Source organism: Bradyrhizobium sp. 2TAF36 (assembly GCF_052114925.1).
Classification (GTDB): Bacteria; Pseudomonadota; Alphaproteobacteria; order Rhizobiales; family Xanthobacteraceae; genus Bradyrhizobium; species Bradyrhizobium barranii.
Map to the genome: position 1 here is coordinate 1 of NZ_JBFRFR010000004.1, position 112,189 is coordinate 112,189.

General features: G+C 64.3%; 116 protein-coding genes and 2 tRNA genes (1 of these 118 cut by a window edge). 55 read left to right on the forward strand and 63 right to left on the reverse strand.

Features of this window, described 5'->3' with window-relative positions:
- Positions 1–181: 181 nt before the first annotated feature.
- From istA to AB4Z51_RS02900, 4 genes are all read left to right on the forward strand, one after another.
- Positions 182–1,720: an IS21 family transposase gene (gene istA / locus AB4Z51_RS02885; protein ID WP_441497058.1), complete on the forward strand. Its 1,539-nt coding sequence runs from the start codon at positions 182–184 to the stop codon at positions 1,718–1,720.
- A gap of 11 nt (positions 1,721–1,731) precedes the next feature.
- Complete coding sequence (istB, locus tag AB4Z51_RS02890) at positions 1,732–2,475, forward strand: IS21-like element helper ATPase IstB (RefSeq protein WP_441497020.1); 744 nt, start codon at positions 1,732–1,734, stop codon at positions 2,473–2,475.
- 304 nt (positions 2,476–2,779) lie between these two features.
- Positions 2,780–3,151 (forward strand): hypothetical protein, encoded by a 372-nt coding sequence (locus tag AB4Z51_RS02895; RefSeq protein WP_441497021.1) that lies wholly within the window; start codon positions 2,780–2,782, stop codon positions 3,149–3,151.
- On the forward strand, positions 3,148–3,900 hold the full coding sequence (locus tag AB4Z51_RS02900) for a hypothetical protein (protein WP_085400405.1): 753 nt from the start codon (positions 3,148–3,150) through the stop codon (positions 3,898–3,900). The genes AB4Z51_RS02895 and AB4Z51_RS02900 overlap by 4 nt, the downstream gene beginning before the upstream one ends.
- Positions 3,901–4,070: 170 nt before the next feature.
- Here AB4Z51_RS02900 and AB4Z51_RS02905 read toward each other — a convergent pair whose 3' ends face one another.
- The 4 genes from AB4Z51_RS02905 to AB4Z51_RS02920 are packed head-to-tail and all read right to left on the reverse strand — an operon-like array spanning position 4,071 to position 5,828.
- Positions 4,071–4,718, reverse strand: coding sequence for a hypothetical protein (locus AB4Z51_RS02905; RefSeq protein WP_441497022.1), 648 nt, complete (start codon positions 4,716–4,718; stop codon positions 4,071–4,073).
- A 27-nt stretch (positions 4,719–4,745) separates the two neighbouring features.
- Positions 4,746–4,934, reverse strand: a complete 189-nt coding sequence (locus AB4Z51_RS02910) for a hypothetical protein (protein ID WP_441497023.1) — start codon at positions 4,932–4,934, stop codon at positions 4,746–4,748.
- 51 nt (positions 4,935–4,985) lie between these two features.
- The gene (locus AB4Z51_RS02915) at positions 4,986–5,390 is read right to left on the reverse strand and encodes a nuclear transport factor 2 family protein (protein ID WP_085400409.1); all 405 of its coding nucleotides are present in this window, start codon (positions 5,388–5,390) and stop codon (positions 4,986–4,988) included.
- Positions 5,391–5,411: 21 nt separating this feature from the next.
- Entirely contained in the window at positions 5,412–5,828 is a 417-nt protein-coding gene (locus AB4Z51_RS02920) for an AEC family transporter (RefSeq protein WP_441497024.1), read from the reverse strand.
- A gap of 92 nt (positions 5,829–5,920) precedes the next feature.
- Here AB4Z51_RS02920 and AB4Z51_RS02925 point away from each other — a divergent pair, with 92 nt between their 5' ends.
- Positions 5,921–6,487 carry a DUF4126 domain-containing protein gene (locus AB4Z51_RS02925; protein WP_244623203.1) on the forward strand — a complete coding sequence of 189 codons (567 nt, stop codon included), beginning with the start codon at positions 5,921–5,923 and terminating at the stop codon, positions 6,485–6,487.
- Positions 6,488–6,507: 20 nt separating this feature from the next.
- Here the strand turns inward: AB4Z51_RS02925 and AB4Z51_RS02930 are convergent, their stop codons facing one another.
- Positions 6,508–7,452, reverse strand: a complete 945-nt coding sequence (locus AB4Z51_RS02930) for an AEC family transporter (protein WP_038932208.1) — start codon at positions 7,450–7,452, stop codon at positions 6,508–6,510.
- Positions 7,453–7,824: 372 nt separating this feature from the next.
- Between AB4Z51_RS02930 and AB4Z51_RS02935 the strand changes: the two genes are divergently transcribed.
- A complete protein-coding gene (locus AB4Z51_RS02935; protein WP_085400415.1) occupies positions 7,825–8,160 on the forward strand; it encodes a hypothetical protein in 336 nt (111 codons plus the stop codon).
- Positions 8,161–8,592: 432 nt separating this feature from the next.
- Positions 8,593–9,270, forward strand: coding sequence for a ParA family protein (locus AB4Z51_RS02940; protein WP_028150667.1), 678 nt, complete (start codon positions 8,593–8,595; stop codon positions 9,268–9,270).
- A gap of 75 nt (positions 9,271–9,345) precedes the next feature.
- Here the strand turns inward: AB4Z51_RS02940 and AB4Z51_RS02945 are convergent, their stop codons facing one another.
- The 5 genes from AB4Z51_RS02945 to trxB all read right to left on the reverse strand — a co-directional run bounded on the left by AB4Z51_RS02945 (position 9,346) and on the right by trxB (position 13,339).
- Positions 9,346–9,492 carry a hypothetical protein gene (locus tag AB4Z51_RS02945; protein WP_014492080.1) on the reverse strand — a complete coding sequence of 49 codons (147 nt, stop codon included), beginning with the start codon at positions 9,490–9,492 and terminating at the stop codon, positions 9,346–9,348.
- 294 nt (positions 9,493–9,786) lie between these two features.
- A complete protein-coding gene (locus AB4Z51_RS02950) occupies positions 9,787–9,957 on the reverse strand; it encodes a hypothetical protein (RefSeq protein ID WP_161495798.1) in 171 nt (56 codons plus the stop codon).
- A gap of 115 nt (positions 9,958–10,072) precedes the next feature.
- Positions 10,073–10,981 (reverse strand): 4-hydroxy-tetrahydrodipicolinate synthase family protein, encoded by a 909-nt coding sequence (locus AB4Z51_RS02955; RefSeq protein ID WP_085400417.1) that lies wholly within the window; start codon positions 10,979–10,981, stop codon positions 10,073–10,075.
- A 463-nt stretch (positions 10,982–11,444) separates the two neighbouring features.
- The gene (locus AB4Z51_RS02960) at positions 11,445–12,368 is read right to left on the reverse strand and encodes a LysR family transcriptional regulator (protein ID WP_027534296.1); all 924 of its coding nucleotides are present in this window, start codon (positions 12,366–12,368) and stop codon (positions 11,445–11,447) included.
- Positions 12,369–12,373: 5 nt separating this feature from the next.
- On the reverse strand, positions 12,374–13,339 hold the full coding sequence (gene trxB, locus AB4Z51_RS02965; RefSeq protein WP_028150669.1) for a thioredoxin-disulfide reductase: 966 nt from the start codon (positions 13,337–13,339) through the stop codon (positions 12,374–12,376).
- A gap of 265 nt (positions 13,340–13,604) precedes the next feature.
- Between trxB and AB4Z51_RS02970 the strand changes: the two genes are divergently transcribed.
- Positions 13,605–14,084, forward strand: a complete 480-nt coding sequence (locus AB4Z51_RS02970; RefSeq protein ID WP_028150670.1) for an Lrp/AsnC family transcriptional regulator — start codon at positions 13,605–13,607, stop codon at positions 14,082–14,084.
- A gap of 119 nt (positions 14,085–14,203) precedes the next feature.
- Here AB4Z51_RS02970 and greA read toward each other — a convergent pair whose 3' ends face one another.
- The 3 genes from greA to AB4Z51_RS02985 form a co-directional block, all read right to left on the reverse strand.
- Positions 14,204–14,677 (reverse strand): transcription elongation factor GreA, encoded by a 474-nt coding sequence (gene greA / locus AB4Z51_RS02975; RefSeq protein WP_007596674.1) that lies wholly within the window; start codon positions 14,675–14,677, stop codon positions 14,204–14,206.
- A gap of 210 nt (positions 14,678–14,887) precedes the next feature.
- On the reverse strand, positions 14,888–18,352 hold the full coding sequence (gene carB, locus AB4Z51_RS02980) for a carbamoyl-phosphate synthase large subunit (protein ID WP_441497025.1): 3,465 nt from the start codon (positions 18,350–18,352) through the stop codon (positions 14,888–14,890).
- A 144-nt stretch (positions 18,353–18,496) separates the two neighbouring features.
- Positions 18,497–19,666, reverse strand: coding sequence for an MFS transporter (locus AB4Z51_RS02985; RefSeq protein ID WP_441497026.1), 1,170 nt, complete (start codon positions 19,664–19,666; stop codon positions 18,497–18,499).
- Positions 19,667–19,778: 112 nt separating this feature from the next.
- Here AB4Z51_RS02985 and AB4Z51_RS02990 point away from each other — a divergent pair, with 112 nt between their 5' ends.
- Entirely contained in the window at positions 19,779–20,150 is a 372-nt protein-coding gene (locus AB4Z51_RS02990; protein ID WP_135215185.1) for an ArsR/SmtB family transcription factor, read from the forward strand.
- Between the two features lie 132 nt (positions 20,151–20,282).
- Here AB4Z51_RS02990 and AB4Z51_RS02995 read toward each other — a convergent pair.
- Positions 20,283–20,358, reverse strand: a tRNA-OTHER gene (locus tag AB4Z51_RS02995).
- A 54-nt stretch (positions 20,359–20,412) separates the two neighbouring features.
- Positions 20,413–21,114 carry a class I SAM-dependent methyltransferase gene (locus AB4Z51_RS03000; RefSeq protein ID WP_085400422.1) on the reverse strand — a complete coding sequence of 234 codons (702 nt, stop codon included), beginning with the start codon at positions 21,112–21,114 and terminating at the stop codon, positions 20,413–20,415.
- Between the two features lie 115 nt (positions 21,115–21,229).
- On the opposite strand from AB4Z51_RS03000, the gene AB4Z51_RS03005 reads away from it, so the two are divergent.
- Entirely contained in the window at positions 21,230–21,754 is a 525-nt protein-coding gene (locus AB4Z51_RS03005; protein WP_063985503.1) for a Dps family protein, read from the forward strand.
- A 119-nt stretch (positions 21,755–21,873) separates the two neighbouring features.
- On the opposite strand, the gene AB4Z51_RS03010 is transcribed toward AB4Z51_RS03005, so the two are convergent.
- On the reverse strand, positions 21,874–22,401 hold the full coding sequence (locus AB4Z51_RS03010; protein ID WP_085400424.1) for a cupin domain-containing protein: 528 nt from the start codon (positions 22,399–22,401) through the stop codon (positions 21,874–21,876).
- A gap of 155 nt (positions 22,402–22,556) precedes the next feature.
- Entirely contained in the window at positions 22,557–23,747 is a 1,191-nt protein-coding gene (gene carA / locus AB4Z51_RS03015) for a glutamine-hydrolyzing carbamoyl-phosphate synthase small subunit (protein ID WP_441497027.1), read from the reverse strand.
- Positions 23,748–23,893: 146 nt separating this feature from the next.
- On the opposite strand from carA, the gene AB4Z51_RS03020 reads away from it, so the two are divergent.
- From AB4Z51_RS03020 to AB4Z51_RS03050, 7 genes are all read left to right on the forward strand, one after another.
- Positions 23,894–24,622: an alpha/beta fold hydrolase gene (locus AB4Z51_RS03020; RefSeq protein WP_085400425.1), complete on the forward strand. Its 729-nt coding sequence runs from the start codon at positions 23,894–23,896 to the stop codon at positions 24,620–24,622.
- A gap of 33 nt (positions 24,623–24,655) precedes the next feature.
- Complete coding sequence (locus AB4Z51_RS03025; RefSeq protein WP_085400427.1) at positions 24,656–25,111, forward strand: GatB/YqeY domain-containing protein; 456 nt, start codon at positions 24,656–24,658, stop codon at positions 25,109–25,111.
- Between the two features lie 214 nt (positions 25,112–25,325).
- Entirely contained in the window at positions 25,326–26,468 is a 1,143-nt protein-coding gene (locus AB4Z51_RS03030; RefSeq protein WP_085400429.1) for an epoxide hydrolase family protein, read from the forward strand.
- Between the two features lie 124 nt (positions 26,469–26,592).
- Entirely contained in the window at positions 26,593–28,203 is a 1,611-nt protein-coding gene (locus AB4Z51_RS03035) for an acyl-CoA synthetase (RefSeq protein WP_085400430.1), read from the forward strand.
- Positions 28,204–28,216: 13 nt separating this feature from the next.
- Positions 28,217–28,684: a MarR family winged helix-turn-helix transcriptional regulator gene (locus tag AB4Z51_RS03040; RefSeq protein WP_028159428.1), complete on the forward strand. Its 468-nt coding sequence runs from the start codon at positions 28,217–28,219 to the stop codon at positions 28,682–28,684.
- A gap of 80 nt (positions 28,685–28,764) precedes the next feature.
- Positions 28,765–29,133, forward strand: a complete 369-nt coding sequence (locus AB4Z51_RS03045) for a YybH family protein (protein WP_085400432.1) — start codon at positions 28,765–28,767, stop codon at positions 29,131–29,133.
- 2 nt (positions 29,134–29,135) lie between these two features.
- Positions 29,136–29,579 (forward strand): hypothetical protein, encoded by a 444-nt coding sequence (locus AB4Z51_RS03050; protein ID WP_028159430.1) that lies wholly within the window; start codon positions 29,136–29,138, stop codon positions 29,577–29,579.
- A gap of 2 nt (positions 29,580–29,581) precedes the next feature.
- Here AB4Z51_RS03050 and AB4Z51_RS03055 read toward each other — a convergent pair whose 3' ends face one another.
- A complete protein-coding gene (locus AB4Z51_RS03055; RefSeq protein ID WP_441497028.1) occupies positions 29,582–31,813 on the reverse strand; it encodes an ATP-binding protein in 2,232 nt (743 codons plus the stop codon).
- Between the two features lie 299 nt (positions 31,814–32,112).
- On the opposite strand from AB4Z51_RS03055, the gene AB4Z51_RS03060 reads away from it, so the two are divergent.
- Positions 32,113–32,886, forward strand: coding sequence for a DUF2189 domain-containing protein (locus AB4Z51_RS03060; RefSeq protein ID WP_085400435.1), 774 nt, complete (start codon positions 32,113–32,115; stop codon positions 32,884–32,886).
- A gap of 28 nt (positions 32,887–32,914) precedes the next feature.
- On the opposite strand, the gene AB4Z51_RS03065 is transcribed toward AB4Z51_RS03060, so the two are convergent.
- Together AB4Z51_RS03065 and AB4Z51_RS03070 are read right to left on the reverse strand one after the other, a co-directional pair.
- Positions 32,915–33,100, reverse strand: coding sequence for a hypothetical protein (locus AB4Z51_RS03065; protein WP_441497029.1), 186 nt, complete (start codon positions 33,098–33,100; stop codon positions 32,915–32,917).
- Positions 33,100–33,906: a transglutaminase-like domain-containing protein gene (locus AB4Z51_RS03070; RefSeq protein ID WP_085400438.1), complete on the reverse strand. Its 807-nt coding sequence runs from the start codon at positions 33,904–33,906 to the stop codon at positions 33,100–33,102. Before AB4Z51_RS03070 ends, AB4Z51_RS03065 begins: the two co-directional genes overlap by 1 nt.
- Before the next feature lie 394 nt (positions 33,907–34,300).
- On the opposite strand from AB4Z51_RS03070, the gene AB4Z51_RS03075 reads away from it, so the two are divergent.
- Positions 34,301–34,480, forward strand: coding sequence for a hypothetical protein (locus tag AB4Z51_RS03075; protein ID WP_063985493.1), 180 nt, complete (start codon positions 34,301–34,303; stop codon positions 34,478–34,480).
- 18 nt (positions 34,481–34,498) lie between these two features.
- On the opposite strand, the gene AB4Z51_RS03080 is transcribed toward AB4Z51_RS03075, so the two are convergent.
- Genes AB4Z51_RS03080 through AB4Z51_RS03090 form a run of 3 tightly spaced genes read right to left on the reverse strand, consistent with a single transcriptional unit; the run spans position 34,499 to position 35,785 of the window.
- Positions 34,499–35,011, reverse strand: a complete 513-nt coding sequence (locus AB4Z51_RS03080) for an SRPBCC family protein (protein WP_085400442.1) — start codon at positions 35,009–35,011, stop codon at positions 34,499–34,501.
- A complete protein-coding gene (locus AB4Z51_RS03085) occupies positions 35,008–35,478 on the reverse strand; it encodes an SRPBCC family protein (protein ID WP_085400444.1) in 471 nt (156 codons plus the stop codon). Before AB4Z51_RS03085 ends, AB4Z51_RS03080 begins: the two co-directional genes overlap by 4 nt.
- A complete protein-coding gene (locus AB4Z51_RS03090) occupies positions 35,471–35,785 on the reverse strand; it encodes an ArsR/SmtB family transcription factor (RefSeq protein ID WP_085400445.1) in 315 nt (104 codons plus the stop codon). The genes AB4Z51_RS03085 and AB4Z51_RS03090 overlap by 8 nt, the downstream gene beginning before the upstream one ends.
- Before the next feature lie 116 nt (positions 35,786–35,901).
- Here AB4Z51_RS03090 and AB4Z51_RS03095 point away from each other — a divergent pair, with 116 nt between their 5' ends.
- From AB4Z51_RS03095 to AB4Z51_RS03110, 4 genes are all read left to right on the forward strand, one after another.
- Complete coding sequence (locus AB4Z51_RS03095; protein WP_085400447.1) at positions 35,902–37,350, forward strand: LVIVD repeat-containing protein; 1,449 nt, start codon at positions 35,902–35,904, stop codon at positions 37,348–37,350.
- A gap of 2 nt (positions 37,351–37,352) precedes the next feature.
- Complete coding sequence (locus tag AB4Z51_RS03100) at positions 37,353–37,895, forward strand: hypothetical protein (protein WP_085400449.1); 543 nt, start codon at positions 37,353–37,355, stop codon at positions 37,893–37,895.
- Between the two features lie 45 nt (positions 37,896–37,940).
- Positions 37,941–38,561 (forward strand): LysE family translocator, encoded by a 621-nt coding sequence (locus tag AB4Z51_RS03105; protein ID WP_081369126.1) that lies wholly within the window; start codon positions 37,941–37,943, stop codon positions 38,559–38,561.
- 84 nt (positions 38,562–38,645) lie between these two features.
- Complete coding sequence (locus tag AB4Z51_RS03110; protein ID WP_085400488.1) at positions 38,646–39,629, forward strand: DUF3592 domain-containing protein; 984 nt, start codon at positions 38,646–38,648, stop codon at positions 39,627–39,629.
- A gap of 80 nt (positions 39,630–39,709) precedes the next feature.
- Here AB4Z51_RS03110 and AB4Z51_RS03115 read toward each other — a convergent pair whose 3' ends face one another.
- Positions 39,710–40,513 (reverse strand): N-formylglutamate amidohydrolase, encoded by an 804-nt coding sequence (locus tag AB4Z51_RS03115; protein ID WP_135215187.1) that lies wholly within the window; start codon positions 40,511–40,513, stop codon positions 39,710–39,712.
- 205 nt (positions 40,514–40,718) lie between these two features.
- Between AB4Z51_RS03115 and AB4Z51_RS03120 the strand changes: the two genes are divergently transcribed.
- Complete coding sequence (locus AB4Z51_RS03120; RefSeq protein ID WP_028150696.1) at positions 40,719–41,117, forward strand: gamma-glutamylcyclotransferase family protein; 399 nt, start codon at positions 40,719–40,721, stop codon at positions 41,115–41,117.
- 76 nt (positions 41,118–41,193) lie between these two features.
- Here the strand turns inward: AB4Z51_RS03120 and AB4Z51_RS03125 are convergent, their stop codons facing one another.
- On the reverse strand, positions 41,194–41,757 hold the full coding sequence (locus AB4Z51_RS03125) for a chlorite dismutase family protein (RefSeq protein ID WP_085400452.1): 564 nt from the start codon (positions 41,755–41,757) through the stop codon (positions 41,194–41,196).
- A gap of 203 nt (positions 41,758–41,960) precedes the next feature.
- Between AB4Z51_RS03125 and dnaG the strand changes: the two genes are divergently transcribed.
- Both dnaG and rpoD read left to right on the forward strand, forming a co-directional pair.
- Positions 41,961–43,979: a DNA primase gene (dnaG, locus tag AB4Z51_RS03130; RefSeq protein WP_085400453.1), complete on the forward strand. Its 2,019-nt coding sequence runs from the start codon at positions 41,961–41,963 to the stop codon at positions 43,977–43,979.
- Between the two features lie 379 nt (positions 43,980–44,358).
- Complete coding sequence (rpoD, locus tag AB4Z51_RS03135) at positions 44,359–46,518, forward strand: RNA polymerase sigma factor RpoD (protein ID WP_038942760.1); 2,160 nt, start codon at positions 44,359–44,361, stop codon at positions 46,516–46,518.
- A gap of 109 nt (positions 46,519–46,627) precedes the next feature.
- Here rpoD and AB4Z51_RS03140 read toward each other — a convergent pair whose 3' ends face one another.
- The 4 genes from AB4Z51_RS03140 to AB4Z51_RS03155 all read right to left on the reverse strand — a co-directional run bounded on the left by AB4Z51_RS03140 (position 46,628) and on the right by AB4Z51_RS03155 (position 50,084).
- Entirely contained in the window at positions 46,628–46,864 is a 237-nt protein-coding gene (locus tag AB4Z51_RS03140) for a hypothetical protein (protein WP_028150700.1), read from the reverse strand.
- A gap of 634 nt (positions 46,865–47,498) precedes the next feature.
- Positions 47,499–48,431, reverse strand: a complete 933-nt coding sequence (locus AB4Z51_RS03145) for an OmpA family protein (RefSeq protein WP_434057393.1) — start codon at positions 48,429–48,431, stop codon at positions 47,499–47,501.
- A gap of 343 nt (positions 48,432–48,774) precedes the next feature.
- Positions 48,775–49,215, reverse strand: a complete 441-nt coding sequence (locus AB4Z51_RS03150; RefSeq protein ID WP_135215188.1) for a hypothetical protein — start codon at positions 49,213–49,215, stop codon at positions 48,775–48,777.
- Positions 49,212–50,084: a hypothetical protein gene (locus AB4Z51_RS03155; RefSeq protein WP_144030688.1), complete on the reverse strand. Its 873-nt coding sequence runs from the start codon at positions 50,082–50,084 to the stop codon at positions 49,212–49,214. Before AB4Z51_RS03155 ends, AB4Z51_RS03150 begins: the two co-directional genes overlap by 4 nt.
- Before the next feature lie 188 nt (positions 50,085–50,272).
- Here AB4Z51_RS03155 and AB4Z51_RS03160 point away from each other — a divergent pair, with 188 nt between their 5' ends.
- Complete coding sequence (locus AB4Z51_RS03160) at positions 50,273–51,085, forward strand: lytic murein transglycosylase (protein WP_085400458.1); 813 nt, start codon at positions 50,273–50,275, stop codon at positions 51,083–51,085.
- 187 nt (positions 51,086–51,272) lie between these two features.
- Here AB4Z51_RS03160 and AB4Z51_RS03165 read toward each other — a convergent pair whose 3' ends face one another.
- Positions 51,273–52,109, reverse strand: coding sequence for an SDR family NAD(P)-dependent oxidoreductase (locus AB4Z51_RS03165; RefSeq protein ID WP_085400459.1), 837 nt, complete (start codon positions 52,107–52,109; stop codon positions 51,273–51,275).
- Between the two features lie 120 nt (positions 52,110–52,229).
- Between AB4Z51_RS03165 and AB4Z51_RS03170 the strand changes: the two genes are divergently transcribed.
- The 4 genes from AB4Z51_RS03170 (at position 52,230) to AB4Z51_RS03185 (ending at position 55,788) form a co-directional block, all read left to right on the forward strand.
- Complete coding sequence (locus AB4Z51_RS03170; protein WP_085400461.1) at positions 52,230–52,604, forward strand: response regulator; 375 nt, start codon at positions 52,230–52,232, stop codon at positions 52,602–52,604.
- A gap of 55 nt (positions 52,605–52,659) precedes the next feature.
- A complete protein-coding gene (locus AB4Z51_RS03175; protein ID WP_441497030.1) occupies positions 52,660–53,271 on the forward strand; it encodes a LysE family translocator in 612 nt (203 codons plus the stop codon).
- 644 nt (positions 53,272–53,915) lie between these two features.
- Entirely contained in the window at positions 53,916–55,127 is a 1,212-nt protein-coding gene (locus AB4Z51_RS03180) for a GGDEF domain-containing protein (RefSeq protein WP_085400465.1), read from the forward strand.
- Positions 55,128–55,161: 34 nt separating this feature from the next.
- Positions 55,162–55,788, forward strand: a complete 627-nt coding sequence (locus AB4Z51_RS03185) for a peptidoglycan recognition protein family protein (RefSeq protein ID WP_441497031.1) — start codon at positions 55,162–55,164, stop codon at positions 55,786–55,788.
- A 111-nt stretch (positions 55,789–55,899) separates the two neighbouring features.
- On the opposite strand, the gene AB4Z51_RS03190 is transcribed toward AB4Z51_RS03185, so the two are convergent.
- The 4 genes from AB4Z51_RS03190 to AB4Z51_RS03205 all read right to left on the reverse strand — a co-directional run bounded on the left by AB4Z51_RS03190 (position 55,900) and on the right by AB4Z51_RS03205 (position 59,436).
- Positions 55,900–56,247: a hypothetical protein gene (locus tag AB4Z51_RS03190; RefSeq protein ID WP_245344046.1), complete on the reverse strand. Its 348-nt coding sequence runs from the start codon at positions 56,245–56,247 to the stop codon at positions 55,900–55,902.
- Between the two features lie 334 nt (positions 56,248–56,581).
- Positions 56,582–56,923 carry a hypothetical protein gene (locus tag AB4Z51_RS03195; protein WP_063985480.1) on the reverse strand — a complete coding sequence of 114 codons (342 nt, stop codon included), beginning with the start codon at positions 56,921–56,923 and terminating at the stop codon, positions 56,582–56,584.
- A 389-nt stretch (positions 56,924–57,312) separates the two neighbouring features.
- The gene (gene rpoH, locus AB4Z51_RS03200) at positions 57,313–58,212 is read right to left on the reverse strand and encodes an RNA polymerase sigma factor RpoH (protein ID WP_014492123.1); all 900 of its coding nucleotides are present in this window, start codon (positions 58,210–58,212) and stop codon (positions 57,313–57,315) included.
- A gap of 216 nt (positions 58,213–58,428) precedes the next feature.
- Entirely contained in the window at positions 58,429–59,436 is a 1,008-nt protein-coding gene (locus AB4Z51_RS03205; protein ID WP_063985479.1) for an RluA family pseudouridine synthase, read from the reverse strand.
- Here AB4Z51_RS03205 and AB4Z51_RS03210 point away from each other — a divergent pair.
- The 4 genes from AB4Z51_RS03210 (at position 59,435) to AB4Z51_RS03225 (ending at position 61,280) form a co-directional block, all read left to right on the forward strand.
- Positions 59,435–59,779, forward strand: a complete 345-nt coding sequence (locus tag AB4Z51_RS03210) for a hypothetical protein (protein WP_063985478.1) — start codon at positions 59,435–59,437, stop codon at positions 59,777–59,779. The two genes, AB4Z51_RS03205 and AB4Z51_RS03210, sit on opposite strands and share 2 nt — an antisense overlap.
- 98 nt (positions 59,780–59,877) lie before the next feature.
- A complete protein-coding gene (locus tag AB4Z51_RS03215; RefSeq protein ID WP_085400470.1) occupies positions 59,878–60,468 on the forward strand; it encodes a DUF2846 domain-containing protein in 591 nt (196 codons plus the stop codon).
- A 141-nt stretch (positions 60,469–60,609) separates the two neighbouring features.
- Positions 60,610–60,684, forward strand: a tRNA-Glu gene (locus AB4Z51_RS03220).
- Positions 60,685–60,746: 62 nt separating this feature from the next.
- Positions 60,747–61,280, forward strand: a complete 534-nt coding sequence (locus AB4Z51_RS03225; RefSeq protein ID WP_085400472.1) for a 2'-5' RNA ligase family protein — start codon at positions 60,747–60,749, stop codon at positions 61,278–61,280.
- An 80-nt stretch (positions 61,281–61,360) separates the two neighbouring features.
- On the opposite strand, the gene AB4Z51_RS03230 is transcribed toward AB4Z51_RS03225, so the two are convergent.
- On the reverse strand, positions 61,361–62,317 hold the full coding sequence (locus AB4Z51_RS03230; RefSeq protein ID WP_441497032.1) for a tetratricopeptide repeat protein: 957 nt from the start codon (positions 62,315–62,317) through the stop codon (positions 61,361–61,363).
- Between the two features lie 323 nt (positions 62,318–62,640).
- Here AB4Z51_RS03230 and AB4Z51_RS03235 point away from each other — a divergent pair, with 323 nt between their 5' ends.
- Both AB4Z51_RS03235 and AB4Z51_RS03240 read left to right on the forward strand, forming a co-directional pair.
- Positions 62,641–64,131, forward strand: a complete 1,491-nt coding sequence (locus tag AB4Z51_RS03235) for an amidohydrolase family protein (protein ID WP_244623205.1) — start codon at positions 62,641–62,643, stop codon at positions 64,129–64,131.
- Between the two features lie 4 nt (positions 64,132–64,135).
- A complete protein-coding gene (locus AB4Z51_RS03240; RefSeq protein WP_441497033.1) occupies positions 64,136–65,065 on the forward strand; it encodes a CobW family GTP-binding protein in 930 nt (309 codons plus the stop codon).
- 34 nt (positions 65,066–65,099) lie between these two features.
- Here AB4Z51_RS03240 and AB4Z51_RS03245 read toward each other — a convergent pair whose 3' ends face one another.
- The gene (locus tag AB4Z51_RS03245) at positions 65,100–65,477 is read right to left on the reverse strand and encodes a tautomerase family protein (protein ID WP_085400479.1); all 378 of its coding nucleotides are present in this window, start codon (positions 65,475–65,477) and stop codon (positions 65,100–65,102) included.
- Positions 65,478–65,648: 171 nt separating this feature from the next.
- On the opposite strand from AB4Z51_RS03245, the gene AB4Z51_RS03250 reads away from it, so the two are divergent.
- On the forward strand, positions 65,649–66,248 hold the full coding sequence (locus AB4Z51_RS03250) for a TetR/AcrR family transcriptional regulator (protein WP_441497034.1): 600 nt from the start codon (positions 65,649–65,651) through the stop codon (positions 66,246–66,248).
- A 142-nt stretch (positions 66,249–66,390) separates the two neighbouring features.
- On the opposite strand, the gene AB4Z51_RS03255 is transcribed toward AB4Z51_RS03250, so the two are convergent.
- Together AB4Z51_RS03255 and AB4Z51_RS03260 are read right to left on the reverse strand one after the other, a co-directional pair.
- Positions 66,391–66,864 (reverse strand): hypothetical protein, encoded by a 474-nt coding sequence (locus tag AB4Z51_RS03255; protein WP_135215193.1) that lies wholly within the window; start codon positions 66,862–66,864, stop codon positions 66,391–66,393.
- Positions 66,865–66,875: 11 nt separating this feature from the next.
- Positions 66,876–67,226, reverse strand: a complete 351-nt coding sequence (locus AB4Z51_RS03260; RefSeq protein ID WP_244623207.1) for a hypothetical protein — start codon at positions 67,224–67,226, stop codon at positions 66,876–66,878.
- Positions 67,227–67,673: 447 nt separating this feature from the next.
- Here AB4Z51_RS03260 and AB4Z51_RS03265 point away from each other — a divergent pair, with 447 nt between their 5' ends.
- From AB4Z51_RS03265 to AB4Z51_RS03280, 4 genes are all read left to right on the forward strand, one after another.
- Positions 67,674–69,356, forward strand: coding sequence for a methyl-accepting chemotaxis protein (locus tag AB4Z51_RS03265; protein ID WP_085400483.1), 1,683 nt, complete (start codon positions 67,674–67,676; stop codon positions 69,354–69,356).
- A 194-nt stretch (positions 69,357–69,550) separates the two neighbouring features.
- Positions 69,551–72,853, forward strand: a complete 3,303-nt coding sequence (locus tag AB4Z51_RS03270; RefSeq protein ID WP_441497035.1) for a carboxyl transferase domain-containing protein — start codon at positions 69,551–69,553, stop codon at positions 72,851–72,853.
- A 95-nt stretch (positions 72,854–72,948) separates the two neighbouring features.
- Positions 72,949–74,805 (forward strand): sigma-54-dependent Fis family transcriptional regulator, encoded by a 1,857-nt coding sequence (locus tag AB4Z51_RS03275; RefSeq protein ID WP_085400487.1) that lies wholly within the window; start codon positions 72,949–72,951, stop codon positions 74,803–74,805.
- 318 nt (positions 74,806–75,123) lie between these two features.
- Positions 75,124–76,338 carry a site-specific integrase gene (locus AB4Z51_RS03280; protein ID WP_441497036.1) on the forward strand — a complete coding sequence of 405 codons (1,215 nt, stop codon included), beginning with the start codon at positions 75,124–75,126 and terminating at the stop codon, positions 76,336–76,338.
- 647 nt (positions 76,339–76,985) lie between these two features.
- On the opposite strand, the gene AB4Z51_RS03285 is transcribed toward AB4Z51_RS03280, so the two are convergent.
- The 16 genes from AB4Z51_RS03285 to AB4Z51_RS03360 form a co-directional block, all read right to left on the reverse strand.
- Positions 76,986–77,201, reverse strand: a complete 216-nt coding sequence (locus tag AB4Z51_RS03285) for a hypothetical protein (protein ID WP_441497037.1) — start codon at positions 77,199–77,201, stop codon at positions 76,986–76,988.
- The gene (locus AB4Z51_RS03290; protein WP_441497038.1) at positions 77,198–77,548 is read right to left on the reverse strand and encodes a hypothetical protein; all 351 of its coding nucleotides are present in this window, start codon (positions 77,546–77,548) and stop codon (positions 77,198–77,200) included. Before AB4Z51_RS03290 ends, AB4Z51_RS03285 begins: the two co-directional genes overlap by 4 nt.
- A complete protein-coding gene (locus tag AB4Z51_RS03295; RefSeq protein ID WP_441497039.1) occupies positions 77,532–77,957 on the reverse strand; it encodes a P27 family phage terminase small subunit in 426 nt (141 codons plus the stop codon). The genes AB4Z51_RS03290 and AB4Z51_RS03295 overlap by 17 nt, the downstream gene beginning before the upstream one ends.
- A 500-nt stretch (positions 77,958–78,457) precedes the next feature.
- A complete protein-coding gene (locus tag AB4Z51_RS03300) occupies positions 78,458–78,694 on the reverse strand; it encodes a hypothetical protein (RefSeq protein WP_441497040.1) in 237 nt (78 codons plus the stop codon).
- The gene (locus AB4Z51_RS03305; protein ID WP_441497041.1) at positions 78,687–79,163 is read right to left on the reverse strand and encodes a hypothetical protein; all 477 of its coding nucleotides are present in this window, start codon (positions 79,161–79,163) and stop codon (positions 78,687–78,689) included. Before AB4Z51_RS03305 ends, AB4Z51_RS03300 begins: the two co-directional genes overlap by 8 nt.
- Before the next feature lies 1 nt (position 79,164).
- The gene (locus tag AB4Z51_RS03310) at positions 79,165–80,016 is read right to left on the reverse strand and encodes a hypothetical protein (protein WP_441497042.1); all 852 of its coding nucleotides are present in this window, start codon (positions 80,014–80,016) and stop codon (positions 79,165–79,167) included.
- 192 nt (positions 80,017–80,208) lie between these two features.
- Complete coding sequence (locus tag AB4Z51_RS03315; protein WP_441497043.1) at positions 80,209–80,502, reverse strand: hypothetical protein; 294 nt, start codon at positions 80,500–80,502, stop codon at positions 80,209–80,211.
- Complete coding sequence (locus tag AB4Z51_RS03320; protein WP_441497044.1) at positions 80,502–80,783, reverse strand: hypothetical protein; 282 nt, start codon at positions 80,781–80,783, stop codon at positions 80,502–80,504. The genes AB4Z51_RS03315 and AB4Z51_RS03320 overlap by 1 nt, the downstream gene beginning before the upstream one ends.
- Positions 80,784–80,818: 35 nt before the next feature.
- Positions 80,819–81,106, reverse strand: a complete 288-nt coding sequence (locus tag AB4Z51_RS03325; protein ID WP_441497045.1) for a hypothetical protein — start codon at positions 81,104–81,106, stop codon at positions 80,819–80,821.
- A complete protein-coding gene (locus AB4Z51_RS03330) occupies positions 81,106–83,718 on the reverse strand; it encodes a DUF3631 domain-containing protein (RefSeq protein ID WP_441497046.1) in 2,613 nt (870 codons plus the stop codon). The genes AB4Z51_RS03325 and AB4Z51_RS03330 overlap by 1 nt, the downstream gene beginning before the upstream one ends.
- Positions 83,719–83,831: 113 nt before the next feature.
- Positions 83,832–84,227 carry a hypothetical protein gene (locus tag AB4Z51_RS03335; protein WP_441497047.1) on the reverse strand — a complete coding sequence of 132 codons (396 nt, stop codon included), beginning with the start codon at positions 84,225–84,227 and terminating at the stop codon, positions 83,832–83,834.
- On the reverse strand, positions 84,224–84,811 hold the full coding sequence (locus AB4Z51_RS03340) for a hypothetical protein (protein WP_441497048.1): 588 nt from the start codon (positions 84,809–84,811) through the stop codon (positions 84,224–84,226). Before AB4Z51_RS03340 ends, AB4Z51_RS03335 begins: the two co-directional genes overlap by 4 nt.
- A 234-nt stretch (positions 84,812–85,045) precedes the next feature.
- Positions 85,046–85,312, reverse strand: coding sequence for a hypothetical protein (locus tag AB4Z51_RS03345; RefSeq protein ID WP_441497049.1), 267 nt, complete (start codon positions 85,310–85,312; stop codon positions 85,046–85,048).
- A gap of 103 nt (positions 85,313–85,415) precedes the next feature.
- Positions 85,416–85,856, reverse strand: a complete 441-nt coding sequence (locus AB4Z51_RS03350; RefSeq protein WP_441497050.1) for a hypothetical protein — start codon at positions 85,854–85,856, stop codon at positions 85,416–85,418.
- Between the two features lie 238 nt (positions 85,857–86,094).
- Positions 86,095–86,649: a flavin reductase family protein gene (locus AB4Z51_RS03355; RefSeq protein WP_094183977.1), complete on the reverse strand. Its 555-nt coding sequence runs from the start codon at positions 86,647–86,649 to the stop codon at positions 86,095–86,097.
- Positions 86,650–86,705: 56 nt separating this feature from the next.
- On the reverse strand, positions 86,706–87,803 hold the full coding sequence (locus AB4Z51_RS03360; RefSeq protein ID WP_063985464.1) for an LLM class flavin-dependent oxidoreductase: 1,098 nt from the start codon (positions 87,801–87,803) through the stop codon (positions 86,706–86,708).
- Between the two features lie 240 nt (positions 87,804–88,043).
- On the opposite strand from AB4Z51_RS03360, the gene AB4Z51_RS03365 reads away from it, so the two are divergent.
- From AB4Z51_RS03365 to poxB, 3 genes are all read left to right on the forward strand, one after another.
- The gene (locus AB4Z51_RS03365; RefSeq protein WP_085399798.1) at positions 88,044–88,958 is read left to right on the forward strand and encodes a 2-dehydro-3-deoxygalactonokinase; all 915 of its coding nucleotides are present in this window, start codon (positions 88,044–88,046) and stop codon (positions 88,956–88,958) included.
- Between the two features lie 13 nt (positions 88,959–88,971).
- Positions 88,972–89,604, forward strand: coding sequence for a 2-dehydro-3-deoxy-6-phosphogalactonate aldolase (locus tag AB4Z51_RS03370; protein ID WP_085399799.1), 633 nt, complete (start codon positions 88,972–88,974; stop codon positions 89,602–89,604).
- 80 nt (positions 89,605–89,684) lie between these two features.
- Complete coding sequence (poxB, locus tag AB4Z51_RS03375; protein ID WP_441497051.1) at positions 89,685–91,421, forward strand: ubiquinone-dependent pyruvate dehydrogenase; 1,737 nt, start codon at positions 89,685–89,687, stop codon at positions 91,419–91,421.
- Here poxB and AB4Z51_RS03380 read toward each other — a convergent pair.
- Together AB4Z51_RS03380 and AB4Z51_RS03385 are read right to left on the reverse strand one after the other, a co-directional pair.
- Complete coding sequence (locus AB4Z51_RS03380; protein ID WP_038942774.1) at positions 91,418–91,783, reverse strand: hypothetical protein; 366 nt, start codon at positions 91,781–91,783, stop codon at positions 91,418–91,420. The two genes, poxB and AB4Z51_RS03380, sit on opposite strands and share 4 nt — an antisense overlap.
- A gap of 68 nt (positions 91,784–91,851) precedes the next feature.
- Positions 91,852–92,760, reverse strand: a complete 909-nt coding sequence (locus tag AB4Z51_RS03385) for a PaaI family thioesterase (RefSeq protein ID WP_135215195.1) — start codon at positions 92,758–92,760, stop codon at positions 91,852–91,854.
- A gap of 160 nt (positions 92,761–92,920) precedes the next feature.
- Here AB4Z51_RS03385 and AB4Z51_RS03390 point away from each other — a divergent pair, with 160 nt between their 5' ends.
- On the forward strand, positions 92,921–93,238 hold the full coding sequence (locus AB4Z51_RS03390) for a hypothetical protein (protein ID WP_028151536.1): 318 nt from the start codon (positions 92,921–92,923) through the stop codon (positions 93,236–93,238).
- Positions 93,239–93,276: 38 nt separating this feature from the next.
- Here AB4Z51_RS03390 and AB4Z51_RS03395 read toward each other — a convergent pair whose 3' ends face one another.
- Together AB4Z51_RS03395 and AB4Z51_RS03400 are read right to left on the reverse strand one after the other, a co-directional pair.
- Positions 93,277–94,746 (reverse strand): amidase, encoded by a 1,470-nt coding sequence (locus AB4Z51_RS03395; protein WP_167768098.1) that lies wholly within the window; start codon positions 94,744–94,746, stop codon positions 93,277–93,279.
- A 112-nt stretch (positions 94,747–94,858) separates the two neighbouring features.
- On the reverse strand, positions 94,859–95,989 hold the full coding sequence (locus AB4Z51_RS03400) for a ring-opening amidohydrolase (protein ID WP_085399802.1): 1,131 nt from the start codon (positions 95,987–95,989) through the stop codon (positions 94,859–94,861).
- A gap of 248 nt (positions 95,990–96,237) precedes the next feature.
- Between AB4Z51_RS03400 and AB4Z51_RS03405 the strand changes: the two genes are divergently transcribed.
- From AB4Z51_RS03405 to AB4Z51_RS03420, 4 genes are all read left to right on the forward strand, one after another.
- Positions 96,238–98,574 carry a Tex family protein gene (locus tag AB4Z51_RS03405; protein ID WP_085399803.1) on the forward strand — a complete coding sequence of 779 codons (2,337 nt, stop codon included), beginning with the start codon at positions 96,238–96,240 and terminating at the stop codon, positions 98,572–98,574.
- A 340-nt stretch (positions 98,575–98,914) separates the two neighbouring features.
- Positions 98,915–99,472: a hypothetical protein gene (locus tag AB4Z51_RS03410; RefSeq protein WP_085399804.1), complete on the forward strand. Its 558-nt coding sequence runs from the start codon at positions 98,915–98,917 to the stop codon at positions 99,470–99,472.
- A gap of 100 nt (positions 99,473–99,572) precedes the next feature.
- Complete coding sequence (locus tag AB4Z51_RS03415) at positions 99,573–100,265, forward strand: response regulator transcription factor (protein WP_063985457.1); 693 nt, start codon at positions 99,573–99,575, stop codon at positions 100,263–100,265.
- Complete coding sequence (locus AB4Z51_RS03420; protein ID WP_085399805.1) at positions 100,252–101,328, forward strand: sensor histidine kinase; 1,077 nt, start codon at positions 100,252–100,254, stop codon at positions 101,326–101,328. Before AB4Z51_RS03415 ends, AB4Z51_RS03420 begins: the two co-directional genes overlap by 14 nt.
- A gap of 12 nt (positions 101,329–101,340) precedes the next feature.
- Here the strand turns inward: AB4Z51_RS03420 and AB4Z51_RS03425 are convergent, their stop codons facing one another.
- Both AB4Z51_RS03425 and AB4Z51_RS03430 read right to left on the reverse strand, forming a co-directional pair.
- Positions 101,341–101,712 carry a response regulator transcription factor gene (locus tag AB4Z51_RS03425; RefSeq protein WP_028151530.1) on the reverse strand — a complete coding sequence of 124 codons (372 nt, stop codon included), beginning with the start codon at positions 101,710–101,712 and terminating at the stop codon, positions 101,341–101,343.
- Positions 101,709–102,575: a S1C family serine protease gene (locus tag AB4Z51_RS03430; RefSeq protein ID WP_354080841.1), complete on the reverse strand. Its 867-nt coding sequence runs from the start codon at positions 102,573–102,575 to the stop codon at positions 101,709–101,711. The genes AB4Z51_RS03425 and AB4Z51_RS03430 overlap by 4 nt, the downstream gene beginning before the upstream one ends.
- Before the next feature lie 200 nt (positions 102,576–102,775).
- On the opposite strand from AB4Z51_RS03430, the gene AB4Z51_RS03435 reads away from it, so the two are divergent.
- The 3 genes from AB4Z51_RS03435 to AB4Z51_RS03445 all read left to right on the forward strand — a co-directional run bounded on the left by AB4Z51_RS03435 (position 102,776) and on the right by AB4Z51_RS03445 (position 107,193).
- Entirely contained in the window at positions 102,776–103,741 is a 966-nt protein-coding gene (locus tag AB4Z51_RS03435) for a VOC family protein (protein ID WP_085399807.1), read from the forward strand.
- Between the two features lie 64 nt (positions 103,742–103,805).
- Positions 103,806–104,681, forward strand: coding sequence for a dihydrodipicolinate synthase family protein (locus tag AB4Z51_RS03440; protein ID WP_085399808.1), 876 nt, complete (start codon positions 103,806–103,808; stop codon positions 104,679–104,681).
- A 187-nt stretch (positions 104,682–104,868) separates the two neighbouring features.
- Entirely contained in the window at positions 104,869–107,193 is a 2,325-nt protein-coding gene (locus tag AB4Z51_RS03445) for a xanthine dehydrogenase family protein molybdopterin-binding subunit (RefSeq protein ID WP_085399809.1), read from the forward strand.
- Between the two features lie 238 nt (positions 107,194–107,431).
- Here AB4Z51_RS03445 and AB4Z51_RS03450 read toward each other — a convergent pair whose 3' ends face one another.
- Genes AB4Z51_RS03450 through AB4Z51_RS03460 form a run of 3 tightly spaced genes read right to left on the reverse strand, consistent with a single transcriptional unit; the run spans position 107,432 to position 110,642 of the window.
- Positions 107,432–108,628, reverse strand: a complete 1,197-nt coding sequence (locus tag AB4Z51_RS03450; protein ID WP_085399810.1) for an acyl-CoA dehydrogenase family protein — start codon at positions 108,626–108,628, stop codon at positions 107,432–107,434.
- A 15-nt stretch (positions 108,629–108,643) separates the two neighbouring features.
- A complete protein-coding gene (locus tag AB4Z51_RS03455; protein ID WP_441497052.1) occupies positions 108,644–109,783 on the reverse strand; it encodes an acyl-CoA dehydrogenase family protein in 1,140 nt (379 codons plus the stop codon).
- 4 nt (positions 109,784–109,787) lie between these two features.
- The gene (locus AB4Z51_RS03460) at positions 109,788–110,642 is read right to left on the reverse strand and encodes an enoyl-CoA hydratase (RefSeq protein ID WP_085399812.1); all 855 of its coding nucleotides are present in this window, start codon (positions 110,640–110,642) and stop codon (positions 109,788–109,790) included.
- Positions 110,643–110,813: 171 nt separating this feature from the next.
- On the opposite strand from AB4Z51_RS03460, the gene AB4Z51_RS03465 reads away from it, so the two are divergent.
- Both AB4Z51_RS03465 and AB4Z51_RS03470 read left to right on the forward strand, forming a co-directional pair.
- Positions 110,814–111,422, forward strand: coding sequence for a LemA family protein (locus tag AB4Z51_RS03465; RefSeq protein ID WP_063985447.1), 609 nt, complete (start codon positions 110,814–110,816; stop codon positions 111,420–111,422).
- 138 nt (positions 111,423–111,560) lie between these two features.
- Positions 111,561–112,189: the 5' portion of a TPM domain-containing protein gene (locus AB4Z51_RS03470; protein WP_441497053.1), read on the forward strand. 268 nt of this gene lie beyond the right edge of the window; the window shows 629 of its 897 coding nt (coding positions 1–629); the start codon lies at positions 111,561–111,563; its stop codon lies beyond the right edge, outside the window.

Genomic DNA, 112,189 nt, shown 5'->3' on the forward strand with positions numbered 1-112,189 from the left:
GTGCTGATTCCGCTCGATGTCGCCCACCATTCCAGAATGATCTCGCCCACCGTTCCGATTTGATGTCGCCCACCATTCCGGGATGATGTCGCCCGGGGTGACGAGGCCTCTTCTGGCTCCGATACGGTCCCGCCTTTCGGCTTTGCGAAGGGGGACCTGGATGCCGACGGAGAGGTTTGCGATGCGCCATGTGCGCGATGTGATCAGATTGAAGTCGGCCGGGATGCCGACCCGCGAGATTGCGCGGCGGGTCGGCACGGCCCCTTCGACGGTGCGGTTGACGATCCGCCGGTTCGAGGCGGCGGGGCTGACCTGGCCGTTGCCAGACGACGTCACCGACACGGTGCTGGAGGCCCGGCTGTTCGCCAACGCCGGAGCCGGTCCGGGCACCCGGCGGGGCCATCGGCGGCAGGCCGAGCCGGACTGGGCGGCGGTGCATCGCGAGCTCAAGCGCAAGCACGTGACGCTGTCGATTGTGTGGGAGGAGTACATCGCGGGCGAASCCGGCGGGTATCGCTATTCGCGGTTCTGCGAGCTCTACCGGGCCTGGGAAGGCCGGCTGTCGGTGACGATGCGCCAGTCGCATGCGGCCGGCGACAAGCTGTTCGTCGACTATGCCGGCGACGGCGTGCCGGTGGTGATCGACCGGTTCACCGGCGAACGGCGCACTGCGCAGATCTTCGTCGCGGTGCTCGGCGCATCGAGCTTCACCTACGCGCAGGCGACCTGGACGCAGGGGCTAGCCGACTGGATCAGCGGGCACGTCGGCGCCTTCGAGGCGATCGGCGGCGTGCCGGCACTGCTGGTGCCGGACAACACCAAGGTCGCGGTGATCAAGGCCTGCCTCTACGATCCGCAGATCAACCGCAGCTACGCCGATATGGCGGCGCATTACGGCACCGCCATTCTGCCGGCCAGGCCACGACGGCCACGGGACAAGGCCAAGGTCGAGCAGGCGGTCCTCATGGTCGAGCGCTGGCTGCTCGGACGGCTGCGCCACCGGATCTTCCACAGCCTCGCTGAGGTCAACGCGGCGATCGCCGAGTTAATGACCCGGCTCAACGAGGAGCGGCCGATCCGGCGGCTCGGCGTCACCCGCCGCAAGCTATTGGAGGAGATCGACCGGCCGGCACTGAAGGTCTTGCYGGAGAGCCCTTACGTGTTCGCCGAGTGGCGGATCTGCCGGGTCAGCATCGACTATCACGTCGAGGTCGAGGCGCATTACTACAGCGTCCCGCATCGCTTCGTCCGCGCCGAGGTCGAGGTGCGCTTCACCGCCCGCACCGTGGAGATTTTCCACAAGGGCGAGCGGATCGCCGCGCATCAACGCGTGAGCGGCAACCACAAGCACACGACCGTACCGGAGCACATGGCCTCCAGTCATCGGCGCTACGCCGGCTGGACCATCGAGCGCATCCGCAAGGATGCAGCCACGATCGGGCCGGCCACCGCGGCGCTGTGCGATCTGATCCTGGATGAACGCACGCACCCCGAGCAGGGCTTCCGCGCCTGCCTCGGCATCATCCGGCTGGCCCGCTCCTACGGGCAAGAGCGGCTCGATGCCGCAGCCATGCGGGCGATCGATATCGGCGCGCGCACTTACGGTTCGGTCAAATCGATCCTCGCCAACAATCTTGATCGGCGTCCTTCACCCAAGCGCTCCGCGGACGACGCGCCGATCCTCCATCCCAACATCCGCGGGCCGCGCTACTACAATTAGGAGATCACGCCTTGCTCACCCATCCGACCCTCGATCAGCTCCATCAGCTCGGCCTTCACGGCATGGCCAAGGCCTTCGCCGACATCGAAGCCGGCGGCGAGGCCGCCAGCCTCGGCCACGCCGAATGGCTTGCGCTCCTGCTCRAACGTGAAGCGTCGCTGCGACGCGACAAGCGACTGTCGAAGCGGCTTCAATATGCCAAGCTGCGCCAGCAGGCCTGCGTCGAGGACATCGACTATCGCACCCCGCGCGGCCTCGACCGCAGCCTCTTGACGATGCTGGTCGAAGGCCAATGGATCGCCGACCACGCCAATCTTTTGATCTGTGGCCCGTCCGGCGTCGGCAAGAGCTGGCTCGCCTCGGCGCTCGGCAACAAAGCCTGCCGCGACAATCGCTCCGTGCTCTATCAGCGCGTCCCGCGACTGTTCAGCGATCTGGCCTTGGCGCGCGGTGACGGCCGCCACCCCCGCCTGCTGCGCGCGCTCGGCCGCGTCGATCTCCTCATCCTCGACGACTGGGGCCTCGAGCCGCTCGACGCCGCGGCCCGCCACGACCTCCTGGAGATCCTCGAGGACCGCTACGGCCACCGCTCCACCATCGTCACCAGCCAGCTTCCCGTCGATCAATGGCACGCGCTGATCGGCGACCCCACCTACGCCGACGCCGTTCTCGACCGCCTGGTCCATAACGCCCACCGGATCGATCTCAACGGCGAGAGCCTGCGGCGAACCCGTAAGCCCGGCCGAAAGGCCTGAGCCCGTGGCCCTGTGGACATGCCGCTGCGCTTGGACAACGCGAAGGGCGTTGCCCACATGCCCACAGCAGGAGCAGCAAAAAACAAGTCCTTCGAGCCGCGATTCAAGATTGACCACGCGGCTTCGCCGATGCCAGAAACCAGACAGCCAGAACGCCTCGCGCCCCGGGCGACATCAAATCGGAAGGGTGGGCGAGATCATCTCGGAATCCTGGGCGAGATCAAATCGGTACACCCGGGCGAGATCATCGGAATCCGCAGAAGCGCTCGCAAGCCAAATTATTTCACTCACAATGACTGGCAAAATGTCCGCCGAGCCGGCTGCATTTCGCGCCGGGGATACCGGCGGGGGAAGCGGATCGCACACCAATCCGAATGGATCGACACCGAAAGTTGGTGGCTCGTTAGCGAGCTACATAAAGGCAAAGAAGGCTGAGAAGAATCAGGTCCGCCGATTTCTCGTTACAGCCTATTGGCTCTCTGGACGTACGACTGAGGCGCTCACTGCGAGTGTTGTCACAAAGGCTTTGCTGGATAATCATCAAAAGCGACTGGCCAATTCGGCTGATTGCCTAAACAAAAATGTTAGCAAGGGGTTTTGTGAGAAGACGAAAGGAGGGGCATTCTTCATCACTCCGGAGGGACTTGAGGCGATTGAAAGTGCGCCTGCTGAATGAGCGTCCAGAGTGCGCTATCAGCGATTCCGGACGGATTGCGTCTACCGTTATTGTCCGAGTACCAGTCGATCGTACAGAATTTCGCTGAGCATCGATGGTCGCCTTCGGAGCTCAGCGGCGGCAAGTTTTGCGAGATCGTGTTCACGATCTTAGACGGCTACGCGAAAGGCATTTACTCAATTTCGCCGAAGAAACCGCGTGCCTTCGACCAAGCGTGCAAGCTGCTCGAAAACAATAGCCAGGTCCCACGCAGCTTCCAGATTTTGATCCCGCGACTTTTGCCTGCGCTCTTTGAGGTCCGAAACAATCGGGGCGTGGGGCATGCAGGCGGTGATGTCGATCCCAATCATATGGATGCAGTATTCGTCCTTTCTAGCTGCACTTGGGTCATGGCGGAATTGGTCAGGGTCTTTCACAATGTCTCAATTCTCGACGCGCAGGATATTGTCGATAAATTAGCCGAGCGGCGAATGCCATTGCTTTGGATCGGCGACGGTATGCGGCGCGTGCTCGATCCCAAGATGGGTTTGCGAGAGCAAATTTTGTTGTTGCTCTGCACATCGCCTGGCAAAATCGCGACCGCAGAACTGAAGAATTGGACTGGCTACAAGAATAATACCTACTTTAGGAAGCTTCTTCGCGAGATGCACGAAGAGCGTCAGATCGAATTGGACAGCGATGGCAGCGCGGCGCTCATTTTGCCACCCGGGGACAAGATCGCTTCGGAAATTATAGCGAAGCGAGTTTGATAAATGTCCGATTGGATAACGGCAGTGCATCTGCGCCGAAATAGCGGACGGCATCTACCTACTGCATCTCCATAATGCCAAAGCAGTGCGAGCACTCGATCCGCAATGAAAGACGCTGAATGTCAGCAACGTTAATGGATTGGCGCCTTGGGCTTCCATAACGGACGACCCTATGGACTGATTGCTAAGAGCAGATTGTCGAGGTCTCGTGGCGACATTCTAATCCCAAAGCGAGATTCGCAATACGACCTCAGCGTGACGCATTTCAGGACAAATACCCTATAAGTTGGATCGCAGTCGTATTGTGTTTTCTCGTCTGCGCTTTCGGGAAAGGAAAGTGATCGGATGCCCCGGTTCGCACGAGAATCATAGATGAAGAAAAGAGTTGGTACGTGGAAGTGGAGATATTTTGAGGCGAGAGATCGCTTGTTGAGTTCGGTAATTTGGCCGAATAAGTCTGTTGTGCGCTTATGAATCTCCAGCATCACTGGAAGCGCAGATGAGCCATAGGGGGCCACTGACTTGKCTTGGCTTATCCACTTGTCCAGCCCAGACTTCATTATCGCGGGTGCCACTCGCTCAAGGTAAAATTTGTCGTTTGTCTCACCGGGCGAGACGACCTTGCGCCGCTCTATTGCTGCTGCATAGACGCGACCGATGATGTTTAGCTTTGCCAAGATTACTTGCTCGTCCGTGTGATACGGATGTTCGCGACAGAGTCGATAAAGGATTTCATTTGTTAGACTCCAAGGCGTCGTCTCTCTAGCGCTTTCGGCTTGTTTGCGCGTTACGCAACTGATTGACCTGAGTTCTTTCATCGCTCAGCTATCCTTACCCCGCAACGATCACCACCAACCACCGGCAACGTCATCCGCGGCCAGCAATGTCGCCAGCGTCACCGTGCCCGACACCGGGTTCACCAGCCGCCAATACTGAACCGCAAAGATATACGCGTTCGCGCCGGTCGGCAGCGCCGCGAACAGCACGACGACGCCAGCCGCAAGCAGGGGCAAGTTCAGGCGCTTTGCGAGCACGAAGGCCTCACGCCCTCCTCAACGCGCGATCCAATCCCGTCTCATCGCGCGTCAGGAGACGATGGCCTTGATTTGCGCAGTGTCCGCGAATTCAATCAGCTCAATGATTTTGCCATCCTGAAATTTGAAGAGGTCCAGGACTTCCGTGCTGAAGACTTTCCCGCTTGGACGGTATCGGATGACAAGGCGGGACCGTATTGCAGCACAATTCCCTTCAACCAATTCGCTCAGGATCTCGCGCTTTTCGAAGTCGAAATGGTCAATGAATTGACCGAAGGCGCCACGCAGTGGTTCGTGCCCCTGCACACTTCCTGTCAGGTGCAGTGCGCTTTTGTCGCCCACCAGGTTGAACAGGCCCTCGGGATGAAAAGCGGCCACCAGGCCTGCCGCGTCACCATCACCGCGCGCGGCGTAAGCGCGCTTGATCACGTCGAGCATTTCCTCGCGATGTCCCATATCCGCCTCCTGCTATGGGTATCATCGCAGGATAGCTACCTTTGCGTGCAAAGGCAAAATTAAAACCACCACCATCACCGGCAACGTCACCGCCGCCAGCAGCGTCCCCAGCGCCACCGCGCCCGACACCGGGTTCACCAGCCGCTGATACTGGGCCGCGAAGATGTACGCGTTGGCGCCGGTCGGCATCGCTGCGAACAGCACGATCACGCCGGCTGCGACCGGAGGCAGACCGAGCAGCTTGGCCAGCACGAACGCGGCCGCCGGCGTCGCCAGAAGCTTGAGCGCGCCCATCACTGCGATGCTCCTCGCCTTTGATCTCGAAGCGGRAGAAATGCGCAGAGTGATCGGCTGCGTCAACATTTCTGGCTTGGTTTGCTCATCCTCGGCGATGTAGCCTGATTGCGCATTGCGATCTGCGTCGATGGCCGTACGCATCCCAATGACCTCGGCCGCATCACGTCTGGCCTTTCCGAGGAAATTCGAGCGCAACAATCGTTGGAGATCTCATGTCGAACTCCGATCTCGCGTTGTCGATTGCGCTCGGTGTCGGTCTTGCGGCCGCGACGGGCTTCCGGGTGTTCCTGCCGATGCTGGTTGCCAGCGTGGCCGCTTACTCGGGTTCGCTTCCTTTGGGCGACGGTTTCGCATGGCTTGGAACACCTGCTGCAATGCTCATGCTTGGCGTGGCCGCGCTCCTGGAGGTTGGTGCGTATTTCATTCCCGGCGTGGACAATTTGCTCGATGTCATCGCCGCGCCTGTCGCCGTGATCGCCGGAGCCATCCTGTCAGCGGCGACCATGGCAGATCTTCCACCGATGATGAAATGGACGGCCGCCATCGTCGCGGGCGGCGGCGCGGCCGGCATCGTGCATGGCGTCACCGCGGCCGTGCGGGCCAAATCGACGGTCCTGACGGCTGGCCTCGGCAACTCAACGGTTGCGACCGCCGAACTGGGCGGTGCACTCCTCGTATCGCTTCTTGCCCTGGCTGCGCCGGTTGCCGCCTTCGTGCTCGTCGTTCTGATGCTCTGGCTGGCGATACGTTTGATCCTGCGCTTGCGGAGGTCAGCTCCTCGCGCGGATCTACCGGAATGACCGCGTGACTGCTCGTGCGGCTACCTCGCCCCCGCCACGATCACCACCACCACCGGCAACGTCACCGCAGCCAGCAGCGTCCCCAGCGCCACCGCCCCCGACACCGGGTTCACCAGCCGCTGATACTGGGCCGCGAAGATGTACGCGTTGGCGCCGGTCGGCATCGCCGCGAACAGCACGATCACGCCGGCTGCGACCGGAGGCAAACCGAGCAGTTTTGCCARCACGAACGCCACCGCCGGCATCGCCAGCAGCTTGAGCGCGCTCATCGCGGCGACGCTCAGCATCTCGCCTTTGACCTCAAATCGAAACAGGTTGATGCCGAGCGCGATCAGCGCTGCCGGCGATCCGGCCTGTGCAAGCAGCTCGATCGTCCGGTCGACGACGGGGTTGAGGCCGAGTCCCGTAAAGCGCCAGACCACGCCAAAGCCGATCGCCAGCATCAGCGGATTGCGCGCGAGATCCGCGAGCACGGGGCGGATGACCGACAGGACCGAACCTGTCCGCTTGCGGCTGACAAGCTCCATCTGCAGGATGCCGCAGAGCCAGAGCAACGGCGTGTTCACCGACAGGATCAGCGACATCGGCCCCGCGGCCTCGTTGCCCAGCGCCGAGAGCACCAGCGGAATGCCGAGCATCACGATGTTGCCGTAGACCGAGCCGATCGCGAACACGACGCCGTCCTCGCGGTCCTCGCGCCGTTCGCGCAAGCATGCCGAGAGCGCCAGCGCCGCGATCCAGGTGATGGCGAGCGCGCCGTAATAGGCGCCCCACATCCGGTAGGGGCTGACATCGGGGAATTCGGACACGACGATGGTGCGGAACAGCAGCGCCGGGATCGCGATGCTGAAGGCGAATTCGGAGATGCCCTTGTGCGCGGTCTCGGAGACGAAGCGAAACAGCACCGACGCATAGCCGGCCGCGATCAGGGCGAACACCGGCGCGACGATCAATACTGTGGCCATGCGCCCCTCATCTCACGGGGACATCACACGACCACCCCACGTCCTCGATCATGCCATCATGCCGCTGTTTTGCCCGACGAGTCAAATCGATTTCGTAAAATCCGTAACTGGCCGCCGTGGCCTGGCTACTGTGCATGGGGTTGTTTTCGCGTTTTTTTGTTGGACCGAAGCTGAAGCCGCGCGCGGACCCGATCTCGCCAGCCCTGCCAAGGRCTTAGCCTGATAGCGCGACATCGTGCCCGGGATGGGACCGCGCCGGGCCGACCGGCCTGTTGCCCGGAGCGCACAGGTGGCCGTTTTCGCTTCAGGCCTCGTTGCCAACGAACGCCCGTTCACCCACTATTCGCTCTGACTCGACATGTGGGGGGATCGATGCCGGCGCTCCGTTTCAAAAAATCCTTGGCTGCTGCGATCTCGGGCATTGCGCTCGCCGTCCTGGTCCATCCCGGCGCCGGCTTCGCCTACACGCAGGAGGAGCAGCAGGCCTGCTCGCCGGACGCGATGCGGCTGTGCGGCGAGTTCGTTCCGAACGTTGATGCCATCACCGCCTGCATGATCCAGAAGAAATCGCAGCTCTCGCCGCAGTGCAAAGTGTTCTTCCGCCAGGGACCCGAGCCCGGCGAGGCCCGCGCCGGTAAGCCGACGGCCAAGAAGAGCACCAAGCCTTCGCAGAAGGCGGCCAAGAAGAAGAAATCCAGCGAAAGCTGAGCGCGGGGCTAGCGTTCTTTCTTTGAAGCTCGTCGCGTCAGGGCAACAGCGCGAAGCGTCTTCGCGTCGGTGTCCCCTGCATGTGTGTTGCCGGCATCAGCTGCGCGCCAGCCTCCGGACTCCTTTTGTTCGCCTCGCCGTGCGGACGCCTGCGACAATTACCAGCGCGTTCGACGGAAAAGAGTCGCGAGAGGGTTTGCGCGGCGAGGTTGCATTCCGTTTTTCCCGCGTTGCTGCCGAAAAAGCGTGGGATTGCCGGCGTGAAGGGCGTTTCGTTGCGATTGGTATCCTGGTCGCGCGAAGCAGTGTGACTCAAAAGCCAACACGTCTTGTTATTTCGTGGCTCTGAGGCAACTGCCGGTAAATTTTTCTTTCCCGAATCAGCGCGGTGATTCATTTTCGTGATCTGGGGTCAATCTGGAGGCCAGAGGTATGAACGTAATTGTTTTTGCATCGCGTAAAGGCGGCTCGGGCAAGAGTACCCTGGCCGCACATCTCGCCGCGCAGATCAAGGCGAGCAAGCAGGTGATGCTCGTGGACGCGGATCCGCAGGGCTCGCTCACGCTGTGGCACAAGCTGCGCGGCACCAACGAGCCGCCGATCAAGGCTGCGGTGAACTCGGTCAGCGGCATCGTCTCCGCTGCCAAGCGCGACGGTTATGAATGGGTGTTGATCGACACGCCGCCGAATCTGTCGGCCGTCGTCGACGACGCGATCAAGAACGCGACCATGGTGGTCATTCCGGCACGTCCCGGCGTGTTCGACGTCAACGCGGTGCAGGAAACCATCCAGATGTGCCGCGCGGCGCGCAAGCCCTACGCGGTCGTGCTCAACGGTGCGCCGGCGCGCCGCGACGAGTCCGAAAGCCCGATCGTTACCATCGCCCGCGAGGCGCTGGCGAAATTCCGCGCGCCGGTGTGGGGCGGCCAGATCACCAACCGTTCGGATTTGCTGATGGCGCTCAGCCACGGCGAAGGCGCGCGCGAGTATCAGGCCGAGAGTCGTGCGGCCCAGGARATCGCAAGGCTGTGGGCGGCGATCGAGCGTTCAGTGAAGGCTATTCGCGGCACGGCGTCGGCATCCGGCGCAATGCACAAGCAGGCGGCATAATTTTCATAAATCATTCCCCGGACGGAAAGCGCGCGGAAGTCCGCGCGTTTTGCGTTTCGGCCCGGTGGAGACGCGTTATGCCACCATCAGCATGTAGAACACGATGACCGGCGACAGCGTCAGGATCACCGACCAGATGCCGGCGGCCCAGAGAATGTCCTCGGTGGTAAAGCTCTGCTGTCCGGCGTCGTAATGCGACGCCACTTCATTCTGGATATTCACAAAACGCCCCCGCGATTTCTTCGCTTATGGGCGCCAGTGATAGCCGGGATGTTTTAAGAATCCGGGTCGCAATTTCGGGCGCATTCGAACACAGGTGCTACCACGGATTAACCATGCCGGCGCAGTGCGCGCGTTCGCGCGGGGTTAAGCACGGGGCACGTTCTTACCCTCCCCTGGAGGGGGAGGGTCGCTGGGCATTGCGCGAAGCGAAATGCCTAGCGGGGTGGGGTGACAGTCTCTCCGCATCGAATAGTGCCCGAGTGGAGAGATCACCCCACCCCGCTCGCGCCGCCGCTAAACCCACTCACTGTATTTCCTTCTGATCTCGTCGATGTAGTCCGCGCGCGATTTCACCTCATCCGCGGTCAATCCGATATCGCGCCGCAGCCAGTCGGATAACTCGCTCGCATATGAAACGCGTTCCCATGCCGCCTTCAGCGCATCGCGCCATTGACGAATGTCCATAGGTCGATCTCTTTTCCGGATTGAGATGGTGTCGAGCGGACACGACGCTGCCTTCCCTCTCCCGCACGGGGAGAAGGGGGTGGCGGCGTGCGTGTGAAGAGAGGAAGCGGAGGCGCTACGCGGCGACTTTCATCCGTCGCTCGATCTCGCGGTCGATCTGGGCTGCGAGCTCGCTGCTCACTTCGACCATCGGCAGGCGCACTTCGGGGCTGTCGATCAGGCCGCACCGCCACAGCCAGTACTTCGCCGGCGCCGGGCTCGGCTCGGTGAACAACAAGCGCGTCAGCTCGGCGACCTCGTGCCAGCGCGCCTGCGCCGCGTCGTGGTTGCCTCGCTTCACCTCGGCATACACGGCGGCAAACGTCGCGGTCTCGACATGGGCGGACAGCACGATGCCGCCGTCGGCGCCGTCGGTGAGCGCCTCAAGGTAGTTCGCGTCCTCGCCGGTGAGCACGCGAAAGCCCTTCGGCCTGTCGCGCAGGAGCGCGATGGATTGCTCGCGGTTCGCGCCGCAATCCTTCAGCCCGACGATGTTCCGATGCTCGGCAAGCCGCAGCAGCGTCTGGTTGGTGATGTTGACCGAGGTGCGATAGGGGATGTTGTAGAGCGCGATCGGCCACGCCGCGTGATCGGCAAGGGCTTCGAAATGAGCCAGGAGCCCGCGCTGCGAGGGCCGCACATAATAGGGGCTCGCGATCAGATAACCGTCGATCGGCCAGTCCGCGGTCTCGTCGAGGCGTTCCTTCAGCCGCGAAGTGTCCGCGCCCGACAGTCCGAGGCAGATCGGCGGCGTGCGGCGCCCCGCCGCCATCTCGTCGCGCACGATGGCGACGAGGCGCTCGAGCTCGGTCTCGCGCAGCGTCATGCCTTCGCCTGAGGTCGCCCCCAGGATGAAGCCGTCGACGGCCTGCCCGCTGTAATGTCGCGTCAGCCGCCGCAGCGACCTCTCGTCGAGAGCGCCGTCGCGAAACGGCGTCACCAGCGGCAGCCAGAGTCCGTGCAAATGATCTTGTAGACCGGTCATGTTCCATCTCCTTCTCGGGAAAAAAACCTGAGACGGAGGGCACATGAAAAAACCCCGTCCAGGCGGCGGGGTTTCGGGATTTGCTTGCGATGACGAAGCTGTGTTAGCGCGCGCAAAAATCCGAGGTCCCCGGATGGGGGCCTTTTTTCGAGGCGACTGCCTTGAACGAGATTGCGCACGACTTCGTGATCATTCGCAAATGATGCGGGGTGTACGTGGAACTGTCAATACACGCGGAACGTGAAACCCGATGGGACAGAAAAAAAGCCGGGCTCAAGTGAGCCCGGCTTAAGGTATTGGCCACGTGAGGCCGACACAATCACCTTCCAAGAGGGATTACTGAACTCCCGCGCCACCGGAGGAGGGGGACAAATGCGCAACGCGAAGGCTCAGCGTGGAAACATTATGGGCTTGCCAAGCGCCATGCAGCAACCGTTCAGGTCGCATGTCAGACATGCGGAAATCAGGAAGGCCAGCGCTGCGCCTTGCTCACCACGAAGTCGCGGAACACCTGCACACGCGCGACCGTCTTCAACTCCTCGGGATAGACGAAATAAGTGTCGAGCTGGATCGAATCCGATTCTCCGAACAGCTGCACCAGGCGGCTCTGTTCCTCGATCAGATAGTCCGGCAGCGCCGCGATGCCGAGGCCCTGCTGACAGGCGCGGACGAGGCCGAGGATGTTGTTCACTCTGAAATAAGCCTCGCGCGGACCAGAGCCGTTGCGGCCGGCTTCGACCAGCCAGTTACGGTTCTGAAGATGCGGCGCGAAGTTGCCGTCGGAGAGCGTGATGATGCGGTGGGAGTCGAGCTCCTCGAGCGTGCGCGGCGTGCCGAAGCGCTTGATGTAATCCGGCGAGCAATAGGCGTGGAAGCCCATCGCGAACAGCTTGCGCTGGATGAGATCCGGCTGCGTCGGCTTGCGGGTGCGGATCGCGACGTCCGCCTCGCGCATCGACAGGTCGAGCTCCTCGTCGGTGACGATCAGCGAGATCCGGATCTCCGGATAGAGCGCAGTGAACTCGCCGAGCCGCGGGATCAGCCAGTTGATGCCGACGCCGGGCGTGGTGGTGATCTTGAGATCGCCGCTCGGCCGCTCGCGGCTGTCGGTCAGCTTGGCGCGCGCCGCCTGCAGCTGCATGAACACGTCATGCGCGGTGCGGAAGAGCAGGTCGCCCTGCTCGGTGAGGATCAGGCCGCGGGCGTGGCGGTGGAACAGCGAGACCGAGAGCTCCTGCTCCAGCGCCGACACTTGGCGGGACACCGCCGATTGCGACAGGCCGAGCTGCTCGCCCGCATGCGTGAAGCTGCCCGCTTCCGCCGCCGCGTGAAACACCTTCAGCTTGTCCCAATCCATATCCGTAAATCCGTCGCGTGTTCGAGGCATGATCTTTATTCCGCTGCAGCGCGCTCGCTGGCGCGCAGGGCCAGGAAACGTTCGGCTTCGAGAGCTGCCATGCAGCCGAGGCCGGCGGCCGTCACGGCCTGACGATAGGTCTCATCGGCGACGTCGCCGGCGGCGAACAGGCCGGGCACCGAGGTGGCGGTCGAGTTCGGGGCAACCTCGACATAGCCCGACCGTTTCAGCTTGACCTGGTCCTTCACGAGCTCGGTCGCCGGCGCGTGCCCGATGGCGATGAAGACACCGTCGGTCTTCACGTTCGTGAGTGCGCCGGTCTTGACGTTCTTCAGTCGCACATGGGTGACCTTGTTCGGGTTCTCGGTGCCGCAGATCTCGTCGACCGCCGAGTCCCAGACCACCTTGATCTTCGGGTGCTTGAACAGACGCTCCTGCAGGATGCGTTCGGCGCGGAAGTGATCGCGGCGATGCACGATGGTRACCTGCGAGGCATGGTTGGTGAGGTACAGGGCTTCCTCGACCGCGGTATTGCCGCCGCCAACCACCACGACTTCCTTGTTGCGGTAGAAGAAGCCGTCGCAGGTGGCGCAGGCCGAGACGCCGCCGCCCTGGAATTTCGTTTCTGACGGCAGCCCGAGCCAGCGCGCCTGGGCGCCGGTGGCGAGGATGACGCTGTCGGCGAGATAGACGTCGCCGCTGTCGCAGGTGAGGCGGAACGGCCGCTGCGTCGTCTCCAGCTTGGTGACCAGGTCGGAGACGATCTTGGTGCCGACATGGACCGCCTGCTTCTCCATCTGCTCCATCAGCCAGGGGCCCTGGATCACGTCGGCGAAGCCCGGATAGTTCTCGACGTCGGTGGTGATGGTGAGCTGGCCGCCCGCCTGGATCCCCTGGATCAGGATCGGCTCGAGCATCGCGCGCGCGGCGTAGATCGCCGCCGTGTAGCCGGCGGGGCCGGAGCCAATAATGACGACCTTTGCATGAACAGTGGCAGACATTTTGACGGACGCCTTTCACGGGGGATCTGCAGCGCGGGTGCGGAACGTGCCGGGAGGCGTCGCGGAAGCGCTGAAATATCAGAGCTAATCTAAGCCTTCTGGTGAGCTATGCAAGAATTGCATTCCCTGTCGGCGGATTTTTCCAACAGGGAACAAAAGTCGATTGCGCTGCACGCGCAATAAAATTGCGCAATTGCTGCGGACTGGCTATGAGGATTGCGTCAAATCCACCAATACAGCCGCAAAGGCCAGGAGTTCCAATCACGTGTCGCGGAACCTAGACGAGATCGACCTGAAAATTCTCACCGAGGTCCAGGCCGACGGTCGAATCACGAATGTCGAGCTGGCCAAGCGCGTCGGCATCTCGCCACCACCTTGCCTCCGCCGCGTCCGGGCGCTGGAGGAGGAGGGCTATATCCACGGCTATCGCGGCCTGCTCGACGCCCGCAAGCTTGGCTTCGACGTCACCGTATTCGCCGCGGTGCACCTGTCCAGCCAGGCCGAGGCGGATTTGCGTGCCTTTGAGGAGTTCGTCCGCGCCGAGCCGCTGGTGCGGGAATGCTGGATGCTCTCGGGCGAGGTCGATTTCATCCTGAAATGTGTCGCGCCAGACATGGCCACCTTCCAGGATTTCGTGACGCACCTCACCGCCGCGCCCCATGTGCGCAACGTGCGGACGTCGCTGGTGCTGCATAATTCGAAATACGAGGCGGCCGTGCCGCTTGATGTGAAGGGAAGAAGGTAAGCCTTCTCCCTCTCCCGGTTCTTGCGGGGAGAGGCACACGGCTCTCGCAATACCCCGAAACAAAAAGGCCGCGCAGGGCGCGGCCTTTTCGAAATATCATCGCGCCTTGCGGCAAATGCTTACCGCCACTCCACCTTGGTGATCTCATACGCCTTGGCGCCGCCGGGGGCGTTGACCTCGACCGTCGAACCCTTCTTCTTGCCGATCAGCGCGCGCGCGAGCGGCGAGGTGATGGAGATGCGGCCCTTCTTGGCGTCGGCCTCGACCTCGCCGACGATCTGCCACACCGTCTTCTTCTCGGTATCCTCGTCGACCAGCGTCACGGTGGCGCCGAACTTGATGGTGTCGCCCGACAGCTTGGAAATATCGATGATGTCGGCGCGCGCGAGCTTGTCCTCGAGCTCGGCGATGCGGCCCTCATTGTGGGACTGCTCTTCCTTCGCGGCATGATATTCCGCGTTCTCCGACAGGTCGCCGTGCGAGCGCGCTTCCGCAATATGCTCGATGATGCGCGGACGGTCCTCGGACTGGCGCTTCTTCAATTCTTCCCCGAGCGCGGCAAAGCCGCCCGCTGTCATCGGAACCTTTTCCATCTCTTCTCTCGTCCTTCGGCCGCGCGCCCCGGCAAGACACAGGGCGCGGCAACCTTGATTCGTCAGTACTTCCGGGGCTGAATATACGGCCACCGGAACGGTTATGTGGGTCTGGCGCCGGAACAGAACAACCACAACGGCCGGACAGTTCCTCCGGCCATTGTGGCTTCATTGCCAGTCACTTAGCGGAAGCGTCGCCGTTGCTAGCGATCAGGTTTCCGAAAAGTAGCTCTGCAGGGTACGAACCTCAAGGTCCCCGCCCAGATAGGCGCGGATGCCCTGCGCGGCCGCCACGGCCCCGKAAAGAGTGGTGTAATACGGCACTTTATGCAAGAGGGCCGCGCGCCGCAGCGAGCGGCTGTCGGCGAGCGCCTGCGGGCCCTCGGTGGTGTTGAGGACGAGCTGGACGTCGCCATTGGTGATGGCATCGACGATGTGCGGCCGTCCCTCAAGCACCTTGTTGACCCTCTCGGTCGGGATGCCCTGATCGGTCAGGAAGCGCGCCGTGCCCGATGTCGCCAGCACCTTGAAGCCGAGCGAATGCAATTCGCGAACGGCCTCGGCGATGCGCGTCTTGTCGCTCTCGCGAACCGAGACGAACACCGTGCCCTTGCGCGGCACCCGCGTGCCGCCGCCGAGCTGACTCTTGGCAAAGGCTATCGCGAAGGAGCTGTCGATGCCCATGACCTCGCCGGTCGAGCGCATCTCGGGGCCGAGCACCGTGTCGACGCCGGGGAAGCGGGCGAACGGAAACACCGATTCCTTCACGCCGACATGCTTGAAGTCCGCCTTCTTCAGCTTGAAGTCGGCGAGCTTCTCGCCGGCCATGATGCGCGCTGCGATCTTGGCGACCGGCGTGCCGACCACCTTGGCGACGAAGGGCACCGTGCGCGAGGCGCGCGGGTTGACTTCGAGCACGTAGATCTCGCCGTCCTTGATCGCGTACTGCACATTCATCAGGCCGACGACGTCGAGGCCGAGCGCCAGCTCACGCGTCTGCCGCTCCAGCTCCTCGATCATCCTGGCATCGAGCGAGTGCGGCGGCAGCGAGCAGGCGCTGTCGCCGGAATGGATGCCGGCTTCCTCGATGTGCTCCATGATGCCGACGATGAAGGTGTCCTTGCCGTCGCAAAGGCAGTCGACGTCGATCTCGGTGGCATCGGACAGATAGCGGTCGAACAGCAGCGGGTTCTTGCCGAGCACGGTGTTGATCTGCCCGGTCTTGTCGTTCGGGTAGCGCGCCTTGACGTCCGCCGGCACCAGCTCCGGCAGCGTGCCGAGCAGATAGTCGCTGAGCTGGTTCTCCTCGCGGATGATCTGCATCGCGCGGCCGCCGAGCACGTAGGACGGGCGCACCACCAGCGGCAGGCCGAGATCGGTTGCGACCAGGCGCGCCTGCTCGACCGAATAGGCGATGCCGTTCTTCGGCTGCTTCAGCCGGAGCTTGTCGAGCACGCGCTTGAAGCGGTCGCGGTCTTCGGCAAGGTCGATGGCGTCGGGCGAGGTGCCGAGGATCGGCACTTCGGCGGCTTCCAGCGCACGCGCCAGCTTCAGCGGGGTCTGGCCGCCGAACTGCACGATCACGCCGTGCAGCGTGCCGTTGGTGCGCTCCTTCGCGATGATCTCCAGCACGTCCTCGGCGGTGAGCGGCTCGAAATAGAGCCGGTCGGCGGTGTCGTAGTCGGTCGACACCGTCTCGGGGTTGCAGTTGACCATGATGGATTCGTAGCCGGCGTCATGCAGTGCGAAGCAGGCGTGACAGCAGCAATAGTCGAACTCGATGCCCTGGCCGATCCGATTGGGCCCGCCGCCGAGGATGATGACCTTCTTCTTGTCCGACGGCGAACTCTCGTCCGCGGGCGCGCCTGCAAACAGCGCCTCATAGGTCGAATACATGTAGGCGGTCGGCGACGCGAACTCGGCCGCGCAGGTGTCGATGCGCTTATAGACAGGGCGGACACCGAGCGCGTGGCGCTTCGCCGTCACGTCAGCTTCCGTCGTCTCGGCGAGCACAGCGAGCCGCGCATCGGAGAAGCCCATGGCTTTGAGCGTGCGCATGCCGAAGGCGTTGCCCGGCAGGCCGTTCTTCCGGACCTTCTCCTCCATGTCGACGATGCCGCGCATCTCGCTGAGGAACCACGGATCGATCTTGCAGGAGTTGAAGATGTCCTCGTTCGACCAGCCGAGCCGCATGGCCTGGGCGACCTGGAGCAGCCGGTTCGGCGTCGGCGTGCCGAGCGCGGCGCGGATCGCGTTCTTGTCGTCGTGCTGGCCTAGCCCCTCGATCTCGATCTCGTCGAGCCCGGTCAGGCCGGTCTCGAGTCCGCGCAGCGCCTTCTGCAGGCTCTCCTGGAAGGTACGGCCGATCGCCATCACTTCGCCGACCGACTTCATCGACGTGGTCAGCGTGGTCGACGCGCCCGGGAATTTCTCGAAGGCGAAGCGCGGAATCTTGGTGACGACGTAGTCGATGGTCGGCTCGAACGAGGCCGGCGTCGCTCCGCCGGTGATGTCGTTGGCGATCTCGTCCAGCGTGTAGCCGACCGCGAGCTTGGCGGCGACCTTTGCGATCGGAAAGCCGGTGGCCTTCGAGGCCAGTGCGGACGACCGCGACACGCGCGGATTCATCTCGATCACGACCATGCGGCCGTCTTCGGGATTGACGCCGAACTGCACGTTGGAGCCGCCGGTCTCGACGCCGATCTCGCGCAGCACCGCCAGCGAGGCGTCGCGCATGATCTGGTATTCCTTGTCGGTCAGCGTCAGCGCCGGCGCGACCGTGATSGAGTCGCCSGTGTGSAYGCCCATYGGRTCSAGGTTCTCGATCGAGCAGAYRATGATGCARTTGTCYKYCTTGTCGCGSACSACYTCCATCTCGTACTCTTTCCAGCCGAGCACGGATTCTTCGATCAGCACTTCGTTGGTCGGAGACGCATCCAGGCCGCGCTCGATGATGTCGAGGAATTCTTCCTTGTTGTAGGCGATGCCGCCGCCGGTGCCGCCCATCGTGAAGGAGGGACGGATGATCGCGGGCAGGCCGATCTCGGACAGTGCCATCAGCGCCTGGCCGAGCGCGTATTCCTGGTAGCGCTTGCGGCGGTCGCTTTCGCCGAGCACCCATTGCCGTTCGTGTTCCTCGAGGGCGGCACCCGACAGCTTCTCGCGTTCGGCCCGGTGCTTGTCGCGGAAGGACTTCTTCAACTCGGACGCGTTGGCGAGCCGCGACTTTGGCGTCTCAAGTCCAATCTTGGTCATGGCCTCGCGGAATAGCTGACGGTCTTCCGCCTTGTCGATCGCATCCGCGGTCGCGCCGATCATCTCGACGTCGAACTTTTCCAGCGTGCCCTGCCGGCGCAGCGACAGCGCGCAGTTCAGCGCGGTCTGTCCGCCCATGGTTGGCAGCAGCGCGAAGCCGCCGGGAATGACGTGACGTTCCTTCTCGATGATCTTGGCGACGATCTCGGGCGTGATCGGCTCGATGTAGGTGGCGTCGGCCAATTCCGGGTCGGTCATGATGGTGGCCGGGTTGGAATTGACGAGGACGATGCGATAGCCCTCCTCCTTCAACGTCTTCACCGCTTGCGTGCCCGAATAGTCGAACTCGCAGGCCTGGCCGATCACGATGGGGCCGGCGCCGATGATCAGGATGGTGGTGATGTCTGTACGTTTGGGCATCAACTCTCGCCGAAGTGGATTTTGGGCACAAAAAAAGGGCGCGCTTGCCGCGCGTCCCCTTGAGCCGAGAGCGCGGGGTCTCCCCTCGCGCGCGGGTGGGTCTTAGACCAGTTTTCGGGGCGGCGAAACCCCGAAAAACGCCCATCAACCGGCAATTTTGACGGGTTTTGGCCGTGCCTGCCAGCCACGGGCGAGATGCACCAGCAGCGAGGCCGCAACGCTCGATCCGCCGATCCAGCCAAGGTCGGTTGGCGAGAGGGTGGCCAGCACCGCGCCGCCCAGGGCCCCGCCGATGGCGAAGCCGAGATACATCGCGGAGGCGTTGAGCGAGAGTGCGATCATCGAGGCCTGCGGCTCGATCCGGATGATGCTGGCGATCTGAGCCGGATAGAACGCCCAGCCCGAGATGCCCCAGAGGAAGATCGCGCCCAGCACCGCATAATGCGCCTGTCCGGGCATCAACTTCAGGACCAGCGAATGCAGGATCAGGGCGCTCGCCATGCCGGCGAGCCCGAGGCCTGCGGTGGCGAGCGTGCCGAGCCGGTCGGCCAGGACACCGCCCAGCATGTTCCCGATGGCGGCGGCGCCGCCGAACACCAGCAGCGCGAGGCTGATCTGCGCGGCGTCGAAGCCGAGGCCGCGCAGCGGGACCGCGAAGTAGGTGAACACAGTGAAGCCGCCGAGCGCCCATAGGATCGTGATCAGAAGCGCGATCACGACATTGCTGTGACGCGCCACCGCCAGCCGTTCGCTGAGCGAGGCGGTGTTGCGCGGCAGGCCGCGGGGCAGGCCAAGCAGCAGGCCGGCAAGCRCAACCGCGCCGATCAGGGCCACCATGGCAAAGGTCGCGCGCCATCCGAGCAGGCTGCCGACGAGATTGCCGAGCGGGACGCCGATCACGGTTGCAACCGTGAGGCCCGAGGTGACCAGCGCCACCGCGCGGCCGCGCCGTTCGGGCGCGGCGACCGCCACCGATACGGCGAGCGCCGTCGGCATGCACAGTCCGGAGCCCAGCGCCATCAGCATGCGGGAGGCCAGCAGCAGGGCGTAGCTGGAAGCCACCGTCGCGACGAGATTTCCGGCAATGAAGGTCGTCAGCGCGAGGGCCAGCACGGTGCGGCGGTCGATATTGTTCAGCGTCACCGCCAGGATCGGCGAACCCACCGCATAGGTGAGGGCGTAGGCGGTGACCAATTGGCCGGCGGCAGGGACGGAAATCGAAAGATCGGCGGCGATCGACGGCAAAAGCCCTGCAATGACAAAGCCTTCGGTACCAATCGCGAAGGCCGCGAGAGCCAGCCAGAACACGCTCATTGGACAATATCCCTATGTTCAACGTTTATTGAACTATTGAATGCAAAGGCTAAGAAGTCAATTGGTTCAAGAACTATTGAACAACGCGGCCAATTTGCTATGATTCCTCACCATGAGCCGCACACCCCTTCATCCCACCCGCGAGCAGATCGAGCTGCCGATGGTTCTGGATTGCCTGAGCGATCCGATCCGGTTGGCCATCGTCTATCAGCTCGCCCAGCAGGAACGTGTCAGCAGCGAACTCTGCTGTGGCGACTTCAGCGGCCTTTCCGGCAAATCCAACCTCGCCTACCACTTCGCCAAGCTGCGCGAATGCGGCCTGATGCTGACGCGCGTGGCGGGCACCAACCGCTTCATGCGGCTCCGCCGCGAGGATCTGGACGCGCGCTTTCCGGGGCTGCTCGATGCTGTGCTCAGCTCCGCAGCCAAGGATGTCGACCGGCTACAGCTGCTGTCGGAGTGCGAAACGGTTGAAATGGATTGAAGTTTGCGAGTTTTCGAGAATTTGCTTTGGGCGGTCCGTCGAAGCGTGCCCGTCTTCGCCCTTCGGGCTTCGCCGAGGCAGCCTTCGCACGATACGGCTTGCCTAGCCGAAGCTGGCGGAGCCAGCGAAGGCTGGAGACCCGGCCTGGATTTGAACCAGGATGAAGAGCGTTGCACCGCCCTCGCGTAGACGCTTCCGCCACCGGGCCGCGGCGATCTTTACCTATCAGCGTGTGACAAGCCACCTCGGGCAGTCATTATGCTTAACGGACCAGAGGCGGCCGCGCGATGAAGGTCATGCGCCAGCGATTATGGCCGATATTGGTGTGGGCGCGCTGGACAGAGAAGCCCGCCGCGGTCAGCTTGGCGACGATCTCGTCCTCGCCATAGCGCTGAAGCCCGATGCGCGTGCGCAGATGACGGTAATCTGACAGCGCGGTGCTGATCAGCCCGATCAGCGCGTCCTTCAGGAAGCCGTGACGCAGGCCGAAGCTGAGCAGCGCCATCACATCCCTGAACATGCCGACATTGGGCTGCAAGATATCTCCGAGCACGAGCTTGCCGGACGGGGTCAGCAATCGCCGGATGTTGACAAGCGCGGCATCGAGCTCGTCCGGCGTCATGTATTGCGCGACCGAGTTCATCACCGCGAGGTCGATCGACTGGTCCTGCATTTTGCGGACGTCGTCGAGGGAGCGGACGCGGATCTTGGTGTTCGGGGCAAATCGCGCGATCAGCCGGCCACGCACGCCGGGGGCGGGCTCGGCGAGAATCAGCTTGCCGCAGGCCGCGGCCACCTGGCTCGCCGACAGCGCCTCGCCGCAGGCATAGTCGAGCACGGTCGCCTCGGGCGATGAGATGTAGCCGATGATGTCCCGCGCGATGATCTGGAAGTGCAAGTCGCGATGCAGCTTGCTGACATAGATCGTATGCGTGGAGTCGTAATAATCGATCCAATCGTCCATGGTATTTCGTAGGTCCCGGCCAAACGGTTCCTGTCAAGGAACCGGCGCTGCCCGCCTTGCGTTAGGGGTGCGACGGCGCRCCGTCAATGTCCGCGTCCTAACAGGAAGGTTTCCCGTGAGCAAAGCCCCCACCAAGGTCTCGCCCGATCTCGATACCCCCACCGATCTGTCGCCCGATGGGGTCAAGAAGGTCTCTGAGGCGCTCAACGTGCTTCTGGCCGATGCGTTCGCGCTCTATCTGAAGACCAAGAATTTCCACTGGCACATCAGCGGCCGGCATTTCCGCGATTATCATCTGCTGCTCGACGAGCAGTCCGACCAGATCTTCGCCACCACCGACCAGCTCGCCGAACGCGTCCGCAAGATCGGCGGCACCACGCTGAAGTCGATCGGCCAGGTCGCCAAGCTCCAGACCATCAAGGACAACAACGAGGACTACGTCCCGCCACGCGAGATGCTGCGCGAGCTGATGCAGGACAACAAGCACGTCGCAAGCGCGATGCGCAAGGCGCACGAGGTCTGCGACGACGCCGGCGATGTCGCCAGCGCCAGCATCCTCGAAAACTTCATCGACGAGACCGAGCGCCGGACGTGGTTCCTGTTCGAGGCCACCCGCCAGGAAGGCGGCAACGAGGCGTAAGGGACATTGCCGTAGGGTGGGCAAAGGCGCGCTTCTTGCGCGCCGTGCCCACCATCCGTCCTTGCGGCTTGAACTGATTGGTGGGCACGCTCCGCTTTGCCCACCCTACGGCGTCGCGCTTATGGCCGGCTCCACAGCCTCATCAACGCCCCGTTCTTGCCCGTCACCGGATCGGCCGGCGGCAGCGCGACCTCGGGAATTGTCTTCAGTGCCCTGGCGTGGTTTTCCGGCGTTGCCCGCGTCACCACCATCTTCGATCCCGGCGGATAGGCCCCGATGATGCAGAAATCGTCGCTCGCACTGATGCACTGATGCCCCGTGCCGGCCGGCAGGATCGCGATGTCGCCCGCCTTGATCTCCAGCTCCTGGCCATGGTCGCCGCCGAAGCGGACGCGGGCACTGCCACGCGCGACGCCGAGCACCTCATGCACCGTCGCGTGATAGTGCAGATAGTCGTAGACGCCGTTGCGCCACGTGCCGCCCCAGCTATTCGCTTCGAACAGGTTTTCGATGGTCGCCTCGGGGCGCCTGGAATCGAGCTTCACCGCATCCCGATAGACCAGGAAGGGAAGGATGTTGTTCGGCACGAGCCCGTCATCTTTGAACACGATGGCGCGTGGCTCGGCATTGTCGCGGACAACGAACATGGCAGGGCTCCTGCGTGAGCGTAGCAGGAATCAACGAGGGGCGTGAGACGACGTTCCTTGCGTCCAGGCGAACCGCAGCGTCGAGCCCGGAACGACAAGAGCCCGGGTCAAGGCCCGGGCTCGATGTCGTCAAGGCAACTGCAGGAGAGCCAGCGTTACGCGCTCTTCTTCTGCCGCATCAGGTCCGCGAAGCGCTGGAACAGATAGTGCGAGTCGCGCGGGCCCGGCGAGGCCTCGGGGTGGTACTGCACCGAGAACACCGGCTTGCCGTCGAGCTGAATGCCGCAATTGGAGCCGTCGAACAGCGAGATGTGGGTCTGCGTCGCGCCCTTCGGCAGCGTCGCCTCGTCCACCGCAAAACCATGGTTCATCGAGGTGATCTCGACCTTGCCGRTGGTCTCGTCCTTCACGGGATGATTGGCGCCGTGATGGCCCTGATGCATCTTCTTGGTCTTGGCGCCGACGGCAAGGCCGAGCATCTGGTGACCGAGGCAGATGCCGAAGGTCGGTGTGCCCGACTTGATCACGTCCCGGATCACCGGCACCGCGTATTTGCCCGTCGCGGCCGGATCGCCAGGGCCGTTGGACAGGAACACGCCGTCCGGCTTCATCGCCAGAATGTCTTCCGATGAGGTCGTCGCTGGCACCACCGTCACCTTGCAGCCGACGCCGGCGAGCAGGCGCAGGATGTTGCGCTTGATGCCGTAGTCGATGGCGACGACGTTGAACTCGGGCTTGTCCTGGCGGCCAAAACCCTTGTCCCACAGCCAGGGCGTCTCGTCCCAGGTGAAGCGCTGGCCCGAGGTGACCATCGGCACGAGGTCCATGCCCTCGAGGCCCGGCCATTCGCGCGCTTCTTCCTTCATGCCATGCAGGTCGAACTCGCCGTTCCTGGCATGCGCGATCACGGCGTTGGGCATGCCCTTGCTGCGGATCAGCGCGGTCAATGCGCGGGTGTCGATGCCGGAAAGGCCGATGATGCCGCGCGCCTTGAGCCAGGCGTCGAGATGCTTGGTGGCGCGGTAGTTCGAGGGATCGGTGATCGCGGTACGCAGGATCACGCCACGCGCACCCGGCGTCGCGGCCATGTTCACCGTCTCGATGTCTTCCTCGTTGGTACCGACATTGCCGATATGCGGGAAGGTGAAGGTGATGAGCTGGCCGGCATAGGAGGGATCGGTGAGGATCTCCTCATAGCCGGTCATCGCGGTGTTGAAGCAGACCTCTCCGACGGCATGGCCTTCGGCGCCGAGACCGAAGCCTTCAAGCACCGTGCCATCGGCGAGCACGAGGAGCGCGGTCGGTTTGTGGTCCGGCCAGGCGGTATCGTTGTCATGTTGTGTCATGAGCCCGGTTCATAGTCCGGGCCGGCGCCGCCGTCAAAGCGGACGAGCGCCGATTCACATGCGTTTTTGCATATTTGACAGGTCCCCTCAGGCACTTAAGCTTGGGAGGATAATTTCCGCCAATTTCCCGGGCTCGCGAGGCAATAATGGACCAGACCACCCCGCTTCTGCTGGTTCCGGGGTTGGCCTCCTCGGCCCGGATCTACGCCCCGGTTGTCCCGGCACTCTGGCGGTTCGGCCCGGTGATGATTGCCAACCATATCCGCGACGACAGCATGGCGGCGATCGCCCGGCGCGTGCTGAGCGAGGCCCCGCCGCGCTTTGCGCTCGCCGGCCACTCCATGGGCGGCTATATCGCGCTCGAGATCATGCGCCAGGCGCCCGAGCGGGTTTTGAAGCTCGCGCTGATCAACACCCAGGCCCGGCCCGATACACCGGAAGCGACCGCGCGCCGCCGCGGCCTGATGGAACGGGCGAGGCGCGGCGAGCTGAGCGCGGCGCGCGAGGAGATGTTTCCCGAGCTGGTGCATCCCTCGCGCCACGACGATGCCGGCATTCGGAAGCTCGTGCACGAGCAGGGCGAGGACGTCGGCGTCGAAGGCTATCTGCGGCAGCAGACCGCGATCATTGCGCGGGTGGATTCACGGCCGACGCTGGCGACGATCAAATGCCCGACGCTGGTGCTGACAGGCGATCAGGACAACACGATTCCGAACGCGTTCTCCAAGGAGATGGCGGAGGGCATAGCGGGCGCGAGGCTGGTGATCCTGGCCAATTGCGGACATCTGCCGCAGCCGGAGCAGCCCGAGGCGACGACGCGAGCGCTGGTCGAATGGCTGGGAGCCCCGGTTGTCTCGGGGCCGCGAACGGCCTAGATCAGGCGTCGGATATTCGAAGGGATCACGATCATGCTGCGCGACGACATCAACAACGCGGTCAAGGAGGCCATGAAGGCCAAGGAGGAGCGCAAGCTCTCCACGCTGCGCATGGTCAACTCGACCATCAAGAACGCCGACATCGAGGCGCGCGGCAACGGCAAGCCGCCGCTGTCGGACGCCGACCTGCTCGGCGTGTTTCAGAAGATGATCAAGCAGCGCCAGGAGTCGGTCGAGCTCTACGACAAGGGCGGCCGTGCCGAGCTCGCTGCCCAGGAGCGCGAGGAGATCGCGGTGATCTCGGCCTATCTGCCGAAGCAGATGTCGGACGACGAAGTGAAGAAGGTGATCGCGGATGCGATCGTGGAGACGGGCGCTGCCGGCATGAAGGACATGGGTAAGGTGATCGCGGTGTTGCGCGCGAAGTACGCCGGCCAGATGGATTTCGGCAAGGCCAGCGGCCTGGTGAAGGCCGCGCTGACGGGCTAGCTTCTTCCCTCTCCCCTTGCGGGAGAGAGTGCCTCGCGAAGCGAGGCGGGTGAGGGGTCTCTCTCCGCGGGCGACCCTCTCGCAGTAGTTTCCGCGGAGCGAAACCCCTCATCCGGCGCTTCGCGCCACCTTCTCCCGCAAGGGGAGAAGGGGCACCTTTGATGGCGCTGCAATCCGGTCTACTCTCTCCCGCAGAAACAATCGGGGGCAACCGATGACCGGCGCCATCAAACCGTTTCGCATCGCCATCAGCGACGACATTCTCACCGACCTCAAATCCCGCCTCGCCCGCACGCGCTGGCCGGAGGCGGAGCTGGTCGAGGACTGGAGCCAGGGCGCGCCGCTGAAATGGATTCAGGAGATCTGCGCCTACTGGGCCAACAGCTATGACTGGCGCGCCCGCGAGGCAAAGCTCAACCGCTTCGACCAGTTCACCACCGAGATCGACGGGCTCGACATCCACTTCCTGCATGCGCGCTCGAAGGAGCCATCGGCGCTGCCGCTGATCATCACCCATGGCTGGCCAGGGTCGATTGTCGAATTCCAGAAGGTGATCGCGCCGCTGGTCGATCCTGCCGCGCATGGCGGTAATCCTGCGGATGCGTTTCACGTGATCTGCCCGTCGCTGCCGGGCTTTGGCTTCTCCGCCAAGCCAAAGACCACCGGTTGGGGCGTCGACCGCATCGCCGCGACCTGGGCGAAGCTGATGGATCGGCTCGGCTACGCGCGTTACGGCGCGCAGGGTGGCGACTGGGGCTCGGCGGTGACGACATCGCTGGGCGCGCAGGACGCCGAGCATTGCGCCGGCATTCACATCACGCTCGCCTTCAACGCGGCACCGAAGGTCGAGGGCGAGCCGACGGCGGAAGAGAAGAGCGCGCTCGCCGGCCTGAAGCATTATGTCGATCTCGATTCCGGTTATTCCAAGCAGCAATCGACGCGGCCGCAGACGCTCGGCTATGGCCTGACGGATTCGCCAAGCGGGCAGGCGGCCTGGATTTTGGAAAAATTCTGGGCCTGGACCGATTGCGACGGCCATCCTGAAAACATTTTTGACAAGGACGAGCTGCTCGACAACGTCATGCTCTATTGGGCGACGGAGACGGCGACCTCCTCAGCGCGGCTCTACTGGGAGAGTTTTGGCAAACGCCGCACCACGCCTAGGGTCAACGTGCCGACCGGCGTCGCCGTGTTCCCCAAGGAGATCATCACGCCGGTCAGGCGCTGGATGGAGCCGAACTTTCCCAACATCACGCACTGGAGCGAGATGGAGAAGGGCGGGCATTTCGCCGCATTCGAGCAGCCGGAGCTGTATGTTGGCGACGTCAGGAAATTCTTCCAGACGGTGCGCCGTTAGGGGATGCCTCCGCATCGTCATGCCCGGGCTTGTCCCGGGCTCCCACGCGCTTAAACTCAGGTCGAAACAAGAACGTGGATGGCCGGGACACGCCCGGCTGTGACGACGCTGCCGGGAAACGACCATGCTGACCGAAGCCGCAACCTACGACGAGCTCTATCGCAACTTCCGCTGGGACGTCCCGGCGCGCTTCAACATGGCGGAAGCGTGCTGCGACCGCCATGCCGACGGCACGGGCCGCCTCGCGCTGCTCTATGTCGACGAGAACGGCGCAACCACGCGCACCTCGTTCGACGAGGTCGCGGAGATGTCGCGCCGCTTCGCCAATGTGCTGAAGGCCGATGGGCTCGTGCGCGGCGACCGCGTCGCGGTGTTCCTGTCGCAGTCGCTGGAGCTGCCGATCGCGCATATGGCCGCGTTCCGATCCGGGCTGATCTCGATCCCGCTGTTCGCGCTGTTCGGCGAGGACGCGCTGGAATTCCGCCTGTCGAATTCGCAAGCAAGGGCCATCATCACTGATGAGGCGGGCTGGGAGAAGCTCACGAAGATCCGCGATCGGCTGCCCTATCTGCAGGACATCTATGTCACGAGCGGCGCCGTCCATGCCGGTGCAAAACCGTTCTGGTCGGCGATCGAAACCGCGTCCGAGGACTTTGCGACCGTCGACACCTCCGCCGACGACCCCGCCCTGATCATCTACACGTCAGGCACGACGGGCAATCCGAAGGGCGCGCTGCATGCGCATCGCGTCGTGCTCGGCCACCTGCCGAATGTCGAGATGTGCCACAACTTCCTGCCGCGCCCCGGCGATCTGATGTGGACGCCGGCGGACTGGGCGTGGATCGGCGGCCTCGTCAACGGCCTGTTCGCGTTCTGGTATCACGGCATCCCCCTGGTCGGTCACCGTGCGCGAAAGTTCGAGCCGCAGGCGGCGATGCAGATGATGGCCGACCTCGGTGTCCGCAACGTCTTCCTGCCGCCGACCGCGCTGAAGCTGATGCGGCAGGCCGGCGTGAAGCATCCGGACGTCAAGCTGCGCAGCATTTTCACCGGCGGTGAATCGCTCGGCGGCGAGCTGCTCGGCTGGGTGCGCGAGACATTCGGCATCGATGCGCATGAAGTGTTCGGTCAGACCGAGTGCAATCTCGTGATCGGCAGCAACTCCAACCTGTTTCCGATCCGCCCGGGTTCGATGGGCAAGGCGACGCCGGGCTTCGACGTCCGCATCGTCAACGACAAGGGCGAGGAGCTGCCGACGGGGCAGCGCGGCATCATCGGCGTGCGCCAGCCATGCCCGTGCACGATGCTCGAATACTGGCGCAATCCGGACGCGACGGCGAAGAAATATGCCGGCGAATTCCTGCTGACCGGCGATCTCGGTACGCGGGATGAGGACGGCTATTTCTGGTATGTCAGCCGCGAGGACGACGTCATCACCACCGCCGGCTACCGCGTCGGCCCGTCCGAGATCGAGCACACGCTGATGAAGCATCCGTCGGTGGCGATGGCGGCGGTGGTCGGCATCCCCGATTCGATCCGCACCGAATCGATCAAGGCCTGGATCGTGCTGCGTCCCGGCTTCGCGGCAAGCGACACGCTCGCGCGCGAGATCCAGGAGTTCGTGAAGGTGCAACTCGCCGCGCACGAATATCCGCGCTTCGTCGAGTTCGCGGAGACACTGCCGATGACGGCCACGGGCAAGGTGCTGCGGCGCGAGCTGCGGGCGCGAGGTTAGGCTCTTTCAGACAATGGCAAAGACGTCTCAAGCTGCGGGGCTTCACCGCGCCTCACTTCCGAAACTGCACGATCTCGATGCGGCGCTGGAGCTGATGTATTACGGCTGGCGCGGGATGACGCTGGAGGCCGATGAATATCTTGCGAAGCAGGGCCTGTCGCGTCCACACCACCGCATCCTCTACGTGGTGGCGCGCCGTCCCGATATCGCGATCGGCTCGCTGATCGAGATCCTCGGCATCTCCAAGCAAGCCCTGAACCGGCCGCTCAACCTGCTGCTGGAGCGCAAGCTCCTGACGTCGAAGCGGGCACCCGAGCAGCATCGCTCCAAGCTGCTGCGCCTGACGGAGGCCGGGCGACGCATCGAGCAAAAGGCATCGGATCACGAGCGCAAGGTCCTGCGCGAAGCGTTCGACCGTGCCGGGGCTTCGGGTGCGGCGGCATGGATGGCCGTCATGGGGGCGATCGCCGACAACAACTGACGATTCTTGAAGTCAACATAGTTGACATGAGGTGCGAGCTTTGCCACTTTCCCGGCAACGAGCCAGGGGAGGGCTCCGCCATGAGCGGACGGACAATGGATCGCGCAGCCGCCGAGCGCTTCGTCGCGGCATGGTGTGCGAGCTGGTGCCGGGTCGATATCGACGCGGTCGTCGCGCATTTCGCTGACGATGCGCAGATGCGCAGCCCTCTGGCACTATCACTGACCGGTTCTCCGGTCGTCACCGGCGCCGAGAACATCCGCGCTTATTGGCGCGAGGCTTATGGCCACATCGAAAGCGCCGACCTCAAGATCCTGAGCTGGAGCTGGGACGAGGCGATCGCGCGCGTGACGGTGTGGTGGCAGCTCGGCGACACGCGCGCCAGCGAGTTCATGGATTTCGACGATGCGGGCCGTGTGGTGCGCAGCGAAGCCTTCTACGGAAAATGATCATGCACCTTTCGGATTTCGTCCTGCTCCTCAACACACTCTGGTTCGGCGGCGCGTTCATCCAGTTCAGCGTCGCGCAGGGCAATACGCTGAAGATACTCCTGCCGCGCGAAGAGCGCAGCAATCCGATCGCGCCGACGCTGGCGGCCAGCGTGGCGTTCCTGGGCGGGATGAATCTGCCGATCGGGCTTTTGTCGTTCTACCTTCTGGCCGCTCGTCCGGCTTTCTTCCAGCCGATCGAGGCCCAGCTCGCGCTGTTCCTGTTCTTTGCCGCCTGCCACTTCAGCCAGTTCGCCTATAACCTTCCGGTCCTGATGCGCGGTGGGCGCGTCGGGGTGGCCTACTGGCCTGTGCTGAAAGGTCCGATGCTCAGGATCTTCGTCATCGACGCGGCTCTGTTCGTAGCCAATCTCGGCGTAGCGCTCCGGCTGGCGTTCTCTTCCTGATTTCAGCGCGGCGACGCCGACAGGGCGGACCGCAGCATCGCGGCAAGATCCTTCCGCCGGAACGGTTTTGTCAGGATGCGGGCGTCGCCGACCCCGTCGGGCGTCTTGACGGGATTTTGGGTGTAGCCCGAGGTGAAGAGCACCTTGAGCCCGGGCCGCAAGCTGGTCGCTTGCCTGGCAAGCTCCGGCCCGAACATGCCGCCGGGCATCACGACGTCGGTGAGCAGCAGGTCGATGTCGCCGGGGCGGCGCAACAGTTCGAGAGCCGCGGGACCGTTCGACGCCGCGATGACGCGATAGCCGAGGGTCTTCAGCTCGCTCTCGACATAGGCCCGAACCATGTCGTCGTCCTCGACGACAAGAATGGTCTCGCTTCCGTCGGGGGCGACGATCCGTTCCGCGGGTGACGGCTGCTCGTTCGGTGGCGTTGCAAGGCGGGGAAAGAACAGCCTGACGACGCTGCCTTGTCCCGGTTCGGACTGCATCTGCACAACGCCGCCGGATTGCCGCACAAAGCCGTAGACCATGCTCAGGCCGAGCCCGGTGCCCTTGCCGACCTCCTTGGTGGTGAAGAACGGCTCGAACGCCCGGCTCGCCACCTCGGCGGTCATGCCGCTGCCGGTGTCGGTCACGGCCACCATGACGTAGTCGCCCGGCCGCGGTTCGCCGTTGACGTCAAGGTCGGATTCACCGAGCGAGGTGTTGCGCGCCTCGATCGTCAGCTTGCCGCCGAGCGGCATGACGTCGCGCGCGTTGAGCACGAGATTGAGCAGCGCAGTTGTCAGCTCGCCGGGATCGACGCTGGTCAGCCACACATCCGGTTCGAGCGCGAAGGTGCATTCGATGTGCTCGCCCAGGGGCCGGCGCAACAGCTGCTCCATCTCGTGAATCTTCGCGGCGATGTCGATGTCTCGCGGCCTCAGGGGCTGCTTGCGCGCGAAGGCGAGCAGGCTCCGCGTCAGGTCGGAGCCGCGCTCGGCGGCGGTCGCGATGTCGTTGGCGATCCGGTGCAATTCCTCGTTGCCGGCCAGCCTGTCGGCAAGATGCTCGGAGTTGCCGAGAATGACGGTTAGAAGATTGTTGAAATCGTGCGCCACGCCGCCGGTAAGCTGGCCCATGGCTTCCATCTTCTGGGACTGGCTGAGCTTGTGGCTGAGGTCGGCGATGGCGGCGCGTTGCTGCTCGAGCGACTCGGCGGTGTCGTTGAGCAGGGTCATCAATCCGCCCAGTTCGCCGCCCGGGTGGGGAGGCGGAATTCGCGCGCTGAGATCTCCGAGCCCAAGTTTCTTCGCCATGGTGGCGAGACGTCCGACCTGGCGCCCGACGCTCACGGTTGCAAGGATCCAGACGGCCGCGAGCAGCAGCAGCGAGGCCACCGCGAGTATCGCCACATCCTCGTAGAGCCGGCGATTCGCCGCGGCGACCAGTCCGTCCTTGGACCGTCCGACCATGATGTAGAGGCCGGCATCGCGGGTCGAAGGCGAGCGCGCGGCGACAGCCCAGACATGCGTCCGGCCGTCGCGATCGGTCACCTCCTGATACGCCTTCCGGTCCGGCGTTGCAGCGAAGCGGAGCAGATCGGATCCCGCGACCGACGTGCCGACCGGCTCGGTCCATCCTCCGCGGGAGGGGGCGACCAGAACCGTTCCCTTGCTGTCGAGGAGCAGGATCTCCTTCTGGCCGAGCAGCCGCTTGTCGTGAAACTCCGCGAATTTGCGCAGGTTGAAGGATGCGAGCAGGATCAGCTTCAGGGCGCCCGTCTCCGATCGCACCGGATAGGCGATCTGGAGCACCGATAGGCCGGTCAGCCGGCCGAATACCGGCTCGAGCGCGATGCTGCGCGACGCCAGGGCCTGCTTGAAATAGGCGCGATCCCGGAGGTCGAGGGTGCGGTTGGTCCGCAGCGAATCGCAGAACAGGCTACCGTCGGGATCGATGGTCAATATCCCGGTGAACTGTGGGTATTCCTCGCGCACTTCCGACAGGAACGCCGAGCACGCCGCCTTGTCGCGCGTGTCGAGATCGCGTGCACGGGCGAGACCATAGTGAAGCTGGGCGGTGCCCTGGATCTTCTCGTCCAGGTCGCTCGCAATGTCGTCGGCTGTCGCGGTCAGATTGGCCAGGGCCGCGTTGATTTCGCTGCTGCGATTTTGCACGAAACGTAAGCCGACGAGGATGGCCGGCACCAGCATGGCCGCAATGACGAGTATCAGTAGCCGGGTACGCAAGCTCATCGGTCGGGCGGTCCAATTTGGTCGTCGCGCGTGCTGGTTCGAAGATGCAATCTGCGGCACCACCCTCCGCCCAGTCCATAGGCATCGCGCCGAAAAAGCCCTCGCGCGGAAAATTTCGGCCGCGCACATCACGGATGAGTCCCCGGAAGGTTCGCCCGCGAGGCTCTGTCGGGCTGGTGTCGGGCCTCCCGGGATACCGTCATCCCGCAATCAACGCGCGCGTGCGCGCAGGTCGCGAGGGCGCTAATATCGGGATCGCGCGCGACGGAGATCGTGCCGGTGACGAGGAGAGGAGCCGCATGTCGATCTCGGGCAAAGTCGATCCGGTGGTGCGTCCCGTGGCGGCGACCGACATCGCCGAGGCGCTGGTCGAGGGTTTGCGCGATTTCCAGGCGCTGCCGCTCTACGGACTCTGCTTCGGCGCGCTCTACGCAGGCGGCGGCATCGCCATCATGCTCTGCCTCACCGCCTTCGGCATGGTCTATCTCGTCTATCCCCTTGCGGCCGGCTTTGCGCTGATCGGGCCGTTCGTGGCGATCGGCCTCTACGAGGTCAGCCGCCGCCGCGAGCGCGGCGAGCCGGTCTCCTTCGGCGCGATCTGGTCGGCGATACGCGCGCGCAGCGAGATCGGCTGGATGGCCTTCGTCACGCTGTTCGTGTTCGTGATCTGGATGTACCAGGTGCGGCTGCTCATCGCGCTGCTGCTCGGCCTGCACGCCTCGTTCTCTAGCTTGCAGGAATTCATGACGGTGGTGCTGACCACGAATGAGGGCCTGCTGTTCCTCGTCATCGGCAACGCGGTCGGTGCCGCGCTGTCGCTGATCTTGTTCTCGCTGACGGTGGTGTCGTTTCCGCTGCTGCTCGACCGCGAGGTCGATTTCGTCACCGCCATGGTGACGAGCGTGCGTGCGGTGGTGACCAGCCCGCTGCCGATGATCTCGTGGGCCGCGGTGATCGTGATGCTGCTGATCGTCTCGGCGCTGCCGTACTTTCTCGGACTGGTCGTGACGCTGCCCGTGCTCGGGCATGCGACGTGGCATCTCTATCGGCGGCTGGTGGTACCGGTGCCGTAAGAGGGGAGCCGGATGCAACGGAAGCGAGCTATTCGCCCGTTGCCAGGCGGCGAGCGCCGGATGAAGTCAGCTCGAGTTCGCCGAGCCGCCTGATCGCATAACCCAAATTGGCCAGACGTTCGCCGTGCGCGTGCGGAATGTCGCMTTGACCCTTGCCGACCAGGGCCAAGGACGCAAATTCATCGGCGGTGAGCGCTGGGGTGCTGTCTGTCATCAGGCAACCTCGTCGGTCCATACCTTGAAATTGAGCAGGGTATTCGGACCGAAGGTCTGGACGATCGGGACGTCTGCGGCATCGCGCCCCTGCGCAATCAGCACGCGGCCGATCCGCGGCGTATTGTTGCGCGGATCGAACATGTGCCAGCTTCCACCGACGAAAGCCTCGAACCAGGCGGCGAAATCTCCAGCAGGCCACGGTTGTGGGGTGCCGATGTCGCTGAGGTAGCCGGTGCAGTAACGCGCCGGAATGTTCATGCTGCGGCAGAACGCGATGGCGAGATGGGCATAGTCACGGCACACGCCCTTGCCTTCGTCGTAGGCTTCCCGGGCTGTCTTGGTCGCGCGCGCGTGCTCATGGCCGAACGTGATGTGGCGATGAACAAAATCGCAGATGGCCTGGACCCGCGCCCAGCCCGGCGGCGTGTGTTCGAACAACTTCCATGCGATATCCGACAGGCGATCGGTCTCGCAATAGCGGCTGCCGAGCAGATAGACGAGCGTGTCGGCCGGCAGCGCTTCGACGGCGTGCTGAAACGCGTTCGGAAACACCGGGTCGGGCAGGCCGCTGTCGCGAACGACGCCATCGCCGGCAAGACGGAAGGCGCCGGCCGGCGCAACGATGCGGCTGCACCAATTGCCGAAGAGGTCGCGATAGGGATTGATYGCCACCGAAGGTCGGGTGGTCAGCAGGTCGGGCACGACGATATCTGAGGCGCGCGTGAAGTGCGTGCCCAGCACCATGATCATAGGCGTCGGCTGCGGGAACTCGTACAGCATCTCGAACCCGACGCGGAGCTTCATACGAACTTCTTTCTCTTGGCTAAGCTCCCAACATGGCTACGAAGCGATCGAACACAAGGCATTCACGGCCTTATTCGATCGAGAGCGGCATTTGGCGCTTCAAAAGCGCGGCGCGGGCGAGAAAACGATAGCTAATTGCGGCGATTGCGCGCACGGTGCGCCAATGTCGGAAAGAGCGGTCGTCTGTGCGCACACGCTGCGTCACGACGATCCGCGCGCGATTTGAAACGACTGATTCTTCGCACCGGCGGAGCCTTCTCATCGCGACGTCGTAACGGCGATCGTCGCGCCTATTGCCACTTCCCGCGGGCGAGCCGGACGCAGCAGGCGTGCCGCGGACGCCTGAAAGATTCCACCGCGGTTCGATACGAGATCGAACGCCAACCGAAAGCACATGATGCAAACTCTCTCCCCACGGCACGTCAAGACAGACGAAGCGCTCCGGCTCGGCGTGGAGTCAGGCTGGTACGCGATCAAGGTCAGCGGGACCTTCGTCTCGGGCCCGCACGACTCGGAAGGGGATTGCCGTCGCAAGATCGACGAGATTCAACCGCCGGTGAAGAAGAAGCGATAACAGCGCCGATTTCGGCCGCTACGGCGTCTTGATCCCCATCGCCTTCAACGCCGCCAGCATCTGCGCTGGCGGTGTCATTTTGATCTGCGGCGCCTTGCCGGTTTCCAGCAAACTCTTAAGTCCCGACAGGATCGCGGGCCAGCCGGTGCGGCCGCCGGAGAGGATGTCGTCGCCGAGCGCACGGTCGTGGCGTTCGCTCATGGTGAGGCGGACGGCCTCGCCGGCTTGCTCGATCTCGTAGGTGACGAGCGTGGTGCCGAGCTTTGCGACGAGGTCGGGCCAGTTGACGTTCCACGTCACCGTCAGCTTGTTCGGCGGATCGTATTCGAAGACTTCACCGGAGATGTGCTCGGAACCGTCGGGCGCGCGCACGATGAAACTGCCGCCGAGCCTCCGTTCCATCTCCACCGCAAAGCCGGAAAAGTACCTCCTGCTGAACTCGGCCGAGGTCAGCGCTTCCCACACCTTCTCCGGCGTGGAGACGATGTAGATGGTGTAGACCGTCAGCGGCTTGAACTGATCGAGGTTCATTTTGCGTCGAATCCCTTGTTGAGGGCTGCGCGTGGAATGCCGAGCAGCTTGCCGGTCTCGAGCAGGCTCTTGAGCTGGGACAGGATCGCCGGCCAGCCGTTGGAGACGGCGCCGAGATATTTGCCACCCTCGACGAAGCCGTCATGCAACACGGTCAAACGCACGAGCGAGCCGAACGGTTCGATCGTGAAGACGACGCGCGATATCGGCTCGCCGCGCAGCTCTTCGAACTTCTGGTGCTTGAAGCTGTAGGACAGGCGGCGCGGCGGATCGGCCTCCAGAATCTCGCCGGAATCGGTGACCTCGCCGTCGAGCGTGAGCGCGAAGGGTGAGCCGACCTTCCAGTCCGACCTGACCTCGGCGCCGAACCAGTATTGCCTGGTGAATTCGCTCGACGTCAGCGCCTCCCACAGTCTTTCCGGCGTGGTCTCGATATAGCTAACATAGACGAATTGGGGCTTACTCATCGCGCTTCTCCAACTGACGTTTCAACTCGCTGAGCGCGGCGAGCTTGCCGCGCTCGAATTTCCTGATCCAGCGTTCGCCGATCTGATGGATCGGCACCGGATTGAGGTAATGCAGCTTCTCGCGGCCATGCCTGACGGTCGTGACCAGGTTGGCCTCTTCGAGAATGACAAGGTGCTTGGTCACGGCCTGGCGCGTCATCGCGAGGCCCTCGCAGAGTTCGTTCAGCGTCTGGCCGTTCTTGGCGTGAAGCCTGTCCAGCAGCGACCGTCGTGACGCATCGGCGAGCGCTTTGAAGACCTCATCCATGGCGGCGATAATAGGCAACCAAATGGTTGCATGTCAAGATGGTGTCTTTGGCGCCCGGAAATGGCTGTGCTAGCCTCGAAGCTCAGCCAACGCAGATTGGTTCCGGGAGAGCTTTGATGTTCCGTTGCGTCCCACTCGTTGCAGGCCTTGTCCTTTTCGCCTGCAGCACCACGGCCCAGGCACAACAGAAGCAGACCATCGGCGCGCCGCCGGAAGCGTCCAATATGAAGCTGGTCGGCACCAACGACCTGCAGGCGCGCAGCGCGTACCAGCCGACCATCCATCATCAGGGCGATCGCTGGATCGCCTATATCGGCCATCACGGCGGCACCGACGACGTGCCCGCGCCGGTCAACCCGATGACGGGGCAGGCCGAACCGAACGGAACGTCCATCGTCGACGTCACCGATCCCGCGCGTCCAAAATATCTGCGGCATCTGCCGGGCCAGGAAGGCAAGTACGAATCCGGCGGCGCGCAGATGGTACGGGTTTGCGACGGCAAGTCGCTGCCGAAGGGCGATCCCAATGCGGTCTACATGCTCCGCACCTTCGGCAGCGAGGCGCATGAGATCTGGAACGTCGCCGATCCCGCCAATCCCGTGCTCGTTACCCGCATCGGCGGGCTGAAGGACACCCACAAGAGCTGGTGGGAGTGCGACACCGGCATAGCCTTTCTCGTCTCCGGCGCGCCGGACTGGCGCACGCGGCGCATGACGCAGGTCTACGACCTCAGCGATCCCGCGCATCCGCAGAAAATCCGCGACTTTGGCCTGCCCGGCCAGGAGCCCGGCTCGACCGGCGCCGTGCCGACCGAATTGCACGGGCCGATCTCGACCGGACCCGACGGCAATCGCGTGTTCTTCGGCTACGGGACCAACAAGGGCGGCATTTTGCAGATCGTCGATCGCGACAAGTTGCTGAACGGGCCGAAGGAGCCGATGCCGGACAATCTGCGCTATCCCGAGATTTCGCGCATGCCGATGTCCGCCTTCAACGGCGCGCATACGACGTTCCCGATGCTCGACATGCCCGTCGCCGAATTCGCCGAGGACAAGGACGGCAAGACCCGCGACATCGTCATGATCGTCGACGAGGCGATCTTGAACGAATGCGGCGAGGCGCGGCAGATGGTGTGGTTCGCCGACGTCACCACCGAGACGCGGCCGATGATGATCTCGAGCTACACCGTGCCGGAGGCGGGCGGACAGTTCTGCCAACGCGGCGGCCGCTTCGGCTCGCACTCCTCGAACGAGAGCATGGCGCCGGTCTATTACAAGAAGATGGCCTTCATCGCCTTCTTCAATGCGGGCGTGCGCGCGCTCGACATCCGCGATCCCTATCATCCGAAGGAGGTCGGCTATTTCATCCCCGCGATCACGCCGGCCACCGACAAGCGCTGCATTCCCGTCGAGGGCGGCGAGCGTTGCAAGGTCGCGATCCAGACCAACAATGTCGAGACGGACGATCGCGGCTACATCTACATCGTCGACCGCGCCAACACCGGTCTGCATATCCTCGAACTGACCGGACCGGCGCGCGCGGCCGCCGGCCTGCCGAGGAACTGACGATGCGGCGCGGGGCGGCGATTGCGGCCGTGGCCATCGCGCTCGGTGCATCCGGCGTCGGGGCCTATCGGCTTGCGCCGGCGCCGGCGGCGGAATCGGCGGGCTGGCGCGAAATCGCATGGCCGTTCCCGCGCGACGGCTGGCCCGCCGGCCGCGCGTTCCGCTGCGACGGTGTCTGCGCGGGCACCCTGCTCTACGTGCGCGCCAAGCGCGGCTTCTGCAATTGCGACCGCGGCGTCGCCGACGATGATGAGGTCGATCGCGTTGCCGACATCGATCTGATCACCCCGCGCTTTGCCGCCGTCGCGCCGGGTGAGGAAGTGGGACTTGGCGAGATGCGTGGTCGTGCCAGGCGCTATGATCTCGATATGGCCGACGGCGTCCGTCATGCCGCGATCGGCATCGCCGTCTCGCGCCGCTGCGATCTCTTCGTCGCTGCGGCCCAGGGGCGTGGCGAAGCAGGCGCCGTGCAGCGCGCAGCGCTGGCGTTCCTGGAGACGCCGGAGATGAAGCTATGGGCGACCGCGGCGCTGGACGGACAGTGAGTGTCATGCATTAATGCGCCAAACCGCTCTCAGCGAGTCCTCCCCATGATGTCCATGCAAGCCTATTTCGCCTTCGTCGCCGCCTGCATTGCGCTGGCCTTGCTGCCGGGGCCGATCGTCACCCTCGTCGTCGCCAACGGCCTGCGTCACGGCACGCGCGCGGCGTTGACCAATGTCGCGGGCGCGCAGGCCGGGCTTGCCATCGTCATCGGCATCGTCGCGGTCGGCCTGACCTCGCTGATGGCGACCATGGGTTACTGGTTCGACTGGGTGCGCTTTGCCGGCGCCGCCTATCTGATCTGGCTCGGCATCAAGCTGATCTGGGCGCCGGTCGAAGGCCTCAATGTCGACGAGCCGCCGGCGCCGCCGCGCGGCGGGTTCTTCCTGCAAGGCTTCCTTGTGCTGCTGTCGAACCCGAAAGTGCTGATCTTCTTCGGCGCCTTCATTCCGCAGTTCATGGACATGAACCGCGATCACTTCCCGCAAGTCGCGCTGCTGGGCGCCACGTTCATGGTCACCGCGGCGATGACGGATGCGCTCTACGCTCTCGCCGCGGGGCGCGCGCGAAAATTCTTTTCGGCCCGCCGGACGCGGCTGATGTCGCGCATCTCCGGCGGCTTCATGATCGGCGGCGGTATCTGGCTGGCGCTGACACGGGCAAAATAACCTCCCTCGTACCGGTTCGCGCTTGAACCCTTCGCGGCGGCGATGCGTCCAATCGGGCATTGCCGCTGACGAAGGAATTTGGCCGTGCCCGATCTGCCCTGGTTCGTCTATGCGATGCTGTTCGCACCGCTCGGGCTGTTACTGGTCGCCGCCGTCGTGAAGACCTGGCAGGCGCGCGAGGCGCGAAGCTGGCCGCAGGCATCGGGCAAGGTCGTCCGCTCGGTCGCCGAGGTGCGCGAGGTCAGGGTGTCCGACAGCGACCGCGAGGAAGGCTATCGGCTCGAGAGCCGCAATTTTGCGAACGTGACTTACGAATATCCGGTCGGCAGCCGCAAGCTGAGCTGTAACCGCATCTCGATCGGCGAGGACCTCGGCAATTTCGAGGTCGCCGAGAAGCTCGCAAAATATCCCGCCGGCAGTGTCGTCACCGTCTATTACAATCCGCGCCATCCCGATCAGGCCGTGCTCGAGCGCGACCTGCCCAAGGGGCTGTGGGGCTGCCTCGGCATCGGCACGGCGATCGCGTTTGGCATCGTGTTCGGCTCGGCGTTCGGTCTCAACCAGACTTATGCCTACCTTGCGCACCACATCGGGCGGCCCGATCTCGCCGGCCTCGTCGTCGGCTTCGGCGCGTTCGGCTTCGTCATCGCGCTGATGGGTTATGGAGTGCGGCGGCAGGCGTTGAAGGCGGCGCGCTGGCCGGTGGTGCCGGGCACGATCAAGCTGTCGGGGATCGAGCAATATCACGAGGCCAGCGAGCCGGGCGAGCGCCGCGGCACCGAGATGTTCGGCAAGCGCGTGACCTACACCTATCGCTATCAGAATATCAGCTACACCAATGAATGCGCGCGCGTCTCGGCCGGGACGCAGTCCGGGTCCGACGAGATGTTGAAGAAGCTGATGTCGCGCTACAAGCACGGCGCGACCGTCGAGGTGCGCGTCAATCCCGACAACCCGGCCGAGGCAACGCTCGATACAAGCGGCCCCGTCCGCATCGCCTGGCTGCTGTGGGGGATCGCTGCGATTTTCGCTGCGCTCGCGGTGTTCGTCGCGACGCGGGGCGGATGAGCCTGAGACAGTTGCTCAGCAGCTTCGTCGTACTCCGCTGCGTTCCCTCCCCCGCAAGGGGGGAGGGAACGCAGCGTGCCCTACACCAACAGCTCCGCCTTCAACTCCAGCTCGATCTCCGCAAAAATCCTCGCCAGCCGCTCCGCCCATTGCTGCTGGCCGGACTGATCCGCGATCAGATCCTGGCGGATCTCGATGCCGGTGTTGACGAGACCGCGGGCTTCGCCGTGGACGGGGATGGTGTAGTCGCTGAGGTCGCTCACCGCATAGGGCTCGTTGTCGCCGACGACGAGATCGCCTTCAGCGCGCAAATGCTTCAGCAGCAGCTGCGGCAGCACGGTGTCGCGGTTATACAGCGCGGCGATGTGCCAGGGCCGGGCGACGCCGGCATAAACCGGCGTGAAGCTGTGCAGCGACACCAGCACCGCCGGCCGCGTGTCGTGCAGGCGGCGGTCGATCGCGGCATCGATGCGGCGGTGATAGGGCTCGAAGATCTCGCGCCGCCGCGCCGCGCGCTCGCCCTCTGAGATGCCCTCGTTGCGCGGGATCGCGGTCGCCTCGGATATCACGGGAATCGAGCTTGCTACGCCGGGCGAGCGGTTGCAGTCGATCACCAGCCGCGAATAGCGCTGCGCGATCAGATGCGCATCGAGCATTTTTGCCAGCCGCTCGGCGACGCCGGCAATGCCGATGTCCCAGGCGATGTGCCGCGTCAGCTCGCTTTCCGCGACGCCGAGGTCGCCGAGCGCGCGCGGCAGAATCCGTCCGTAATGATCCGAGGTGAGCAGGAAAGGCGATGCCCCATCCGCATTGACCTCATGCACCGGCGGAATGTCCCCCGCGCCGAGCAGTTGATCGGTCGCGTCGGCCGTGTTCAAGTCCATCCTGATTGCCTATGGAAAAAGCAGGTACCGTCCAAATTGGGCAGCAATCGCTTGCAGGTCGGTCCACCCAAAATCATCATGATCGCCAGACGATGCCGTTGCCGGCGATTCATCACAAGACCAAATCTCGCTTGCCCCCGGGACTTCGCTCGGACGTGGAAATGTGCGGCTGTCGTTTCGCTCGATTGACGGCTATAGACACCCCATGACCTCCGATCGTCTTTTCGTCTACGGCACCCTGATGCGCGGCTTCGACCATCCGATGGCGCGGCTGCTTGCAGGGCATGCGGACTTTTTGGGTGACGCGACGTGTCGCGGGCGGCTCGTTCTCGTGAAGCATTATCCCGGATTGCTGCTGTCGAACGCGGCCTCCGATGTCGTCCATGGTGAGCTTTTTCAATTGCGCGTGCCCGATGAGCTCCTGCGCGAGCTCGACATGTACGAGGCCTGCGGCGAGGGCTTTCCGGAGCCGACCGAATATCTGCGCAAGCTGATCGACGTGACGCTGCCTGATGGCACCACGGAGAAGGCCTGGACTTACGTCTACAATTGGCCCGTCACCGATCTGCCGCGCATCGAGTCCGGGCGCTTTCTCGAGCACTAGGCGCGGATGCGGACTTCACCTCTCCCGCGCAAGCGGAGCGAGGGATCGCACCTTCATCGTGGCCGGCGTTCGATCACTAAGCCGACAGCACTTCCTTCACCAGGCGCACGTCGATCTCGTGCTCGACGTAGCTCCACTCCTCGGTCTGCCTCAGCATCGCCACCAGCTCCTCGAACAGCGAGGCATCGGGGGGCGCGAACTCGAACCATGTCAGGAAGTCGAAGGGACCGCCGAGATCGCGGCTGTGATAGAGCTGCCGCGCGATGGCGGGCAGGAAACGAAGAGTGCTGGCGATGTGGTGCGACTTGTCCTCGAAGATCTTGCGGCGCTCTTCCTGCGTCAGCTCCCACCACGCCTCCGATTTGCGGATCGGAATCAGCGCCGCGGAAGTGGCCTCTAACCGGCCGAGCTCGGCCTGCACCGCGGTGAGCTGCTGCTTCTCGGCGCGCTCAGTGTAGCGCGTCGTGCTCGCAACGCCGACCAGCCGCCACGCATTGCGAGAGGGCACCAGGGGCAATGAAATCGCCTCGCTGTCGGTCACCGACAGCGCCGGCACGAAGGGCAGGGGCTCGCCCACCACGGGTGAAATCGAGGTCACACGCCAGCCCCCGCTGTGGCCGCCGCGAAACATCCTGAACATGGCCTATGGAAGCGCGGAACCGGTCCGGGTTCAAGTCTTTCCGCGGTCATTCCGGGCTCGATGCTTCGCATCGCCCCGGAATGACGCCTGTGCATAGGTCGAATAACCCGGATAAGCCGGACAAACCTGACTTTTGGGCAGGCCGCGCCTATATCCGTAACCCTTCGCCCGACTTACGTTGATTCGCGCCAGACCCAGAGCCCATGCGCTTCACGCCCCAGTTCCTCGACGAGCTTCGTGCCCGGCTTTCGGTCTCCGAAGTCGTGGGCAAGCGCGTGAAGCTGAAGAAGGCCGGGCGGGAATGGAAGGGGCTGTCGCCGTTCCAGCAGGAGAAGACGCCCTCCTTCTACGTCAACGACCAGAAGGGATTTTACCACGACTTCTCCTCCGGCAAGCACGGCGACATCATCACCTTCGTGATGGAGACCGACGGCCTCCCGTTCGCGGAGGCCGTGGAGCGGCTCGCCAACATGGCGGGGCTGGCGCTGCCGGCGGTAACGCCGGATGCGGCGCGGCACGAGCAGCGGCGCCGCACGCTGCATGACGTGATGGAGCTCGCTGCAAAATTCTTCGCCGAGACGCTCGCCTCGCGCGCCGGCGCCAAGGCGCGCGGCTATCTCGCTGACCGTGCGATCTCGCCGGCGACGCAAGTGCAGTTCCGCCTCGGCTATGCGCCGCCGCCACCCGAGCGCTTCGCGCTGAAGGAGCATCTCGGCAAGCTCGGCGTCTCCGTCGAGGACATGATCGAGACCGGCCTGCTCGTAGCCGGCAACGACATTCCCGTGCCCTACGATCGCTTCCGCGATCGCGTGATGTTCCCGATCACGGATCTGCGTGGCCGCGTCATCGCCTTCGGCGGGCGCGCGCTGGAAAAGGACGTTCCGGCAAAATATCTAAATTCGCCGGAGACGCCGCTCTTCCACAAGGGCGACAATCTCTACAATCACCAGACCGCGCGCAAAGCCACCCACGATGGCAGCGCGCTGATCGTGGTCGAAGGCTATGTCGACGTCATCGCCATGGTGACGGCAGGCTTTGTAGGTGCCGTGGCGCCACTCGGCACCGCGCTGACCGAAAACCAGCTCGCGCTGCTCTGGAAGATGGCGGACGAGCCGATCCTCTGCTTCGACGGCGATCGCGCCGGACAGAAGGCGGCTTACCGTGCCGCCGACCTCGCCTTGCCGTTTCTTGCGCCGGGCAAGAGCCTGCGTTTTGCGCTGCTGCCGGAAGGTCAGGATCCCGACGATCTCGCCCGCTCGGGCGGCCGCGGTGCGATCGAGGATGTGATCGCGGCGGCGAAGCCGCTCGCCGAGATGATTTGGTCGCGCGAGCTCGAAGGCGGCAACTTTGCCACGCCCGAACGCCGCGCCGCGCTCGAGGCGCGCGTCAAGGAGCTGTCCAACGGCATCCGCGACGAGGTGGTGCGGCGCTATTATCGCGACGATTTTGCCGAGCGGCTTCGGCGTACCTTCGCGCCTGAAGGCGGCCGCGGCGGATTTGCCGGCCGGGGCAATTTTCAGGGCAATTCCGGCCGCTCCTTCCAGCCGCGCAACGGGGGGCAGGCGAATCGATTCGGGGGGCAGGGATTCGGCAGCCAAGGGCGGCGTGGGGGCCCCGGTCCCGCCTTTATTCCCTCCGGCCCCTACCAGGCGGCGAGCCCCCAGCTGGCGGCCAGCCCGATCATGAAGGGCCAGCGCAGCGCCATATCCCGGCGCGAAGCCCTGATTCTGCAAATCCTGATCAACCACCCCTGGCTGCTGCACGACCACCTTGAGGAGGTCGCCGCCCTGGAGCTGGCCCATCCCGAGGCCCATAAGCTCCGGGCCGGCATCATCGCCGCCTTTGCCAACGACCACCACCACTCGCCGGACCCCGGCGAGCTGGCCGAGAAGATGCGAGCCGACATCGAGAAGGGTGGATTTTCACAGCTTCTTCAAAGGGTTGAGAACGGTATCACGACCGCGGCGGTGTGGGGTGCCCGCGAGGGCGCCGCCCGGGACGACGTTCTCTCCACCTGGCACCAGCTCGTTGCCTTGCATCGGCAATACCATTCACTACTTAGAGAACTGAAGGACGCCGAGCTGGCCTTGGGGGAGGACCCCAGCGAGGCCAATTTGGCGTGGCTGCGTGACGTCAAGGCTCGGATAGGAGAAGTCGACGGTACCGAGGCCCTGATCGAGGGTTTTGGCGAGCTGTCGGGCCGGTTCCAGAAGAGCGTGTGATGAAAGAATCATGCGGACGGCCGGGACCGGAACCGCTAAAAGACTCGCCAAATCCAAGGTTTGGCGGCAAAAACAGGGTTAATCGAGGCTTAACGGTCTTGTAGCACTTTGGCCACCAGGCGGCCGCAGGCAGAACAGACGCGTCAGGAATAAATCCGCGCAATCGCTGTTGGCACTACACCTGCATCCGCTGCGACAAAGAGGCTCACGAAGCGTTAGGCAAATCCGGCGAGAGAGAAGGTCGGGGTGGCGAGAGATATCCGCGCCGCCCTTTCCGTGTCGCGATCTGACGAAGCGAGAGCGTCGAACAACAGGTTCAAGTGAATTCAGGCGGGCGGGCCGTTCGGCCTTCTGCATGAAGCGCGTTTAGGAGCAATGGATGGCCACCAAGGCAAAGACGCTGCAGGCGAAGGACAAAGAGAAAGACGACAAGGCAGCGGACGCGCCGGAGAAGGACTCCCAGGACGCGCCGTCGCCGTTGCTCGATCTGTCCGACGCGGCCGTGAAGAAGATGATTAAGCAGGCCAAGAAGCGCGGCTTCGTGACCTTCGATCAGCTCAACGAAGTTTTGCCGTCCGACCAGACCTCCCCCGAGCAGATCGAGGACATCATGTCCATGCTCTCGGACATGGGCATCAACGTCACCGAAGCCGACGATAGCGACGGCGAGGAGGACAAGGACGAGGGCGGCGAGGACGAGACCGACAACGAGCTCGTCGAGGTCACCCAGAAGGCCGTCACCGAGGTCAAGAAGAGCGAGCCGGGCGAGCGCACCGACGACCCCGTGCGCATGTATCTGCGCGAGATGGGCACGGTCGAGCTCCTGTCCCGCGAAGGCGAAATCGCGATTGCGAAGCGCATCGAGGCCGGCCGCGAGGCCATGATCGCAGGCCTCTGCGAAAGCCCGCTGACCTTCCAGGCCATCATCATCTGGCGCGACGAGCTCAACGAAGGCAAGATCTTCCTTCGCGACATCATCGATCTCGAAGCGACCTATGCCGGGCCCGACGCCAAGGGCGGCATGAACACCGCGATGATCGGCGGTCCGACCGGCGAGAACGGCGAAGCGTCCGCCGAAGGCGGCGAAGCCGTTGTCGTGAACGGAGCTGCGCCGGCGCATGTCGCGCCGCCCGCCGCGCCGCCGTCGCCGACCCCGTTCCGCGCCGCGCCTGCGCCCGGCAATGCCGGCGAAGGCGAGAAGGATCCGGGCGAAGCCGCCGCCGAAGCCGACATGGACGAGGACGACGAGTTCGAGAACCAGATGTCGCTCGCGGCCATCGAGGCCGAGCTCAAGCCGAAGGTCGTCGAGATCTTCGACAAGATCGCCGACAGCTACAAGAAGCTGCGCAAGCTTCAGGAGCAGGACATCCAGAACCAGCTCGAGAGCACCTCGCACGGGCCCTCGCTGTCGCCGCACCAGGAACGCAAATACCGCAAGCTGAAGGACGAGATCATCGTCGAGGTGAAGTCGCTGCGCCTGAACCAGGCGCGTATCGACTCACTGGTCGAGCAGCTCTACGACATCAACAAGCGCCTCGTGTCGCACGAGGGCCGCCTGATGCGCCTTGCCGACAGCCATGGCGTCGCGCGTGAGGACTTCCTGCGCAACTACACCGGCTCGGAGCTCGACCCGCGCTGGCTCAACCGCGTCTCGAAGCTCTCAGCCAAGGGCTGGAAGAACTTCGTCCATATCGAGAAGGACCGGATCAAGGACCTCCGTCACGAGGTGCACCAGCTCGCCGCGCTCACCGGCCTCGAGATCGTCGAGTTCCGCAAGATCGTGCACTCCGTGCAGAAGGGCGAGCGCGAGGCCCGCCAGGCCAAGAAGGAGATGGTGGAAGCCAACCTCCGTCTCGTGATCTCGATCGCCAAGAAGTATACCAACCGYGGCCTGCAGTTCCTCGACCTGATCCAGGAAGGCAACATCGGCCTGATGAAGGCGGTCGACAAGTTCGAGTATCGCCGCGGCTACAAGTTCTCGACCTACGCCACGTGGTGGATCCGGCAGGCGATCACCCGCTCGATTGCCGACCAGGCGCGCACCATCCGCATCCCCGTGCACATGATCGAGACGATCAACAAGATCGTGCGTACCTCGCGCCAGATGCTCAACGAGATCGGCCGCGAGCCGACCCCGGAAGAGCTCGCCGAGAAGCTCGGCATGCCCTTGGAGAAGGTCCGCAAGGTCCTCAAGATCGCCAAGGAGCCGCTGTCGCTGGAGACGCCGGTCGGTGACGAAGAGGATTCACATCTCGGCGATTTCATCGAGGACAAGAACGCGATCCTGCCGATCGACGCCGCAATCCAGTCGAACCTGCGCGAGACCACGACGCGTGTCCTGGCGTCGCTGACGCCGCGCGAAGAGCGCGTGCTGCGCATGCGCTTCGGCATCGGCATGAACACCGACCACACGCTGGAAGAAGTCGGCCAGCAGTTCTCGGTGACCCGCGAACGTATCCGTCAGATCGAAGCGAAGGCGCTGCGCAAGCTGAAGCATCCGTCGCGGTCAAGGAAGCTGCGGTCGTTCCTGGATAACTAATTCGGATCGTCGTGCCCGGGCCTGATCCGGGCATTCATCCAAACGCAAACGGCGGGCCGAAAGCCCGCCGTTTTCTATTTGTACTGACGCTTCGCAAGTCGGGCGGAGCCTACTTCTTCTTCGCGCCGACCCGGTCGAGGGTCTTGATTGCCAGCGGCGGGCGGCCGGACTTTTCAGCGATCTCGCGGTCCTGCTCCATGATGAAGCCGCGCGCGGGCTCGTCGCCGTCCAGGCCTCCGAGCAGCTCCGCAGGCACGCGCCGGTTGGAGCGTTGGGAGCCGTCTTCGTAGAAGACGTTGAAAAAGGCAAACTCGCCCTTGGGATTGGTTCCAGGTTTTTTGGCCATGGCGGGCTTGTCGTCGATCAGGACGCTATAGTCAAATGACTTTGGCGGGTTTTCCGGTGGTCACACGGACCTGTCGCGGCGGTATCGGCTGCGCAATCGATCGATGAAGTCCGTTTGCGGGATGTTCGGATGCATCCGGCGCTTCGTAAAATCCGATGCGACCCCTCGCTCAATAAACGGCGGGCCGCAAAGCCCGCCGTTTATTTTTGGTCTTCAGCGTCGCCCGGGGCTGGCGGGGCGACAACCTAGACTAGAAGACTATAACTTGCGCCATAACGTGGCAAGGCAAATCGTTGACGCTGTGATGTCGCATCGAGCGCGTCAGATATGCGCCGGTCGCGACATCTGGTTTCGATGCACATCAAAGCAATTGTTTGGATGGCCAAATCACTTTGTTCATATTTCCCGCTCTCGCAACGCAACGAGAGGTGCGTGCTTTGTAAAAAAGCGCGTTCGCCTGCACGTCTTCCGTCCGCGTGCACAGGTTGTGTTCCATTGTGCGAACGAGTTCCATGTCCACGGTTGCACATCTCACTGCGTACACGTGACGAGTTCCGCTACGACGAACCACTTCTCCACCGACAACGCCATTCAAGAGATACTCAGCGTGCAGGTGGGAAGATGAGTGAGGCCGTCACGGTGCTACCAGCTCCACGCGCCGGTTGAGCGCGCGGCCGGCGTCCGTAGCGTTGGAACCGACTGGTGCCAGCAATCCGACGCCGGCGGTGCGCAGCCGCGTCTGCGCGATCCGAAAGCTTTTCACGAGTTCGGCTGCGACCGCTTCGGCGCGGCGCTTCGAGAGATCGAGATTGTATTCGTAAGCGCCCTGGCCGTCGGTGTGGCCGACGATGAAGACGTTGAGCTGCGGCTGACTCGTCAGCAGCTTTGCGATCTGCTCCAGCGTCGGGCGGCTCTCCGGCTTCAGAACCGCCTTGTCGGTATCGAAATAGATGCCGTAGAGCGCGATGTGGCCGGTCTCGCCAAGGCCCTTCGCCATCGCGGCAGCATCGACCATCTTGTTCGCGATGGCGCCGAGCTCGGCGACCGTGACCTGCGCGGTGATGTCCTGGTTGTTCTGGCTGACGATGACGCTGGCATAGGTCTCGCGTCCGCCCTCGCTCTTGCGGCCAGAAAAATAGCGGTAGTTGAAACCGTCGACCCACATCTGCGGGACCGGCAGCGTGTCGATGCTTTCCGTGAAGGGAATGGCGCCGCAGGCGTCGGTGTCGCAGGCGAGTAAGGTCTCGAAGCCCGCTTTCGCAAGCTGCGTCTCGAAATTGCGCGACACTTCCAGGATCGAGGGGCCGGGATTGGTGCGATAGGCGATGCGGAAGATTCGGCCTTCGAGCCGCCGCGCATCGGCCGGCTGGCCGTCCCTAAAGGCGGCCGCCTGCATCCGTGCGGCGTCAAAATCCTTCGTCACGTAGCCGGTGATGACGCTGCCGGTGAAGCGGCCGATGCCGGGATAGTCGCGGCTGCCTGCGACATCGCGGGTCTGCGCGGCGGCGGCGGTGGCGGTGAAGGAGAGCAGGGCGAGGACAGCGAGCATCCGGTGCGGAATGGGCATGGTCATCTCGATCGGTTGGGGACGGGGCGAGCGCAATTCATTTGTCGCTCCCAAGATGCGATCGGTTCTGGTGAGGATCTGCCGCTTTGACGCGAATCCGGTTCCCGGGCATGATCCACATCCGCAGCGCACATTTTTAGGAGTTTCTCGCATGTCGAGATACTCCCTGGCTACCGCTTTCGTCGTCTGGCTGCCGGTTGGATCGGCAAACGCGACGGGGCGAGAGTGAATTTCGCGGTACAGCCTTCGGACGCATCTGGGACAGCAAGATTGCGCCGCGCCAAGCTGAGGTCGACTCTTGCGGACTAGCGCGGCACTTCGAGATAAGCGCAAGCGGCTGCAATCACCTTACGGCCAGCGTGAAGCAAGCTTCGATCTCGCTAAGTATACTTTCAGTTTCTCGAGCCGATCTTGGAAAAGCGTTTGCCTCGTGGGCGAACCGGTTTCGCGCGACGCGGACGTTTTGTCCAAAACGGCGAGCATTGGCTGCATTCAAATACCCAGGTTGTCCATACGGGATGCTCTCGAGTTGCCGGAAGATTGGGCCCAGCGAATGACCAGGCGAAATTCCGTGACTTCGGACAACTTCCTTAAGGGCAGTTTCAAGTGATCTGATCGCGTGCAGTAATTGCAAGAGGTTCTTGCGTTTTTCCGGATTGATGCGCGCGACTGCGGCAAGCTCCTGCAGTTCTTGGTCGACATGATTGAAGATGTTTGAACCAATTCGGGTGCGAGCACTCTTTGCGATTGCGCGCAAGGTATTTACTCTGCGAAGTGAACTCATGACCTTCGTCCTTGGCGCATTCGTTTCGCAAACCGAGGAAGTTCGCTGCGAAGCTCGGCAAGCACAAAAGCCCATCCGCCAAACGCGGCAGAAAGAATCAGCTTTTCTGAATCTCGAGGTCTGGCCGGCCAATCTTCAATCACCGCTATTCCTAATGGTTCTCTCGCGGCGAATGGAATCCCGCCGTCCAATGAAAAATAGTAATTGGCTTGTTCATACACGAGATCGTTCACCGTCGATGAGTCAACGTCGGCATCCGATAATTCTGACAAGTCGACCTGCTGCTCCGTCGAGGCGGAATTTCTATCTATCTGCGGTCGTCGCTTGCTGTGTCTTATCGCAGATCTGATCGGGCGCCTAAGTTCTGAGACTTTTTCGTCAAATGCCGCGCTGAATGGTCGGTTTGTCAGTCGACTACTCAGTCGCATCACAGCCATTGCATTTGCGAAACGTATCTGGGCGTCGCCAGAAATGTCTGGCGGGACATCCTTATGATGGCCAAAAGCAGTCACGTCCGTAATCATTTCGGAAATTCCTGCCCGATTGTTCCATTCCAGAATATTTGCAAAATCGTTCGCGAAAGAGTTGGCAATCGAGTAGTCCTTTTCTTCAGCTACTAGTATGCAGCGAACATAAGGAGGTAAAGCCAGACGACTAAGTATAAAGCGCGCTTTGAGTAGACCTTGGTTTGTTCGCTCCGCGGCTAGAGGCATAAAGACGGCAGTCGTCGCTCTCTCTCCCGCAACAAGGAGATCCGGGCCACGAAGTAACAGAGGATGGTCGGGATTGGGTACAACTAGGAATTCATTTGGTAGCTCCCGACGCAACAACTGGGTGAGCGTCTTTCTCCGATAATAAATGTTGGCCATGCCGGTCCGCGCGGAGTTCTTGTGTTCAACCAAAAATAGAATCTAAGCAATGCTCCACTGGTCTGACAACCGATTTCTGCTATCAACTGCCGACGCCTTCTGAGATTCTCGTGGAAAGATGTGGCTTTGACGATCCTATTTCCTGCAGGATTAAGGCTCGCGCGAAAATTTGAAAGGACACTTAGGGCATGTGGCGGTTTGGGCTAATCTGTCTGTTTGGGTCTGTCCTCTGTCTGGCCGGCGGATCGGCGCAGGCCGCGCGCTGCGGCGGCGACTTCAACAGCTTCGTCGCCAGCATGAGCTCGGAAGCGCAAGGAGCCGGCGTCTCGGCGAGCGTGACCAGCGCGGCCTTCAGCGGCATCGCCCAGGACGGCGCCGTGCTCGCCTTCGACCGGCGCCAGCGCTACACCTTCAACAAGAGCTTCGAGCAGTATGTCTCGACCCGCGTCGGCCCCGGCCGCATCAATGGCGGCAAGGCACTGTTGCAGCGTCACGCGGCGCTGCTCTCGCGCATCGAGCGGCAGTTCGGCGTGCCCCGCTATATCCTGGTCGCGATCTGGGGGCTGGAGAGCGATTTCGGCAAAGGCGACATCGGCAAGCTGCCGGTGATCCGCACGCTCGCCACGCTCGCGCATGATTGCCGCCGCACCGAGCTGTTCCAGGGCGAGCTGCTCGCCGCGCTCAAGATCGTGCAGCGCGGCGACCTGCCGCTGCGCGACCTCATTGGCGCCTATGCCGGCGAGATCGGCCAGACCCAGTTCCTGCCGTCGTCCTACATCAAATACGGCGTCGATTTCGACGGCGACGGCCACGTCGACCTGCGCCACAGCGTGCCCGACGTACTCGCCTCGACCGCGAACCTGCTTCACACCAGCGGCTTCAAGATGGGCCAGCCCTACGGCGAAGGCACCGCCAATTTCGAGGCGATGCGGGAGTGGAACAGGGCGGTGATCTACCGCAAGACGATCGGCTATTTTGCGGACCGGCTGGCGGGGCAGTGACCACATACTCGGTGTCATCGCCCGCCTTGTGCGCACTTGCGCACTGGGGCGGGCGATCCAGTATTCCAGAGGAGGCGCGGCTAGAACCGAGAAGCCGCGGCGTACTGGATGCCCCGGTCAAGCCGGGGCATGACAGCGGTGGTGTGGCGACAGCGGAGCACGCAGCGGCGATGCCGTCGCGTCACGCCTACTTCGCCGTCCCCTTCGCCATCTTCTCCAGCTTGCGCTGCAACGGCGCCCAATAGGTGCCCGGGCGGAAGCGCTGCAAAATGTCCATGAAGCGGGCGTCGTTGCCGATCAGGATGCGGGGCTGGTTGTTCTCGATGCCCTTGATGATGCGCAGCGCGGCGTCTTTCGGCGTGGTCTTTGCCGCGTTCTCGAACCGCTCGATCGATTGCGCGCGGCGCGCATTGTCGGTGACGCCGACCCCGGTGCGCGAATTGCGCGCGATGGCAGTGGCGACGCCACCGGGATGCACCACCGACAGTTTTACGGGGCTGCCCGCGACCGCAAGCTCGTGCCGCACGCTCTCGGAAAAGCCGCGCACCGCGAACTTGGCGGCGGCATAGGCCGACTGTCCCGGCGGCGCGATGATGCCGAAGATCGAGGAGACGTTGACGATGTGCGCCTCTGCCAGCGTCTTCAGATGCGGCAGGAAAGCGCGCGTGCCGTGCACCACGCCCCAGAAATTGATGTCGAACAGCCACTCCATCTGCGCCTGGTCGATCTCCTCGAACGTCCCCATCAGCGCCACGCCGGCATTGTTGATGACGATGCCGAGCGCGGGATGTGCCGCGATCGCATCACGCGCGAACTCTGCGATGTCGCCGGGCTCGCTGACGTCGACGCGATGCACGCTGACCTTGCGTGCGGCACCGATCTCGGCGGCGAGCGTCTTCAATCCGGCCTCGTCGCGATCGGCGAGCGCGAGATCGCAGCCGCGATTGCCGAGCTCGATTGCCAGCGCGCGCCCGATGCCGCTCGCCGCTCCCGTGATTGCGGCGGCACCGCGAATGGCAGTCATGATGTCCCCCCGTCAAGCCGGTCGTGTGGAACTATGATCTACATTTTTCATGATGGAACTGAACCACCGGCGAACTGGCTCCTTAACATAGGTTACGCAAGCAAGCACTGGAGCGGCCCCATGGGACAGGCAGAACCATTTCGCGCGACGGCGCTGATCGTCGAAGACGACGTCATGCAACGGGAGATGCTCAGTCTTCTGCTGGAGGAGAGCGGCTACCAGGTCATCCAGTGCGATAGCGCCGAGGCTGCCCAACGGGTGCTCGACAGAAGCGCCGGCGCGCTCTGTCTGATGCTGACGGACGTTCAGCTTGCGGGGCACATGACCGGGGTCGAGCTCGCGCACGTCGCCAAGGACCGCAATCCAAAGCTCGACATCGTCGTCACCTCCGGCCGCCCCTTGGCGCAGCCCTTGCCCGATGGCGCGAAATTCTGGGCCAAGCCATGGGCGCCGCTCGACGTGCTCCGCGAAGCCGAGCTCGCGCAGCCGTCCTGATGGTCGATGCGGGGGCTCGCTTTCTTGCCGTGAGGCACGGTGATAGGGTCTGCCCATGACCTTTTCCTTCCTGCTCACCTCGCTCATCGTCGTCGCCTCGCCCGGCACCGGCGTGCTTTACACCCTGGCTGCGGCGCTGACACGCGGCTCGCGCGCGAGCGTCGCTRCCGCCTTCGGCTGCACGCTCGGGATCGTGCCGCACATGATAGCTGCGATGCTCGGGCTTGCCGCGGTGCTGCATACCAGCGCGCTTGCCTTTGCCGCGCTGAAATGGGGCGGCGTCGCCTATCTGCTCTACATGTCCTGGCAGGCGCTGCGTGAGACCGGGGCGCTGGCGGTCGATGGCGAGATCAGGGAGCGGTCGAGCCGCCGCGTCATCGTCACTGGCTTCCTGATCAACATCCTCAATCCGAAACTGTCGATCTTCTTCCTGGCCTTCCTGCCGCAGTTCATCGCGGTGGACGAAGCCCATGTGCTGGCGCGGATGCTGGAATTGAGCGGCGCCTTCATGGCGATGACCTTTGCGGTGTTCGTCCTCTACGGCCTCTGTGCGGCGTCGGTACGCGAGCGCGTCATCTCCCGCCCACGTGTCATGGCCTGGCTGCGCCGCAGCTTCGCCACCGGCTTCGCCGCGCTCGGCGCCAAGCTTGCGTTTGCGGAGCGGTAGGCTTCGCCTTCACCTCTCCCCGCTTGCGGGGAGACGCCGCAGCTGAGTGCGGCCAATAAAAAAAGCGGGCCTTGCGCCCGCCATCTCCAAACTCTCTCGACCTTTTACCCGACGCCCGGGCGGAGCGAGGCTCCACCCGGGCAAAGAACATGCTGGCTACTTCTTCTTCGCGGCCTTCTTGGCCTTTTTCTTCGTCGCCTTCTTCGCCTTCTTCGCTTTCTTAGCCATAGTATCCTCTCAAGGGTTCATGGTTAAACGCGACACGAGGGATGCTCGGCGGAGGGCCAGCCTCGCAACATCCTCGACCACAAACTCAGCAGATTCGCGGGCGGCTGCCCCGTGCTGTCACATCTGTGTCATTACGTTATCCACAGCTCAGATGCATTTTCGGGTGATTTTTGCCCGCGAATCCGCATCGCAATGCGCATCGGCGTGGCCGCGCAGGGAGGCCGCGACATGCCTAACGATCCGATAATCGCGGCGCACTGTTCATGAATCCAAAACCAAGGGCGAGCTTTCGCAGATCGCAGTGAGGTTCCGTTAAGTGCAATCCGCGCATTCTTCCCCGCAAGAACGCGGGGAAGGGTCATGGACGAACGGCTGCCAGAGACGGGGGGGGCGACGCTGCGCGTGCCGCACGCGCCATGCTGAACGTACCGACACTCTGGACGGTCTTCGTCGTCAACTTCCTGGCGCTTGGCCTGATCTGGGCCTACGTGACGCGCTCCTATCCGAAATTTGCAGCGGCGCGATTCTGGATGGCATCGTCGTTCGTCGGCGCCGCCGGCGCGATGACAGCCCTGGTCCGCCTGTTCGTCGCCTCTCCCCTGCCGCTTCTTGTCGGCGCTGCCGGTATCATCGCGGCGAGCTGCCTCGCCGCCATGGGCATTCAGCGCTTCTATGACCGGCCGGTCTCATGGCGCGTCATGGCCGCAACGGGGGTGCTAAGCCTCGCCGGCGTCGTGTTCTTCATGGTCGGCTTCGAGCACATGCAGCTGCGCATGCTCAGCTACACGCTCGGCCAGGCCTTGCCGCTGGTGCTGGCGCTGCGTCTGCTCCTGGCGCCGCCGGAAGGCCGCGTCAGCCCGGGTGCGCGGCTGTCCGGCATCGTCATCCTCACCATCATCGGGATCTTTGCGGTTCGCACGCTGGGCAATCTGCTCGGCCACGATTTCTCGGCGCGCGCCGGCGGTCAGGCTCATGGCGTCATGGTGCTGGGCCTCCTGTTCCTGTCGATGACGCTCAATTTCGGCTTCCTGCTGATGGCGATGGATCGCCTGCGCAACGAGGTCGCCGACCTCGCGCTGCTTGACGATCTCACGGGCGTCGCCAACCGGCGCCATTTGTTGCAGCGCCTGTCCGAGGAATGCGCCCGGTCTGAGCGCAGCGGCGAGCCGTTCTCGCTGCTGGTGATCGATCTCGACGGCTTCAAGGCCATCAATGACTCCCATGGTCACGCCGCGGGCGATGCCTGCTTGCGGCACTTCACCCTGATGGCGCAAACGCGGCTGCGGCCGGGCGACATGCTGGCCCGCACCGGTGGCGACGAGTTCTGCGTCGTGCTGCCGTCCTCGTCCCTGCGCGAGGCTGCCGCGATCGCCCGCCGCGTGCTCGAGGTCTGCCGCCAGGACGCCGCGGCCTGTACAACCAGGGACATCCCGATCGCGATCTCGATCGGCGTTGCCGAATGGGACCGCGGCATCGGCCAGTTTCCGGACCGCCTCATCGCCCATGCCGACCACGCCCTCTATGCCGCCAAGAAAAACGGCAAGAACGACTTTGCCGTCTACGATCCGGCTCCGCCGCTCTCGCCTGAGCGGCCCGGGCTCGGCGAGGCCACGCGCAAATTCGCATAAAGCCTGCTAGGATTTGGGTCCGCCTTGGACCCGTATGATGATATTCCGCCTGCTCGCGACTTTTCTCGCCGCCCTTCTTCTGCTCACCCCAGCCGCCGCAACGGACGCCGAACTCGCGAAGATCGCGCGCGTCTCCGGCACGCCTGACATTCCCGGCCTGAAAATGGTCTGGCTCGCGCCATGGGGCGATGTCCGCGACGCCCATCCCTGGCGCAACATCATCGTGCACCAGACCGAGGGGCCGACAGGCTCGGCGCGCGGCGGCGCGGCGGAGCAGTCGAAGAACCCGACGCGCCGCGGCGTCACCGTGTGGGTCGAGACCGACGGCACGGTCTATTGGGCGGTCGCCGAGAACCTGGTGCCGACCCATGGCGACGGCGCCAACCGTAACGACAACAAGTACATCGACAACAGATCGACCTATCGCCAGGTCGTGCGCGACAACTCGATCGGCGTCGAGTTCGCCGGCAACTATCCGGATGTCACCACAGGCCCGACCGAGGCGCAGGTCGCGGCATGGAAGATCCTCGTGAAGGTGCTGCGCGCGCGCTACGGCATCCCGCTCGACCACGTCTATGCGCACAACTGGATCGACTACAAGGACGCCCGCTGTTGCGAAGGCTGTTGGCTCGCGACGCTGGCGCGGACTTGGGGGGAGTGACGAGCAGGCGCGTCCGGCAACCGAAGGCCGAAACCTCCGGTGCCGGACGGCCATCGAGAGCGATCGCTATCGGCTCTCATCGCCATCCTAAGTCCACCGGTCTTCCCGGGCTCAGGGGAATGCCTTGGGAAGATCGGCGGAAGGCTTCGTGACGATCTGGTGCGCGTCGCGCCAGATCACTTCGCGCTGGCGTGAGGTTGTAATCGTGCGCACCGGCAGGCCGCCCTCCTCGAGCAGCCAAGCGCAGTAGCGCGCGCAGCTGACAGCCTCGCGGGCTTGAGGATCGAACCAGCAAATGCCCCAGATCGAATCGCGCCGCTTGAAGTGACGCGCGATGCGTCCAGGAAGCGGCAGATGCTGCGCGAACCAATTGAACTGGTCCGAGAGCTCATGCCGGATCCAGTCCGGACAGTTGTTTCGCTGGACATACCAGGACGCACGAAAGAAGCCGCTCTCCACGCGACTGTGCGGGTGGATGAGCGGTGTAACGAACCGCAAATGCATGACGACACGGCGCGACGCCTTGTTGCGTCGCGCCCCTCGCAGCCAGATGCAATGAATGGAGAACAGCGCGCGAAGCGGCGTTCAGCTTATGACCGATTGCCGATCAAAGAGTTCGGCGGTCAGAACGTATCGATCTACTTTTCATGCCGCCTCCCTTGGTTGCGCTGAACAACAAAGGCGCGATAGCGCGCCGGGCGGCAGCACATACATCAGCAATCGTCCTGCGGCAAGCGTGATCGACAAGGACGATTGAGCGGGAAGCATTCATGACGCGCTCCGGAATGACGAGCTAAACCGGCTGCGCCATCCAGCCGAACAGCCGTCGCATCAATCCCGGCCGCCGTGGCAATTCCGGCGGGCCGTCCGACGCCAGCACGCGTTTGAAGAAGTAGTCCAGGAACACCATGTCGTTCGGCTCGGTGACGGTGAATTGTTCGTCGCCGAAGAACACGCTGTAATTATAGAAGAACGGGCCCATGAGCGGGATCGTCGCGGTCGAGGCATAGTCCTTGGAGATGACGAACTCTGCGGGATCGAGCCCGTGCTCGCGCATCGCCTGCTCGACCAGCGGCAGCTTGCGCATGAACTGGGCGGAGAAGCCGCCGACGGTGGATTGCAGGATGATCGACACGGTTGGTGTCCGTTCAGTTGAGGCCGCCGGCCCGATCATTCTGGGTCGGTCGACCGGACGCGCGGGTTCAAGGCAAGCCCGGTTCTACGTCGGCCAGGGGAAGGAGACTGTGACGGCGGTCTCACTTGGCAGGACCTTCCGCCACAACCACCGCTGTCATCGCCCGGTTCAACCGGGCGATCCAGTATTCCAGGGGCCTGCGTTCGAGATCTCGCTGCCGGTACCGGTTCAAGCCGGGGCATGACAGCGAGTGCGGCGCGCTTCGCATCGCGCAGAGAAAGCACGGCGGATCACTCAAACAGAGCATCGCCACAAACAAAAAAGCCGGCGTTGCCGCCGGCTTTCTGTCTCTTGTCGATCCGCCAATATCTACCGCGAGAAGAGCCCGCTTAATGCGCGGCTTCCAGCGCGGCCTGTTCCGCCCGTGCGATCGTGCCCTTGACCGCGGCCTGCACCTTTTCGAAGGCGCGGACTTCGATCTGGCGGACGCGCTCGCGCGACACGCCGAACTCGGCGGCAAGGTCTTCCAGCGTCATCGGCTCATCGGCGAGGCGGCGCGCCTCGAAGATGCGGCGTTCGCGCGGGTTGAGCACGCCCATGGCGCCGTTCAGCGCGTCACGGCGTTCGTCATACTCCTCGTGCTCGGCCAGCATGGCTTCCTGGTTGGGCGTGTTGTCGACCAGCCAGTCCTGCCATTCGCCGGCTTCGCCGTCATCGCGGATCGGAGCGTTGAGCGACGCGTCACCACCGAGGCGACGGTTCATGTCGATCACGTCCTGATCGGTGACGCCGAGGCGCTTGGCAATGATCTTCACCTGGTCGGGGCGGAGATCGCCCTCGTCCAGCGCGTTGATCTTGCTCTTCGCCTTGCGCAGGTTGAAGAACAGCTTCTTCTGGTTCGCGGTGGTGCCCATCTTCACGAGCGACCAGGAACGCAGGATGTACTCTTGAATCGACGCCTTGATCCACCACATCGCGTAGGTGGCGAGACGGAACCCCTTTTCGGGTTCGAAACGCTTCACCGCTTGCATGAGGCCGACATTGCCTTCCGAGACGACCTCGGAGATCGGCAGGCCGTAGCCGCGATAGCCCATGGCGATCTTGGCCACGAGGCGGAGATGGCTGGTGACGAGTTGGTGCGCCGCGTCGCGATCGTCATGCTCACGCCAACGCTTGGCGAGCATGTATTCCTGCTGGGGTTCCAGCATCGGGAACTTGCGGATCTCGGCGAGGTAGCGAGAAAGGCCGGATTCTCCATTGAGGACCGGCAAAGCAGCGGTACGGGCCATGATGAAGCCCTCCAAGGTTCAGGCCCCCGATAGCGGCGGGCCAGGCAGACGACCGCTGTGTTAAAGCCGGCCGTAGCTGCGATGTTCCGTTGGTCATTTCCAACGCAAGCGCAATATACCCCAAGGGGGGTCAAAAAGGGAAGGATTGCTGACGTCACGTCCCCGTGTGGCAGCTATAACTTTTTGTAATGTAACGCTTTTCCAAGGTGGCCTGCGTCATAGCGCCGCTTTCAGAGCGCCCTGAAGGAGAAGCAAATCCTTCGGCAGAGGCGCTTCCCAGTGGAGTAATTCTCCGGTTCTCGGGTGCTCCAATACCAGCAAATAGGCATGCAGGGCCTGCCGTCCAAGCGTGGCCAGAGTCGCCTGCGACTCCGGGCCGAGGTGGTTCGCCTTGGTCTTGAAGTGCGGGCCATAGACGGCGTCGCCCATCAGGGGATGGCCAATATGGGCGAGGTGGACGCGGATCTGGTGGGTGCGTCCGGTCTCGAGCTCGCAGGCGAGCAGGGAGGCGATCGGCTTGCCGTCACGCCCCGCAAAACTCTCCAGAAGCTCCCAATGCGTCACCGCCTCGCGGCCGCCCTGGCGCACCGCCATCTTCTCGCGCGCATACGGGTGGCGGTCGATCGGCGCATCGACGGTGCCGCGGTGGCGTCCCGGCAGCCCCCAGGCGAAGGCCATGTAGCCGCGGCGCATCGCGCCCGTCCGGCCGTGGTCGGCGAATTGCGCGGTGAGCGAGGCATGGGCGAGGTCGTTCTTGGCGACTACCATCAGCCCGGTCGTGTCCTTGTCGAGCCGGTGCACGATGCCGGGCCGGCGTACCCCGCCGATGCCGGAGAGCGAGCCGCCGCAATGGGCGATCAGCGCGTTGACCAGCGTGCCGGTCTCGTGCCCGGCCGCGGGGTGCACGACGAGGCCCTTCGGCTTGTTGAGGACGACGATGTCGTCGTCCTCGAACACGATATCGAGGGCGATATCCTCACCCTTGGGCTCCGGCGGGGCCGCCTCCGGCACGTCGATTGTGATCGTATCGCCGGATGTGACGTGATAAGCGGGGTCGCGGATCGCGGCGTCCTTGAGGCTCACCGCGCCCGCCAAAATCAGGGCTTTCAGCCTCGATCGCGACAGGTCGGTGAGGTGCGCCGCCAGCACGCGGTCAAGCCGAGCCGAGCCCTCGTCGCCGGCGACGACAACTTCCAACCTTTGCGCAGAGCCTGAGCTATCCATGACGACGTCTGATACCGCTGTTCCCGAACCGAGCCCCGAGCAGGCCGCGCTGTTCGCGCGGGTGCGGCGGATGATGCTGATCGCGGGGTTGACCACGGCGCTGGCAATCTGCGCCGTCCTGATCGCGGTGGGCTACCGCCTTTTCAAGTCGGAGGGAAGGGCGTCCGAAATGGCCGGCGACGTCACCGCCGCCCTGCCCAAGGGCGCCAGGATCGTCTCGACCGGGGTCGCCGGCGACCGCCTCGTGGTCACGCTGGACGTTGGCGGGGTCATCGAGATCCGCACTTTCGACGCCCACACCCTGAAGCCGGCCGGAAAGCTGAAATTTGCCAATGAGCCGTAGGGCTGGCCGCGGCTGTTGATCGTTCTCCGGTCCAGTTTGTCTTGCCGCGCAACTTCTGATTTAGCTCTCGGGCTTGGGAAGTTGGGCTGGGACTGGGAATGGGACGTATCAAGTCGCGCGTCGTCGCAATTGCACTCGTTGTCGGGTCGTACGGATGCGCTGGATTTGCGGCGCTCGCAGAGCCGGCCAAGCAGCCCACAGCGCCAGCCAGGCAGGCTGGACTTGCCGCGCCGGCCAAACAACCCGCGGCGCAGGCCAAGCCAACGGGCTCGCGGAACGCACGGCTCTATTTCTTGCGCGAGAAGGGCATTTTCGGCGCGATGGGCGGAATGGCGGCCTCGTCGGAAATCCTGATCGACGGCAAGTCCGTCGGTAAGGTCGACATGGGGACGTTCTTCTTCGTCGACCGGCCGCCGGGCGTCCACAAGATCGCTTCCCACATGAAGATGTCGATGACGGACTATGAGGTCGAGGTCCCCGTCGAGGCCGGCAAGACGTATTATTTCGGCGTCGGGACGCAGCGGACAGGCGCCATCGGCCAGGACCTGCTCAACCAGGCCGTCGCCGGCAGCAGCGGCCAGCAGATCCGCTCCTCATCGCCGTTCAAATCCGCCTTTGCGGGCGCGGGCCTGTTCCGCCTTGAGCCGGCCGCGGGCGCTGCGGCGATCGAGAAACTGAAGCAGCCGTGAGTGTTCCCGGCGGTTTCGTAGGGCGCGCGGCGGCCCGCCGCGCAATTAAGCCTAAGCCGCATTGACCGTGCATATCCGGGGTTCTCGCCCCCGATCGAGGCTTGCCGCCGACAAAATTCGCGGCTATGTCCTGTCCCTCACGCTCCCTTCGTCTAGCGGTTAGGACGCGGCCCTCTCAAGGCTGAAACAGGGGTTCGATTCCCCTAGGGAGCGCCATTGCCTTGAAGCTACCTTCCCTTGATCTCGATTTGATTGTTCCCCCCGCTGGGTGAGCGCTTGTGGCATTGGCGATCAACGTTCGAGCCGATAACAATTCAGCAAGTGAGATCGAGCGGCTGTGGGATCAGGTCGTAGCGTTCGAAGTCGAGCCCTCGATGCGCGCCCTTGGCTATCGGCCACATTTTACATTTGCGATCTACGACTCGCCTGCGATCGACGAAAAGATAGCATGGGCCGCCATGCTGGCGGCCGTTGCTGGCGAAGCGCAATTTCGCATCGAGTTCAAACGGATTCGTTGGTTCGCAGGCTCGCCTCTCGTTCTCTGGGCGGAGCCGAGCTCCAATGAGGCGCTAACCCGCATCCACAGCTCGGTCAGCGCCGCAATCGACCCGGCGCATTGCCGCCCTCATTACCGGCCCGGGGCATGGACGCCGCATTGTACGCTCGGCTTGCGCATCGCCGATGAGCGGCGTGATGACGCGATTGCTTTTGCGCGATCGTTTGATCGAAGCATGGAAGTGCTGTTCGACGTGGCAGATTGCGTTACCTTTCCGCCGGTTCAGGTAATCGCTGAGCAGCGATTGCCCCCGTAGTCGATGGCACGGCCACGGCGGGCAAGGTCGGTAGCTTCGACGCCAAGTCGCTAGCAAACATGTTGCAGGCGAAGGCGCGATCACTGCGCCTGCAATCGCTTCAGGTCGGCAATGGCGGCACGATACTCTCGAAACGAGGTCGGGCATCCGTCTCGCGCGGCTGCAAACTCGTTCCGGGCCGCCACTGTATCTTTGCTCTTGAGCTGAGCGATCCCAGCGTAATAGTGTGCCTCGCAAGTTTGATCTGAATTCCTGGCCGAAGCCAGGGCTGCGGCGGGCGTGATCCGGCCGACAAGCAATTCGCCGACGGTTCTCGGCCAATCCCTGAGCTGGCCCTTGTCGAGTGCAGCGGACAGCGCGATGCCGGCATCGGCAGATCGTCCCTGCATCCGCGCCACCGATCCCCAAATCACGCCGTAGCCATCGGGATCGGAAAACCGCGCCTCCCGGTCGTAGTCCGAAGCGGCATCCCTGAAATCGCCTCTCCGATAGTACGCATCTCCCCGGGCCGCGTAGTAGTCAGTCGCGACGCGATCGGCCTCCGGACGACTCACCTCCTGGTCTTTGGCAAAGGTGGTGTTCTTGTCGGGTCCAAGCCTGATGGCATCGGTGAAATCCCGGATCGCCTCGTCCAGCCTGTCCTCGGACATATAAATCTGCCCGCGAATGAACCGGCTTGCGGCACCTGAGGGATCAAGATTGATGGCCTCGGTGAGCGAAGCGATTGCGCGTGTGGTGTCGCCCTTTTTGGCCAAGGTCAGTCCCAGCTCGTGATGAGCGTAGTTGTTCTTCGGGTTGAGCCTGACCGCCTCGGTGAAGTCGGCTTCAGCCGCATCCATGTTGCCGAGTGCAAAATTTCCGAAGCCATGCTTGAGCAATGCCATGGATCTTGCACCGGGAGGTAGTCTGGCGTCCTGGGAGAGGCTGCTGCACGCTGCCATCATGCGCGGGACATCGGTGCTGTCCTGACAATCGTTCAGGTCTTGTGGGGTGGCCGCAAACGCGCTTGCCGCCGAGACGACGATGGAGATGATCAAAGCTGCCCTGCAGCTGATGCGCAGGCCCTGATTTGACATTGCAGACATTTCGCTCCCTTGCACGACACACTTGGCCGATGATCCCGACGCAGGCAACGCGACCTGCCGCGACGACAACCTTATAGAGATCTTTTCCATCATTCTACCGGAGGTTTGTTGGGCCGTTGCCCTTCGGGCAAGGCACGCCGCGAGGTCGCGAGCGCATGCAGCATCGGCATCAGTGCCGGTAGTCGTTCTCCCCAAAATCTGCACTATGCGCTCCGCGCCTCCGGAGCTTCTGCAGGGCTTTCGGAGGTTCTGGCAATAGCATGCGGAGTGACGACATGAGCGGTTTGGTGATCTCTGGCGGCCGGGTGGTGGATCCCGCGAGCGGAATGGACGCCATCGGTGATGTAGCGGTGATGGACGGCAAGATCGCCGGCGTCGGCACGGGCCTCGGCGGCGCCGAGCGGGTGATCGACGCGACGGGGCTCGTGGTCGCGCCGGGCTTCATCGACCTGCACGCGCATGGCCAGTCGATCCCGGCCGACCGCATGCAGGCGTTCGACGGCGTGACGACGACGCTTGATCTCGAGGCCGGCGTGCTGCCGGTCGCCTCCTGGTATGAGCGCCAGGCGCGGAAGGGACGCGTGCTGAACTACGGCGCCGCCACCAACTGGGCCTTTGCGCGCATCGGCGCGATGACCGGCTCGAATGCGGAGAGCTCGCTGGAAGCGTTCGGCAACGCCATGCGCGATCGCCGCTGGATGGACAACGTCGCCAGCGATGCGGAGGTCGCCGGCATCCTCGAGCGTCTTTCGCGCGGCCTGAACGAGGGCGGCATCGGCATCGGCATCCTGAACGCCTATGCGCCGGGCGCCGGCGTGCAGGAGCTGACCGCGGTCTGCCAGCTCGCGGCCAGGCAGGACGTGCCGACMTTCACCCACGTCGCCTACATGTCGCGCGTCGACCCCGAAAGCGCCGCGGAAGCCTATATCCGCCTGATCGGCTATGCCGGCGCCACCGGCGCGCACATGCACATCTGCCATTTCAACTCGTCGAGCAAGACGGATATCGAACGCTGCCGCGTGCTGGTCGAAAAGGCGCAGGCGCAGGGCTTGCCCATCACGGTCGAAGCCTATCCCTACGGTACCGGCTCGACCGTGCTGGCCGCGGCCTTCTTCAGTGATCCCCAGTTCGTCGAGCGCAACGGCACCGGTTACGATTCAGTGCAGCGCGTGACCGACGGTCACCGCTTCCGCGATCGCGAGGAGCTGCTGAAGGCGCAAGCCGAAGAGCCGTCCTCGCTGGTGCTCTGGCACATCCTCGATACCGACAACAATGCGCATCATCGCGATCTGCTCGATATGTCGGTGCTGTATCCCGGCGGCGCGATCGCGTCCGATGCGATGCCGTGGACGACGTCGGACGGCAAGACCTACACCGGCGATGCCTGGCCGCTGCCGGATGACGCCACCTCGCATCCGCGCTCGGCCGGCTGCTTCACGAAGTTCATCCGCGAATGGGTGCGCGAGCGCAAGGCCGTGTCGCTGCTCGAAGGCGTGCGCAAATGCGCGCTGATCCCCGCAGAGATCCTTTCGCAAAGCACGCCCGCGATGCGGGCCAAGGGCCGCCTTGCCAAGGACGCCGATGCCGACATCGTCGTGTTCGACTACGAGAAGCTCTCGGACCGCGCGACCTTCACGGCGATGAACCGCCCCTCGGACGGCGTGCGGCATCTGATCGTCAGCGGCCAGCCGCTGATCAGCGATGGCGTGCTGGACGTGGCGGCGCGGCCCGGCCGCCCCGTGCGTCGCCCCGTCGTCGAGGGCTGATCCCATGCCGGTCCCCATTCTCCTGGTGACGGGCTTTCTGGGGGCGGGCAAGACCACGGTCGTCAACCATCTGCTGGCGAACGCGGAGGGACGGCGTATCGCGGCAATCGTCAACGATTTCGGCGCGATCAACATCGACGCGGAGTTGATCGCGGGCGCGAGCGACGGCGTGGTCAGCCTCGCCAATGGCTGCATCTGCTGCTCGCTCGAAGGCGATCTCCTGCGCACGCTCTCGACGCTGCTTCGGCGCGATCCGAAGCCCGAATATATCGTCATCGAGACCAGCGGCGTCGCCGATCCCGCCGACATCGTCCGCAACCTGATGGACCCCGTGATCCTGCGCGAGGCGCCGCTGGAAACGGTGCTCTGCGTGATGGATGCGGCGACGCTACCTGCGGCCCTGGATGATGCGCTGATGCGGTCGCAGCTGCGCGCCGCCGATATCGTGGCGCTGAGCAAGCTCGATCTGGCGGACGAGAGCGCAGGCGCCCGCATGCGCGAAGCCATCCGCGCRCAGCGTGTCCCCGCCGTGGTGGTCGATGCCAGGCACGGCGAGATTCCGTCCGCGCTGTTGTTCCCCGCGGCTGTTGATCGCGCGCCCGCGCCGCGCGACCCTGGACCACRACGGCCGTCCGAGGAGCGCTTCGAGACGCTGAGCTGGACCTCGGATCAGCCGCTGTCGCTGCAGCGCCTGCAGCCGGCGATCGGCCGCCTGGCGCCAAAGCTTGCGCGCGCAAAAGGCCTGTTCGAGACCGTCGAGCAACCCGGGCGCCAGATGGTGTTTCAGTTCGCCGCCGGCCGCGCGACGCTCGCGACGGGCGGTGCACCGGCGGAAGGCGTGCCGCGATCGCGGATCGTCTTCATCACCGAGCTCGGTGTGCTCTCGAAGGCCGAGCTCGACGGGATCATGGCGGCGTGCGTTGCGGGTGGGTGAAGCAAGCGATCACGCCAGAAGCACGCCCCTCACTTCACGCGAATTGCGCGATGCCGTTTCCGACGGACCAGTTCTCCGCGGGGGCATCGAGCACGTTGACGAACACGTCCTCCGGCCGGATGCCCGGGTTTTCGCCGAGTAGGTCTGCGATCCGCCGGTACAGCACCATCTTCTGCTCCGCCGTGCGCGAAGCGAACACGGTGATCTGGATCAGCACGGCGTCGTCGCTGCGTTTGACGCCATAGGCATTGCCGCAGCGGAAGTTCGAGGCGTCATGCTCGCTGATGGTCATGAACTCGTCGCCCTCGGGCACGTTCAGTGCCTCGCGCATGGCGCGGTACAAACCATCGAGGATCGCCTGCCGATAGGCTTCCGGTTTGCCGGCGCGCATCGAGATGTGAAGGAGAGGCATGGGCGGGTCCCTTTTGGCATGCGAGCCCGATCGGCCAGGGCGCACGCAAGCGCCGGCCGTTGGGCCCATTGACGGAACGGGCTATCAATCCCAATTAGTTTTTGACACGATGTCGAGAAAACACGTTATTGACATCGTGTCAAATATTTTTGCCGTACCGAGGAGCAGGATTTGAGGYCGCGCGAATTCGACCACGACGACGTCCTGCGTATCGCGTTCGACCAGTTCTGGCGCAAGGGCGTGCGCGGCACGTCGCTGTCGGACATCGCGCGCGATGCCGGTGTTCAGCGCGGCAGCCTCTACAATGCCTTCGGCAGCAAGGAGGCGCTGTTCCTCCAGGCCTATGAGCGTTATGCGGGCGATTATCTCCTCGCCCTGCAAAAGGCGCTCGGCGCGGGCTCACTGCGAAAACGCCTTACCGCGTTCTTCGACCTGACCATCACCAACTTCCGCTCGGGCTCGCCGCCGCGGGGATGTCCGACCACGCGCGGATTGATGGAGCTCGGCGCGGCCGAAGGGGAGGGCTTGGATGAAGACGCGCGTCAGGCCTTTGCGGGCCTCATCTCGCGCATCACCATGCTGGTTCAAGAGACGTTGGCGGCAGGCGCAGAGCGCGGCGAGTTCAATGGCAATCCCGCGGCCGCAGCGCTGCATATCATCACGGTGACGCGCGGCCTTGGCGTGCTCGAACGTGCCTTCGGCGACGAGCCGCAGCTGCGCAAGATCGCGGCTCACACCATCGATCTCGTGCTTGGCAAGAAGGGCGGTTAGGCCAGGCCGCAAAACGACGACCCCAGCGGTGGTGATCCCTGGGGCCGTCTGGAGGTTTTATGGAGGGCATCGAACACTGCGTCTCCATGGCGATGTTGATAGCGCAAGGTCGCTTGAGATGCGACTAGAACCCATCAAAGCGTCAGCACAAGGCAAGCGCGTTGACGGCCCGCGTCGTCGCGATCTCGTTCTCGTTCCCGACGTACTGGCAAACGATGGATTCGAGTTCGCCCGGCTGGTTGCGGCGTGCGACCGCCAGCAGTCGCATCAATTCCGCCTCGTCCTGCGACAGGCGCCGGCACGAGGGCGGCATGAAGCACAGTTCGCACGGCCGGCCGCTGCGCAGGATCCTGACGAGCGCAGCAGCGCGCGCCACCAGCAGCGGACTGTCGGCGATGCCCGGCGCCTCGTCGGCGAAGCGATAGGCCGCTTCCCAGCAATCGGAGGCGCCGGTCGTATAGGCCGCTCCGATGAATCGGAACAGCGACAGCGCAACGCGGGAAAATTCATCGTAGCTCTCGACGCAGGGACGCGCCGCAAGCGCGGCCTGGAGCGGACAGAGCCGCGGCTGGCCGGCTGTTTCGACTGGCGCAGAACCGCACGTATCGTGGAGCATGAACGATCCCGTCAGTGCAGCGTGGGACTTCCGACCAGCCAGCTCTTCATTGCCATCGTCCGGTCATGGTCGAAAGACTGAACGTGTCGGTCGGGCAGGATGAGGCCGGCCATGCGGAAGATCGTTGCAAGCCCCCGCACGGGCGCGAGAGCCCAATCGGCACCGACCGGCGGCAACCAGCTCTCGAACTGCTCGCGCGCGACGTCGATGCGTTCCTGTTGTGCCGCGGCGATCGCCCGCAAGATTCCGTGCTCGCTGTCCGACATCTTCGGACAGGTCGGACAATGAACTTCGATGGCCGTATGCGCCGTGCACGCGAAGATCTCGATGATGGATTCTAGCGACGGCACGGCGTCGCCCACGCGAAAGTGGTCGTACACTTGCTGGATATCGGCCGCAGTCGGAACGGCGCTTCCGCTGCGTGCCTTGGCCCGAAATCCCCAGATGAAAAGCCGCTCCGCCGCGCACAGCGCAGGAAGGTCGAGGGACTTGCCATATGTCGATTGATGCATTGAGCCTCTGGCCTTCTGTGCAGCTCACGCCACAGCTGGCGCTGATGATCTGCGCCGATCGTTCCGCCAGAGCCGACCGCAAGTCAACGCTCGCAGCGGCGATATCGAGGTCTTCTAGATCTAAAGAGCCGGGATCCCGGATGCAGCCAAGCCTCGCCAGCCTGCCAAGTCGCACGCCGCGCGCCGGCTGCCTCCAACGCAATTTCGTGGGGATTTGGGGAACCCGAATGCTTAAAGCTTCGCTAAGGGGTGCGGGATAAACTGGCATATCAGCCCTTCCAATTCTTGCGAGCTCCGATGTTTTTCTCCCGCATCAGTTTCAAGCTAGTCCTGATTGTCGGCATCAGCCTCCTCGGCATGATCGCTCTGGCGCCGATCGCGCTCTCGACCCTGCGTGCGCAGATGATTGCCGACCGCCAGGCCAAGACGCAGCACATGGTCGATGTCGGCTACGGCATCCTGGCGCACTATCAGAAGCTCGAGAGCGAGGGGAAGTTGCCGCGCGAGCAGGCGCAGGCCGCCGCGATCACAACGATCAAGAGCCTGCGTTATGACAAGGTCGAGTATTTCTGGATCAACGACATGGCCCCCAAGATGGTCATGCACCCGATCAAGCCCGAGCTCGACGGCAAGGATCTCTCCGGCATGAAGGACCCCGCCGGCAACGCGCTGTTCATGGGCTTCGTTGACGTCGTCAACAAGCAGGGCGCCGGCTTCTACAGCTATCTCTGGCCGAAGCCGGGCTTCGAGCAGCCGGTCGGAAAAATCTCCTATGTGAAGGGCTTTGCGCCCTGGGGATGGATCATCGGCACCGGCATTTATCTCGACGACGTCGACGCCGTTTTCCGCCAGAACGCGACGACATTCGCCTACATTTGTCTGGCCGTCCTGGTCCTGGTGCTGGCCTGCTCCTTCGTGATCGGCCGCAGCGTGACCCGGCCGCTCGCGAAAATCACCGCGCTGACCGAGCGACTCGCCGCCGGCGACAGCGCGTTCGAGGTGCCCTACACCGGCCGCAGCGACGAGGTCGGCGGGCTCGCCAAGGCGCTTGCCGTGTTCAAGGACAATGCGTCGGCGGTGAGCCGCATGCATACCGAGCAGCAGGAGACGAAGCAGAGGGCCGACGACGAGAAACGCAAGACGATGGGCGATCTCGCCGGCAAGTTCGAGGCGAGCGTTCAGGCCGTCGTCCGCGACGTCTTCACCGAGGCGCGCGCGATGCAGCAGGCCGCGCAAGGCATGTCGGAGACCGCGAACAAGGCGACCGACCGCGCAAGCTTCGTCGCGACCGCCTGCCAGCAGGCGTCGAGCAATGTGCAGACGGTGGCGTCCGCCGCCGGGCAGCTGTCGTCCTCGATCACCGAGATCAGCCAGCGTGTCGCGCAGGCTGCAAGCGTGGCCGACAAGGCGGCCGCGGACGGTCAGCGCACCAACGACACCGTGCAGGGGCTGGCCGCCGCCGCGCACAAGATCGGCGAGGTCATCGACCTCATCAACCAGATCGCCTCGCAGACCAACCTGCTCGCGCTCAACGCCACCATCGAAGCGGCGCGCGCCGGCGAGGCCGGCAGGGGATTTGCCGTGGTCGCGAGCGAGGTGAAATCGCTGGCGAGCCAGACCGCGAAGGCGACCGACGAGATCGGCGCGCAGATCACCGCGATCCAGGCCGAGACCAACCAGGTCGTCGGCAACATCGAGAGCATCCGCAAGACCATCATGGAGGTCAACGAGATCTCCTCGTCGATCGCCGCCGCGGTCGAGGAGCAGGGCGCCGCGACGCAGGCGATCGCCCACAGTGTGCAGGAGGCGGCGTCCGGCACCGACCAGGTCTCGCAGAACATCTCCGGTGTCACCGACGCCACGGCGGAAACGGGCCAGGCCGCGGGCCTCGTGCTGCAATCGAGCGGCCGGCTGTCGCAGAAGCTGCAATCACTGGAGAACGAGGTCAGCACCTTCGTTGCGGGCGTGCGGGCCGCCTGACATCGCGCTCATACTATCTGCCGTGGCGCGGATTATGCGCCTCGTCGCCGCGCGCGCCGGCAACTGATATTCCGGCCCGCGGGACCGGCTATTGCGACGGGCGTTCTCGCCCTTGACGAGCGCGGTTAAAGTGAAGAAGCAGGATCATCGAACCTGCCGACCCGCGCCTCGGCCCGCGGGCATGGAGACGCCGCATGTCGTTCAAGAAACTCCTGATCGCCAACCGTGGCGAGATCGCCATCCGCATCGCGCGCGCGGCGGCCGATGCCGGCATCGCGACGGTCGCGATCCATCCGGCCGATGACGCGCTGTCGCTGCACGCGCGTGTTGCCGACGGGGCGGTCGAAATCCCCGGCCGCGGCGCACGGGCCTATCTCGATATCGAAGCGGCGGTGAAGGCGGCGAAGAGCGCCGGCTGCGACGCGGTGCATCCCGGTTATGGCTTCCTCAGCGAGAATGCCGCGTTCGCCAAGGCCTGCGCGGATGCGGGCATCGCCTTCGTCGGGCCGAAGCCGGCCGCGCTTGAACTGTTCGGCGACAAGGTCGCGGCGCGGCAACTGGCGAAGCGTTGCGGCGTGCCGATCATCGCCGGCACCAGCGGGCCCTCGTCGCTGGAGGAGATCACGGCATTCTTCGAATCCCTCGGCAAGGGCGCGGCGATCGTGATCAAGGCGATGGCCGGTGGCGGCGGCCGCGGCATGCGCGTCGTGGAGAATGCCGCCGATCTCGCGGAAGCCTATGCGCGCTGCCAATCCGAGGCCAAGGCGGCGTTCGGGTTCGACGGCGTCTATGCCGAGCGCCTGATCCGCCAGGCCCGCCACATCGAGGTGCAGATCATCGGCGATCGCCACGGCGCGATCTCCCATCTCTGGGAGCGCGAATGCACCATCCAGCGCAGGCACCAGAAGCTGATCGAGGTGGCGCCGAGCCCGTCGCTCAGTGACGCCTTGCGCGGCCGCAWCATCGAAGCTGCGAAGCAGCTCGCGACCGCTGCGTCTTACGACAATCTCGGCACCTTCGAGTTCCTGGTCGACGGCACGGCCGAGGACAGCTTTGCCTTCATCGAGGCCAATCCGCGGCTTCAGGTCGAGCATACCGTGACGGAGGAAGTGCTCGGCCTCGACCTCGTCCGCGCCCAGCTCGCGGTCGCCGCCGGCGCAACATTGGCATCCCTTGATCTGGCACAGGGCGCCATCCCAAAGCCGCGTGGCTATGCCATGCAGCTCCGCGTCAACATGGAGACGCTGGACGAGCTGGGGGCGACGCATCCGACCGGCGGCGTGCTCGCCGTGTTCGAGCCGCCGTCGGGGCCCGGCGTCCGCGTCGATAGTTTTGGTTATGCCGGCTATAAAACCAGCGCGGCGTTCGACTCCCTGCTGGCCAAGGTCATCGTGCACACGCCGGGCGAAGCCTGGCACGACGTCGTGGCAAAAGCCTCGCGCGCCTTGCGCGAGTTCAGGATCGACGGCGTCGTGACCAACATCGCCTTCCTCCAAGCCGTGCTCGCACATCCCGATTTCAGGACTAACCGCATCGCGACCGATTTCATCGATCGCAACATCGCAAAGCTGGTCGAGGCGGCCGATGGCGCGGCAAAGCCGCTCTATTTTGCCGCGACCGAGCGAAGCGGCCATGGCGCGGAGACGCACGTCGCGCAGATCGTGCCCGAAGGCGCGGTGATGGTCGCTGCGCCCTTGCAGGGAACCATCGTCATCATCCAGGTGAAGGAAGGCGAGATCGTGCGCCCGGGCCAGCAGCTCGCCGTGATCGAATCCATGAAGATGGAGCATCTGGTCATGGCCGAGCAGGGCGGCCGCGTCATGAAGCTCGTCGCCGGCGATGGCGTGACCCTGATGCATGGCGAACCAATCATGTATCTGGAGCCGCTCGACGTCGCGGCCGATGCGTCGGCAGCGGAGGCCGATGTCGATCTCGACCACATCCGCCCTGATCTCGCCGAGATGATCGCGCGCCAGGCCAATACGCTCGATGCGAACCGGCCGGCCTCGGTCGAGCGCCGCCGCAACACCAACCAGCGCACAGCGCGCGAGAACGTCGCGCAGCTCGTCGACGACGGCTCGTTCATGGAATATGGCAGCCTTGCGATCGCAGCGCAGCGACGCCGCCGCAAGCTCGACGATCTCATCAAGAGCACACCGGCCGACGGCCTCGTGATGGGTGTTGCGACGGTGAATGCCGAGAAGTTCGGCGCCGAGGGCGGCCGCTGCATCGTCGTGGCCTACGACTACACCGTGCTCGCGGGCACGCAGGGCCACATGAACCACAAGAAGATCGACCGCATGCTGACGCTGGCGGAAGACTGGCGTGTGCCCTTGGTGTTTTACGCCGAAGGCGGCGGCGGCCGGCCCGGCGACACCGACCGACTCGGCATGACCGGCCTCGACGGCCCGTCCTTCGTGCAGTTCGCACGGCTCTCCGGCCTCGTGCCGGTTATCGGCGTGGTCTCCGGCTACTGCTTTGCCGGCAACGCCGCGATGCTCGGCTGCTGCGATGTCATCATCGCTACCAGGAACGCCTCGATCGGCATGGGCGGTCCGGCGATGATCGAAGGCGGCGGTCTCGGCGTCTATCATCCGGCCGAGGTCGGCCCTGTTACGTTCCAGTCGCCGAATGGCGTCATCGACATCCTGGTCGAGGACGAGGAGGAGGCGACGCGGGTGGCTCAAAAATACCTGTCCTACTTCCAGGGTGCGGTGACGGAGTGGCAAGCGGCCGACCAGCGCCTGCTTCGCCGCGCCATCCCGGAGAACCGCCTGCGGGTCTACGATATCCGCAGCGTCATCGATCTCGTCGCGGACAAGGATTCCGTGCTGGAGTTGCGCCGCGACTACGGCGTTGGCATGATCACCGCGCTGATCCGCATCGAGGGCAAGCCGTTCGGACTGATCGCCAACAATCCGCGCCATCTCGGCGGCGCGATCGATGCCGACGCCGGCGACAAGGCCGCGCGCTTCCTCCAGCTCTGCGACGCCTTCGATCTGCCGATCGTCTCGCTCTGCGATACGCCCGGCTTCATGGTCGGTCCGGAGGCCGAGAAGACCGCGATCGTGCGCCACGTCTCGCGCATGTTCGTCACCGGCGCGAGCCTTACCGTACCGCTGTTCGGCATCGTGCTGCGCAAGGGCTATGGTCTCGGCGCGCAGTCGATGATCGGCGGCGGCTTCCACGCCTCCTTCTTCACCGCGGCCTGGCCGACCGGCGAATTCGGCGGCATGGGCCTGGAGGGGTATGTCCGCCTCGGCTTCCGCAAGGAGATGGAGGCGATCGCCGACCCCGAGGAGCGCGAGACCTATTATCGGAACAAGGTCGCCGAGCTCTATGCCAACGGCAAGGCGGTCTCGATCGCCTCGGTGTTCGAGATCGACAACGTCATCGACCCCGCCGAGACGCGGCGCTGGATCATGGCGGGCGTGCGCTCGGTGCCGAGGCCGCCCGCGAGGACGAAGAAGAAGCGACCCTGCATCGATACGTGGTGAGCGCAGTGCAGCAATAGCTGCGTCCCGGTTCCCGATTGACATCCCCGCCTGTGCTGCCAGACTTTGCACAATAATGCAGGGTGGAGACGTCCGCGATGGCCAGCCTTTCGGCCTCGAACCATGTCGCCCGTGTCTTGTCCGTCGCCAATCACGTGGCCGACGTCGATGCCTCTTCGCGCATCGCCAATTCCTGGCGGCGCTGCCTGGTGAGCCACAAGCTCGACCCCGCCCGCCAGGGCCCGCCGCAGACGCTCACCGAAGCCGAGATTCGCCACGTCGCCGGGCCCATGGAGGAGACGATCAGGCTCGTGACCCCCGAGCTCGACGATCTCGCCCGCGTGCTGCGCGACGCCGGCTACTGCGTCAATCTCGCTGACGTGAACGCGACCATGCTGTTCAGCCGCCTGCCGGCCGAAGCCGACGCAAAGATGTTTCTGGACTGGAAGATCTACACCGGCTCGAATTTCGCCGAGACCTTCGAGGGCACCAACGGGCTCGGCACTGCGCTTGCCGAAGAGAAGCCCATCCTGGTGCATCGCGACGAGCATTTTCGCGCGCAGTGGCACATGTTTTCCTGCGCCGTGGCGCCACTGTTCGATCAGGCCGGCCGGCTCGCCGGTGCCGTGAACATCACCTCGTGCCGCGAGGATCTCGAACGCGCCGGGCATCAGCTCGCGCTCGCGGTGACGATGGAGGCGACGCGGCGGATGGAGGGCGCGATCTTCCGCGGCCATTTCCACAACGCCTGGATCGCCACCGTGCCGGGCGACGGCGGCAGCGGCCTGCTTGCCTATGACGACGATCGCCGCATCGTCGGCGCCTGCCGTTCGGCGCGCGCGCTGCTGGGCCTCACAGACGGCTTGATCGCATCGGGCATCGATCTGTCGCGCTATATCAAGTTCGATCATCACGCGGCGCGTGGTGCGGACGAGGTCGTCGAACTGCGCCGCGCCGACGGCAGCGCGCTCGGGCAGGGACATGTCGCGCCGCCGCTGCGGGCGAGGCCGTCCACTCAGCGTCGTGACGTTCCCGTCGATCGTTTCAATTCGCTGCATCGGCTCGCAGGTCGCGATCCCGGCCTGATCAAAAGCGTCAAACGGCTGAGAAGCATCGGCGACCACAATCTGCCGGTGCTGCTGCATGGCGAGACCGGCGTCGGCAAGGATGTGTTCGCGCGCGCCATTCACGCGGCGAGCAACCGCGCCCGCAACCATTATGTCGCGCTGAACTGTGCGGCGATGCCGGAGAGCCTGATCGACGCCGAGCTGTTCGGCTATGAGGCCGGCGCCTTCACCGGCGCGCGCCGCGACGGCTCGAAGGGTCTGATCGTGCAGGCCGACGGCGGCACGCTGTTTCTCGACGAGATCGGCGACATGCCGATCGCGCTGCAGACGCGCCTCTTGCGCGTGCTCGAAAACCGCGAGGTCTGGCCGCTCGGCGCGCTCAAGCCGGTGCCGGTCGACATCCGCCTGATCAGCGCGACCCATCGCGACCTCGGCCGCATGGCGGAGGAGGGCGCCTTCCGCGCCGATCTCTACTTCCGGCTGCGCGGCATGGACGTGCGACTGCCGGCGTTGCGCGAGCGCGCCGACAGAGACGATATCATCCGCCAGATCGCGCGCGAGGAGGCGCCGGATTGCCGCCTGTCGGACGAGGCCTGGGCGTTGCTCTCGGCCTATCCCTATCCCGGCAACATGCGCCAGCTGCGCCACGTGCTGCGGCTTGCCGGCTGCACCGCGGAGGACGGCGTCATCATGGATGCCGATCTCGATCTGCCTCCGTTCGGTGGGTGGACGGCAGAGCCCGATCTCGCAACGGCCGAGCGCGCGACGATCGTCGAGGCGCTACGCAAGCATGGCGGCCGCGTGACGGAAGCTGCCCGCGCGCTGAAGCTGAGCCGCGCCACCCTGTACCGCAAGATCAAGCAGTTGAAGATCGAGACGGCGCAGTAGCGTTCAGTCGCATGCGGCGTTCTTTCTTCCTCTCTCCCCTTGTGGGAGAGGGTGGATCGCCGCGTAGCGGCGAGACGGGTGAGGGGTCTGCCTCCGCGATTACTCCCTTTCGWGTKTGCGGAGACATACCCCTCAKCCGGCGCTKCGCGCCACCTTCTCCCACAAGGGGAGAAAGTAAACTCTACAGGGCTCTACGGAGTTGTACAACCCGCCCATCAAGCCTCTGAAAATACTTATCATCTCTCTATTTGTCTCTACCGCGCTCCATGGTAATTTACGCCCATCATAGGGACACTATAGGGACACCGAGAGAAAACCATGGCCCGCCGCATCCGTGCTGCATCACTTGAAAACCGAACCAACCGGCTGAAGCTGCCGGTCCGCAAGAAGCCGTTCACCGCGCTGATCGCGCCCAACATCTCGATTGCCTATCGCCGCAATGAAGGCGCTGGCACTTGGAGCGTGAAGTGCAACGGCTGGCTGAAGCGCTTTGCGCTCGCCGACGACTACGAGGACGCGAACGACGACAGCGTGATGACCTACTGGCAGGCGCTCGACCGTGCCAAGACGTTGGCGCGGGCCGACGAGGGCACCACTGAACAGATGGCGAGCGTCGCGGAGACCATCGACAGTTATGAAGCCGATCTCGAACGGCGCGGCGGCCGTAAGTATAACGCCACACAGTTGCGCCTGCACGTCTCCAAGACCATGCAGGCGAAGACGGTGGCGCTGCTCACCGAGAAGGAGCTGCACCAGTGGCGGCTCGGCCTGATCGCGAGCGGCCTGATGCCGTCGTCCGCCGACCGCATCGCCAAGTCGCTGAGATCGGCGCTCAACCTTGCGGCGGCCAATGACGACCGCATCAAGAACGCGAGCGCATGGAAGGAAGGCCTGAAGAAGCCCGACGACGAAGACGCCGAGCCGCGCAACATCATCCTGCCCGACGAGACCATCACCGCGCTGGTGCATGGTGCCTACGAGGAGGATCATGCCTTCGGCGTGATTATGGACACGCTGGCCGAGACCGGCAACCGCGAGAGCCAGCTCTTCCGGCTGAAGGTGCACGACCTGCAGGACCATCTCGCCGCACCGCGTTTGATGATGCCGTCGAGCAAGAAGGGCAAGAACCGCAAGAAGAACCGCTCCATCGAATACCGGCCGCTGCCGATCTCGGTTCGCTTGGCGAAGGTGCTGCGCCAGCACGTCAAGGGCAAGCGGCTGGATGCACCGCTGTTTGCCAAGATGTGGGATTTGGCCAAGCGGCTGAAGCCGGTGATCGAGCGGCTGAAGCTCGACGACGACGACGGCATCACGCCTTATGCGTTCAGGCACTCCAGCGTCGTCCGGCAGCTCGTGCAGGGCGTGCCCATCAGGGTCGTTGCCAGCCATCACGACACGAGCGTGGCCGAAATCGAACGGACTTATAGCCGCTTCATCACTGGCGATCCGACCGAAGCGCTGACGCGGGCCACGCTGCTCGATCTCGCCAAGCCTGTCGCCACGAGCAACGTGGTCAAGCTGGCGAAGCGGTGACGGTCGAGCGCGAGCGGGCGACGATGCAGTAATTTACCAACCGTTGGTAAATTAGCCGGGTGCGCTCACGCTCGCGGTCTTGGCGGGTTTTGATTTTCCCACAGTGGGAAAATTACGCAGATCACCGCTGATCGTGCCGGGTTTTAATTTATCGACTGTCGATAAATTACGCAGATCGCCACGGCCTCGACCTCGGTAATTTGGAAGTCACTTCCAAATTAAAACCCCGCCACCATCACCGCCAGCGCCACCATCAGCGCGACGTCCGGCACCCCTTGGGTTGCTCGCGGTCTTGGCGGGTTTTAATTTATCACCTGTTGATAAATTACGAGGCGCTGAACGTGAGTCATGACATGCGCGCGGCTGTGGCGGGTTGTTGGTTGGTTTTTTCGGTGCCGATGGTTTTTGCCTGTTAGATTGCGTCTTCATAGTCCTATGAAGACGCTTCACAGGAAAGGCTGGATCGCAGATCTGCCTGTCAGATTGCGTCTTGGCCATGCGGCCAAGACGCTTCACAGGAAAGCTGGACCGATGAACACGCTTCATCGGCCTGTCAGTTGGCGTCTTACTAGCGCTAGTAAGACGGCCGACAGGAGCGGGGCTTCGTCGCGCGGCCTCGGTACTTCTAAATTAAAACCCCGCCACCATCATCGCCACTTCGTCACGCCGTTGCGATAGCGCGGCGGGTTCATGTGCTCGCGCTGCAGCTTGGCGGTGACGCGATGGATGACGCCCGGACCAAGCTCGGGATAGCGCGCCAGCTCGTCGGCGACGTCGGCCAGAAACGCGCTGCGCTGATGCGGCTGCAGTGGCTTGGCGGCTTCCATGACGATGCCAAGCTCGTCGTCGGTGAGGCTGATCATTGTCGCTGCTCGACACGCGCAAGCGCTCCAAGTGGATCGGGCTCATACCTCGACAACCCGCCATCGATCAAACGCCTCAGCAACCGCGCCGAGCCGGGAATGTGCCGCGCGTCGTTGGGCGTGATCAACGCGACATCGATGTTGTCGATCCAGCACGGCGGCGTTTCCCACGGATCGAGATGCAGCGCGTCCATCTGACAATAGAAGCTCGCGAACCGGCCGACCCTTTCGAACGGTCGCGACGACAGCATGCTATCGACCTGACGGCGGCGTGCCCGGCTTTCGTTCCGCACGGTTTCGATGGCCCGGCTCATCGCATCGCGGTCAACGTCAGTTAGGTTCGTCATCGCGGCGAGCCTCCAGCAAACTTTGCCGCGTGAAATAGCTCACCGGCTCCAGATCTTCGGGCTTCGGCTGCTCGCGGTACGACGCAGGCGACAGCGACAGCATCCGGGCGGTCGCGCGCATCTCCTTGGCCGCGTGCTGCAGGATCGTCAGCCACGGGCTCGCCTTGCCATCGGCGACAAAACCGGCCGCCTTCATCTCGCCGAACGCGGTCCGCRTCAGCACGATGTTGCGGGCGAGGTGCGCGATCAGCGGCGTGTCGCTCGGCAAAAAGTGGTTTGGTGCGGCACCGCAAACGATGTCGGCGAAGACCTCACGCTCCAAGGCGTCGAGATCCGGCGGCGCTCGCAACACCGCGCGGGTCGTGTCGGTTGGTGAGAAGGTGGCGGCGTTTGCGGACTGGCGCGGCATCGGTCAGGGCCCGGTGATCGACGGAGGATAGGATGATCGCGGCGGTTGTAAATGGTGGAACCGGGCGGAACCGGCTGAAAGAGAAGGATTTTCTCCGGGTTCCATCGGTTTCTACTCTAAGTTGTTAGAGTTCCCGTTGCGCCGCCGCGCGGGAACCTGCTACCTCCGGAGATTTTTCGACCCGCCCCCCACCCCCGTTTTGGCCTGCGCCGGGCTTGCGGGCCTCGTCCATGCGTTTGCCCTTGGTGGCTGGCCCTTTCCCGGTCTTGGCCCAAACCAACGCATCAGCGCCGTTCCTAGCGGCTCGCTTGTGGAGAGCCGCAACATGTTGAAATGGCTTGCCTTTTCTGACGACGCGAGCCATCCTTAACCTCTTGATCTTGCTGCGCTATTTGCCATCTCGACCTGCTCAATCGCTCCATCGGCGGTTGTGCCTCGGGAGAAGAACTTTCCAAAAGCCAGTGGTCTAGTTCCGCGCGACTTGACGCCTTCCGATGGGACTACATACCCGATACAACCAACGCGAGAAGGCGCTTTGCGGCCTCGGTCTTCTTCCACAGCAGCAGCGCCAGCATGGCTTCACGCTTGGTCAGATCGCGGTCGGGAATGTCCGGCAGCGACAACAGCTCGCGCACCAGCGCGGCGGTTTCGTCGCCAGCCTCGCGCAGATCCTCGACGTGACCGGCGGCCATGATGCTGAGCGCAAGCGCGTTGAGCCTGTCGTCGTCGTCAGGCACGGCGAGCACCTCGCAACGGGTTCGGCATGTCGATCACGTCGGCAGCACGATCACCACCGAGACCGCGCTCCAGCTTTTCGGTCGCCTGCAGCAACGCTGACAGCCGCAGATCATGCTCGTCGCGCAGCTTCTCGACTTCGGCACGGTGAAGTTTCCGCTCGTGAGCTATCGCTGCCGCGAGGACCTCGCGGTGCAGCTCGGTGTGCTCAGCCAGCGCGGCGGATATCTTGCCGTCGATGTAGCTCTGCCAGCGCGATGCTTCGGCATCGGTCAGCGTCCGGGCTCGCGCTGCAGGCTCAGGTGCGGGCTTCGGCATCCCGGCATGCCAGTCGCAAGAGAAACCATCGTCGCGATGGACGCGGGTCACGGTCTCGGCGGCGATGGTTTCGCTACAGGCTTCGGGGTTGAGCATCAGGCGGCTGCGCTCAACGGCTTCGGCAAATGCAACTCGTCGGGCTTCTGCGTCCATTTTACCAGCTCGCTCCTGTCAGTACCGCGACCGCTCCCGGTGCCACGCTCCAGCAAATCAACGAAGTGCATTTCAAGGCGATTGTGTCAGTTTGAAATTGCGAGATCGTCGGCGCGCTGATCGGACCGCCCGGCGGCGCAATCTCGGCCGCAGGGTCGGCCATGTGAAGCGTGGTCTGTTTGCTGGTGTCGATCTGCGGGACGCCATCGCCTGCGAAGATGAGACCGGCGGTAGCGATTGCGACGACGGTGCCAGCCGCGAGCCCGCTCGCCTCGATGATCTTGTGCGTGAAGTGCGGACCGGCGGTCAGCGAGAGCGAAAGAGCCTGCGGCGGCGAACAGATGAAGACAACGCTGGCGCTATCGATGCCTTTGCTCGAAATCTCACTGATCAATGCGGACAAGTCTTTCGTCATGTCGGCGCTGCCGGTGATCGGCGTTACGCCGTTCAGCAAGCCCGCAGGCGCGTCAGGCGTCGCCGCACTGGCGGACAACAGGACCGCATCCGTGCCCTGACCAACCGCGACCTCAATCGTGTGGCCGATGATCGTGGTGGCGGTGCCGCCTGACCCGTTTTCCAATTCGCCGCTCAAGCCCGCGAGCAAGGCGATCTTCTTGAGGGGACCAATTGCAAATCCTTGGTACAGGCCCTGTCGAACCGGGATCGGCGCGCCCTCGGCGACAAACGACGCGGCGGCGAAGTTGGTCGGCAGTGGAAAACTGAAAGTGGAAACTCCGCTGAGATCGACCACGGTCGCAAGCGGGGTGAGCTGCGCGATTGCGCTCCTTGGCGCGAGCGCAACGAATTTAGCGACCGCGTTGCCGGGAAAATCGGAAGCCTTCAGCGGCTGCACCGCACCGCGCACTTCGCGGCGTATCTCGTCGGCACTGGTCTTCCTGAGCTGAGAGAGCACGCGGACGGTGCTGTCAGCGATGAAGTTGCGACGCCAGTCTGCGGCGCGCTGGCTGGCGGAAGGTGGCATGAACGGCTTGGGTCTGATCTCGGTCATGACGGGCAGATTACGCCAGCCCGGACGGGCCGTGTGTCATGCATGACTTTTGGCGCGTTCGGCGAGATAGGTGCGCGCCCATGTCTCGACGATGTTGGCCAAGTCAGCCGCGACCTTCTTGCGATTGCGCGACTGTCGCCCGGCTTCGTCCTCGGTCAGCCCGGCATCCTCGCCTTGCGCGATCAAGGCCTCGATCACGACCGCGCCGAAGTAGATCGCGCAGCGCTTGATCCCCTCGCTATCGCGCTCGCGCTGCCGCCGCTTCGCCAGCCGCCATCCCTCGCGCTTGGTGGTGCGCTTGCGGTGACGAGCTGGCGGGCGGGTGAGCATCAGTTGGTCACGGGTTTTCCGGTTTGGAGACCAACCTCTCCACCGGCCACATTTCCTGCCTGCCAGTCGCTGGGATGTCTTCCTTCGATCTCTCCATCGATCAGCTTTTTGGCGAGCCGGGTGTTCGCCTCTTCGCCAACCACTCGGCCTCGGCCTTTATCACTGATGATTTGACAAGAGCCATCGTCGCGCTGGTCGCTCGTCCAGCGGATCATGTAGTCGTGATATAGCCGCCCAACTTCGCGCCACGCTTCTTCGCTCTCGTCGATGTAATCGCTCATGATGGTTCTCCCTTTTTGCTATTGCCGTGATGCCGTCACGGCGCGGTTTTCCGTCTCGTCTTCTTCGTCGGCTTGAACTGCACGCGGGTCACGACCTGTTCGCGCAGGAACGGCCGCAGGAAAGCCAGACCCAGCTCGCGTTTCAGCTTTTCGACATCGAGGCGCTCGGTCCTCATCTGCACGAGCATCGCCTCGTGCTCGTCGCCTGCGAGGTCCTCCGGGTGGTCGAGCACCTCAGCGCGTAGCTGGTCCTCGCGTGCCTTCAGCTGCTTGATCTCGGCGCGGATGTCAGCGAGCTGATCGACCGGGTGGCGGTTTGGCATCACTCGCCCCCTTCGTCGAGGCGGCGTCGGTAGGGCTCCTCGCATTCGCGGTGCAGCAAGGCGCTCGGCCCGTCGCTGTAGGAGACCTCGACGAGCCCGTCCGGTCGGCCGCAATAGTCGCAAATGTCGTGCGCTCGCCCCTGACCCCCCTCTTGATCCGCTACACCGCTACAAGGCCTGTCGTTATAGGGTTTTTCGCCTTTTCGATCCGCTACATCGGTTTTGGCCGTAGCGGATTGAAAAAGCTCGGAAGTGCTGGTTTTTAAGGGGTTGTAGCGGTGTAGCGGTTCGGAAGACCCCTCCGGGCCAAGATAGCGTGAGAAGGCCTCCTCGAAGCGCTCCAAGACGTAGCCTTTGGGCACCTTGTCATCGATCCGGATGTTCTCAGGAACGATCTTCAACTGCTTCAGCAACCGGGCGAGCTTGTTCTGGGTCAGCGGCTTGTCGTTCTTGCCGTACTCGGCCCAAGGCCGCCCCTCGATCTCGGCGAGCGCCTCGGCCAGTGCGGCCGATGGTATCCGGTCCGCCGGTTCAACCCTGCTCGCTGCTCGCTTGGCAAAAATGTCCCGGATGTCGCCGAGCAGAAGCTCCAGCAACGCGGCGTCGTCGATGTCGGCGGCGACACTCGCCAGCGCAGCCGCTTGCCCGCGCTCCAGCCAGCCGCCACCCGCGACCGTCGCGATGGCCAGCAGCGGACGCCAGTTGTCGGCCGCCCGGTTATAGATCCCGGCTGGCATCTCGGGCTCAGTCGCGGCGATGGTCACCGCGTTGTCCGCCGTCCAGCGTGCCAGCTTGCGGGCCAAGACGACGAGATGCGCAACCCGGTCGAGCCGGAACGGCGTGATCGCCTCGTCGCGCTTGCGCCGCGTCAGCGTGATCGGCACCGATCGGTCGGTGAGCGTGCCCGGCAACTGACCGATCAACGCGATCGCGCAGGCTCCATAGGTCGAGAACGAACGCGGCTCGTGATCGTCGCCGACAGTACGCAGAACGCTGCCGCCCTTGCGATGTCCTGAATTCAGAACGCCGCGCAGCTCTTCGTTGTCCCGAAGAAAACTGTCGGCTTCGTCGATCATCAGCGTCGGCCGGTAACCTTCGACGACGCGGAAGATCGCGCTGGCCGAAACATTGGCGGCTGGCAACGGCCGCAGCACGAGCTGCGACAGAACGTCGAGGCACGTCGTCTTGCCGCAGCCTCGCGTCGGGGAGGTGATCCCCAGCCGTGGCGAGATCATCGTGCAGTCGAGCGTGTACGTGTGCGGGACCCACAGGGCGCAGGCATCGCGGCTGGTGTCGGGCATGACGACATGCGCGCCGATGGCCTTGGAGATGTCGTCGAGCAACGGCGCACCGTCCACCGGCTCCGGCCACGGCTCCGGATCTGGAAACGAAATGGCGCGGCCTTGCATCCCGGTGTCATCGTCGTCGAGGCCTGCCTCTTCGCGCGCGGCCTGCACGATGCGGTCGAGCATCGAAGCACGGAAGCCAAGCGCCTCGGCAGCGTCTTTGCGTTGTTGCTCGTAGTCGCATAGCGAGAGCCTCGCGAGCCGGGTGATCTCGATGGCGATCCCGGCTTCCTCTTCATTGGCCTGCTCGGTGCCGGGCTCGTCGTCAGGCTCCGGTGACGGCGGCCAGTTCGGCAGCTTCTCGATCAGCGCGTTGAGCTGCTCGGCCGTGCCGCCGTTCTCGATCCAGTTGGAGACGTCGCCCTTCAGGGGCATGTCGGGCCACGACCGCCAAAGCTCCAGCACGCGAACACGCTTGGCGATGCCGTGCAGTGCTGCCGCTACGGCCTGCGCGTGATCCTGTCCCGGCAGGATCGGCCGTCCATCCGGATGAAACATCGGCTCGCCGGTCTTTGGGTGTTTCTTCTGCGGGTCGTAGTCCGGGATCACAACGACATCGCGGCCGTCGAAGAATTTCGAAAGGTCCGCGTGCCATTTGCCAGCGCCACCGGCATTGCATGTCGCGATGACGCCGATCTGCCAGAGGTTATCGCGGTCGCGCTCGCCCTCGACGATGCAGACGACCTCGTCGCGGTTCTCGATCAGGTCCGGCAGCCGGTAGGGCACCGGCCGCACGTCTTTGGTTGACCATAACCACTTGCCGCGTCGCTTCGGATCGGGGCGACGCTGGCGAAAGTCTTTCGGCTCGAAGCGCACCACCTGAAACAGCAACGCGCCGTCCTCGTCCTGATAGTCGTAGGTCGCGACGATCTCGCCAGCCGGTGCCTTGCCGTTCGGCTTGCTCGGCGCAGGCGCGGCGCGAGCGTTGCCGCCGACGAAGTCGCGCGCAATGTCCAGCGCGTCGGTAAAACTGCAGTTGCGCTCGCGCAGGATCAGCTCGATGAGATCGCCACCTTGTTCGATCTCGTGGTCAAAAAAACTTCCGGCTTTCGCACCACTGATGATGATCGACAACGAGCCCCGGCTGCCAAAGCGCAGCTCGCGCTTCGACGACATCTCCATGTTCGGCTCGCCGAGCAGCTCCTGCGCCAGATCGGCGGCGCGATCCGCAAGGCGCTTGCGGATGTCCTCGACGTCGATGCGGCGGCTGGCTGGCTTCGGTTTGGTCATTGCTAGGACCTTGCGCGAGGTTTCGACCGGCCGCATATTTGGCGGAGGCGAGTGATGACGCCTCGCGGCCGGAGCGAGACGGTCGTGGAAAGGAAGTGGAGCCTCGGCGTTCCCCTGTTCGTCGAGGCTTCGCTTTGTTCAGGCATCCCTCAACGTCCATAAACGCGGCGGCTCTTGATTGCCGTCCAAGATGGCAACGGCCAGTCGATGTGCTCGTGAAGGTCCATGTCGAGCAGCGCGTCCAGCTTCCACCCGGCATCAAAAGCCTTGTTGGGGTCCTTCATTTTTTTGATGCGGGCGCGGACATAGCCGATGTTCGGCCAGCGCTCGTTCTGCTCGCGCTCCTCGGCATCTTTTTCTCGCGCCCACTCGTCGTATTCTCTTTGAACCCGCTCATCGAAGCCGGGTATCTCGGCCTCAGCCTCTTCTCTGGTCGCGTAGCCGCAGAACTGCGGCGTGAACTCGCCATCATCCCATTTCCAGCCAACGTCCCATGTGCCGCTGTAGGGATTTTGTTCGACGGCGATGGTTGACTTGGTGCTCATGCTGTCTCTCCCTCGGGAACGCGGGGCACAAAGAACACGCGGATCGACGAGGTCGCGGCGCACTCAGGCCCGACCCACCTCGCCATTGAGGCCACGTCACTGAGGCCCTTGCCGCAGATCATGCAGGCGGGCTTCAGCATTCGTTCCGGCGTCAGCTTGGTGAAGATGCCGTCACCTTGCAGAGAGGCCACGATGGCCGCACTAAGCGGCGCGACGCTGTCGGCACCACTACCGGCAGGCCACGTCCGGCTACCGAGTGTGAGCCGCCAGTCAGGCTCGCCTTCGAACTGCAGCAGCGAGAACTTCTGCTCCCGCGCGCCGCGTTTGTGTTTCTTGAGATCAGCCGCGCTGGCCCCGGCGGTCATCACCGCCTTACCCTCAAACTTCACCACCGCCTGTTGGTAGCCTCTGGCCTTGGCTGTAGCGCTGAGCAGCGAGCACGGCTGCGCCTGCAGCTCCATGACAATATCGGCGGCGAGACGGAAACCCCACTTCGGCTTGCGCTTTTCGGAGTGGGCGAGGACCGCCTCACGCAATTCGGCGAGCTTGGGGATCGGAGCGATATAGATTGCTGTCGGTCTCATTGTTGGCTCCTTCGATTGATCGAAAAAAAAGGCGTCGCCTCGCGGTGAGGACGACGCCAGTCATGCGACTTGTGATGCGGACAGCGCCTGTGATAAAAACTGCATTGCGAAGCCTCCATCTATTGGCCGGGTGCCTGTCCGTTTCTCAGGCGAGGGGCACCCGGCCGTCCATCTCAGCAAGTTGCGAATGATCCGCGCACGAGGCCGCCGAGATCGCCTGCGCGCGGCAAACCGTTAGGCGGCGACCTCCTCGCGCTCGCGCCGCCACGCACTCGCGGCTTCAGCCGAGATCAGAACACGTCGCCCGACGCGCATCTCGACAGGGCCGAGACCTTGGCTCTTCAATTTCCAGTACATCGCCAGAGAGAAGCCGCCATGGACCTTGCAAAACTCGGGAATAGAGAATGCGCACTGCGGCAACGGCGCTACCTTGAGCGGACGCGCGCGTTTCTTCTTTCGCGCGGCCTTCTTGCGCGTGCGTGCGGGTTTCGGCTTTCGCATCCGAGGCTCCACCGTTGAAGATTTGACGACACAGCGAACGATAGAGCTGCGCCGCCACGGGGTGGGAGGCGAGATGCGGTGAAATGCGGTGAGATGCGGTGAATTACGCGCGCAGCGCCTTAAGCAGGCGCTGCATCTGGCGAATGTCGGGCTGATGCTCCAGCTCGTTTTCGCAAAGCTGGAGGAAGGCGGGAGCCGTGGGGATCGGCTTGCCGGATAGTTTCAGGCTGCGCACCTTCTTCTTAACAAACTTCGGCCAGTCCTTCTTCGGCCGTGGCCCCGGCTTGCGGCGCGGCAGCGGCTTGCTCGCACGCGCGGGTGTCGGCTCGGGTTTCGATTTGGCTTTTGCGTCGGGACTGGCGAGCTTCTGCGGCCCCTCCGCCCATGGTGGCCGCTTCTGATTGTCGCGGATCGCCACGTAGTCGTCGATGGCCCTGCGTGCCTTGTCGAGCTTGGCGCGCTGCTCCGGCGTGTCGTCGCCCACCGTCATCTTCCTGATGAGGGCGCGCTGCTCGGGTGTATAAACGTCGTCAGCCTTACCCATGTGTTCATCCCACTGGGTCGGTTAGTCCGGGCCGTTGACGTTGAGAGCGCCACGGCCCGGTCGCTTGTTATCGCGCCGCCAACAGGGTTAGAACAAGCTGTTTCCTCGGCCAAACCCGCGTTCAAACCACGCCGGGGACACTATAGGGACACCAGTTTTTTAACTAGTTGATGTCTCTCGCATTTTTTAAATACCCTTATTCCCACAAGGGGAGAAGGGAAAACAGCAAGCGAGAAGCTTACGAAAAATCGCTCCAGCTCAGATGCCGCGAATCGAGGTCGCCGACTGAAACGGTGCCGCGGATTTCGTGAGGGACGTGGAAGCTGCTGCGCAGATACACCAGCGGCGCGGCCTCGTCGGAATGCGTGACGCCACGCACCTCGCCGACGAAGATCGAATGCGTCTTGGTCTCGAATTCCTGCGCCAGCACGCAGTCGAATGCGGCGACCGCATCCGTCAGCACCGGTGCGCCGGTCACCCCGCGCGTCCATTGCCCGAACGCAAATCGGTCGTCGCCGTTGACGCCCTTCTGGCCGCTGAAGGTGAGCGCGAGCACGGCGTGGTCCTCGTGCAAGAAGTTGATCGCGAAGGCGCCTTCCTCGCGGATTCGCGCATGTGCGCTGGCGTTACGGTTGACGCAGACGATCAGGGACGGCGGATTGTCCGATAGCGAGCAGGCTGATGTCACAGTCAGCCCGGTGCGCTTGCCGTGCTCGGCGCCAACCGTGACCAGCGCAACCGCGCCGGCGCATTGGCGCATTGCCAGTTTGAAATCCTTTGCGTCGACGCTCACGCCGAAATCTCCGAAACGGGGCGGGTGCGACACGATTGCGCCGCACCCGCCGCGCGTCAAGCGGCCTTCTTCGCGGAGCCGAGATGCTTCAGGCGCGGCATCACCTCTTTGCTGAGCAGCGAGAGCGAATGGCGCCAGGCCTCCGGCTTGTGCTTGTAGTCGAAGCCGAACACCAATAGCACGCCGAAGCCGCCGACCTCGTCGTAGATCTTCTCGATCTTCTCGGCGACGGTTGCGGGTGAGCCGACGATCCAGTTCCGCTTGGCGCAATATTCGACGGTGACGTCGCTGTCGGGCACGTCGGGCGCGTGCTTCAGATAGTCCTTGAAGCCGAAATGGCCGAGCAGGGGCAGGAAGTACTCGCCCATCATCCGGCCCATCATGTCACCGGTCGAGAGCTTCCACGCCTCTTCGTCGGTGTCGGCGACGAACACCTCGCGTACGAGGCGCCAGTCCGCCCGGTTCGGCTTGCGTCCGGTCTTGGCGGCGCCGATCTCGACCGAGTCCCAATGGCTGCCGACATAGGCAGGGTTGAGGTTGAGGCTCATTGGAATGAAGCCGCGCTCGCCGGCGAGCTTCAGCGTGTCCGAGTTCTTAGAGAGCCCGGCAACGCCGATCGGCGGATGCGGGGCCTGGAGCGGCTTGATGTGGGGCTTGAGGAAGTCGAACATCGTGTCCGGCTTGGTCACCGTCCAGAACTTGCCCTTGTAGGTGAAGGGCGCGGGATCGGACCACAGCTTCAGGATGATCTCCAGCGCCTCGCGGGTCATGTCGCGGTTCTGTCCGCTCATGCCGTCGACGTTGAACATCGCCCAGTCGCTCGGCAGGCCGCTAGCGGCGACGCCGAAATTGAGTCGACCCTCGGAGAGATGGTCGAGCATTGCGACGCGGTTGGCGAGCTCGGCCGGATGGTGATAGGGCAGCAGGAAGCCGCCCGGCCCGATGCGGATATTCTTGGTCTGCATCAGCGCCTGCGCGATCAGGAGGTCCGGCGTGGGATTGGGTTCCCAGGGCGCGGTGTGGTGCTCGCCGACCCAGGCCTCCTGATAGCCGAGCTCATCGAGCCAGCGCATGACTTGCAGGTCCCAGTCGTTTCCTTCCTTCAAGCCGCACTCCGGCGGGTGCGAAGGCATCGTGAAATAGCCGATCTCCATGGGTTTCCTCATCTGATGTTGACGCGTCTTGTTGCGCGTTCCCGGACTTGAACAGGACAGCTTTAGCAAGCGGTGTGCCACCGCATCGCAAGCGGTGTGCCAGCGCGGCGAGCGCCTCAGACCCGCGAAAAATCGCTGGTTTGAGGCGGCAATAGCCGATATCCCGGGGCGGATTTGCGCGCCGTCGTCTCATTGTCGCGAGACGGCGTCTTGGCCGTGAGACTAAGGATACGTGTTGAGATGACCGAACCCGCCTATGTCGCGGTGGACTGGGGCACCAGTAGCTTCCGCCTCTGGCTGATCGACCGTGCCGGCAAGGTGCTGGCTGAACGTCGCAGCGATGAGGGCATGCTGGCCGCGGCCAAGGCCGGCTTTGCCGGCGTGCTGCAGTCGCATCTCACAGCTGTCGAGGCCCCGGCCCAGCTGCCGGTGCTTGTCTGCGGTATGGCCGGCGCCAAGACCGGCTGGGTCGAGGCCGGCTATGTTGACACACCTGCGCCGCTCTCTGCCGTGCTGAAGCAGGCCGCGCTTGTGCCCGGCGAGACGCGCGATATTCGCATCCTGCCCGGGATCGCGCAGCGCGATACCAGGGCGCCGGACGTGATGCGCGGCGAGGAGACGCAGCTGCTCGGTGCACTCGGTCTCGGGGCCCCTGGCGAAGCGCTGGTCTGCATGCCCGGCACGCATTCGAAATGGGTGCGCGTGAAGGACGGCACGGTCGTGCATTTCTCCACCTTCATGACCGGCGAGCTCTTCAGCGTGGTCTCGCGCGAGACGATCTTGTCACTCGCGGTCGCCGGTGCCGATGACGCCGAGGATGTCGCGAGCTTCAAGGCGGCCGTGAAAGCCGCGTATGAAGCGCCGGCCTTCGCGGCCAACCTTTTGTTCACAGCGCGGTCGCGGCAGCTCCTGTTCGGCGGCACGCCGGCCGCCGCGCGCGAGACGCTGTCGGGCACGTTGATCGGCGTCGAGCTGGCGGCAGGGCTCTCCGGCACGGTGCCGAAAGCGGGCATCACGCTGATTGCCTCCGGGCGGCTCGCGATGCTGTACCGGCTGGCCTTCGATGCGCTGTCGGTCACCGTGCAGCCGATCGATGCCGATGAAGCCGTTCGCCGCGGCCTGTCGATGGCCGCTGCCGCGATCTGGACGAAATGAGAGGAATCTTGAGATGAGCGTTCCCTTTCCGCCGATGAAGCGTCCGCTGGTCGCGATCCTGCGTGGTGTGAAGCCCGAGGAGACCGAGGCGATCGTCGGCGTGCTGATCGAGGCCGGCATGACCGCGATCGAGATCCCCCTGAATTCACCGGAGCCGTTCCGCTCGATCGCGATTGCCGCGAAGCTCGCGCCGGCCAGCGTCCTGATCGGCGCCGGCACGGTCTTGACCGCCGCAGATGTCGATCGTCTCAATGACGTCGGCGGCAAGTTGATGGTCTCGCCGAATGTGGATACGCAGGTGCTCACGCGTGCACATCAGTACGCCATGGTGACGTTGCCGGGCGTGTTCTCGCCGACCGAGGCGCTGCTCGCGGCGCGCTCCGGAGCATCGGGCCTGAAATTCTTTCCGGCCAGCGTGCTCGGTGCGTCCGGTATTGCCGCGATCCGCGCCGTGCTGCCGGCGGGCGTGATGATCGCCGCCGTCGGCGGCGTCTCCGACCAGAATTTTGCCGAGTACATGAAGGGCGGCGTGACCGCGTTCGGGCTCGGCTCCAGCCTCTACAAGCCCGGCATGACGGCCGCCGATGTCGCCGCTCGCGCAAAGGTGACAATCGCGGCCTATGATCGGGCGATTGTGAAAGACTGACCCAGCAATAAACAAGCCGTGATCCCGTCATAGCCGCGCTTTATCCTATCTTGCTGCACCAGCGAGATCAGGAGACCGACATGGCGATCAACAACGTAGCCGATCTGTTCGTGGCAACGCTCGAGCAGGCCGGCGTCAAGCGCATCTACGGCATCGTCGGCGACAGTCTGAACGGTCTCACCGAGGCGCTGCGCCGCCGCGGCACCATCGAATGGATTCATGTCCGCCACGAGGAGGTGGCGGCCTTCGCGGCTGCCGGCGAAGCCGAGATGACCGGAAGCCTTGCGGTGTGCGCAGGCTCCTGCGGCCCGGGCAATCTGCAWCTGATCAACGGGCTGTTCGACGCGCATCGCAGCCGTGTTCCCGTGCTCGCGATCGCCGCGCAGATCCCCTCGGCGGAGATCGGCGGCGGCTATTTCCAGGAAACCCATCCGCAAAACCTGTTCAGGGAGTGCAGCCATTATTGCGAGCTGGTGTCGGATGCGAGCCAGCTGCCTTACGTGATCGAGAACGCCATTCGTGCGGCGGTCGGCCTGCGCGGCGTCGCGGTTATCGCGATGCCCGGCGACATCGCGTTCCGCAGCCCGCCCAAGCGCGCGCTGTCGACGACGCGCGGGCTCGCGCTGTCGGCGCCGAAGGTTGTGCCGCAGGCCGACGAGCTGAAGGCGCTCGCGGACCTCCTGAACGGCGCCGAGCGCATCACCCTGTTCTGTGGCCGCGGCTGCGCCGGCGCGCATGCGCCGCTGATGCAGCTGGCCGAAGCACTGAAGAGCCCGATCGTGCATGCGCTCGGCGGCAAGGAGCATGTCGAGTACGATAACCCCTACGACGTCGGCATGACCGGCTTCATCGGTTTCTCCTCAGGCTATGCCGCCATGCACGCCTGCGACGCGCTGGTGATGCTCGGCACCGATTTCCCTTACAAGCAGTTCTTCCCCACCGATGCGCAGGTCGCGCAGATCGACATCCGCCCGGAAAATCTGGGACGGCGCTGCAAGATCGATCTCGGCCTCGTCGGCGACGTCAAGCTGACCATCGAGGCGCTGCTGCCGCTGCTCAAGACCAAGACCCAGCGGAGGCATCTCGACGACGCCATCGCGCATTACAAGAAGGCGCGCGAAGGGCTCGACTCGCTTGCGAAGGGGACACCGGGCAGCAAACCGATCCATCCGCAATATCTGGCAAAAGTCATCAGCGACCATGCCTCCGACGACGCCGTCTTCACCGCCGATGTCGGCACGCCCACGGTGTGGGCCGCGCGCTATCTCGACATGAACGGCCGCCGCCGGCTGATCGGCTCGTTCGTGCACGGCTCGATGGCCAACGCGATGCCGCAGGCGATCGGCGCGCAGGCCTCGCAGCCCGGCCGCCAGATCATCTCGCTTTCCGGTGACGGCGGCTTCACCATGCTGATGGGTGACCTGATCACGCTGACCCAGATGAAGCTGCCGGTGAAAATCGTGGTCTTCAACAACGGCGTGCTCGGCTTCGTTGCGCTGGAGATGAAGGCGGCCGGGTTCGTCGACACCAATGTCGATCTTGAGAATCCTGATTTCGCGGCGATGGCGCGCGCGATGGGCATTTTCGCCAAACGCGTCGAGGACCCCGGCGAGCTTCCGGGCGCCGTGAAGGAGATGCTGGCGCATGACGGACCCGCGCTGCTCGACGTCGTCACGGCGAAGCAGGAGCTGTCGATGCCGCCGACCATCACGCCCGAGCAGATCAAGGGTTTCAGCCTCTGGGTGTTGCGCGCCGTGATGAACGGGCGCGGCGACGAGGTGCTGGATCTCGCTAAAACAAATCTGCTACCGCGCTAGCCCCGCTTCACCGAAGGCGCGGGCAGCCGCTCGTGGCGGTGCTGGAAGCGCTGCCAGTGCAGCACGATGCCGATCAGCAGGGCCGGCACGAAGCCGAGTGCGATCAGGAAATACGGCAGCTGCGTCGGCGAGATGAATGCAATGGCGATATCGGAGATCAGCCAGAGCGCTGCGAACATCACCGCGAAATCGGTGCGCGGGCAGCGCAAATAATAGAACACGGCGGTGATGACGATGGCGGGCCCGATCGCGATGCCGATCATCACCGCGGTCAGCTCCTTCGGCGTCAGCGCGTCGAGCACCATCGACGCCAGCAGCCAGAGCGCGGCGAACATGGCGATGATGTCGAGCGGATGCCGCAATCCAATACCTCTCGCAGGAACCGCGCTATCGTTGTGGCCGGAACTCCGGTCGTCAAGGGAAAATACGCCTATTCCTCGTCACTTCCGGGCGTTGGCCGCAGCATGAAATGGCCGAAAGCGGTGGCGATCGGCTTGTTCGCATCGTCCTGCCAGGCCCGCGCCTCGAAGGCGACGATACGCCGGCCCTGTTTCACGATCGAGACATTGGCGACGGTATCGAGGGCGCGTCCGGAACGCAGATAGTTGACGGTGAGTCCGATCGGCTTGGGCAGCGCGGCGATGCCGAGCTCGCGCCTCACGCCGAGGATCGCGGAGGTCTCGAGGAAAGCACCGGTCATGCCGCCATGGATCGCGGGCAGGATCGGATTGCCGATGATCTGCGGCGAGAACGGCATCGTCAGCGTGCCGTCGTTATTGACGCGAATGCCGAGGCAGCGCGCGAACGGGCTGTTGGCGAACGGGCCGTCCGGATCGTCGGGCGCCTCCAGCGTCGGGATGCTGCGCGAGTCCATCCTGCGGTCCGCGAGCATGTTGGTGCGATTGGCGCCGATCATGAAGCAGGCGGTCGCGGTTGCAACCGGATCGTCCTCGGAGTCCTGATAGGCGGTGGAGCGCACGAAGGCGATCGAGCGCGTGGTGCGGTAGCAGACCGAATGCGCCTTGATGTCGAGGCCCGGTGTCGCCGGCTTCTGATAATCGATGCGCAGATCCAGGGTTGCGATCGCGCGCGTGCCGTCGAGCGCAAGTTGCACCGCCATGCCGCAGCTCTCGTCCAGCATCGCGGTGACGACGCCGCCATGCAGCACGCCGGTCTCGGTGTCGCCGACGAAGACCGGACGATAGGGCAGGCTGGACCAGGCCTCGGCGGGGGCGAAGCGGTCGAGCTGGAGCCCGCTGATATGGCCGTAGTCGGAGCGGCGGCCCTTGATCGCCTCGGCGAGATCCTCGAACGGCAGCGTGGTGGGTGAAGTGGACATGACGACGTTCTAGACCAGGTCGGGCGCCGCGCAAAACCCCGAAAGGGGCTCATCAGGCAGGTTCGCAGGCTGGTCTGCCTGGGCCGGTTTGGCCTCGACATGGTGTGCCGAAGCAACGATGGTGGGCGCTTCGTCCGTCGACTAGCCCTAAGGAGTGCCCATGGCCGACCCCGAAACACCCGCCACCAATCAGGGGCCCGTGACCATTTCGAGCTCCAGCTCGGAACGGGCACCGATCATCTATTTCGACGGCGCATCCTGCTTCGGACACCACAACGGCGCGATCCAGATCGAGCTCGCCGCGAACCTGCTGATGCCGGTCGGTGCCGCCGTCAGGGTCGACGTGGTCCAGACCGCGCACTTGCGTTGCAGCGTGGCCGCAGCGCTGGCGCTGCGCGAGGCCCTCGACAAGGCGCTGGCGATGTACAGGCAGGGTCAGCAGCAGCCGGCGGAGGTGATCCCGACGGTGAAGAATTGAGATCGCGGGCGATCGCTTTTGAATGCGATCGCAATCTCTCAGCCCACATGCACCTTCGGCTTCTTGCCGCCGTTCCACTTGCCGTCGAGCGCGCGCTCGATCTGGGCGGCGAGCTGCAGGAGCAGGCCGTCATTGGCCTGCTTGGCGATGGCCTGGATGCCGAGCGGCAGGCCGTGGTCTTGCTCTGCCATCGGCATCGAGATCGCCGGCATGCCGCAGAGATTGGCGAGCGGCGTGAAGGCGAAGAAGCGCCAGAGATTGCCGAACCAGTCGAGGACGTCAGGATTTTCGGAGATGGTGAGATATTCCCTGGTGCCGACCTTCGGCGTCGGCAACGCGGTGATCGGCGTCAGGATCACGTCCCACTGCTCGAAGAACGCGCCGAAGCCGCGTGACGTGGTGTTGAACACGCCTTGCATCTTCGCCCGCTCGGCGAAGCTCGTGTGCCGACCGGCTTCCCAGATCCTGATGTTCATGGGCTCGATCAGATCTTCCGGTGGCTTTTCCATCCCGCGTGCGGCGAGCATGTTGGAGATCACCACGGCAAAATTGCTGATGTAGCAGGTGGTCTGCGCCGCGAACGCGGCGCGGAAGTCGAGTTCGGGCAGCGCGTATTCGACGTGATGGCCGAGGCCTTCAAGGAAGCGGCCGGTTTTCTCCAGCTCGGCGGCGATCTCCGGCGTCGCAGTGTAGTCGCCCCAGGTGTGCGACAGCGCGATGCGAAGCTTTGACGGGTCGCGCTTGATCATCTCGGAATAGGGCTGCGCCGTGGTCCAGAACGGCATGAACTCGCCGGGCGCAGGCCCGCGCGCGTGATCGACGAAGGCAGCGGTGTCGCGCACCGAGCGCGACTGGCAGCCCTGGATCGAGACGAGACCGGTGAGGTCGGACATGTGCGGGGCCAGCGAGAACACGCCGCGCGACACCTTCAGCCCGATATTGCCGTTGACGCCGGCGGGAATGCGGATCGAGCCGCCGCCGTCGGTCGCATGCGCGATCGGGACGACGCCGGCCGCGACCATCGCCGCGCTGCCCGCGGACGAGCCGCAGGTGGTGTAGTCGGTATTCCAGGGATTGCGCGTCACGTAGACGGCGGGATTGTCGGCCGAGCTGCACACGCCGAATTCCGGCGTCGTGGTGCGTCCGATCAGGTTGAGGCCTGCCTGACGGAATTTACCGGTGAGGAACGTATCGGCCGCGGCGCGATTGCCGCGCATCAGCAGCGAGCCCATCTCCTGCAGCCGGCCCTTCATGGTCGGTCCGAGGTCCTTCATCAGGAAGGGCAGGCCGGCGAACGGGCCGGCAAGATTGGCTCCGTCCTTGGCCGGATCGGCGATCACGTCCTCGAACAGCTCGACCACGCCCGACAGTGCCGGATTGACCTTGGCCACGCCCGCGGCGGCCTGGCGCGCCAGTTCCTTCGCCGTCAGCTCGCCCTTGCGGACGCGCGCTGCCAGTCCGACGCCATCGTGCTGCGCCCATTCGTTCCAGCTCATCGGCAAAGTCATGAAGTCAAAATCCCCGTGGGTAGCGGCGTCACCTTTTTCGCAAGGGCCCGCGTGAATCAACTGAGCCGGCGCGAAGGGCAGGGTTGCGCCGGGCGGAGAGGTCGCCGCGTCATTAAGACAGCCTTGCGATCACCGCAACCGGGCCGCCGCCCGCCGGCCCCTGATGCTCGGCACCACCGGAGACATAGACCGCGCCGGTGCCGGCGAGGCCGGCGATCAGGCCGCCGACGGCCGCGCGGGCGTGGCGCGTCGAGCTGATGTCGGTATCTTCGAGCATGGTGTGGCGGAAGCCGCGCACGCTGCCATCAGGCGAGGCCTCGGCCTTGGCGAAGATGTTGACGAGCTCGCGGCCCTCGGTGGCTAGCGGCGCGACGCCAAGCCCAACACCAAGGCCAACACCAAGCCCGACGCTGTTCAACGCCGACACCACCGCCGGGGCATCGATCGCATCGTTCATCACGGCGTGGCCGATCTCGAACTCGCCTGCTGAAGACGCCGAGTTGCCGAGCACGATGATGACGTTGTGCATCAGCTCGATCCCGGACGAGGTGGACGCAACCGACGAGAACAGATCGTAGCGCCGCAGCACGTCGTCGTCGCCAACATCGGAAGCGATCTCGTCGAGCGCGACCGCGACCCCAAGCGCGGAGGCGCCGCGCGAATAGGCCATTGAGCTGTAGGCGCTGGTCGTGGCCGTCTTGTTGCCGCGCGCGTTTGCTGTTTCGACGCGGTCGCTGGTGAGCAGCGGGCATTTGATCTGCACGAAATGGACGTCGGCGGGATCGGTGATGCCGGCATCCGCCATCGCGGCAGTCACCGCCTTGGCCGTTTCCATGATCTGTGCGGAGCGGCCGATCTCTTCGGGGAGGAAGTCCCGCGTGTGCGCCATGCCGATGCTCAAGCGCTTGCCGGACATGCCTGCCGGGCGCTCAGCCTGGCGCCGCGTGAACACCGTGATATGCGGGCTGAGCACGCCTTCGGTGCCGCCCGATATCACGAAGGCGATGCGCTGCTCGACCGCCTCTGGCGAAAGGCCGAGTTCTGGCGCCAGCGCGGTGCACAACGCAGCAACGGCATATTCCCGCGTAAAATCGTTGACGCCGCCATTGCCTTCGGTCTTGCCGAGGATGGCCAAAATCGTTGTCGGGTCGATCGCGCCGGAGCCGATCATGGCCATGAGGCCGGAGACGTCGCCGGGGCCCTTGGTGGCGACCCTGAAGACGCCGACCGATGCTGTCCGCATTGCAGTCCTCGTGTGGAGTTCGGTGGTCCGGCGGATGAACCAGCCGTGGAACGGAGGCGCATGTCAAGGCACAAGCGGGGGTGCAGGCACCCACGAATGTGGCGAGATCGCATCCGGTTCAACAAAAAAATCCTCTGTCGACGGTTGCGCGCCGCACCTTGATGAATCAACCTCGGTTGGTCCATAAGCGGCGTCCCGCTGCCGGTGGTTCGCCCCCGCGTCGCGTGCTTGGATAGAGGGATTCTCGCGTGGCAAATATCAACCAGAAAATTGCGCAGGAGCTTGGGGTACGGGCGGAGCAGGTCGAGGCGACGGTGACGTTGCTCGACGGCGGCGCCACGGTTCCCTTCATCGCCCGCTACCGCAAGGAAGCGACCGGTGCGCTCGACGACGCGCAATTGCGCACCCTGGAGGAGCGCCTGGGCTATCTGCGCGAGCTCGAAGACCGCCGCAAAGCCATCCTCGAATCGGTCCGCGAGCAGGGCAAGCTCGATGCGGCGCTGGAAGCCTCCATTCTCGCCGCCGACAGCAAGGCGCGCCTGGAAGACATCTATCTGCCGTTCAAGCCGAAGCGCCGCACCAAGGCCGAGATCGCCAAGGAAGCCGGTCTCGAGCCGCTGGCCAATCAGCTGATGGCAGAGCCGGGCAACGATCCGAAGGTCGTGGCCGAAACTTTCATCAACGCCGAGAAGGGCGTTGCCGATGCCGCTGCCGCGCTCGATGGCGCCCGCGCCATCCTGGTCGAGCGCTTCGACGAAGACGCCGACCTGATCGGTGCTTTGCGCGAAGAGATGTGGACCAACGCGCGCATGGCCTCCAAGGTGCGCGAGGGCAAGAAGACCGAGGGCGAAAAGTTCGCCGACTATTTCGAGTTCTCCGAGCCGCTGACGAAGCTCCCGTCGCACCGCATCCTCGCGATGTTCCGCGGCGAGAAGGAGGAAATCCTCGACCTTCAGATGCAGGCCGAAGCCGAAGCGTCGCCGCCGGGCGTGCCGAGCGCTTATGAATTGAAGATCATGAAGCGGTTCGGCATCGCCGACCTCAAGCGCGCCGGCGACCGCTGGCTGATCGACACCGTGCGCTGGGCCTGGCGCACCAAGATCCAGGTGCATCTCAACATCGACCTGCGCATGCGGCTGTGGAATGCCGCCGAGACCGAGGCCGTGCGCGTGTTCGCTTCCAATTTGCGCGACCTGCTGCTCGCGGCACCCGCCGGCACCCGTGTCACCATGGGCCTCGATCCGGGCTACCGCACCGGCGTCAAGGTCGCCGTCACCGACGCGACCGGCAAGGTGGTCGATACTGCCGTGATCTATCCGCACGAGCCGCAGCGGCAGTGGAACGAGGCGCTTGCGATCCTCGGCAAGCTTGCGCTGAAGCATCGTGTCGAGCTGATCGCGATCGGCAACGGCACCGCCTCGCGCGAAACCGACAAGCTCGCAGGCGATCTCGTCAAGGGCCTGGCCGAGCTGAAGATGACCAAGATCGTGGTGTCGGAAGCCGGCGCGTCGGTCTATTCGGCCTCGGCCTTCGCCTCGGAGGAGTTGCCGGGTCTCGACGTCACCCTGCGAGGCGCAGTCTCGATCGCCCGCCGTCTCCAGGACCCGCTCGCCGAGCTCGTCAAGATCGAGCCCAAGGCGATCGGCGTCGGCCAGTACCAGCACGACCTCGGCCAGGCCAAGCTCGCCAAGTCGCTCGATGCCGTGGTCGAGGACTGCGTGAACGCGGTCGGCGTCGACGTCAACACCGCCTCGGCGCCACTTCTGGCCCGCGTGTCGGGTGTCGGCTCCGGCCTGGCCTCGAGCATCGTGGCCCACCGCGACGCCAACGGCCCGTTCAAGTCGCGCAAGGCGCTGAAGGACGTGCCGCGGCTCGGCCCGAAGGCGTTCGAGCAATGCGCCGGCTTCCTGCGCATCCTCGGCGGCGAGGACCCGCTCGATGCGTCCGGCGTGCATCCGGAAGCCTATCCCGTGGTGCGCCGGATTCTCAGCGCCACCAAGAGTGACATCAAGGCGCTGATCGGCAGCAGCGAGATCGTGCGTACGCTGAAGCCGAAAGATTTCGTCGACGAGACCTTTGGTCTGCCGACCGTCACCGACATCCTGCGCGAGCTCGAGAAGCCCGGCCGCGATCCGCGTCCGGCGTTCAAGGCCGCGGTGTTCAAGGAGGGTGTCGAGGAGATCAAGCATCTCCAGAAGGGCATGATCCTCGAGGGGACCGTGACCAACGTTGCCGCCTTCGGCGCCTTCGTCGATATCGGCGTGCACCAGGACGGCCTGGTTCACATCTCGGCGATGTCCAGGAACTACATCAAGGATCCGCGCGAGGTGGTGAAGCCCGGAGACATCGTCAAGGTGAAGGTGCTGGACTTCGAAGTCGCCCGCAAGCGCATCTCGCTGACATTGCGCCTCGACGACGAGGTCGGCGCCAAGAAGGACGCGCCCGGCATGCAGCGGGACAACAGCTCGCGAAACCCCGCGCGCATGACGTCGTCGGCCCCGCGCAACCAGGAATCCTCCGGCGGCGGCGCCCTCGCGGAGGCCATGCGCCGGGCGGCCGAGAGGAACGGCGGCAAGCGGGCGTGATACTTTAACCTCTCCCCGCTCTTGCGGGGAGAGGTCGGATCGCGCTAGCGATCCAGGTGAGGCAAGGCATGCGGCTGACCGGATCAAAGGCCCCTCCGGCTCGTAACTTGACGGTGCACGGGACAAGCGTTGCGATCACTTTTTAGATCACCTTGGCGGGACGCAGCCTCTCACCCCACCCTCTCCCCGTCAGAACGGGGTGAGGGAGCGAAAGAGCGTTCGTCCCTAACACCTGCGTCAGAATCTGGCGCGTTTGTAAGTTGAAGGTGCCTGTCCCTTCCTCTCATCTGATCCTCCTCGCGCGGCAGAAAGATCGCCGCGCAGCACGGAGGATGCTTCGATGGACAACAGGCTTCTCAAAGGCGTCACTGCGGTGACGCTCGCCGCAATGATGGCGCTCGCTTCACCTGCGCTTGCCCGTGGCGGCGGTGGCGGAGGCCATGGCGGTGGCGGCTTCGGCGGTGGCGGCCATGGCGGCTTTGGCGGTGGCGGGCATTTCGGTGGCGGCGGAATGCATGCGGGTGGCTTCGGCGGCATGCGCGCGGGTGGTTTCGGCGGCATGGGTGGCGCGCGCTTTGCTGGCGGCCCGGGCTTCGGTGGAGCCCGCTTCGTCGGCTCGCCAATGGCTGCCCGCGCCGCCATCGGGCCGCGCTTTGCCGGTGCACCATTAGCGACCCGCGCCGCTTTCGGCCCGCGGTTTGCTGGCCCGGGCTGGCACGGCAGGCCGTTCATTGGCCGCCATGCCTTCTTCCACCGTCACCGCTTCAACCGGTTCGCTTTCGTCGGCGCGCCGTTCTTCTATGCCAACTATGCCAACTATTACGACGATGGTTGCTGGCGCAGGAGCTTGACGCCCTATGGATGGCAATGGGTCAATGTGTGCGGAGACTATTGGTAGTCGCATCGCGGTACCGCACCATTGTCGCGATCGCCACCGGGCGGTTCCGCTCAGCCCCGGAACGGGATAGTCTGGTGGCGATCGTCGCGCGGAGTTTTGCATGACCGGAGGTCACCGCCGCATTCTGGTCGTCGAGGACGATCCGGAAACCGCAGGCCAGCTCGTCGAGGAACTCACCACCTCGGGCTACGACGTCGATCTTGCCGCGACGGGTCGTGAAGCCCTGAGCCACGGCGTCGCCCGCGACTATGCCGTGATCACCATCGACCGCATGCTGCCCGACATCGACGGCATCGCCGTGATGCGCCAGTTGCGCGACGACGGCATCGCCGCACCCTTCCTGATCATCTCCGCGCTCGGCGAGGTTGACGACCGCGTGCGCGGTTTGCGCGCCGGGGGCGATGACTATCTCGTCAAGCCGTTCTCCTTCGTCGAGCTGCTGGCGCGCCTCGAGGCGCTCGGCCGCCGCAGCGAGACCGTCGCCAAGGAAACCATCCTGCGGGTCGGCGATCTCGCCATCGACCTGATCGCGCGCAACGCCAGCCGGCGCGGCCGGAAAATTCCGCTGCTGCCGCGCGAGTTTCAGCTGCTCGAATATCTCGTCCGCAACGAAGGCCGCGTCGTCTCCCGGGCGATGCTGCTCCAGCATGTCTGGGATCTGCATTTCGATCCCTCCACCAACATCATCGACGTCTATGTCGGGCGGGTCCGCCGCAAGGTCGACGATGCCCAGGCCTATCCGCTGATCCATACGATCCGCGGCATCGGATATTGCATCCGTGCTCCTGGCTAAGACGCTCCGCTCCTCCACCTTCCGTCTGGCACTGATCGCGATCGCGGCGTTCGGCCTGATCGTCGCGGCGATCATGGCCTATGTCTATTTCGGCACGATCGCCTATGTGCAGGGCCGGGTCGGCGACGCCGGCGATCACAGCGGCTTCACCGCGATGATCGAGCTCGCGATGGTCGCCGTCGCCGTGCTGCTGGCCGTGCTGGCCGGGGTCGCGGCCGTGCTGGTGACGCGGCGCACGGTCGGACGGATCGAGGAGATCAATGCGACCAGCCGCGCCATCATGCTGTCGGGGCTCGACCGGCGCATTCCCTTGCGCGGCAGTCACGACGAGTGGGACCGCGTCGCCGAAAACCTCAACCAGATGCTCGACCGCATCGAGACGCTGATGGGTGAGGTCAAGCAGGTCAGCGACAACGTCGCCCACGATCTGCGCACGCCGCTGACGCGCATGCGCGGCCGGCTGGAAAAGGCCTATCACACCCCGCGCAATGGTGAGGCCGATGCGGTGCTGATCGGCGACACCATCGCCGATCTCGATTCGGTGCTCGGCATGTTCGCTTCCATCACGCGGATCTCGGAGATCGAGACCCGCGCCCGCCGGAGTGCGTTTCGTGCGCTCGACCTCGCTGAAATCGCCGGCGAGGTCGTCGAACTCTATGACGCCGCGGCCGAGCAGGTGGCGACCCGCCTCAGCCTTGACGGCGACCGCCAGGTGGCGATTACGGGGGACCGCGACCTGCTGTTCGACGCCATCGCCAATCTGGTCGACAACGCGATAAAGCACGGCCGCGCGGGCGGGCAGGTCACCGTGACCTGTCGCAGCGCCGGTGGCGGGGCGGTGATCGCGATCGCCGACGATGGCCCGGGCATTCCCACCGGAGAGCGCGATCACGTGTTCAAGCGCTTCTACCGGCTCGAACAGAGCCGTTACACGCCGGGCAACGGTCTGGGCTTGAGCCTGGTCGCGGCCGTTGCCGGTCTCCATGGCGCCGAGATTGCACTGCACGACAATGCGCCGGGCCTCACGGTCCGGCTCAGCTTCCCGGCGACATCAGCGCGATAGGAGCTGACGGCGTCATAGCTCGATCACGCCGCGGCGTGCCGCATGCGCGACCGCGTCGGTGCGGCCGGTGGCATCCAGCTTGTCGAGCAGCGAACCGACGTGGAATTTGACCGTGTGCACGGAGATGCCGAGCTGGCGCGCGATCAGCTTGTTGGACGCGCCTTCCGCCATCAGCGCCAGGACATCGAGCTCGCGCTGCGTCAGCGCGATGTCTTCCGGCATGCTGCGCGGATCGCGCGCCATGACCGTCGCCGTGGCGGCCTCGCCGGGCGCGGCGAGCCGAAGCCCGGCGATGTTGCCGAGCAAGACCGCCAGGCGATCGGCGAGGGCGGGATCGTCGATCTCCAGGGCGAGCACGATCTCGGGCGCGTTGTCCTCGCTCACGCCTCGGGCCTCTCGCCGATCGTGACCTTGAAGCTGACTGGCTCGCCGCCGCGGCGCACCGCGACATCGACGACCGTGCCGACGCTCGCAGGTCCCAGCGTCCGCGACAGCGCACGCACGCCGGAGAGCTTCTGGTCGTTAACCGCCACGATGACGTCGCCCTGGCGGATGCCGGCCGCAGCCGAAGGGCCGGCCTTGTCGACATTCATCACCATCGCGCCGATGCCATCGTCGAGCCGCACCGGCTGGAGCCCGAGGCCGAGATATCCGCGGGCGATGCGGCCGCGCGCCTCGAGCTGTGCCGCGACCCGCTCGATTGTCGCCGTCGGGATCACCAGGACCCGCCGCGGCCCGAGCACGGCCATGCCGAAGGCGTCGCCTGATGCATCGAGCGCGAGCCCGCCTTGTTGCGCGAAGCGCAGGCGTACGTCGAGCTCGATCCGCGCATCGATGTCGCCGCCGCGCAAGGAGCGCCAGCTCTTGCCGGACAGTGATACCATGCCGAGCGCCGCGCTCGGCGCATCGCGATCGGTGGCGACGACGACCGACAGCGTGCCGAGGGGCGGAACGGTCGCGGCCAGCTTGACCGGCGCAAGACTGGCATCGGTGCGCAACAGCGCGATGTCGGTCGTATGGTCGCGGCCGACGATTGTGGCGGCCGCGGTGCTGCCGTCGGGGAGGCTGATCTGGATATCGCCCTCGTCGGCCAGCGCTTCGTCGGCGGTGACGATCAAGCCGGGTTTCCAGACGAAGCCGGTGGCGCGGGAGCGATGCGAATGCACGGCGACGACGGATGGCGCGGTGCGCGTCACGACATCCGCGAGCGCGGACGAAAGGGACGACAGAGGAGTGGGGTCGGTCATGGAAGGCTCCTGTAAATTGTCCTCAATCTGGGATGTCGCGGGCGATAGCGAAACTGGCCGGGTGGCCAGGACAGATGGGGCGGACCGGCTTCCGCAGGACTACGGCCGACGAACATGTGATTGGGAGGCCTTCACGGGAACGTGTAGCAATCCAGAAATTGCACCGCACGTCCCTAAGCGTTTCCAGCGAGCCCCGACCGATGACCGTCGACCTCACCCGCCGTACCCTGCTTCAACTCGCCGGTGCGACCTCGCTCGCGATGGCGGCGGCCGCCGCCGCTCGGGCCGAGGGCCTGCCGCAAGGCGGCGGTCCGACCTATGCCAGCCGCACGCCGATGCGGGTGGGCATGGTGACGCTCCGGGTCAAGAACCTCGACAAGGTCGCGGACTACTATCGCGACGTGATCGGGCTCACCGTGATGGAGCGCTCCGCGACCGGCGCGACGCTCGGCACGGCCGGTATCACGCTGCTCGTGCTGGAAGCCCGTCCCGAGGCCGCGATCGAGCCGCGCAACGCCGCGGGCCTCTACCACACCGCCTTCCTGATGCCGTCGCGAAAAGATCTCGCGCGCTGGCTGGTGCACGCCGCCTCGCACCGCGTGCCGCTGTCGGGCTTCGCCGATCATCTCGTCAGCGAATCCGTCTATCTCGACGACCCCGAAGGCAACGGCATCGAGGTCTATGCCGACCGCGATCCCTCGCAATGGCAGTGGAGCGAGGGCAGCGTGAAGATGGCGAGCGACGAGCTCAACATCCCTGACCTCTTGTCGCTGACCAACACGCGCGTGGCAGACTACGCCAAGGCGCCGGATGGTCTGCGCGTCGGCCACATGCATCTGCGTGTCGGCGATCTCGCCGAGGCCGAACGGTTCTATCACGGCACGGTCGGCCTCGATCCGACCCGCCGCCGTGGCGGCGCCGCGTTCCTGTCGTCGGGCCGCTATCACCATCACCTCGGCATGAACGTCTGGCAGAGCCAGGGGGCCGGCCAACGCGACGATCAGACCACGGGGCTCGCCTGGTTCTCGCTGGTGATGGCGAAGCAGGACATTCTCGCTGCGCAGGAGGAGCGCCTGCGCAAGGGCGGCGCGCATGTCACGGCGCTCGCCAATGGTCTGGAGGCCGTCGATCCCTGGGGCACGCGGGTGCGCCTGATCAGGGTTTGATCGATAGCGCGGGCATTGCTATGACCGGTCAGGCGCTAGCCAATTTTCCGGGGTTCAGCCTGACATGCCTGATTTTCACGGCGTCTTTCCCTACCTCATTTCGCCCGTCGATGCCGATGGCACGGTGCGCACCGAAGTCCTCGGCAAGCTCTGCGACGATTTGATCGGCGCAGGCGTGCACGGGCTGACGCCGCTGGGTTCGACCGGCGAGTTCGCCTATCTCAATGCCGCGCAACGCACCGCGATCGTGCAGACCACCATCGAGGCCGCGAAGGGCCGCGTGCCGGTCGTGGCCGGCGTCGCATCCACCTCGACGGCGGATGCAGTGGCGCAGGCGAGGGCGTATCAGAAGTGTGGTGCCAACGGCATCCTGGCGATCCTGGAAGCGTACTTTCCGCTCGCCGATGCCCAGGTCGAATCGTACTTCCGCGCCATCGCGGATGCCGTGGACATCCCGGTCGTCATCTACACCAATCCGCAATTCCAGCGTTCCGATCTCACGCTCGACATCATCGCGCGCCTCGCTGAACATCCGCGCATCGGCTACATCAAGGACGCCTCGACCAATACCGGCCGGCTGCTCTCGATCATGAACCGCTGCGGCTATGCCTTGCGCGTGTTCTCGGCCTCCGCCCACATCCCGGCGGCGGTGATGCTGATCGGCGGGCTCGGCTGGATGGCGGGACCTGCCTGCATCATCCCGCGCCAGAGCGTCGCACTCTACGACCTCTGCAAGGCCGGCCGCTGGGACGAGGCCATGGCGCTCCAGCGCAGACTGTGGCGGATCAACGAGGCTTTCGCCCGCTTCAACCTCGCCGCCTGCATCAAGGCGGGGCTGGCGGTTCAGGGCTACGACGTCGGCGATCCCGTCCCGCCGCAGGCCGCGCTGTCGGCCGACGCCCGCAAGGTGGTGGAGGCGGCGTTGAGGGAGCTTGATTAGCCGTCATGGCCGGGCTTGTCCCGGCCATCCACGTCTTGCCCTGTGGCACATAGAACGTGGATGCCCGGGACAAGCCCGGGCATGACGAATCTGTGGGTTCACCGCCCAAAACCGCGGCTGGTATGCCTCCGATCGATCCGCTAAAAGGCGGCCCGCAGTTTCGAAAAGACCCTGAGGACCCCACGGAATGAACATTCTTCCCGGCAATTTGCGTTTCGGAGCGGGCCAGCCCGTCAAGCGTTTGGAAGACCAGCGGCTGCTCACCGGGAAGGGTCAGTTCATCGACGACAAGCCGGAGGAGGGCGCGCTGTGGTTGCATGTGCTGCGCTCGCCGCATGCGCACGCGAAGATCGTCGCGATCGACACCAGCGCCGCGGCATCGATGCCGGGCGTCACCGCGGTCTACACCGGCGCTGATCTCGTCAAGGACGATATCGGCACCATTCCGACCCTGAGCATCTTCAAGCGCCCCGACGGCAAGCCGATGACGGTGCCGCCGCGCCGCCTGCTCGCCCATGAGATCGTCCGCTATGCCGGCGAAGCCGTGGCCGCAGTGGTGGCCGCCTCGCGTGCCGAGGCGCAGAGCGCGGCCGAAGCGATCGTGATCGAATACGACGTGCAGCCCGCGGTGGTCGATCCGGTCGAAGCGGTCAAGCCCGGCGCGCCCGTGGTGTGGCCCGAGGCGCCCGACAACATCGTCGGTGCGATGAGCTATGGCGATGCCGCCAAGGCGGACGAGGCATTCGCCAAGGCCGCGCATACGGTCGAGCTCGACATCGTCAGCCAGCGTCTGGTGCCCTCCGCGATGGAGCCGCGCTCGACCATTGCCGAGATCGACAAGAAGACCGGCCGCCTCCTCCTGCATGTGCAGTCGCAGACGCCGGCCTCGACCCGCGACGTGCTGGCGGAAGCCGTGCTCAAGCGACCCAAGGACAGCGTCCGCGTGCTGGTCGGCGACATCGGCGGCGGCTTTGGTCAGAAGACCAACCTCTATCCGGAAGACGGCATCGTCGCCTATGCCGCGACCAAGCTGAACCGGAAGATCCGCTGGCGCGGCGACCGCACCGACGAATTCGTCGGCGGTACCCATGGCCGCGATCTCACCTCGACGGCATCCTTCGCGCTCGACGAGAAGGGCAAGGTGCTGGCCTATCGCGTCAAGTCGATCGGCTGCACCGGCGCGTACTCGTCGGGTGCGGCGAACATCATCCCGCTGGTGCTCGGGCCGTTCGTGCAGACCGGCGTCTACGATCTGCCGCTGGTGCATTTCGAGGTGCAGTCGGTGATGACTCACACCGCGCCGGTCGGCGCCTATCGCGGCGCGGGCCGGCCCGAAGCGGTGTTCATCGTCGAGCGCCTGTTCGACGCCGCCGCGCGAAAAATCGGCATGGATCCGCGTGCGATCCGGAAAGCGAACTACATCAAGCCGGCGCAGCTGCCCTACACCAACGCCGCGGGTCAGGTTTACGATTCCGGCGCCTTCGCCCACCTGCTCGATCGCGCCGTGAAGTTGGCCGATTGGGACGGCTTTGCCGCGCGCAAGAAGGCGGCGAAGAAGAAGGGCCTGCTCTACGGCCGCGGGCTCACCTCCTACATCGAATGGACCGGCGGCCGCGCGCATACCGAGAAGGTCAGCCTGCACGCGACCTCGCAGGGCCGCGTCGTGCTGCATTCCGGCACCATGGCGATGGGGCAGGGGCTGCAGACCACGTACACCCAGATGATCTCCGACACGCTCGGCATTGCCATGGACAAGATCGACGTCGTCCAGGGCGACACGGATCTTGCGATGGGCTTCGGCAGCGTCGGCTCGCGCTCGCTGTTCGTCGGCGGCACGGCCGTGGCAGTTTCCTCCAACGACCTGATTCAGAAGGCGCGTGAGAAGGCGGCCAACGTGCTGGAGACCTCGGTCGAGGACATCGAATATCAGGGCGGCATGCTCACCGTGGTCGGCACCGACCGCCGCATCAGCCTGTTCGATCTCGCCGAGAAGGAGGGCGGCGCCAAGCTCAGCGTCGATTCCGAAGGAGAGGTCGATGGCCCGAGCTGGCCGAACGGCACGCATATCTGCGAGGTCGAGATCGATCCGGAGACCGGCGTGTCCAAGGTCGTGCGCTACACCACCGTCGACGACGTCGGCGTTGCCGTGAACCCGATGCTGGTCACCGGCCAGATCCATGGCGGCGTCGCGCAGGGCATTGGACAAGCGCTGTACGAGGGCGTGTCCTACGATGAGGACGGCCAGCTCCTCACCGCGAGCTACCAGGACTATTGCATCCCCCGTGCTGACGACGTTCCGCCGATCGAGGTCACGCTCGACGACTCCGCGCCCTGCCGGACCAATCCGCTCGGCGCCAAGGGCTGCGGCGAATCCGGCGCCATCGGCGGCCCGCCCTGCGTCACCAACGGCGTGATGGACGCGCTCGCCGAGCTCGGCATCACCCAGCTGAACACGCCCCTGACGCCCCAGAAGATCTGGAAGGCGATCAAGGACGCGAAGGTGGCGGGTTAAGCGGGGCGCGTTGTTACGCCGGCTGTCGCCATACACCCAGCTGTCGTCCCGGGGCGCGCAACGCGCGAACCCGGGACCCATAACCACAGGAAGTGGTTTGGCGAAGACTCGTGGTGACCAGCTCGCGCCATAACCTCACCCTGTGGTTATGGGTCCCGGATCTGCGCTTCGCTTCGCTGCGCTTGTCCGGGACGACAGCGGAGAATGCCCCGCCAGCTCTGGCTAAATCCCCACGCCCTTAAATCCCCAGCATCATCTTCGCAATGATGTCGCGCTGGATCTCCGAGGTGCCGCCGAAGATCGTGTAGGCGCGGCCGTTGAGATATTCCGGGACCACCGTCAGCATCTCCTCAGGCGTCGCCGGCGCATGGTTGAGCTTGTAGAGCGGGCGCATCGGCTCGACCGCGAGCGCGTCGTGACCGATCACGTCGACCCCCAGCCGCGTCACGGCCTGCCTGATCTCGCTGTTGCGCAGCTTCAGGATCGACGACACCGCGCCGGGATTTTGCCCGGTCTGAAGTGCGGAGAGCACGCGCAGCTCGGTCATCTCCAGCGCGTCGATATCGATTTCGACCTCCGAGATGCGCGTCGCGATATCCGGGCTGTCGATCGCGCGACCCGTCAGGTCCGACTCGGCCAGCTCCGCGATCGCCTTCAGACCCTCGCGCAATTTTGCCGAGGCGATGCCGGAGCCGCGCTCGAACTCGAGCAGATATTTGCCGTAGGTCCAGCCTTTGCCTTCGTCGCCGACGCGGTTGGCCACGGGCACGCGCACATCGTCAAAGAACACCTGGTTGACCTCGTGGTCGCCGCCGATGGTGAGGATGGGGCGCGTGGTGATGCCCGGCGTTGTCATGTCGATCAGGATGAAGCTGATGCCGTCTTGCTGCCGCGGTCCGTCGCTGGTGCGCACCAGCGCGAACATGCGGTTGGCGTGGTGGGCGTGCGTGGTCCAGATTTTTGTGCCGTTGATGATGTAGTCGTCGCCGTCGCGGACCGCGCGCGTCTTCAGCGACGAGAGATCGGAGCCGGAGCCCGGCTCGGAATAGCCCTGGCACCAATAGTCTTCGCCGGAGAGGATGCGTGGCAAATAAAAATTCTTCTGCTCGGGCGAGCCGAAGCCGATGATGACGGGCCCGACCATCTTCACGCCCATCACGTTGACATTGGGCACGCCGGCGCGTGCGGATTCAGTCTCGAAAATCCAACGCTGCGCCGGCGTCCAGTCCGGACCGCCATATTCGACCGGCCAGCCCGGTGCGCCCCAGCCCTGCCGGTGCAGCGCGCGCTGCCACGCCATGCCGATATCAGGGTCGGAGAACACCGACGGCGTCAGCGCGGTTGCGCGCTTCATCTCTTCGGTGAGGTTTTTTGCAATGAAGCCGCGCACCTCGTCCTGGAAGGCGCGCTCCTCGGTGTTGAACGAGAGGTCCATGATGCGCTCCTTGTGTCAGGCCGTGCGGCCGAGCTGGGCGTGGCGGCTGTAATGGTGCGCGCTGCCGCCGAACAGCGTGTCGAAGGCGACCAGCCGCTTGAAATAGGYGCCGACCTCGAGCTCCTCGGTGACGCCCATGCCGCCATGAAGCTGGATCGACTGCTCGCCGACGAAGCGCGCGCATTTGCCGATCTTCGCTTTCGCACCGGAGGCAGCGCGGGCGCGCTCGACCGGCGAGCTATCGACCTTCAACGCGGCGCGCAGCGCCATCGAGCGCGCCTCATCGACCTGCATCGCCATGTCGGCGAGGCGGTGGCGGATCACCTGGTTGGCGGAGAGCGGCCGGCCGAACTGCTTTCTGATCTTGGTGTATTCCAGCGTTGTGTCGAGCAGCGTCTGCATGATGCCGACGGCTTCGGCACCGAGCGCAGCCATGGCGCGGTCAACGGCCCATTCGATCGCGGGCAGGGCGTCGTGTCCGTCGCCGAGCAGGGCATCCTCCGGCAGCTCGACGCCGGACAGCTCGATATTGCAGGCCCGTCCGCCGCCGAGACGTTCATAGTCGGTGATGACGACGCTGGGCGTCTTCGCCGGCACCAGGAACAGGCCGATCCGTCCCGAAGGTCCCTTGTGATCGTGGATATGCGCGGAGACGATGATCTCGTCGGCGGCGAGGCCGTCGAGCACCGCGATCTTGCTGCCGGCAACGCGCCAGCCTTGCGCCGTCTTGTGGGCGACGGTCGCGACTATTGCGAGATCGAACCGCGCCGCGCGCTCGGAATGGGCGAAGGCGAGTTTCAGTGATCCGTCCGCGACCTTCGGCAGCCGCGCCTGCTTCTGCGCGGTGCTGCCGCATTTGTCGATCAGCGAGGCTCCAAGCACCACCGTTGCAACATACGGCTCCGACACCAGCCCGCGACCAAAGGCTTCCATCAGAATGCCGATCTCGACCGCGCCGCCGCCGAGCCCCTCAAACTCTTCGGGAATCGGCAGCGCCAGCCAGCCAAGCTCGGCGAACTGCTTCCAGACCGCTGGGCTGAAGCCGAGCGGGTCGTTCGCCATCTTGCGGCGGTGATCGGCATCGTAGCTCTCGGCCACGAAGCGCTCCGCGCTTTCGCGCAGCAGCCGTTGCTCGTCACTCAGGTTGAGGTCCATGTCGTTACTCCGCGGCCGCCGGCGGCTTGCGCACGGAGGGATGCAGTCCTGATGGATCGACCACCATGCCGAACTGCTGAAGGTTATGGGCGTGACAGAGCTGATGCAGCGCAAAGGCCTGGTCGATCGCGGCGGGCTGGCCCATCACATCGACCGAGCGATTCACGGCTTCCTTGGTCAGCTTCAGCGCGAAGGACGGCTTTGAGGCGATCCGGCGCGCCAGCTCCAGCACCGACGCTGAAAGCTCCGCGCGCGGCACGACCCGGTTGACCATGCCGAGCTGATGCGCCTCCTGCGCACTCCATGCGTCGGCGGTGAACAGGAATTCCTTGGCCTTGCGCGGGCCGAGCTCCCAGGGATGCACGAACCATTCGACCCCGCAGACGCCCATGGTCACCACGGGATCGCAGAACTGAGCATCGTCGCTGGCGACGATGAGGTCGCAGGCCCAGGCCAGCATCAACCCGCCGGCGATGCACTTGCCGTGCACCTCGGCAATGGTCGGCTTGGCCAGGTTGCGCCAGCGCCGCGTGATCTGGAGATATATTTCCTGCTCGCGCGCGAAGCGGCCATGCGCGTTCGCCTCCGCAAAGCCACCCCAATTTCCGATCGGCGGAAAATCGACGCCTGCGGCGTTCTTGCCGCCGGGGCGCAGATCGTGGCCCGATGAGAAATGCGGCCCGTTGCCGGCGAGGATGATGACCTTGAGCGCGTCGTCCTGCACCGCCTCGTCGAAGGCGGCGTTGAGGTCGTAGGTCATCTGCAGGTTCTGCGCGTTGCGCGCCTCGGGCCGGTTCATCACGATCCGGGCAATCGCCGGCTCGGGCCTCTCCACGAGGATGGTCTCGAACGAGCTCATCGCGTTCCCCTTGGCGTTTCCGTTCTTGTTTTGCTCAAGTTGACTATGTCGGCCAGGGATAGGCAAGGGGCTTGCGTCAGGCGGTTGCTTTTCGCGCCGCCGGCACAAGATGTCTGGCACCGCGCGCGTTCAATCTGATAGTTTACGCCAGATTTCACCGGGAGGAATTTGATGCGCAAGATCCTGACCGTGCTGGCGGCTCTGGCCTCGCTGAGCCTGACCAATTGCGGCTACAACGCGATCCAGAGCGAGGACGAGCAGATCAAGGGCAACTGGTCCGAGGTCGTGAACCAGTATCAGCGCCGCGCCGATCTCGTGCCCAATCTCGTCAACTCGGTAAAGGGCTTTGCGCAGCAGGAGAAGGACGTGCTGCTCGGCGTCACTAATGCGCGCGCCAAGGTCGGCAGCATCCAGGCGACGCCTGAGGTGCTGAACGACCCCGCCGCCTTCCAGAAGTTCCAGGCCGCCCAGGGCGAGCTCTCCAGCGCGCTGTCACGTCTCTTGGTCGTCACCGAGAACTATCCGCAGCTCAAGTCCGATGCGCTGTTCAAGGATTTGATGTCGCAGCTCGAAGGCACCGAGAACCGCATCACGGTCGCGCGCAACCGCTACATCAAGGCGGTGCAGGACTATAACGTCACCATTCGCTCCTTCCCGAGCAACCTCACCGCAATGATGTTCGGCTACAAGGAGAAGCCGAATTTCGCGGTCGAGAACGAAAAGGAGATCTCGACCGCGCCGAAGGTCGATTTCAATCCGGCGCCTGCGCCGTCGAAGTAGCTGCGCGCCGTTTTGCGAATGCGCCCAGCCCCACCCACCGCCGTCATTCCCCGCGAAGGCGGGGAATCCAGTACGCCGCGGCTCCTCCGTAGTCCTCTGGCGTCTCTGGAATACTGGATCGCCCGGTCAAGCCGGGCGATGACAGCGAGGTTGTGGCAAGCGATAGCCGTATTCGTACTCCTCCTCGCATTCAATTTCCCCGCCCTTGCCGACGTCGCCATCCCGCAACTCACCGGTCGCGTGGTCGATCAGACCGRCACGCTGTCGAGCGGCGACATCGCCGCGTTGTCGCAAAAGCTGCGTGATTTCGAGACGCGCAAGGGCAGCCAAATCGCCGTCCTGATCGTGCCGACGACCCAGCCGGAGACGATCGAGCAGTTCTCGATCCGCGTCGCCGACGCCTGGAAGGTCGGCCGCAAGAAGGTGGACGACGGCGCGATCCTCATCGTCGCCAAGAACGACCGGCACTTGCGCATCGAGGTCGGCTACGGTCTCGAGGGCGCGCTCACCGACGTCACCTCGCGGCGGATCATCGACGAGATCATCACGCCGAAATTCAGGACGGGCGATTTCGCCGGCGGCATTACTGATGGCGTCGATCGCATGATCCGCGTGATCGACGGCGAGCCGCTGCCGGTGCCTTCGCCGACTGTGAATTTCGGCAATCTGGACGATATTGCGCCGCTGTTCATCGTGACGCTGTTCGCCTCGATCGGGGTTGGCGGCTTCTTCCGGGCCATGCTGGGCCGGCTGCTTGGCTCATTGGC

Coding starts and splice junctions, on each gene's coding strand:
- AB4Z51_RS03075 (WP_063985493.1), top strand. CDS start 34,301: ATGATGCAAACTCTCTCCCCACGGCACGTCAAGACAGACGAAGCGCTC.
- AB4Z51_RS03025 (WP_085400427.1), top strand. CDS start 24,656: ATGCTGCGCGACGACATCAACAACGCGGTCAAGGAGGCCATGAAGGCC.
- AB4Z51_RS03320 (WP_441497044.1), bottom strand. CDS start 80,783: ATGAGCGATTACATCGACGAGAGCGAAGAAGCGTGGCGCGAAGTTGGG.
- AB4Z51_RS03390 (WP_028151536.1), top strand. CDS start 92,921: ATGGCCGACCCCGAAACACCCGCCACCAATCAGGGGCCCGTGACCATT.
- AB4Z51_RS03165 (WP_085400459.1), bottom strand. CDS start 52,109: ATGACTGCCATTCGCGGTGCCGCCGCAATCACGGGAGCGGCGAGCGGC.
- AB4Z51_RS03255 (WP_135215193.1), bottom strand. CDS start 66,864: ATGCTCCACGATACGTGCGGTTCTGCGCCAGTCGAAACAGCCGGCCAG.
- AB4Z51_RS03155 (WP_144030688.1), bottom strand. CDS start 50,084: ATGGCCAACATTTATTATCGGAGAAAGACGCTCACCCAGTTGTTGCGT.
- AB4Z51_RS03415 (WP_063985457.1), top strand. CDS start 99,573: ATGACCGGAGGTCACCGCCGCATTCTGGTCGTCGAGGACGATCCGGAA.
- AB4Z51_RS02950 (WP_161495798.1), bottom strand. CDS start 9,957: ATGGACATTCGTCAATGGCGCGATGCGCTGAAGGCGGCATGGGAACGC.
- AB4Z51_RS03360 (WP_063985464.1), bottom strand. CDS start 87,803: ATGGAGATCGGCTATTTCACGATGCCTTCGCACCCGCCGGAGTGCGGC.
- AB4Z51_RS03030 (WP_085400429.1), top strand. CDS start 25,326: ATGACCGGCGCCATCAAACCGTTTCGCATCGCCATCAGCGACGACATT.
- AB4Z51_RS03120 (WP_028150696.1), top strand. CDS start 40,719: ATGACCTCCGATCGTCTTTTCGTCTACGGCACCCTGATGCGCGGCTTC.
- AB4Z51_RS02960 (WP_027534296.1), bottom strand. CDS start 12,368: ATGCCTCGAACACGCGACGGATTTACGGATATGGATTGGGACAAGCTG.
- AB4Z51_RS03185 (WP_441497031.1), top strand. CDS start 55,162: ATGATGATATTCCGCCTGCTCGCGACTTTTCTCGCCGCCCTTCTTCTG.
- AB4Z51_RS02895 (WP_441497021.1), top strand. CDS start 2,780: ATGTCCGCCGAGCCGGCTGCATTTCGCGCCGGGGATACCGGCGGGGGA.
- AB4Z51_RS03335 (WP_441497047.1), bottom strand. CDS start 84,227: ATGAGCACCAAGTCAACCATCGCCGTCGAACAAAATCCCTACAGCGGC.
- AB4Z51_RS03410 (WP_085399804.1), top strand. CDS start 98,915: ATGGACAACAGGCTTCTCAAAGGCGTCACTGCGGTGACGCTCGCCGCA.
- AB4Z51_RS03170 (WP_085400461.1), top strand. CDS start 52,230: ATGGGACAGGCAGAACCATTTCGCGCGACGGCGCTGATCGTCGAAGAC.
- AB4Z51_RS03280 (WP_441497036.1), top strand. CDS start 75,124: ATGGCCCGCCGCATCCGTGCTGCATCACTTGAAAACCGAACCAACCGG.
- AB4Z51_RS03160 (WP_085400458.1), top strand. CDS start 50,273: ATGTGGCGGTTTGGGCTAATCTGTCTGTTTGGGTCTGTCCTCTGTCTG.
- AB4Z51_RS03305 (WP_441497041.1), bottom strand. CDS start 79,163: ATGGACGCAGAAGCCCGACGAGTTGCATTTGCCGAAGCCGTTGAGCGC.
- AB4Z51_RS03040 (WP_028159428.1), top strand. CDS start 28,217: ATGGCAAAGACGTCTCAAGCTGCGGGGCTTCACCGCGCCTCACTTCCG.
- AB4Z51_RS02955 (WP_085400417.1), bottom strand. CDS start 10,981: ATGACCGGTCTACAAGATCATTTGCACGGACTCTGGCTGCCGCTGGTG.
- AB4Z51_RS03435 (WP_085399807.1), top strand. CDS start 102,776: ATGACCGTCGACCTCACCCGCCGTACCCTGCTTCAACTCGCCGGTGCG.
- AB4Z51_RS03285 (WP_441497037.1), bottom strand. CDS start 77,201: ATGATCAGCCTCACCGACGACGAGCTTGGCATCGTCATGGAAGCCGCC.
- AB4Z51_RS03210 (WP_063985478.1), top strand. CDS start 59,435: ATGACGACGTCTGATACCGCTGTTCCCGAACCGAGCCCCGAGCAGGCC.
- AB4Z51_RS03050 (WP_028159430.1), top strand. CDS start 29,136: ATGCACCTTTCGGATTTCGTCCTGCTCCTCAACACACTCTGGTTCGGC.
- rpoH (WP_014492123.1), bottom strand. CDS start 58,212: ATGGCCCGTACCGCTGCTTTGCCGGTCCTCAATGGAGAATCCGGCCTT.
- AB4Z51_RS03150 (WP_135215188.1), bottom strand. CDS start 49,215: ATGAGTTCACTTCGCAGAGTAAATACCTTGCGCGCAATCGCAAAGAGT.
- AB4Z51_RS03095 (WP_085400447.1), top strand. CDS start 35,902: ATGTTCCGTTGCGTCCCACTCGTTGCAGGCCTTGTCCTTTTCGCCTGC.
- AB4Z51_RS03205 (WP_063985479.1), bottom strand. CDS start 59,436: ATGGATAGCTCAGGCTCTGCGCAAAGGTTGGAAGTTGTCGTCGCCGGC.
- AB4Z51_RS03265 (WP_085400483.1), top strand. CDS start 67,674: ATGTTTTTCTCCCGCATCAGTTTCAAGCTAGTCCTGATTGTCGGCATC.
- AB4Z51_RS03430 (WP_354080841.1), bottom strand. CDS start 102,575: ATGACCGACCCCACTCCTCTGTCGTCCCTTTCGTCCGCGCTCGCGGAT.
- AB4Z51_RS03045 (WP_085400432.1), top strand. CDS start 28,765: ATGAGCGGACGGACAATGGATCGCGCAGCCGCCGAGCGCTTCGTCGCG.
- AB4Z51_RS03365 (WP_085399798.1), top strand. CDS start 88,044: ATGACCGAACCCGCCTATGTCGCGGTGGACTGGGGCACCAGTAGCTTC.
- AB4Z51_RS03315 (WP_441497043.1), bottom strand. CDS start 80,502: ATGCTCACCCGCCCGCCAGCTCGTCACCGCAAGCGCACCACCAAGCGC.
- AB4Z51_RS03115 (WP_135215187.1), bottom strand. CDS start 40,513: ATGGACTTGAACACGGCCGACGCGACCGATCAACTGCTCGGCGCGGGG.
- AB4Z51_RS03345 (WP_441497049.1), bottom strand. CDS start 85,312: ATGCGAAAGCCGAAACCCGCACGCACGCGCAAGAAGGCCGCGCGAAAG.
- AB4Z51_RS03275 (WP_085400487.1), top strand. CDS start 72,949: ATGGCCAGCCTTTCGGCCTCGAACCATGTCGCCCGTGTCTTGTCCGTC.
- AB4Z51_RS03105 (WP_081369126.1), top strand. CDS start 37,941: ATGATGTCCATGCAAGCCTATTTCGCCTTCGTCGCCGCCTGCATTGCG.
- AB4Z51_RS03460 (WP_085399812.1), bottom strand. CDS start 110,642: ATGAGCTCGTTCGAGACCATCCTCGTGGAGAGGCCCGAGCCGGCGATT.
- AB4Z51_RS03395 (WP_167768098.1), bottom strand. CDS start 94,746: ATGACTTTGCCGATGAGCTGGAACGAATGGGCGCAGCACGATGGCGTC.
- AB4Z51_RS03245 (WP_085400479.1), bottom strand. CDS start 65,477: ATGCCTCTCCTTCACATCTCGATGCGCGCCGGCAAACCGGAAGCCTAT.
- AB4Z51_RS03180 (WP_085400465.1), top strand. CDS start 53,916: ATGCTGAACGTACCGACACTCTGGACGGTCTTCGTCGTCAACTTCCTG.
- AB4Z51_RS03290 (WP_441497038.1), bottom strand. CDS start 77,548: ATGACGAACCTAACTGACGTTGACCGCGATGCGATGAGCCGGGCCATC.
- AB4Z51_RS03055 (WP_441497028.1), bottom strand. CDS start 31,813: ATGAGCTTGCGTACCCGGCTACTGATACTCGTCATTGCGGCCATGCTG.
- AB4Z51_RS03100 (WP_085400449.1), top strand. CDS start 37,353: ATGCGGCGCGGGGCGGCGATTGCGGCCGTGGCCATCGCGCTCGGTGCA.
- AB4Z51_RS03440 (WP_085399808.1), top strand. CDS start 103,806: ATGCCTGATTTTCACGGCGTCTTTCCCTACCTCATTTCGCCCGTCGAT.
- AB4Z51_RS03340 (WP_441497048.1), bottom strand. CDS start 84,811: ATGAGACCGACAGCAATCTATATCGCTCCGATCCCCAAGCTCGCCGAA.
- AB4Z51_RS03350 (WP_441497050.1), bottom strand. CDS start 85,856: ATGGGTAAGGCTGACGACGTTTATACACCCGAGCAGCGCGCCCTCATC.
- dnaG (WP_085400453.1), top strand. CDS start 41,961: ATGCGCTTCACGCCCCAGTTCCTCGACGAGCTTCGTGCCCGGCTTTCG.
- AB4Z51_RS03060 (WP_085400435.1), top strand. CDS start 32,113: ATGTCGATCTCGGGCAAAGTCGATCCGGTGGTGCGTCCCGTGGCGGCG.
- AB4Z51_RS03465 (WP_063985447.1), top strand. CDS start 110,814: ATGCGCAAGATCCTGACCGTGCTGGCGGCTCTGGCCTCGCTGAGCCTG.
- AB4Z51_RS02935 (WP_085400415.1), top strand. CDS start 7,825: ATGCCGGCGCTCCGTTTCAAAAAATCCTTGGCTGCTGCGATCTCGGGC.
- AB4Z51_RS03010 (WP_085400424.1), bottom strand. CDS start 22,401: ATGTTCGTTGTCCGCGACAATGCCGAGCCACGCGCCATCGTGTTCAAA.
- AB4Z51_RS03140 (WP_028150700.1), bottom strand. CDS start 46,864: ATGGCCAAAAAACCTGGAACCAATCCCAAGGGCGAGTTTGCCTTTTTC.
- AB4Z51_RS03215 (WP_085400470.1), top strand. CDS start 59,878: ATGGGACGTATCAAGTCGCGCGTCGTCGCAATTGCACTCGTTGTCGGG.
- AB4Z51_RS03080 (WP_085400442.1), bottom strand. CDS start 35,011: ATGAACCTCGATCAGTTCAAGCCGCTGACGGTCTACACCATCTACATC.
- AB4Z51_RS03325 (WP_441497045.1), bottom strand. CDS start 81,106: ATGCCAAACCGCCACCCGGTCGATCAGCTCGCTGACATCCGCGCCGAG.
- AB4Z51_RS03450 (WP_085399810.1), bottom strand. CDS start 108,628: ATGGACCTCTCGTTCAACACCGAGGAGCGCGCCTTCCAGGACGAGGTG.
- AB4Z51_RS02990 (WP_135215185.1), top strand. CDS start 19,779: ATGAGCCGCACACCCCTTCATCCCACCCGCGAGCAGATCGAGCTGCCG.
- AB4Z51_RS02900 (WP_085400405.1), top strand. CDS start 3,148: ATGAGCGTCCAGAGTGCGCTATCAGCGATTCCGGACGGATTGCGTCTA.
- AB4Z51_RS03085 (WP_085400444.1), bottom strand. CDS start 35,478: ATGAGTAAGCCCCAATTCGTCTATGTTAGCTATATCGAGACCACGCCG.
- AB4Z51_RS03385 (WP_135215195.1), bottom strand. CDS start 92,760: ATGTCCACTTCACCCACCACGCTGCCGTTCGAGGATCTCGCCGAGGCG.
- AB4Z51_RS03370 (WP_085399799.1), top strand. CDS start 88,972: ATGAGCGTTCCCTTTCCGCCGATGAAGCGTCCGCTGGTCGCGATCCTG.
- AB4Z51_RS03125 (WP_085400452.1), bottom strand. CDS start 41,757: ATGTTCAGGATGTTTCGCGGCGGCCACAGCGGGGGCTGGCGTGTGACC.
- AB4Z51_RS03445 (WP_085399809.1), top strand. CDS start 104,869: ATGAACATTCTTCCCGGCAATTTGCGTTTCGGAGCGGGCCAGCCCGTC.
- AB4Z51_RS03090 (WP_085400445.1), bottom strand. CDS start 35,785: ATGGATGAGGTCTTCAAAGCGCTCGCCGATGCGTCACGACGGTCGCTG.
- AB4Z51_RS03400 (WP_085399802.1), bottom strand. CDS start 95,989: ATGCGGACAGCATCGGTCGGCGTCTTCAGGGTCGCCACCAAGGGCCCC.
- AB4Z51_RS03035 (WP_085400430.1), top strand. CDS start 26,593: ATGCTGACCGAAGCCGCAACCTACGACGAGCTCTATCGCAACTTCCGC.
- AB4Z51_RS03020 (WP_085400425.1), top strand. CDS start 23,894: ATGGACCAGACCACCCCGCTTCTGCTGGTTCCGGGGTTGGCCTCCTCG.
- AB4Z51_RS03330 (WP_441497046.1), bottom strand. CDS start 83,718: ATGCGGCCGGTCGAAACCTCGCGCAAGGTCCTAGCAATGACCAAACCG.
- AB4Z51_RS02915 (WP_085400409.1), bottom strand. CDS start 5,390: ATGGGACATCGCGAGGAAATGCTCGACGTGATCAAGCGCGCTTACGCC.
- AB4Z51_RS03145 (WP_434057393.1), bottom strand. CDS start 48,431: ATGCCCATTCCGCACCGGATGCTCGCTGTCCTCGCCCTGCTCTCCTTC.
- greA (WP_007596674.1), bottom strand. CDS start 14,677: ATGGAAAAGGTTCCGATGACAGCGGGCGGCTTTGCCGCGCTCGGGGAA.
- AB4Z51_RS03000 (WP_085400422.1), bottom strand. CDS start 21,114: ATGGACGATTGGATCGATTATTACGACTCCACGCATACGATCTATGTC.